The 102357-nt window shown below is 67.3% G+C and carries 90 protein-coding genes, 1 tRNA gene and 1 pseudogene; 51 read left to right on the top strand and 41 right to left on the bottom strand.

Annotation, left to right across the window (positions count from 1 at the left end; translation table 11 throughout):
- The first annotated feature begins 265 nt into the window (after positions 1–265).
- From QUV35_RS09625 to QUV35_RS09605, 5 genes are all read left to right on the top strand, one after another.
- Complete coding sequence (locus tag QUV35_RS09625) at positions 266–1558, top strand: multifunctional CCA addition/repair protein (RefSeq protein ID WP_300873105.1); 1293 nt, start codon at positions 266–268, stop codon at positions 1556–1558.
- Positions 1559–1664: 106 nt separating this feature from the next.
- Entirely contained in the window at positions 1665–2405 is a 741-nt protein-coding gene (otsB, locus tag QUV35_RS09620) for a trehalose-phosphatase (RefSeq protein WP_300873103.1), read from the top strand.
- Positions 2406–2499: 94 nt separating this feature from the next.
- Complete coding sequence (otsA, locus tag QUV35_RS09615) at positions 2500–3882, top strand: alpha,alpha-trehalose-phosphate synthase (UDP-forming) (protein WP_300873101.1); 1383 nt, start codon at positions 2500–2502, stop codon at positions 3880–3882.
- Positions 3883–3957: 75 nt separating this feature from the next.
- Complete coding sequence (locus tag QUV35_RS09610) at positions 3958–4863, top strand: mechanosensitive ion channel family protein (protein WP_300873099.1); 906 nt, start codon at positions 3958–3960, stop codon at positions 4861–4863.
- Positions 4864–4958: 95 nt separating this feature from the next.
- On the top strand, positions 4959–5375 hold the full coding sequence (locus tag QUV35_RS09605; protein WP_300873097.1) for a hypothetical protein: 417 nt from the start codon (positions 4959–4961) through the stop codon (positions 5373–5375).
- A gap of 28 nt (positions 5376–5403) precedes the next feature.
- On the opposite strand, the gene glk is transcribed toward QUV35_RS09605, so the two are convergent.
- The 4 genes from glk to QUV35_RS09585 form a co-directional block, all read right to left on the bottom strand.
- On the bottom strand, positions 5404–6402 hold the full coding sequence (glk, locus tag QUV35_RS09600; protein WP_300873096.1) for a glucokinase: 999 nt from the start codon (positions 6400–6402) through the stop codon (positions 5404–5406).
- A gap of 90 nt (positions 6403–6492) precedes the next feature.
- The gene (trxC, locus tag QUV35_RS09595) at positions 6493–6936 is read right to left on the bottom strand and encodes a thioredoxin TrxC (RefSeq protein WP_300873093.1); all 444 of its coding nucleotides are present in this window, start codon (positions 6934–6936) and stop codon (positions 6493–6495) included.
- A gap of 40 nt (positions 6937–6976) precedes the next feature.
- Positions 6977–7171, bottom strand: a complete 195-nt coding sequence (locus QUV35_RS09590) for a DUF2905 domain-containing protein (protein ID WP_300873091.1) — start codon at positions 7169–7171, stop codon at positions 6977–6979.
- A gap of 2 nt (positions 7172–7173) precedes the next feature.
- Positions 7174–8286: an SAM-dependent methyltransferase gene (locus QUV35_RS09585; protein ID WP_300873089.1), complete on the bottom strand. Its 1113-nt coding sequence runs from the start codon at positions 8284–8286 to the stop codon at positions 7174–7176.
- A 29-nt stretch (positions 8287–8315) separates the two neighbouring features.
- On the opposite strand from QUV35_RS09585, the gene QUV35_RS09580 reads away from it, so the two are divergent.
- The 5 genes from QUV35_RS09580 to QUV35_RS09560 all read left to right on the top strand — a co-directional run bounded on the left by QUV35_RS09580 (position 8316) and on the right by QUV35_RS09560 (position 12583).
- The gene (locus tag QUV35_RS09580; RefSeq protein WP_300873087.1) at positions 8316–9125 is read left to right on the top strand and encodes an SDR family oxidoreductase; all 810 of its coding nucleotides are present in this window, start codon (positions 8316–8318) and stop codon (positions 9123–9125) included.
- Complete coding sequence (locus tag QUV35_RS09575) at positions 9122–9496, top strand: dihydroneopterin aldolase (RefSeq protein ID WP_300873085.1); 375 nt, start codon at positions 9122–9124, stop codon at positions 9494–9496. Before QUV35_RS09580 ends, QUV35_RS09575 begins: the two co-directional genes overlap by 4 nt.
- 202 nt (positions 9497–9698) lie before the next feature.
- Positions 9699–10880, top strand: coding sequence for an ATP-binding protein (locus QUV35_RS09570; protein ID WP_300873083.1), 1182 nt, complete (start codon positions 9699–9701; stop codon positions 10878–10880).
- Between the two features lie 35 nt (positions 10881–10915).
- Positions 10916–11836, top strand: coding sequence for a tRNA 2-thiocytidine(32) synthetase TtcA (gene ttcA, locus QUV35_RS09565; RefSeq protein ID WP_300873081.1), 921 nt, complete (start codon positions 10916–10918; stop codon positions 11834–11836).
- Positions 11837–11878: 42 nt separating this feature from the next.
- Positions 11879–12583, top strand: coding sequence for a DUF4136 domain-containing protein (locus tag QUV35_RS09560; RefSeq protein ID WP_300873079.1), 705 nt, complete (start codon positions 11879–11881; stop codon positions 12581–12583).
- Positions 12584–12606: 23 nt separating this feature from the next.
- Here the strand turns inward: QUV35_RS09560 and QUV35_RS09555 are convergent, their stop codons facing one another.
- Entirely contained in the window at positions 12607–14976 is a 2370-nt protein-coding gene (locus QUV35_RS09555) for a PAS domain-containing sensor histidine kinase (protein ID WP_300873077.1), read from the bottom strand.
- 105 nt (positions 14977–15081) lie between these two features.
- On the opposite strand from QUV35_RS09555, the gene QUV35_RS09550 reads away from it, so the two are divergent.
- Together QUV35_RS09550 and QUV35_RS09545 are read left to right on the top strand one after the other, a co-directional pair.
- Positions 15082–15729, top strand: coding sequence for a histidine phosphatase family protein (locus QUV35_RS09550; RefSeq protein ID WP_300873075.1), 648 nt, complete (start codon positions 15082–15084; stop codon positions 15727–15729).
- The gene (locus QUV35_RS09545) at positions 15722–16891 is read left to right on the top strand and encodes a DSD1 family PLP-dependent enzyme (protein ID WP_300873073.1); all 1170 of its coding nucleotides are present in this window, start codon (positions 15722–15724) and stop codon (positions 16889–16891) included. The genes QUV35_RS09550 and QUV35_RS09545 overlap by 8 nt, the downstream gene beginning before the upstream one ends.
- Before the next feature lie 34 nt (positions 16892–16925).
- On the opposite strand, the gene QUV35_RS09540 is transcribed toward QUV35_RS09545, so the two are convergent.
- The 6 genes from QUV35_RS09540 to QUV35_RS09515 form a co-directional block, all read right to left on the bottom strand.
- Positions 16926–22907: an Hpt domain-containing protein gene (locus QUV35_RS09540; RefSeq protein ID WP_300873071.1), complete on the bottom strand. Its 5982-nt coding sequence runs from the start codon at positions 22905–22907 to the stop codon at positions 16926–16928.
- 33 nt (positions 22908–22940) lie between these two features.
- A complete protein-coding gene (locus QUV35_RS09535; RefSeq protein WP_300873069.1) occupies positions 22941–25193 on the bottom strand; it encodes a methyl-accepting chemotaxis protein in 2253 nt (750 codons plus the stop codon).
- Positions 25194–25254: 61 nt separating this feature from the next.
- Positions 25255–25806, bottom strand: a complete 552-nt coding sequence (locus tag QUV35_RS09530; protein ID WP_300873067.1) for a chemotaxis protein CheW — start codon at positions 25804–25806, stop codon at positions 25255–25257.
- A 28-nt stretch (positions 25807–25834) separates the two neighbouring features.
- Positions 25835–26200 (bottom strand): response regulator, encoded by a 366-nt coding sequence (locus QUV35_RS09525; RefSeq protein WP_300873117.1) that lies wholly within the window; start codon positions 26198–26200, stop codon positions 25835–25837.
- The gene (locus tag QUV35_RS09520; RefSeq protein ID WP_300873065.1) at positions 26200–26595 is read right to left on the bottom strand and encodes a response regulator; all 396 of its coding nucleotides are present in this window, start codon (positions 26593–26595) and stop codon (positions 26200–26202) included. The genes QUV35_RS09525 and QUV35_RS09520 overlap by 1 nt, the downstream gene beginning before the upstream one ends.
- A gap of 95 nt (positions 26596–26690) precedes the next feature.
- A complete protein-coding gene (locus tag QUV35_RS09515; RefSeq protein WP_069047877.1) occupies positions 26691–26864 on the bottom strand; it encodes a rubredoxin in 174 nt (57 codons plus the stop codon).
- A 155-nt stretch (positions 26865–27019) separates the two neighbouring features.
- Here QUV35_RS09515 and QUV35_RS09510 point away from each other — a divergent pair, with 155 nt between their 5' ends.
- Together QUV35_RS09510 and hemL are read left to right on the top strand one after the other, a co-directional pair.
- Entirely contained in the window at positions 27020–27961 is a 942-nt protein-coding gene (locus tag QUV35_RS09510; RefSeq protein ID WP_300873063.1) for a bifunctional hydroxymethylpyrimidine kinase/phosphomethylpyrimidine kinase, read from the top strand.
- A 50-nt stretch (positions 27962–28011) separates the two neighbouring features.
- A complete protein-coding gene (gene hemL, locus QUV35_RS09505; protein ID WP_300873061.1) occupies positions 28012–29313 on the top strand; it encodes a glutamate-1-semialdehyde 2,1-aminomutase in 1302 nt (433 codons plus the stop codon).
- A gap of 16 nt (positions 29314–29329) precedes the next feature.
- On the opposite strand, the gene purH is transcribed toward hemL, so the two are convergent.
- Genes purH through dusB form a run of 3 tightly spaced genes read right to left on the bottom strand, consistent with a single transcriptional unit; the run spans position 29330 to position 32217 of the window.
- Positions 29330–30922 carry a bifunctional phosphoribosylaminoimidazolecarboxamide formyltransferase/IMP cyclohydrolase gene (purH, locus tag QUV35_RS09500; RefSeq protein ID WP_300873115.1) on the bottom strand — a complete coding sequence of 531 codons (1593 nt, stop codon included), beginning with the start codon at positions 30920–30922 and terminating at the stop codon, positions 29330–29332.
- Between the two features lie 30 nt (positions 30923–30952).
- The gene (locus QUV35_RS09495; RefSeq protein WP_291210148.1) at positions 30953–31189 is read right to left on the bottom strand and encodes a helix-turn-helix domain-containing protein; all 237 of its coding nucleotides are present in this window, start codon (positions 31187–31189) and stop codon (positions 30953–30955) included.
- On the bottom strand, positions 31186–32217 hold the full coding sequence (gene dusB / locus QUV35_RS09490) for a tRNA dihydrouridine synthase DusB (protein ID WP_300873057.1): 1032 nt from the start codon (positions 32215–32217) through the stop codon (positions 31186–31188). Before dusB ends, QUV35_RS09495 begins: the two co-directional genes overlap by 4 nt.
- 200 nt (positions 32218–32417) lie before the next feature.
- Between dusB and QUV35_RS09485 the strand changes: the two genes are divergently transcribed.
- Both QUV35_RS09485 and QUV35_RS09480 read left to right on the top strand, forming a co-directional pair.
- Positions 32418–32900, top strand: a complete 483-nt coding sequence (locus tag QUV35_RS09485) for a YqaA family protein (RefSeq protein ID WP_300873055.1) — start codon at positions 32418–32420, stop codon at positions 32898–32900.
- Entirely contained in the window at positions 32897–34081 is a 1185-nt protein-coding gene (locus QUV35_RS09480; RefSeq protein WP_300873053.1) for an MFS transporter, read from the top strand. The genes QUV35_RS09485 and QUV35_RS09480 overlap by 4 nt, the downstream gene beginning before the upstream one ends.
- Here QUV35_RS09480 and QUV35_RS09475 read toward each other — a convergent pair.
- Genes QUV35_RS09475 through QUV35_RS09465 form a run of 3 tightly spaced genes read right to left on the bottom strand, consistent with a single transcriptional unit; the run spans position 34066 to position 36891 of the window.
- Positions 34066–34839 carry an RNA pseudouridine synthase gene (locus QUV35_RS09475; RefSeq protein ID WP_300873051.1) on the bottom strand — a complete coding sequence of 258 codons (774 nt, stop codon included), beginning with the start codon at positions 34837–34839 and terminating at the stop codon, positions 34066–34068. The two genes, QUV35_RS09480 and QUV35_RS09475, sit on opposite strands and share 16 nt — an antisense overlap.
- Before the next feature lie 8 nt (positions 34840–34847).
- Complete coding sequence (gene ychF, locus QUV35_RS09470; RefSeq protein ID WP_300873049.1) at positions 34848–35939, bottom strand: redox-regulated ATPase YchF; 1092 nt, start codon at positions 35937–35939, stop codon at positions 34848–34850.
- A gap of 58 nt (positions 35940–35997) precedes the next feature.
- Entirely contained in the window at positions 35998–36891 is an 894-nt protein-coding gene (locus QUV35_RS09465) for an MOSC N-terminal beta barrel domain-containing protein (protein WP_300873047.1), read from the bottom strand.
- Between the two features lie 99 nt (positions 36892–36990).
- On the opposite strand from QUV35_RS09465, the gene QUV35_RS09460 reads away from it, so the two are divergent.
- From QUV35_RS09460 to QUV35_RS09445, 4 genes are read left to right on the top strand one after another with little or no spacing between them, the layout of a single operon-like run.
- Positions 36991–38154 (top strand): FAD-dependent monooxygenase, encoded by a 1164-nt coding sequence (locus QUV35_RS09460; protein WP_300873045.1) that lies wholly within the window; start codon positions 36991–36993, stop codon positions 38152–38154.
- Between the two features lie 46 nt (positions 38155–38200).
- Complete coding sequence (locus QUV35_RS09455) at positions 38201–38902, top strand: DsbC family protein (RefSeq protein WP_300873043.1); 702 nt, start codon at positions 38201–38203, stop codon at positions 38900–38902.
- A gap of 11 nt (positions 38903–38913) precedes the next feature.
- Positions 38914–39372, top strand: a complete 459-nt coding sequence (locus tag QUV35_RS09450) for a DUF3429 domain-containing protein (RefSeq protein WP_300873041.1) — start codon at positions 38914–38916, stop codon at positions 39370–39372.
- Positions 39372–41174: a peptidase M61 gene (locus QUV35_RS09445; protein ID WP_300873039.1), complete on the top strand. Its 1803-nt coding sequence runs from the start codon at positions 39372–39374 to the stop codon at positions 41172–41174. The genes QUV35_RS09450 and QUV35_RS09445 overlap by 1 nt, the downstream gene beginning before the upstream one ends.
- 12 nt (positions 41175–41186) lie before the next feature.
- Here the strand turns inward: QUV35_RS09445 and QUV35_RS09440 are convergent, their stop codons facing one another.
- The 4 genes from QUV35_RS09440 to QUV35_RS09425 all read right to left on the bottom strand — a co-directional run bounded on the left by QUV35_RS09440 (position 41187) and on the right by QUV35_RS09425 (position 44397).
- A complete protein-coding gene (locus QUV35_RS09440; protein WP_300873037.1) occupies positions 41187–41741 on the bottom strand; it encodes a hypothetical protein in 555 nt (184 codons plus the stop codon).
- Positions 41742–41861: 120 nt separating this feature from the next.
- On the bottom strand, positions 41862–43163 hold the full coding sequence (gene paaK, locus QUV35_RS09435; protein WP_300873035.1) for a phenylacetate--CoA ligase PaaK: 1302 nt from the start codon (positions 43161–43163) through the stop codon (positions 41862–41864).
- On the bottom strand, positions 43160–43600 hold the full coding sequence (gene paaI, locus QUV35_RS09430) for a hydroxyphenylacetyl-CoA thioesterase PaaI (protein WP_300873113.1): 441 nt from the start codon (positions 43598–43600) through the stop codon (positions 43160–43162). The genes paaK and paaI overlap by 4 nt, the downstream gene beginning before the upstream one ends.
- A 2-nt stretch (positions 43601–43602) precedes the next feature.
- The gene (locus tag QUV35_RS09425; RefSeq protein ID WP_300873033.1) at positions 43603–44397 is read right to left on the bottom strand and encodes an enoyl-CoA hydratase-related protein; all 795 of its coding nucleotides are present in this window, start codon (positions 44395–44397) and stop codon (positions 43603–43605) included.
- Between the two features lie 156 nt (positions 44398–44553).
- Here QUV35_RS09425 and QUV35_RS09420 point away from each other — a divergent pair, with 156 nt between their 5' ends.
- The 4 genes and pseudogenes from QUV35_RS09420 to QUV35_RS09405 all read left to right on the top strand — a co-directional run bounded on the left by QUV35_RS09420 (position 44554) and on the right by QUV35_RS09405 (position 46706).
- A complete protein-coding gene (locus tag QUV35_RS09420; protein ID WP_300873031.1) occupies positions 44554–45342 on the top strand; it encodes an enoyl-CoA hydratase in 789 nt (262 codons plus the stop codon).
- A 340-nt stretch (positions 45343–45682) separates the two neighbouring features.
- Positions 45683–45919: pseudogene (locus QUV35_RS09415) on the top strand (high-potential iron-sulfur protein); the annotation flags it as partial.
- Between the two features lie 67 nt (positions 45920–45986).
- A tRNA-Met gene (locus QUV35_RS09410) sits at positions 45987–46063 on the top strand.
- Between the two features lie 82 nt (positions 46064–46145).
- On the top strand, positions 46146–46706 hold the full coding sequence (locus tag QUV35_RS09405; RefSeq protein ID WP_300873111.1) for a YaeQ family protein: 561 nt from the start codon (positions 46146–46148) through the stop codon (positions 46704–46706).
- 15 nt (positions 46707–46721) lie between these two features.
- Here QUV35_RS09405 and QUV35_RS09400 read toward each other — a convergent pair whose 3' ends face one another.
- Entirely contained in the window at positions 46722–48026 is a 1305-nt protein-coding gene (locus QUV35_RS09400; protein WP_300873028.1) for a DASH family cryptochrome, read from the bottom strand.
- Complete coding sequence (locus tag QUV35_RS09395; RefSeq protein WP_300873026.1) at positions 48016–48585, bottom strand: lipocalin family protein; 570 nt, start codon at positions 48583–48585, stop codon at positions 48016–48018. The genes QUV35_RS09400 and QUV35_RS09395 overlap by 11 nt, the downstream gene beginning before the upstream one ends.
- Positions 48586–48694: 109 nt before the next feature.
- On the opposite strand from QUV35_RS09395, the gene QUV35_RS09390 reads away from it, so the two are divergent.
- The 8 genes from QUV35_RS09390 to mdoH all read left to right on the top strand — a co-directional run bounded on the left by QUV35_RS09390 (position 48695) and on the right by mdoH (position 58232).
- The gene (locus tag QUV35_RS09390; protein ID WP_300873024.1) at positions 48695–49042 is read left to right on the top strand and encodes a hypothetical protein; all 348 of its coding nucleotides are present in this window, start codon (positions 48695–48697) and stop codon (positions 49040–49042) included.
- Positions 49043–49141: 99 nt separating this feature from the next.
- Positions 49142–49543 carry a hypothetical protein gene (locus QUV35_RS09385; RefSeq protein WP_300873022.1) on the top strand — a complete coding sequence of 134 codons (402 nt, stop codon included), beginning with the start codon at positions 49142–49144 and terminating at the stop codon, positions 49541–49543.
- A 107-nt stretch (positions 49544–49650) separates the two neighbouring features.
- Entirely contained in the window at positions 49651–51012 is a 1362-nt protein-coding gene (gene miaB, locus QUV35_RS09380) for a tRNA (N6-isopentenyl adenosine(37)-C2)-methylthiotransferase MiaB (protein ID WP_300873020.1), read from the top strand.
- A 14-nt stretch (positions 51013–51026) separates the two neighbouring features.
- Positions 51027–52445, top strand: coding sequence for an ATP-binding protein (locus QUV35_RS09375; RefSeq protein ID WP_300873019.1), 1419 nt, complete (start codon positions 51027–51029; stop codon positions 52443–52445).
- Entirely contained in the window at positions 52435–53076 is a 642-nt protein-coding gene (locus QUV35_RS09370) for a hypothetical protein (protein ID WP_300873017.1), read from the top strand. Before QUV35_RS09375 ends, QUV35_RS09370 begins: the two co-directional genes overlap by 11 nt.
- Positions 53073–54491 carry a sigma 54-interacting transcriptional regulator gene (locus QUV35_RS09365; RefSeq protein WP_300873015.1) on the top strand — a complete coding sequence of 473 codons (1419 nt, stop codon included), beginning with the start codon at positions 53073–53075 and terminating at the stop codon, positions 54489–54491. Before QUV35_RS09370 ends, QUV35_RS09365 begins: the two co-directional genes overlap by 4 nt.
- A 190-nt stretch (positions 54492–54681) precedes the next feature.
- Entirely contained in the window at positions 54682–56253 is a 1572-nt protein-coding gene (locus QUV35_RS09360; RefSeq protein WP_300873012.1) for a glucan biosynthesis protein G, read from the top strand.
- Positions 56250–58232 carry a glucans biosynthesis glucosyltransferase MdoH gene (gene mdoH, locus QUV35_RS09355; RefSeq protein WP_300873011.1) on the top strand — a complete coding sequence of 661 codons (1983 nt, stop codon included), beginning with the start codon at positions 56250–56252 and terminating at the stop codon, positions 58230–58232. Before QUV35_RS09360 ends, mdoH begins: the two co-directional genes overlap by 4 nt.
- A gap of 79 nt (positions 58233–58311) precedes the next feature.
- Here the strand turns inward: mdoH and ffh are convergent, their stop codons facing one another.
- The gene (gene ffh / locus QUV35_RS09350) at positions 58312–59682 is read right to left on the bottom strand and encodes a signal recognition particle protein (RefSeq protein WP_300873009.1); all 1371 of its coding nucleotides are present in this window, start codon (positions 59680–59682) and stop codon (positions 58312–58314) included.
- A gap of 173 nt (positions 59683–59855) precedes the next feature.
- On the opposite strand from ffh, the gene ccsA reads away from it, so the two are divergent.
- The 8 genes from ccsA to QUV35_RS09310 all read left to right on the top strand — a co-directional run bounded on the left by ccsA (position 59856) and on the right by QUV35_RS09310 (position 70247).
- On the top strand, positions 59856–60656 hold the full coding sequence (ccsA, locus tag QUV35_RS09345) for a cytochrome c biogenesis protein CcsA (protein WP_300873006.1): 801 nt from the start codon (positions 59856–59858) through the stop codon (positions 60654–60656).
- Positions 60657–60668: 12 nt separating this feature from the next.
- The gene (locus QUV35_RS09340; protein WP_300873004.1) at positions 60669–60911 is read left to right on the top strand and encodes a PP0621 family protein; all 243 of its coding nucleotides are present in this window, start codon (positions 60669–60671) and stop codon (positions 60909–60911) included.
- 48 nt (positions 60912–60959) lie between these two features.
- Complete coding sequence (locus tag QUV35_RS09335) at positions 60960–62756, top strand: ATP-binding protein (protein WP_300873002.1); 1797 nt, start codon at positions 60960–60962, stop codon at positions 62754–62756.
- A gap of 25 nt (positions 62757–62781) precedes the next feature.
- Positions 62782–64287, top strand: a complete 1506-nt coding sequence (locus tag QUV35_RS09330; protein ID WP_300873000.1) for a sigma-54 dependent transcriptional regulator — start codon at positions 62782–62784, stop codon at positions 64285–64287.
- On the top strand, positions 64277–64885 hold the full coding sequence (gene ampD / locus QUV35_RS09325; RefSeq protein WP_300872998.1) for a 1,6-anhydro-N-acetylmuramyl-L-alanine amidase AmpD: 609 nt from the start codon (positions 64277–64279) through the stop codon (positions 64883–64885). Before QUV35_RS09330 ends, ampD begins: the two co-directional genes overlap by 11 nt.
- Positions 64886–65340: 455 nt before the next feature.
- A complete protein-coding gene (locus QUV35_RS09320) occupies positions 65341–68259 on the top strand; it encodes a ribonucleoside-diphosphate reductase subunit alpha (protein ID WP_300872996.1) in 2919 nt (972 codons plus the stop codon).
- Positions 68260–68399: 140 nt separating this feature from the next.
- A complete protein-coding gene (locus QUV35_RS09315) occupies positions 68400–69593 on the top strand; it encodes a ribonucleotide-diphosphate reductase subunit beta (protein WP_300872994.1) in 1194 nt (397 codons plus the stop codon).
- A gap of 207 nt (positions 69594–69800) precedes the next feature.
- The gene (locus QUV35_RS09310) at positions 69801–70247 is read left to right on the top strand and encodes a hypothetical protein (protein ID WP_300872991.1); all 447 of its coding nucleotides are present in this window, start codon (positions 69801–69803) and stop codon (positions 70245–70247) included.
- Here the strand turns inward: QUV35_RS09310 and QUV35_RS09305 are convergent.
- The 7 genes from QUV35_RS09305 to QUV35_RS09275 all read right to left on the bottom strand — a co-directional run bounded on the left by QUV35_RS09305 (position 70209) and on the right by QUV35_RS09275 (position 76426).
- A complete protein-coding gene (locus QUV35_RS09305) occupies positions 70209–71099 on the bottom strand; it encodes a carbohydrate kinase family protein (protein ID WP_300872989.1) in 891 nt (296 codons plus the stop codon). The two genes, QUV35_RS09310 and QUV35_RS09305, sit on opposite strands and share 39 nt — an antisense overlap.
- A 30-nt stretch (positions 71100–71129) precedes the next feature.
- Positions 71130–72125 (bottom strand): DUF3426 domain-containing protein, encoded by a 996-nt coding sequence (locus QUV35_RS09300; RefSeq protein WP_300872987.1) that lies wholly within the window; start codon positions 72123–72125, stop codon positions 71130–71132.
- A 31-nt stretch (positions 72126–72156) separates the two neighbouring features.
- A complete protein-coding gene (prmA, locus tag QUV35_RS09295) occupies positions 72157–73041 on the bottom strand; it encodes a 50S ribosomal protein L11 methyltransferase (protein WP_300873109.1) in 885 nt (294 codons plus the stop codon).
- 156 nt (positions 73042–73197) lie between these two features.
- Positions 73198–74547, bottom strand: a complete 1350-nt coding sequence (accC, locus tag QUV35_RS09290) for an acetyl-CoA carboxylase biotin carboxylase subunit (protein WP_300872985.1) — start codon at positions 74545–74547, stop codon at positions 73198–73200.
- A 16-nt stretch (positions 74548–74563) separates the two neighbouring features.
- On the bottom strand, positions 74564–75022 hold the full coding sequence (gene accB, locus QUV35_RS09285; protein WP_300872983.1) for an acetyl-CoA carboxylase biotin carboxyl carrier protein: 459 nt from the start codon (positions 75020–75022) through the stop codon (positions 74564–74566).
- Between the two features lie 247 nt (positions 75023–75269).
- Positions 75270–75797 carry a TlpA disulfide reductase family protein gene (locus QUV35_RS09280; protein ID WP_300872981.1) on the bottom strand — a complete coding sequence of 176 codons (528 nt, stop codon included), beginning with the start codon at positions 75795–75797 and terminating at the stop codon, positions 75270–75272.
- Positions 75794–76426: a hypothetical protein gene (locus QUV35_RS09275; protein WP_300872979.1), complete on the bottom strand. Its 633-nt coding sequence runs from the start codon at positions 76424–76426 to the stop codon at positions 75794–75796. Before QUV35_RS09275 ends, QUV35_RS09280 begins: the two co-directional genes overlap by 4 nt.
- An 89-nt stretch (positions 76427–76515) precedes the next feature.
- On the opposite strand from QUV35_RS09275, the gene mpl reads away from it, so the two are divergent.
- Positions 76516–77901 carry a UDP-N-acetylmuramate:L-alanyl-gamma-D-glutamyl-meso-diaminopimelate ligase gene (gene mpl / locus QUV35_RS09270; RefSeq protein WP_300872978.1) on the top strand — a complete coding sequence of 462 codons (1386 nt, stop codon included), beginning with the start codon at positions 76516–76518 and terminating at the stop codon, positions 77899–77901.
- Between the two features lie 70 nt (positions 77902–77971).
- Here the strand turns inward: mpl and QUV35_RS09265 are convergent, their stop codons facing one another.
- The 3 genes from QUV35_RS09265 to QUV35_RS09255 all read right to left on the bottom strand — a co-directional run bounded on the left by QUV35_RS09265 (position 77972) and on the right by QUV35_RS09255 (position 80750).
- Positions 77972–78292: a hypothetical protein gene (locus QUV35_RS09265; RefSeq protein ID WP_300872976.1), complete on the bottom strand. Its 321-nt coding sequence runs from the start codon at positions 78290–78292 to the stop codon at positions 77972–77974.
- Positions 78293–78366: 74 nt separating this feature from the next.
- Positions 78367–79500, bottom strand: a complete 1134-nt coding sequence (locus tag QUV35_RS09260; RefSeq protein ID WP_300872974.1) for a 3-deoxy-7-phosphoheptulonate synthase — start codon at positions 79498–79500, stop codon at positions 78367–78369.
- Positions 79501–79709: 209 nt separating this feature from the next.
- Entirely contained in the window at positions 79710–80750 is a 1041-nt protein-coding gene (locus QUV35_RS09255; RefSeq protein WP_300872973.1) for an SPOR domain-containing protein, read from the bottom strand.
- A gap of 101 nt (positions 80751–80851) precedes the next feature.
- On the opposite strand from QUV35_RS09255, the gene QUV35_RS09250 reads away from it, so the two are divergent.
- Positions 80852–82579, top strand: coding sequence for a lysoplasmalogenase family protein (locus QUV35_RS09250; protein WP_300872971.1), 1728 nt, complete (start codon positions 80852–80854; stop codon positions 82577–82579).
- A gap of 15 nt (positions 82580–82594) precedes the next feature.
- Here the strand turns inward: QUV35_RS09250 and QUV35_RS09245 are convergent, their stop codons facing one another.
- From QUV35_RS09245 to ruvA, 5 genes are all read right to left on the bottom strand, one after another.
- On the bottom strand, positions 82595–83317 hold the full coding sequence (locus QUV35_RS09245) for an ABC transporter ATP-binding protein (RefSeq protein WP_300872969.1): 723 nt from the start codon (positions 83315–83317) through the stop codon (positions 82595–82597).
- 4 nt (positions 83318–83321) lie between these two features.
- The gene (locus QUV35_RS09240; RefSeq protein WP_300872967.1) at positions 83322–84548 is read right to left on the bottom strand and encodes an FtsX-like permease family protein; all 1227 of its coding nucleotides are present in this window, start codon (positions 84546–84548) and stop codon (positions 83322–83324) included.
- A 19-nt stretch (positions 84549–84567) separates the two neighbouring features.
- A complete protein-coding gene (locus tag QUV35_RS09235) occupies positions 84568–85860 on the bottom strand; it encodes an efflux RND transporter periplasmic adaptor subunit (protein WP_300872965.1) in 1293 nt (430 codons plus the stop codon).
- A 13-nt stretch (positions 85861–85873) separates the two neighbouring features.
- Positions 85874–86932 (bottom strand): Holliday junction branch migration DNA helicase RuvB, encoded by a 1059-nt coding sequence (ruvB, locus tag QUV35_RS09230; protein ID WP_056267842.1) that lies wholly within the window; start codon positions 86930–86932, stop codon positions 85874–85876.
- Positions 86933–87014: 82 nt separating this feature from the next.
- Complete coding sequence (gene ruvA, locus QUV35_RS09225) at positions 87015–87593, bottom strand: Holliday junction branch migration protein RuvA (protein WP_300872962.1); 579 nt, start codon at positions 87591–87593, stop codon at positions 87015–87017.
- 106 nt (positions 87594–87699) lie between these two features.
- On the opposite strand from ruvA, the gene QUV35_RS09220 reads away from it, so the two are divergent.
- From QUV35_RS09220 to ybeY, 3 genes are read left to right on the top strand one after another with little or no spacing between them, the layout of a single operon-like run.
- Entirely contained in the window at positions 87700–88680 is a 981-nt protein-coding gene (locus QUV35_RS09220; RefSeq protein ID WP_300872960.1) for a PhoH family protein, read from the top strand.
- Positions 88681–88690: 10 nt separating this feature from the next.
- A complete protein-coding gene (locus tag QUV35_RS09215) occupies positions 88691–89098 on the top strand; it encodes an MliC family protein (protein ID WP_300872958.1) in 408 nt (135 codons plus the stop codon).
- Positions 89098–89553 carry an rRNA maturation RNase YbeY gene (gene ybeY / locus QUV35_RS09210; RefSeq protein WP_300872956.1) on the top strand — a complete coding sequence of 152 codons (456 nt, stop codon included), beginning with the start codon at positions 89098–89100 and terminating at the stop codon, positions 89551–89553. Before QUV35_RS09215 ends, ybeY begins: the two co-directional genes overlap by 1 nt.
- Before the next feature lie 78 nt (positions 89554–89631).
- Here the strand turns inward: ybeY and dtd are convergent, their stop codons facing one another.
- Positions 89632–90075, bottom strand: a complete 444-nt coding sequence (dtd, locus tag QUV35_RS09205; RefSeq protein WP_300872954.1) for a D-aminoacyl-tRNA deacylase — start codon at positions 90073–90075, stop codon at positions 89632–89634.
- 82 nt (positions 90076–90157) lie between these two features.
- Positions 90158–91087: a cation diffusion facilitator family transporter gene (locus QUV35_RS09200; RefSeq protein ID WP_300872952.1), complete on the bottom strand. Its 930-nt coding sequence runs from the start codon at positions 91085–91087 to the stop codon at positions 90158–90160.
- A gap of 82 nt (positions 91088–91169) precedes the next feature.
- On the opposite strand from QUV35_RS09200, the gene glgB reads away from it, so the two are divergent.
- The 6 genes from glgB to QUV35_RS09170 all read left to right on the top strand — a co-directional run bounded on the left by glgB (position 91170) and on the right by QUV35_RS09170 (position 102172).
- A complete protein-coding gene (glgB, locus tag QUV35_RS09195) occupies positions 91170–93095 on the top strand; it encodes a 1,4-alpha-glucan branching protein GlgB (protein ID WP_300872949.1) in 1926 nt (641 codons plus the stop codon).
- Positions 93092–95275, top strand: coding sequence for a glycogen debranching protein GlgX (glgX, locus tag QUV35_RS09190; RefSeq protein ID WP_300872947.1), 2184 nt, complete (start codon positions 93092–93094; stop codon positions 95273–95275). Before glgB ends, glgX begins: the two co-directional genes overlap by 4 nt.
- Positions 95272–96777 carry a 4-alpha-glucanotransferase gene (malQ, locus tag QUV35_RS09185; protein ID WP_300872945.1) on the top strand — a complete coding sequence of 502 codons (1506 nt, stop codon included), beginning with the start codon at positions 95272–95274 and terminating at the stop codon, positions 96775–96777. Before glgX ends, malQ begins: the two co-directional genes overlap by 4 nt.
- A gap of 82 nt (positions 96778–96859) precedes the next feature.
- A complete protein-coding gene (gene glgC / locus QUV35_RS09180; RefSeq protein ID WP_300872943.1) occupies positions 96860–98119 on the top strand; it encodes a glucose-1-phosphate adenylyltransferase in 1260 nt (419 codons plus the stop codon).
- A complete protein-coding gene (gene glgA, locus QUV35_RS09175; RefSeq protein ID WP_300872941.1) occupies positions 98116–99636 on the top strand; it encodes a glycogen synthase GlgA in 1521 nt (506 codons plus the stop codon). Before glgC ends, glgA begins: the two co-directional genes overlap by 4 nt.
- 118 nt (positions 99637–99754) lie before the next feature.
- Positions 99755–102172 (top strand): glycogen/starch/alpha-glucan phosphorylase, encoded by a 2418-nt coding sequence (locus QUV35_RS09170; protein ID WP_300873107.1) that lies wholly within the window; start codon positions 99755–99757, stop codon positions 102170–102172.
- Positions 102173–102357: the final 185 nt, after the last annotated feature.

The raw sequence follows: 102357 nt of genomic DNA, 5'->3' as shown, positions 1-102357 counted from the left end.
GCCCCCACGCTCCCCCGCTGCGCGTGGTCCGCTGCCCCCCGAGGGGGCTGACCCGGCTGGGGGCGGCCCGGCGCCGGATCTGTGTGCCCCCACGCTCCCCCGCTGCGCGTGGTCCGCTGCCCCCCGAGGGGGCTGACCCGGCTGGGGGCGGCCCGGCGCCGGATCTGTGTGCCCCCACGCTCCCCCGCTGCGCGTGGTCCGCTGCCCCCCGAGGGGGCTGACCCGGCTGGGGGCTGCCCGGCTTGCTGCCCCTAAACTCTTCCGGATGAAAACCTATCTCGTGGGTGGTGCGGTGCGCGATGCGTTGATGGCGCAGGGTGCCGGCGCGCCCGGGGCCTCGCACGTGGACCGCGATTGGGTGGTGGTGGGCGCCACGCCCGAGGACATGGTGCGCCGGGGTTTCCTGCCGGTGGGTCGCGACTTTCCGGTCTTCCTGCATCCCGACACGCGCGAGGAACACGCACTCGCCCGCACCGAACGCAAGACATCGCCCGGCTACCGGGGCTTCGTCGTGCATTCGCAGCCCGGCGTCACGCTCGAAGACGACCTGGCGCGACGCGACCTCACCATCAATGCCATGGCCGTGGCAGCCAGTGAAGCGGACGACCCCGCCCGCGCGCAACTCATCGACCCCCACGACGGGCAGCGCGACCTGCAGGACCGCGTGCTGCGCCACGTAACCGGGGCCTTCGCCGAAGATCCGGTGCGCATCCTCCGGGTGGCGCGGTTCGCCGCGCGCTTCCCCGACTTCTCGGTGGCCGCCGAGACGCTCGATCTGATGCAGCGCATGGTGGTGCATGGAGAGGTCGACCACCTGGTGGCCGAGCGGGTGTGGCAGGAGCTGGCGCGCGGACTCATGGAGCAACGTCCCAGCCGCATGTTCGACGTGCTGCGCGACTGCGGTGCCCTGCAACGCCTGCTGCCGGAAGTGGACCGGCTCTGGGGCGTTCCACAACGCGCCGAGTACCACCCGGAGATCGACACCGGTGTGCACCTGATGATGGTGCTCGACATGAGCGCGCGCCTGAATGCGCCGCTCACGGTGCGCTTCGCCTGCCTGGGGCACGACCTCGGCAAAGGCACGACGCCGCCCGCCGTGTTGCCGCGTCACATCGGACACGAGGAACGCAGCGCGCGCCTGCTCAAGGGCGTTTGCGAGCGGTTGCGGGTGCCGGTGGATTGCCGGGAACTGGCCGATGTGGTGGCGCGCGAACACGGCAACATCCACCGCAGCGAATCGCTCGGTGCCGGTGCACTGGTGCGCCTGCTGGAACGTTGCGACGCGTTGCGCAAGCCGGCACGCTTTCACGAGGTGTTGCTGGCCTGTGAATGTGACGCGCGCGGGCGTCTGGGCATGGGCGAGAACACCTATCCCCAACGCGAGCGGCTGGGTCGGGCGCTGGTCCTGGCACAGTCGGTGGACACCGCTGGCGTGGCCCGGCAGGCACAGGCCGACGGCCTGAGCGGTGTGAAAGTGGGCGAGCGGATCCACGCTGCGCGAGTGGCCACGGTCGCGCTCGGCATGGGCGCTGCAGGCCCCGCCGTTGCTGGCGATTGAGCGCTCCCTGCATCCGTCAAGCGGGCTGAAAAACTTCGCACCTCGGCGGTGGGGCATCGGAGCACGCGGGCCGCACACGGCGGCAGCGTGTTACGGTGTCGGGCTGATGAGTACTTTACCCAAGCCACTGACGCAAGGGTCAGCACTCTTTCTCGACTTCGATGGAACGCTGGCCGATCTGGCACCAAGACCCGACGCGGTCACGGTGCCCGAGGACCTCGCGCGGCTGCTGGATCGGCTGCACGAACGACTGGACGGCGCGCTCGCGCTGGTCACCGGCCGCGCCCGCGAGGACATCGAACCCATGCTTTCTCCGTGGCGATGGCCGGCCGCTTTCGAGCACGGGGCCGTGCGCGTCTCGGCGCATGGCGATGCATCGGCGCACCGCCCGCCAGGCCTGGACCGCGCCGTGGCTGCGGCCCAGCATTTGGTGTCACGGCACACCGGGCTGCTGCTGGAAACCAAACAGACTTCGATGGCCCTGCATTTCCGGCTGGCGCCTTCGCTGGAGACGCTGTGCGTGCAGACGCTCTCGCGGGCTGTCGAGCGCGAGGGTGGACTCCAGCTGTTGCGAGGCAAGTCGGTGGTCGAAGTGAAGTCGGTCAGCGTCAACAAGGGCCTGGCGATCCAGGCCTTCATGAACGAGGCGCCATTTGCCGGTCGACTGCCGGTGTTTGCCGGCGACGATGTCACCGACGAGGCGGGATTCGCCGTGGTGCAGCGCCTGGGCGGAGTGGGCATCAAGGTGGGTGCAGGCACGAGTTGTGCCCTGCACCGGTGCGAGAACCCCGCAGGCTTGCGCGCCTGGCTCGCAAAAGCCCTTCAACCCCCGGTGATCTCCACATGATGAATTTCCCCCCTCTCTGCCCAAAGCTCCGGGGCCGGCTGCCCGGGCACTTTCTTCCCCCCACGTGGGCACTGGATGTGCATGGGGCGGGTTCATGAGCCGGCTCGTCATCGTCTCCAACCGCGTGGCCGATCCGCGCAAGGCCGCCTCGGGTGGACTTGCCGTGGCGGTGGGCCAGGCGCTCGAGGCCTCGGGCGGGCTGTGGTTTGGCTGGAGCGGCAAGGTGGTGGAAAACGGCACGCCGGGTGAAGGTGATCTGCACCTGCACAACGCGGGCAACGTGCAGCTCGCCACCGTGGACCTGAGTCGCGAGGACCACGACAGCTACTACCTGGGTTACAGCAACGGCGTGCTCTGGCCGGTGTTCCACTACCGGCTGGACCTCGCCGACTTCGATGCCGGCTACATCGGCGGATACCGGCGCGTGAACCAGATGATGGCGCACAAGCTGGCGGGCCTGCTGCGCCCGGACGACATCATCTGGGTGCACGACTACCACCTGATTCCACTGGCCGCCGAGTTGCGTGCGATGGGCTGCCAGCAGCGCATGGGTTTCTTCCTGCACGTTCCCCTGCCGCCACCCTTGATCCTGGCTGCCGTGCCCGAGCACGACTGGCTGATGCGCTCGCTGTTCGCCTACGACCTGGTGGGCTTTCAGAGCGACAGCGACGTGGCGCACTTCTCGCGCTACGTGGGCACCGAGACCGGTGCCGACATCCTGGGCGAGCACGAGTTCCGCGCGTTCGGCAAAACCTTGCAGGTGCAGGCCTTCCCGATCGGCATCGACGTGGACGAGTTCACCGAACTCGGGCAGGCGCGCGAGGCGCAGGACATGTACACCCAGATTCGCGACGAGTACTCGCGCCGGCGCCTGTTGCTCGGCGTTGAGCGCATGGACTATTCCAAAGGTCTTCCGCAACGCCTGAAGGCGTTTCGCCAGCTCCTGCAGGCCTACCCGGAAAACCTCGGCAGCGCGACGCTGATCCAGATCGCCGCACCCAGCCGCGAGTCGGTCGACGCCTATGCGTCGCTGCGCCAGGAGCTGGAGAGCCTGTGCGGTGCCATCAACGGCAACTTCGGCGAGCTCGACTGGATGCCGGTGCGCTACATCCACCGCAACGTGGCGCGCAAGCGCCTGCCCGGCCTCTACCGCGCGGCCAGCGTGGCCCTGGTCACGCCGCTGCGAGACGGCATGAACCTCGTGGCCAAGGAATTCGTGGCCGCGCAGGACCCCGACGACCCGGGTGTGCTGGTGCTGTCGCGGTTTGCCGGTGCGGTCGAGCAGATGCACGATGCCTTGCTGGTCAACCCTTACGACACCACCCGCACGGCAGAGACGATCCAGCGCGCGCTGCAGATGCCGCTGGAAGAGCGCCAGCGCCGCCACCAGACCTTGCTGGCGGGCATCCGCGAGCAGGACGTGCACTGGTGGCGCCAGCGCTTCCTCGACGCACTGGCCGCCGTCCCTGCACCCTGACCCCGAAACGTTCGCACGGGCCCGACCCGGGGCCGGCGCGAGCATTGCCTTTCCACGCCTTGAATGGAGGACACCATGAACGACAACCTGATTGAAATGGCAGCGCGCTGGTGGGTCAGCCTGGGCGGCGCCGCCACCACCCTGTTGCGTGTGACCCTGATCGTCGTGGCCGCCTGGTTGCTGATTTCGGTCCTGCAGCGCGCCATCCGCACCCTTCGCGAACGCATTGCCAGCCGCATGGACGACCGCGAATCGACCAAGCGCGCCGAGACACTGGGACGGGTCTTTCGCTACCTCGCCACGGTGGTGGTGAGCCTGATCGCCGGCATGCTGGTGCTGGCCGAACTCGGCGTGTCGGTGGCGCCCATCCTGGGTGCAGCGGGCGTGGTGGGTCTGGCCATCGGCTTCGGTGCCCAGAGCCTGGTCAAGGATTTCTTCACCGGCTTTTTCATCCTGCTGGAGAACCAGATCCGCCAGGGTGATGTGGTCAAGCTCGGCGAGCATGCCGGCATGGTGGAGGTGGTGACGCTGCGCTATGTGCAGCTGCGCGACTACGACGGCAATGTGCACTATGTGCCCAACGGCCACATCAGCACCGTGGTCAACATGACGCGCGGCTTCAGCAACGCGGTGATGGACATCGGCGTGGCCTACCGCGAAAACGTGGACGAGGTGATGGCGGTGATGCGCAAGGTCGCCAAGCAACTGCAGCAGGACCCGGACTTCCAGCCGAAGATCCTGGCCGACATGGAAATCGCCGGTGTGGAGAGCCTGGCCGACTCGGCCGTGATCATCCGCTGCCGCTTCCGCACCCTGCCGCTGGAGCAGTGGGGCGTCAAGCGCGAGTACCTGCGCCGGGTCAAGGCCGCCTTCGACGAACACGGCATCGAGATTCCCTACCCGCACATGACGGTGTACGCCGGCCAGGACCGCGAAGGCAAGGCCCCCGCCTTTGTGGTGCAACAGCTCACCGAGGCCTGAAACCGGCACCCGGGCCTGGCCGCCTGGCGGCGATTGGCCGACCAGCTGGCAGGGCCGGGCGGGCTGTGACACCATGCGGCGAGCAGGAGCTCACCATGACCGCTCGCAACCCCCTCAACCGCACGCTGGCCGACGGCATCCAGCGCGTGGGCTTTCGCAAGTGGTACGAGCGCGAACTGCTGTCGAGCCACGCACACCTGGCGCTGGCCCTGATTTCAGCGGTGGCCATGATGGCCAGCTTCGAGGCGTTTCGCGGCGCGAGCACGAGCGAGAAGCTCATGAACACGGCGTTTGTGGTGGTGAGTGCGGCCATCGCCCTGTGGTCCATGCGCCGTTACCTCTACCTGCTCATGCACGCCGAAGAGATGGCCAACCAGGCCAACTGTGCGCAATGCCAGGCCTATGGCCTGCTCAAGCTGCAGGAGGTGGAAGACCGGCGACTGACGGCCCAGCGGCTGGTGCCGGTGTGCTGCAAGCGCTGCGGCTTTCGCTGGAACCTGCAGGACGACTGAGGCGCGCAACGGCGAGGGGGTCGCTGCATCAGGGTTGCGACGCCGCCCGGTGCAAACCCACGAGCGAGCGAGCGGCCCCCAGCAAGGCGGGCGACCGGGCCGACGTGATCACCCACACGGGAACGTCTTTCAGGTAGTCATGAAAACGCCCCTTGGAGAGGAAGCGTTCGTGAAACGGTGAGGTGTCAAACCAGCTGCCCAGGCGCGGCACGATGCCCCCGCCGATGTAGACGCCGCCGCGCGCACCCAGCGTGAGCGCCAGGTTGCCCGCCACCGAGCCCAGCATGGCGCACAGCATGTTCAGGGCTTCCAGCGCCTGGGGCTGACGGGCCTGCAGGGCGGCCTCGGTCACTGCGGCGGCGGAACCCAGGCCACTCAAGGCCACGCTGTCGGCTTCGCACAGCAGCGTGAAGGTGTCGACCAGGCCCTGGCCACTGCACACGCGTTCGGCCGAGGCGCGGCCATACCGCCGGGTCAGGCCATCCATCACCAGGCGCTCACGAGCACTCACCGCGGGCAGCGTCACGTGGCCGCCCTCACCTTCCAGCGGCAACCAGCCGCCCGCGCCGTCGGGCAACAGGCCCGAGACGCCCAGGCCGGTCCCGGCACCCAGCAGGGCCTTGGCCTTGCCGGGCTGTCCCGCGCCACCGCCCACCTGACGCAGCTCGCCGGCCGGCAGGTCGGGCAAGGCCAGGGCGAGGGCGGTGAAGTCGTTGAGCAGGCGCAGATGGGCCAGGCCGAACTCGGCCTTCACGGCCGCTTGCGAGAACGCCCAGTGGTGGTTGGTCATGCGGATCCGGTCGCCCGTGACCGGATTGGCAATGGCAATCGCCGCCAGCTCGGGCCGGAGCCGGCCCAGCCCATCGAGGTAGGCGTGCATGGCGGCCTGCAGCGTCGGGAAATCGGCCACCGGCAGCACCTGCAGGTCGGACAGCGGGGCGCCTTCGCGCGCCTGCCAGGCAAAACGGGCGTTGGTGCCGCCCACGTCGGCCAGCAGTCGCCCGGTCTGGGAATCTTCAGGGGACATGACGGCGGACCTCCTTGGCGGCGCGCCGCTGCGGGCAGCTGGCGCGAAGCGGCGGATGATAGCCCGCTGCAGCCCGTGCGCCCACCCGGTTCAACCCGTGCGCTGCGCGCGCGCCCAGCGCACGATGTCGGCGGCGCCCATCGCACCTGGCTGTCGCGCCACTTCACGCCCGCCCATGAACAGTGCCAGTGTGGGAATGCTGCGGATCTGCAGCCGCGCACCGAGCTGTTGCGCCTCTTCGGTGTTCACCTTGGCCAGGCGCATGTGCGGTTCAAGTTCGCGCGCGGCGGCTTCGAACTGCGGCGCCATCGCGCGGCAGGGGCCGCACCACGGCGCCCAGAAATCGACCAGCACCGGCACCTGCGAGCGGGCGATGTGCTTGTCGAACGCCGCCTCGTCCAGCGCCACCGGGTGCCCGGTGAACAGTGGCTGGTGGCACTTGCCGCAGTCGGGCGCTTGCGCCAGGCTGGAGCGGGCCACGCGGTTGGTGGTGTGGCAATGGGGACAGACGATGTGCAGAAGTTCGGTGCTCATGCTCGCGCAGATGGTGCCCGGTGCGCCGATTGCAAGCGCCTCACACCAGGTAACCGATGAGGCTGGCCAGCATGCTCAGCACGATGGTGGTGGCAAACGGCAGGTTCCAGTCCCGGCCGAAGGCCTTGAACCGCAGATCGCCGGGCAGCCGGCCGAAACCCATGCGCTGCAGCAGGGGCGTGAACCAGCTGATGAGCAGCAGGGCCAGGAAGATGACGATCATCCAGCGGATCATGTTCAGAGCCTGTGCGTGCGGTCGCCGACCGCAAATCCGAGCGGCAGCCAGCCCGCTGCGCTGGCCGCCGGTGTCAGCGCGATCACCTTGAACAGCTCACCCATTTCGTGTTCGTTCACCAGCTTCTGCATCATCGCGTTGTCGCGCGCACCGGCGTGCTGCGCGAGGTCCAGCAGGCCGCAGTTCAGCAGGAAGCGGCCCTGGCTGGTGAAGCCCGTCACCTGCAGGCCGGCGTCCTGCGCGGCCAGGGCGATGCCGGTGAAATTCACGTGCGCGGTGATGTCCTTCTGCCCCACGTCGGCCAGCGGATCGCTGTCACTGCGGTGCGCGCGGTGGCACATCAGCGTTCCCATGTGGCGCTGCGGGTGGTAGTACTCGGACTCGGGGAAACCGTAGTCGAGAAAAAACGCCGCGCCCCGCTGCAAGCGGTCGGCCAGGGTGCGCACAAAGGCTTCGGCCTGCGGGTGGATTTCGGTCAGGTAGTCGTGCTCGCCGGGCACCTCCAGCGGCGGGCGCAAGCCGGTGGGCCGATCGGCCCAGACCAGTTGGTCCTGGTGCAGTGCCACGCCCCGTTCGAACCACACGCCGCCCAGGCGCGCGAGCAGTTGCACCGGCATGGCGTCGAGCACTTCGTTGCCCAGCACCACACCTTCCATGCGTTCAGGCAGGGCATCCACCCAATGCACCAGGTCTGCGTGTGCCGCCAGCGTGGCGCGCTGGCGCTCGCGCAGGCTGCCCGAGAGGTCGACGATGGTGTAGCGGCGCAGCGGCCGATCCTGCCCGGCCAGGGCCTCGATGACCTGCAGGGCCAGCGCTCCGGTGCCGGCGCCAAACTCCCACACGGCGCTGGTGCCGGTGGCCTCCAGCGCCTGGGCCACCTGGCGCGCCAGGGCGCGGCCAAAAAGCGGGGAGAGTTCGGGCGCGGTCACGAAGTCGCTGCCGGCCTGCGGGGTGTGGCCAAACTTGGGTGCGCTGTTGGCGTAGTAGCCCAACGCCGGCTCGTACAGGGCGATCGCCATGAACCGGTCGAACGAGAGCCAGCCACCGGCCTGTGCGATGGCCCCGGCCAGCCGCCGCAGCAGGTCGCTCGTTAAACTCACCGGTTCTGTTGCCATGGGGGTTTGCACCCCCGGATTGTCACCCAATGCCCTCCTCCGCCTCCCCCGCCTCCCATGAGGCGCGCACCGTGCTGGTGACAGGCGCGGGCAAGCGCCTGGGCCGCGAAATCGCCCTCACGCTGGCGCGCGCCGGCTGGAACGTGGCCGTGCACCACCGCCACTCGGTGGACGACGCCCGTCAGACCGCCGCCGACTGCGACCAGCTCACCCAGCGCAGCGGCAGCGCAGCCGCTTTCTTCGCCGATCTGGTGGACGAAACCAGCGTGCGCGCGCTGCTGCCAGCCGTGGTGGCGCACTTCGGACAGGTCGACGCGGTGGTCAACAGCGCCTCCACCTTCGAGAACGACAGCGCAGGCACCTTCGGTTTTGCTGCCATGGAGACCCACCTGCGCGCCAACACCGGTGCCGCGGTGCTGCTGGCGCAGGCCCTGCACGCGCACCTGCTGCAGCGCGATGGCCGTGGCGCGGTGGTCAACCTGCTCGACCAGAAGCTCTGGAACATGAACCCGGACTTCTTCAGCTACACCCTGTCCAAGGCCGCTCTGGAAGCCGCCAACACCATGCTCGCCATGGCGCTGGCGCCGCGCGTTCGGGTCGTGGGGGTGGCGCCCGGGCTCACGCTCACCAGCCATCTGCTCAGCGACGAGCAGTTCCAGGCCCTGCACCGGCAATCGCCGCTGGGCCGCTCGTCGACCCCCGAAGATGTGGCCGCCACGGTGGCCTTCGCACTGAACAACACCTCCATCACCGGCACCACGCTGCTGGTGGACGGCGGCCAGCACCTGATGCGCTTCGAGCGCGATTTTTCGCTCATGACACCGAACCCACACCCATGACCGCCACCTACGCCGGCACCCAGATCCTCGCACTCACCGGACTGCGATTCGACGCCAACCTGGGCATTCTCGACCACGAAAAATCGGCGCCGCAGCCGATCCAGGTGGACGCCGAACTCAACCAGGGCACACAGCCGCTGCTGCCCCACGACGACGACATCGGCCATGTGCTCGACTACCGCAAGGTGCGCCAGATCATCATCGACGAATGCACCGCCGAACACGTGAACCTGCTCGAGAGCCTGATCGGCAAACTCACGCGCCGGCTGATGCAGATGCCCGGGGTGATCGGCGTGCGGGTGCGGATTGCCAAGCTGGAGATCTTTGATGACTGCGAAGTCGCGATCCGCATGGAAAGCGGGCAGTGGTAAGGAGGGAAATCACCCCCGCGCCGCGGATTCGCCGCGTCACCCCCTCAAGGGGGCGACATCTGCGGCCCGTCCTGAGCCTGTCGAAGGGCGGTTCCGTGACGTCTGCTGGTGTGGGTCACGTGCGCCGGTGACATCTGAATCAAGCAAAGTTTGTAAAGTTACTGAATTTTTATAACTTCGCAAATTTCAGTAGAATCGTCGCATGAACCCTGTCAGAAACCCCTTTGCGCCCGGCGCGGGCACGCCTCCGCCCGAACTGGCAGGCCGCGACGCGCTGCGGGAGTCCCTGCGCGTCGCGCTGGAGCGGGCCCGCATCGGCCGCCCTGCCAGGAGCGCGATGCTGGTGGGCCTGCGCGGGGTCGGCAAGACCGTGTTGCTCGACCGTGTGCGTGACGATGCGGAGGCGGCCGGGATTCACACGGTGCGTCTGGAGGCGCCGGAAGGCCGGTCTCTGCCGGCGCTGCTGGCGCCCCAGCTGCGCCAGGCGCTGCTGCGCCTGAGCCAGACCGAAGCCGCCAAGGCGTTTGCCATCCGTGGACTGCGGGCGCTGGCGGGCTTCGCGAGCCGGTTGAAGGTGACCTACAACGACATCGAGGTCGGCATCGACTACGAGGCCGAGCCTGGCCTGGCGGACAACGGCGACCTGGAACACGACTTGCAGGCCTTGATGGAGCAGGTCGGCCTGGCCGCCAAGGCCGCCAGCACGGCCCTGGCCCTGTTCATCGACGAACTGCAGTATGTGGAAGAAGCCCAACTGGCCGCCCTCATCACCGCCCTGCACCGCACGGCGCAGCGGCAGCTGCCGGTGGTGCTGGTGGGCGCCGGCCTGCCGCAGCTCAGGGGTCAGCTCGGCAATGCCAAGTCGTATGCCGAACGCCTGTTCGACTTCCCCGAGATCGGCCCGCTGCCCCTGGAAGCGGCGGCGCAGGCCATCGAAAAACCGCTGCACGATGAGGGCGTATCGATCACCCCGGCCGCACTGCAGGAGATCCTGCGCGTGAGCCAGGGCTACGCCTATTTCCTGCAGACCTGGGGCAGCCACACCTGGCTGGCTGCGGATGCCACTCCGATCGGCATCGACGCGGTGCACAAGTCCAGTGCCACGGCGATCGCTGCGCTGGACGAGGGTTTCTTTCGTGTGCGCTTCGACCGCTGCACGCCCAAGGAGAAAAAATACCTGCGTGCCATGGCCGAACTGGGCGAAGGGCCCCACCGCTCGGGTGATGTCGCGGCCTGCCTGGTCGAGAAAGTCTCGTCGCTGGCACCCACGCGCAGCTCGCTCATCACCAAGGGCATGGTCTGGAGCCCGACGCACGGCGACACCGCCTTCACGGTGCCCATGTTCGCGGCTTTCATGAAGCGCATCGTGCCTGTGATGGAATGACGCACCCGCTGCATGAAGCGGCTGAAAGAATGGCCATGAACACCGAACACGAAAACCACAAACTCGAAAAGCGCCTGTGCCGCGAGGTCGGCCGCGCGATCGTGGACTACAACATGATCGAGGAAGGCGACCGCGTGATGGTCTGTCTCTCGGGTGGCAAGGACAGCTACGCCATGCTCGACATCCTGCAAAAGCTGCAGGCGCGCGCGCCGATCAGCTTCGAGATGATCGTGGTCAACCTCGACCAGAAGCAACCGGGCTTCCCTGCCGACATCCTGCCCGCCTACCTCACGAAGCTGGGCGTGAAGTTCCACATCGAGAACCAGGACACCTACTCCATCGTCAAGCGCGTGATCCCCGAGGGCAAGACCATGTGCAGCCTGTGTTCGCGGCTGCGGCGCGGCATCCTGTACCGCGTGGCCAGCGAACTGGGCGCGACCAAGATCGCCCTGGGCCACCACCGGGACGACATGCTGCAGACGCTCCTGCTCAACATGTTCTTTGGCGCCAAACTCAAGGGCATGCCGCCCAAGCTGGTGAGCGACGACGGGCAGCATGTGGTGATCAGACCCATGGCCTACGTGGCCGAAAAGGACCTGACCCGCTGGGCCGAGGTGCGGCAGTTTCCCATCATCCCTTGCACGCTGTGCGGCAGCCAGGACAACCTGCAGCGCCAGCAGGTGGGCCTGATGCTCAAGGATTGGGAGAAGCGTTTTCCGGGGCGCATTGAAAACATGTTCACGGCGCTGCAGAACATCGTGCCCAGCCACCTCATGGACCGCGCGCTGTTTCCGTTCCAGACCATCCGCGCCACCGGTGAAGCCAGCGAAGACGGCGACAAGGCGTTCGACGACCAACCGCTTCCCCCTGCGGTGCAGACCCGGCGGGAAGACGAGGCGATGGAGGGGAACGCCACCGCAGCCCGCCCGGTCATACCGATTTCTGCCACGCACTGAAGGCCACGGGGCCACGCCCGCGCCGTTTTTCCAGGAGGCCACATGTCCACACCGAATGCCATTTGTCGCTGGTCCCGCCTGCTCAGGCTGGGCGCGGCCGCGGGCGCGCTGCTGGCGCTCGGCGGTTGCGCCAGCGTGTTCCTGGTGGACAACCAGGTGCAGAGTTATGCACGCTGGGCCGAGGGCCCCACGCCCTCGGGCGCCGCTGCGCCGGTCGCCATTCCCCAGGCGCCACAGGTGTACCGGTTCGAGCGCCTGCCCTCTCAACAAGACAGCCGCTCGGGTGGCGGGCAGGACGAACTGGAGACGCTGACCACGCTGGCCCTGGGCCGGGTCGGATGGACGCCCGCCGCCACCGGCGTGACGGCGCCCTGGACGGTGGGGGTGAGCGCCAGCACGCTGCGCCTGCCTCGCGCACCCTGGGAGAGTCCGTATGACGGCCTGTGGGGCGGCGGTTTCGGAGCGGGTTTCGGTTTTCCGGGGCGCGACCACGTGGTGACCAGCAGCGGGCACATCCTCTACGCGCCGCTGTTCCTGCGCATGGAAACGCCTTACTACCAGCGCGAGGTGTCGCTGATCATTCGTCATGCGGCCAGCGGCCGGGTGGTGTACGAGACCCGCGCGGCACACGACGGTCGGTGGAACAGCTCCAATGCCTTGTGGACGGCCATGCTCGATGCCGCCTTGCGCGACTTTCCCACCCCACCGGCCGGGCTGCGGCAGGTCAACATCGAAGTGCCGCGCTGAACGACGTGGCGAACGGTGCGGCCTCAGGTGGCGCGTTCCAGCAGCTCCTGGATGGCATCGCCCAGCGCGTCCATGCTGTCCTGTTTGCCCATCACCTCGCTCACGCCGGCCGCCGCCGCGTCGCCGAGCAGCTTGTCGTTGACGTGGCCGGAGACGATGGCGATCTTCAGCGCCGGGCGCAGCCGGCGGATCTCGATCGCCGTTTCCACACCTGAGAGTCCCGGCATGTTGTGGTCGCTCACCACCAGGTCAACCGGCACGTCGGGGTTGGCACGCAGCCAGTCCAGCGCGGCTTCGCCCGACTCGAACGTGGAGGCCCGATGCCCCTGTTTGCGCAGCAGGCGGCCGACCAGAAACACCAGGGCTTCGTAGTCGTCGATGTAGACGACATGTTTGCCGGCCTGCGCCTGCACCGGCTTCGCCGCCGGGGCCGGTGAGGCAGGGGCGGGCACTGCCTCGGCGGGTCCCGAGGCGGCCAGGGGCAGGTACACGTCGAAACGCGTGCCTTCGCCAGGCCGGGAATCCAGACCGATGGCGCCGCGGTGTGCCTTGACGATGCCGTGAACCACCGCCAGACCCAGGCCGGTGCCGGCACCTGGTGCCTTGGTGGTGAAGAAAGGTTCGAAGATGCGGCGCTGCGTTTCGGCGTCCATGCCCGGTCCGTTGTCGGCCACGCTCAGGCAGGCGTAGGCGCCACTGGCGATGCCACCGAGTTGCAAAGCCTGCGAAGCATCCAGGCTGACCTCGCTGAGCGCCACCGTGATGTCGCCTGCCCGGCCTTCCATCGATTGCCAGGCGTTGGTGCACAGGTTCATCAGCACCTGCTGCATTTGCGTGGCATCCGCCAGCACCTGAAGGCCGCTGGAGGGCAGACGCGTGACCAGCCGCAGGCCCGCGGGCAGCAGCGAGCGCAGCAAGCCCAGGGCTTCCTCCACCAGGGGCTTGAGCGGTTGGCGCTGCATTTCCTGGGTCTGCCGCCGGCTGAAGGTCAGGATCTGCTGCACCAGCTGGCGCGCACGGATGGCCGCACGGCTGATCTCGGCCAGGCTTTCCTGGGCCGGATGCTGCTCTCCCACGTCCTCGCGGGCCAGCACCAGATTGCCCAGGATGGCGGCCAGCAGGTTGTTGAAGTCGTGCGCCACGCCGCCGGCCAGGGTGCCGATGGCTTCCATTTTTTGCGACTCGCGCAGCTGTGCCTCGAGCGTGCGCTGCTGGGCCTCGGCTTCCTTCAACTCGGTGATGTCGGTGTGGGTGCCCACCATGCGCAGGGGTTGACCACGTTCGTCGCGCGCGATCACAACGCCGCGCGAAAGAACCCATTTCCATCGACCGTCGTTGCAGCGGATGCGGTGCTCGTTGCGGTAGACGGGAACGCGACCTGCAAAATGCGCCTCCCGGTCACTCTGCATCTGGGCGACATCGTCGGGATGCGTGCGCGCGTCGAGCTCGGCCGACAGATTGGCGATGTCCTGGTCGGCGTAACCGAACATGGCCTTGATGCTGCTGGAGAAGAACTCCTCGCCGGTCTGGATGTTCCAGTCCCACACGCCGTCCCCGGCGCTTTCAAGCGCGAGTTTCCAGAGCGTTTCACTGGCGTGCAGGTCGGCTTCGGCCTGCTTGCGCGCGGTGATGTCCAGCAACACGCCCACCCGCAGCGTGCCCGTCGCGTCCGAGGACACCGTGCACGAACGGCGGTAGACCCACTTCACGCGCCCATCGGGCATCACGATCCGGAATTCGCCACCGAGGTCCAGCGGACCCTGCCGAACGAGTTGCAGGTCCTGCACCAGCAGAGCCACATCGTCCGGGTGCCGGTAGCGCGCAACCAGCATGGGGTCGCGCAACAGCTCCTCGGGCTCCAGGCCGTAGATGTCGCGTGCACCTTCGCTCACGTAACGGTATTCGCGGCGTCCGTCGGGGTGGATGAAGACCGAGAAGACCATGCCTGGCACCTGTGAGGTGATCAGACGCAAACGCTCCTCGCTCTCCCGCACAGCCTTCTGGTGACTCATGCGGTCGCTGATGTCTTCGACCGTGCCTTCGTAATACAGCAGCACGCCCGATGCATCCCGCACACTGTGCGCGTTCTCGTTGATCCAGACCCTCTCGCGCGTGTTGTGGCGGTGGATTTCAGAGATGAAGCCGCGCACGAACCCATCGCGTTCGAGCTGGCTCTGGAACTCGGCCCTGCGCGCCGGATCGACGTACCACTCCTGGGCGATGTCCTTGACCGCGATCAGCATGTCGGCCTCGGACGCGTAGCCGTTGAGTTCCACGAGCGCCCGGTTGGCCCGCAACATCTGACCGTCGGGCGAGCTGCGGTAGGCCCCGATGGGCAGGAAATTGAACAGGGTTGAGAAATCCCCGTCGGAGGGGGATCGCGACAGCGTCATACACGGGATTGTGTCGCAATCCCCGCGTTTTCAAGCCTCGGCACACGCGCAAAAATGGCTCCCCCGGTACAGTTGCACTCTCCTGCCCGACTTGAAGGACCCGCTTTGAACGTCACCCGCATCCTGGCCGTGCGCCACGGTGAAACCGCCTGGAACCGCGATACCCGCATCCAGGGCCACACCGACATCGAACTCAACGAACACGGTCGCTGGCAGGCTGCGCGGCTGGCCGACGCGCTGCAAGACGAACCCATCGCTGCCATCTACGCCAGTGACCTGCTGCGCGCCCATGAAACCGCGCAGGCCGTGGCCAACACCCGGGGCCAGCGCGTGACCAGCCACACGGGCTTGCGCGAACGGTGCTTCGGGCGCTTCGAGGGGCACACCTGGACCGAACTCGAGCAACGCTTCCCCGATGCGTCTGCGGCGTGGCGCAAGCGCGTTCCCGACTTCGCTCCACCCGAAGGTGAGTCCTTGCTTCAACTGGAGGCCCGGGTGGTGCCGACCCTGGCCGAGCTCGCGGCGCGCCACCCGGGCGAGCAGATTCTCATGGTCGCGCATGGCGGCGTGCTCGACATTCTTTACCGTGCCGCCACCCGCCTGGGTCTGCAGGCGCCCCGCAGCTGGGAGCTCACCAACACCGCCCTCAACCGCCTGCTGTGGAGTCCCGAAGGCCTGAGCCTGGTGGGTTGGGCCGACACCAACCACCTGCAGAGCCTCGCGGCACCGGTGCTGGATGAACGCCATGCATGAAACATCAACCACCCGGCGCTGGCATCGGGCTCAGGCCGGCATCGGTCATGGCGTGGAGACGATCGACACCCCCTCGCTGGTGATCGACCTCGACGCCATGGACCGCAACCTGGCCCGCATGGCGGCGTTTGCTCACGCGCACGGCCTGCGCTTGCGACCACACGCCAAGATGCACAAGAGCGCCGAACTCGCCCAGCTGCAGATACGTCACGGTGCCGTGGGCGTGTGCGTGCAGAAGACCGACGAGGCACTGGCACTGACCGAGGCGGGCGTGCGGGATGTCTACATCAGCAACGAGGTGATCGCCCCGTCGAAGCTGTTGCGGCTGGCCCAGGCGGTGCGAGCTCAGAACGCGAAGTTCTCCATCGCAGTCGACAGCCTGGCCGGCGTCGAACGGCTGGCTCAGGCCCTGAATGCAGCGGACGTGAGCGCGCCGGCGGCCATGGACGTTTTCGTCGAGATCGACGTGGGGCATGGTCGCTGCGGTATCGCACCCGGTGCCGCGGCCGTGACCCTGGTCCGGGCTGTCTTCGAGCACACGGTCCTGCGCTTCGCCGGCCTACAGGCCTACCAGGGCGCTGCACAGCATCACCGCACGGGCGCCGAGCGCGCCGCGGCCATCGCACGCGCGACCCTCGCGGTGCAGGGCACCCGCCAGGCGCTGGAGGCGGCAGGCTTCAAGGTACCGCTGGTCACCGGCGCCGGCACAGGCACCATGGCGCTGGAGGCCGCCAGCGGTGTCTGGGGTGAGCTTCAGGCGGGCTCCTACCTTTTCATGGATGCGGATTACGCTGCGAACGAGGCGGACCCGCTGGCGCCGGCGTTTGAACACGCCCTGTTCGTCAAGAGTCAGGTGATGAGCCGGCAGACCGGCCATGCGGTTTGCGACGCCGGCCACAAGAGCCACGCCATCGACAGCGGCATGCCAGCCGTGTGGTTTCCGCAGGGTCTGACCTACAGCAGCGGTGGCGACGAGCACGGCGTGCTGCGCGTCGACGGCCCTGGCCCGTTGCCCGATCTGGGAGAAACGGTCTGGCTGGTGCCCGGGCACTGCGACCCCACCGTCAATCTGCACGACTTCATGGTGGGCGTGCGCGGCGGCCTGGCTGCGGGTGTGGTGGAGCGCGTGATCCGGGTGGACGCCAGAGGCTGCCTGGGCTGACCTCTCCCCGGTCCGACGGATCGGGGAGAGCCCCTCAGGCCTCGGTCGCTGCCTTGGCGTAGTGCCCGATCAGGGCCAGCAATTCGTCTTCGGCGTAGGGCTTGCCCAGATAGTGGTCCACACCCAGCTCGCGAGCGTGCTCGCGGTGTTTTTCCGCGATGCGCGACGTGATCATGATCACCGGCAAGTCGGACAAACGGGCATCGCTGCGAATGTTGCGCACCAGGTCGAAGCCGTCCATGCGCGGCATTTCAATGTCGGACAGAACCACCGTGGGTCGCTCGACCTGCAGCTTCTCCAGCGCCTGCAGCCCGTCGGCAGCCAGCGTGACCCGGTAGCCTTCTCGCTGCAGCAAACGCTGCGTCACACGGCGAACCGTGATGGAGTCGTCGACCACCAGCACCAGGGGAACCGCGTTCACCGCCAGCTCCATCGCCAATGGCGCGTCGGCCGGCATGGCCTGGACGATCTTCTGCTGCGTGCTCACCCAGTTGCGCACCTGCTCACCGTACACCGTGGCCAGCGCGACCGGGTTGTAGATCAAGGCCACAGCGCCCGATGCCAGCACCGACATGCCCGCCAGGCCCGGCAGCCGCGAGAGCTGGGATCCGAGGTTCTTCACCACCACTTCCTGGTTGCCCAGAACCTCGTCCACGTGCATGGCCACCCGTTGCGCCGCACTGCGGAAGATGATGACCGGCAAGGTGCGACCCGTGGACTCCAGCGACTGCACGGACGACTGCAGCAACGCGCCCGTCCAGAAAAAGGGCACCGCTTCACCGGCCACGGTCAGGGAACCGTTCGCATAAGCCTTGGCCAGTTCGTCTGCGCTGACGCGCCGCACCAGCTCCACCAGGTTGGAAGGCACACCCAACGTGAGTGCACCCGCCCGCAACATCACCACCTGCGTCACGGCCGTGGTGAGCGGCAGCACCAGTTTGAAATTGGTGCCTTGTCCGGCCTGCGTCGCGGTCTCGATGCGGCCGCCCAGGGCCACCACATCGTTGCGGACCACGTCCATTCCGATGCCCCGACCTGCGAGTTCGGAGACTTCACGCGCCGTGCTGATGCCCGGCTCGAACACCAACTGGGCTGCCTCGACGTCGGTCAGGGTGGCGTTCTGCTCAATCAGACCCTGTGCTGCAGCCTTTTCCCGCAAGCGCGGCAGGTCCAGCCCGGCGCCGTCGTCAGCAAAAACCACCGACACATCGTTGAGCTCCTGCGCCAGCGTGATCTCGATCTGACCCTCGGCGGCTTTGCCCGCACTCAATCGCTGTTCGGGCGACTCGATACCGTGCACCACGCTGTTGCGCAACAAGTGCTCGAAGGCTGCCGTCATCCGGTCCAGCACTCCACGGTCCATCTCGATGTTGCCGCCAGTGATGTCCAGACGCACCTGCTTGCCTGTTTCCTTCGACGCCTGGCGCACCACGCGGTACAGGCGCTCGGAGATGCCTTCGAATTCCACCATGCGCGTGCGCAGCAGGTCGCGCTGCAGTTCGCGGGTCTGTCGGCCCTGGGCCACCAGACTGTCTTCGGTGGATTCCACGGCGCGCTGCAGGTTGCGCTGCACCGTGGCCACGTCGTTCACCGACTCGGCCATCATCCGGGTGAGTTCCTGCACGCGCGTGAATCGGTCGAACTCGAGTGGATCGAACGATTGGTCGGCGTCCCGCGCCTGGGCCAGTCGGGACTGCATCTGTGTCTCGGCCTGCAGTTCGATGTCGCGCAACTGGCCGCGCAATCGGTCGAGGTTGCCCGTGAGATCTTTCAGCGAGCCGCGCAGCGTGACCAGCTCGGACTCCATGCGCGTGCGGGTGATCATGACCTCACCCGCCTGGTTCACGAGTCGGTCCAGGAGTTCGGGACGCACGCGCACAGCGGCTCCGGCACGAGCCTGCGTGACCGTGGGCGCCACCGGCAGGGTGAGGCCTTCCATGCTTCGGGTGAGATCGGCCCCGGGCGCCTGTTCGGCCTCGACGGCCGTGATCGGTTCAGCCAGAGGGGCGGGTTCGAACACGACCTGTTCCGGCGCGGTCTGCACCACATCGCTGGATTCGGGATCGCGATTGCGCAAGATCTCGAAACGGGCACTGATGTCGTCGAACGCCGACTGCAAGGGCTCCAGATCCGAGCCTCGCTTCACCTCGGAACCCAACCGCTCTGCCGTGGTTTCCATGCGGTGCACCATTTCACCCAGGCGAAGCGCGCCGGCCAGCCGGGCGCTTCCCTTGAGCGTGTGCAGATTGCGCAGAACTTCTGCCCGGGCGCTGCCGTTGTCGGGCCGGGCCACCCACTGGCGCAAGGCGCCTTCGAGCTGCGGCAGCAACTCCTGGGCTTCCTCGGCAAAGATCGGAAACAGGTCGATGTCGATCGTGTCCAGCACGTCGATGTCGTCGTCGATGTCCTGCACCCGGCCATGGTCCACCCGGTGGCCATCGGTGTGCGGGGCGACAAAATCAATCGCTGGATCGGCCAGAGACGGCAGATCGAAAGTGGTCAGCGGGGCAAGACTTGAGGGCGGAGGTTCAACCACCTCGGCAGGCGCCCAGTCAGGCTCCTGCGGCAGCGCTTCCTCGATCACCATGTCTTCGGGCGCCAGCCAGGCCTCTGCCACCTCGGCGTCGACCGCTGGGGAAGCCTCCTCGGGCACCGGATCGTGGACCACGCGGTACAGCGCATCCATCAACTGTGGATCGGGCTCCTTGAGGAAGCCTGCAGCAAACTGATGCAGAAGGCGTCGAATGTCTTCAGACGCATCGACGAACAGGCGGGCCTGTTCTGCCGTTGCGAGGACGCCCGCTTGCTGATGCAGGCTCACCGATTCCAGGGCGTGCTCCAGGGCGCGCGCAATGTCTGACAGCGACTGGAAGCCCACAGTCGCGGAGCTGCCGGCCAGCGAATGCGCGAGGGCCTCGGTCTGCTCCGGCACCGGCTCATGCCGCTCCAGTGCCCATTCGGCGAGTCCTGTGCAAAGGCGCCGAGACCACTCATCAGCCTCGTTGAGGTACACGTTGTACAGCTTGAGCCCGATTCGCAGAGACCCGATCACACGGGTCTGTTCGTCGGGCATCTCTTCCGTGACGGCCTCGTCAAACGGGCTGGTCTGTGGCGTGGCCCCTGCGGCTGCCGCATCAACGGGCTCGGCGGGCGGCACGTCAGACACATCGGGCTCGGGGTGCGGCGCTGGCTCCGAGGCTTCTGCCAATGAAGCTGCCTCATCAGGCGACGTCACCTCTTTCGAAGCGAACGCTGCCAGACTGCCAAAGTCGATGTCGGCCAGCAAAGCTTGCGCTTCGGGGACTTCGACCGCTGGCTCCGGACCGAGGTCCAGAAAGGCGGTGTCGAAGGCAACGTCCTCCTCGGGCTCCACCGACGCCACCGGATCGGCGCTCTCGGGCGATGCGGTGAAATCCAGATCAAACGTGGGCAAGGCCGCCTCTACCGACTCATGGACCGGCTCGGGGAGCGACAAGGGTTCTTGAGGCACGGCAAGGTCGAGCGGCGCGGGCGAACTGGATCTGGCCTCGGCCTGCGGATCGATCGACTGGGCCAGCGGAAGGAAGCGGCCTTGATCGCGCAGCGCCTCTGCACTGGCCTTGAACGGTTGCGCTTTCCAGTGGCCTTCACGTCGCGCGGAAATGTCGTCCACCCAACGCGCGAACTCGGACATGGCCTGCCCGGTCAGCATCAACAGTGGCGGGCTGGCCGGTCGTTGCTCTGCGAGCACGGTGTTGAGCAACTGCTCCATGGCCCACGCGGCTTGCCCGAATTCCTCCAGGCCCACCATGCGCGAACTGCCCTTGAGCGTGTGGAACGCACGGCGCAGCGTGGTGAGGCTTTCGAGATCGCCAGGCTGCACCTGAAGGTGACCCACCGCATCCAGTCCGTTGCCCACGACCTCGCGAGCTTCTTCCAGGAAGATGTCAAGCAGGTCTTCTTCGTCGTTGTCCTCACCGCTGGTGTCAACCTGCTCCGGTTCGTTCGCCGCCATGGAAGCTTCGGACAGACCGACCAGGGCCTGGGCACCTGCCGCAGCATCCTCACCCACCACGGCGCCTGCGGCTTCGCGCGCGGCACGGGCCACACCCGACTGCTCGGCCAGTGTGGCCTGAGCAGCCAGGGAGTCGAGTTGCTGACTGAGATCCACCAGGCTCATGCCGCCCTGAACCTCGCTCACAACCTGCTGCACACCGTCGCTGATGGCGCGCGCCTCGTCTCGGGCAGTGGGATGCCGGAGCCCGGCTGCGGGCGCACGCCCCATCAAGGGCAGGAGTTCGCCCTTTTCCTCATCAAAGACAAAGAGTTTCTTCGCCAGCGTGGGCTGGTAGTTCAGCATGTCGACCAACAGGCTCATGGCACTGAGGTTGTTGCCCAGCTGCTGGAAGGTGCCAGCCTCGCGAGCCAGTGCCTCGTCCACCTCGGTGTCGAGAATCTGCTCGACCATGGTACGCATCCGGGTGACGGCATGCACCGCCTGGTCCAGGCCCAGAACCGACAACACGCCGCGCATCTGCGCCAATTGCGAAGCAGCGACGTGCAGTCCGTCCTTCTCCTGGGGCGTGCGGAAAAACTGGTCGAGCGATTTTTCGACTTCGCCCAGTGACACCTTGAGCTCGCCCACCACGCTGCCCATGGTCTGCCGGTCACTCACCCGGCGGTACAGCTGCTCCATCCAGACATCCAGGGGCTGCGCCGGCTGCCCCGCCATCACGGCTTCGAGCCGATCGGCCAGTGCCTGGGTGCGTTCGGTCAGTTCCGGAGCGCTGGGATCAAAATCTTCAAAGGCCGCCTCGAGATACAAGGTTGTGGTGGCCACTTCCATGGCCAGCTCCGGACTCACGCCGCCGGGCTCGCGCACGGCATGGTCGGCCGCCTTCACCAACGCCTGGGCCAGCACCGTGCTCGCCGGATGCAGTTTGAGCAGTGAGTCTCCGATCAAACCAAACTGGTCGGCGACCTGGCGGGCGCGGCTGGCGTCACCGCCGGAATAAAGCGACCACGCCTCCTTGGCGAGGTTGATGCGTTTGCGCGCCTGCGCCAGCACGGCCGGGTCGTACCGACCCAGGGAGGCCACGTGGTAGTCCACAGCAGGCGGATCACCCAGGCCAAAGGCCTTGCGCACAGCCGCCAGTTGCGGCGAGGTCTTCTCGGAGACGTCGCGCGGCTGCGCGCAGAAAAACAGCAGATCGTGGAGCAAGGTTTCGGAGACCTGAGCCTTGCCTTGCGACAAGGTCACGAACTGCATCAGGATCCGCGAAAAAGCACGCTTGACATACACATCGTGTGCCAGCAGGCGCTGAGCAACCGCTTCAAAGAAGCCGGAAGCGACGCGCCAGAAGGTCTTTGTGCGGGTATCGGCAGCGCCCACCGAAAGGCCGGCGCAGAGCTTGACCAGCTGTTGCGCCGCAGCCTGGCTTTCGGTCTTCACAACCAGCAGCACCAGACGATCAAAGAGGGACCGGATGGATGGATCACATGCCAGCGGCGTGCGGTCCGTCGGCGCGTCGACATCCATCCCGTGGTGATCAAACGGCCACAGATCGGCCGGGTGAACGCGCTCGGCTGCAGCGAGCTCCTGCACCTCGCGATACTGGGCGAACAGCGCCACAGGCTGCACCGGCTTGTTGTTCAGCACGGCCTCGAGATACTCCACCAAGGCAAAACTGGCCCGCTCGACCTTCGCCGCGGCCGCGTCGGTGCATGACTGGGGACGCTGAACAAAGCGCTGCACAGCGGCTTCCATGGCTCTGAGCACATGGGCTGGTGCGCCGAGCCCCACCATCTCCAGGGCGCCCACCGCCTGATGCAGTTGCTGCCGCGCCTGTCGCAAGGAAGCGGGATCGACCGCCTGCAAGTCGTCGAGTCGCGATTGTTCTGTTTCACGAACAAATCGCTTGATCGCCTTGTTGGCGCCATCAAGCGATTTGCGCAGTTCTTCAAACACCCACGCCAACGGACCGAGGTCGGCGACAGGGGGATCCATCTGCAGACTGTCGCTGGCGGTGTCGAGCATGTTGGTCTTGGGGTAAAGGTCCGACTGGGGCAATCAGGCGATCTTGAATCGCGACACCGACTGGCGAAGTTCTTCGGCCATGGCCGACAGTTCGCGCACCTGCTGAGCCGTGGAGCGGGTTCCTTCACCCGTTTGCTCCGTCACGGCAAAGATGTGCTGAATGTTGCCGGCCACCTCGTTGGCTGAATCGGCTTCGCGAGATGCAGCGTTGGAAATCTGTTCGATCAGTTCGGCCAGTCGGCGGGACACGCGATCGATTTCGGACAGCGCGGTACCGGCGTTGTCGGAGAGTTTCGCCCCTTCGACCACACCCTGCGTGGAGCGCTCCATGGCGGCCACAGCGTCCTGCGTGTCGGTTTGAATCGCCTTCACCAGCGCCGAAATCTGCCGCGTGGCATCGGCAGAGCGTTCAGCCAGTCGCTGCACCTCTTCGGCAACCACCGAGAAGCCGCGACCGGCTTCACCAGCCGATGCGGCTTGAATGGCGGCGTTCAAAGCCAGCACGTTGGTCTGTTCGGTGATGTCCGAGATCAGCTCGGTGATCTCGCCAATTTCCTGCGAAGACTCGCCCAGCCGCTTGATGCGCTTGGACGTCTCCTGGATCTGGTCGCGAATCGAGTTCATGCCGCCGATGGCGTCCTGCACCGCCTGCAAGCCCGACTCAGCCGCTTGCAGCGACGCGCGGGCCACCGTGGCAGACTCCTGCGCCTGACCCGAGACCTGGTTGATGCGTTGGGCCATGTCCAGCACAGACTGGCCGGTTTCACGAATCTCCCGGAGCTGTTCTGTGGACGCTGCCAGCAGTTCAGTGGACGTGCTTTCCACCGCCGATGTGGTTTGCGCCACCCGCGTGGCAGTGGCCTGCACGTTGCCCACCAGCGATCGCAGTTCTTCCACCGTGTAGTTCACCGAGTCGGCAATGGCGCCCGTGATGTCCTCCGTCACCGTGGCTTCCTGGGTAAGGTCACCTTCAGCCACTGTCTGCAGTTCGTTCATCAAACGCAGAATGGCCGCCTGGTTGGCATCATTCACCCGCTTGGCGTCCTGCTCCAGCGACTCCGCCGCCAGGCGCTGCGCTTCGGCCGCGAGCTGTCGCTGACGGCTTTCCTGCAATTGCACGTAAGCCAGGCCACCAGCGCACAGCAGGGCGAACAGGGCAGAGAACAACAAAGCGCCGAACTCGCCGCCACTCAAGCCCGAACGGGCAGTGAGTTCAGACTGCAGGTTCTGCAGACCGAGTCGCAGCGGCTCGCTGTCGGCAATGATGCTGGCTTGCGCTTCACGTGCCGAGACCAGACCTTGCAGGTTGCCCAGGATGGCGCCGGCTTCAACGCGGGTCTGCTCATACAAGGCAAGCAGGGCGCCGAGCCGTTCCCGCACCTGCTCGTCGCGGGCTGCGGCCAGACGCAGCTCTTCACTGCCGCCCAACAGACCCTCGGAAATCTCCTTGAAGGTGTTCAAGTCCTTGCCCAGCAAGAACACCGCCTCCGGACTCACGCCCTCGAGCGTCAGGAATTCGTTGGCCGATTTGCCGATGCGCTGGGTCAACATCACCAGCTGACCAGAAGCCGAGATTTCTGCCGCCGGGGCGTTCTGTTGCAGTTTGAGGGACGAGATGGTTTCGGCAATCTCGAGCAGGTCCGACGACTGTCGGTTGATGGTGCGCAGGGCGTTGCCCACCTGGGTCAGGATCGCTTCCTGGGCCAGCACGGCGGAAGCGTTGCCTTCGGCCGCTTCGATGCGAGGCAGGAGCTCATCCAGTTGGCCTGTGTACTGCGGACCGAGCGCATCGATGGACAGGTCCGCATCGCCCTGCTTGAGGCCCCTCACGCTTCGCGACAGCACATCCGAGCTGTCTCGCACCTCGGGAAACGCCGCAGGGCTGCCGATCAAGGCCTGGGAAACGCTTTTGGCCAGACGCTGGGACTGCATGAGCGCCTGACCGCTGGCCGCCAGCTGTTGACTGACTTTTTCCGTCTGACTCAGCACGAAGAAGGTGACCGCGCCCAGAACCACCAGGCCAAACGCCAACAGCACGGCCAGGGAACGCTGGTGCTGCTCCGCAGACCGGCGCCCCAGCAGTGGCAAAGAGATCAGGCCCGGCTCTTCGGCACCTTCGTCGTCTTCCGACATGAGCAGGTTGCCTGAAAAGTCATCGGCCTGGGGGTCGGGCGCCAGTCGCGCAGCGGCCAGTTCAGCCGCCTCCTGATCCGTCACGGTGGCCAAGTCGCGTTCATCATCGGCTTTTTTCTTGAACAGTCCCTGGAATCGATCAAGCGTGGCCATGTAAACACCTTCCAACTGAAAACTAAGGAGAAAAGACCGTGACGGTCACACGTTTGTATCGTCAGGCTGCGATGGCGAGGAACTCGGGCTCACCCACCAGCACCTGCAAGTCCAACTCTTGCCAGGGCAGTCCCTGAGCATCCACCAACGATCGATTGAAATAGGCCGGCGCACCATCGGGTTTGGGACCGAAGCCGGTGAACATGGCGGCGCTGCGCAAACCCAGCAGTCGATCGATCCAGATCACTGCGTTCACACCGAGGGCGGTGTGCAAACTGACCAGACGCGACTCGGAAGTGATGCGTTCACCCTGCAAACCCGAGAGCGTGCCCGAAGGGGTGGAGGAGGACGATTCGACCAGCGCCGCCAGATCGATCACGCCGTGAAGACCGCCCCGCAGGCTGGCAACACCCACGAACCATGGCTTGGTGTAAGGGACTCGCTGCACAGCCGACCATGGGAAAATTTCGCCGGACTGCACCAGTGGGAGCAGGTAGCGGTTGCCATGAGATTCCACCGCGAGCCACGCCGCCGTGACGGCTTCTGTTTTGGCGACACTCAATCGCTGGGCCAAACGTTCCTGCAATTCCTTCAGTGATTGTCGTTTGGCCATGCTGGGTGGAATTCAATTCAATCTAGGTTCAGGCCAATGCCCGGATTTTCGACAGCAACTCTTCACCATTCACTGGTTTGGTCACATAGTCGCGTGCACCCTGCCGCATTCCCCAAACCCGATCGGTCTCCAGATTTTTGCTGGTGCACATCACGATCGGAATGTTGGAATACTGAGGATCGCGGGTGATGGCACGCGTCAACTGAAATCCATTTTGACCGGGCATGACAACGTCCATCAAAATCAAATCCGGCTTTTCCTCCCCGAGGCGACGGAAGGCCTCGTCCGCATTCTCAGCGGTCCTCACGCTGTAGCCGTTTTTACTCAGCAGATCGGACAGCACCATGAGTTCGGTTTTCGAGTCGTCGACAACAAGGATTTTGTGGATGGCCATCATGCAGCTCCGGCTAGGTTGGCACCGAACTGCTGCACGGCTTGCAGCAGTTGGTCTTTGGTGAAAGGTTTGGTGAGGTAGTCCTGCGAGCCCACCATGCGGCCGCGCGCCTTGTCGAAGACGCCGTCCTTGGACGAGAGCATGACCACGGGGATGCTGGCGAAGCGTGCGTTGCGCTTGATGATCGCGCAGGTCTGGTAGCCATCCAGCCTTGGCATCAGGATGTCGCAGAAGACCAGATCGGGCTGGTAATCGTTGATCTTGGCCAGTGCATCGAATCCGTCGTCGGCCAACAGGACTTCGTGCCCACCCTGCTTGAGAAAAATTTCGGCGCTGCGCCGGATCGTGTTGCTGTCGTCGACGACGAGGACTTTCAGGGCGGGTGTTGTGCTCACGGTTCACAGGCTCCAGAAGATGGGTCGGGAAGTGGGACGCAAGAAACCTGGCAGGCAACGATGCGTCCGGCGTCAGGTGACGCGTGAGCCGGATGTCAGATTTGCACCATCTCGAAATCTTCTTTGCGCGCACCGCATTCAGGACAGGTCCAGTTCATCGGCACTTGAGCCCAGGGGGTTCCGGCTGGCACGCCGTGCTCGGGAGCTCCCTGCGCTTCGTCGTAAATCCAGCCACAAATCAGGCACATCCAAGTCTTGGTTTCGGTCATGGTTATAGGGGGCCTTGTCATAGAATGCAAGCATTGTATCGAGCGAGGTACAGCCCTTCGGGCGCCGTTTCCGGCCTTCTGTCCAATGCCTTGTTTGAAGCGCGAGGATCATTCTGCGGGCATCTTCCACACGAATCCGATCCCTCTCTCAGCCCATGCCCGATACGCCCGAAAAAACAACACCCGCAACGCTTGTACCTCCGGGCGAAGCGACCCTGCCCTGCGTGATGGTGTTCAACGCCAACGATCCCAGCGGCGCTGGCGGTCTGAGCGCCGACATCACGGCCATGTCGAGCGCCTCGGTCCATGTGCTGGCCGTCGTCACGGGCGCGTATGTGCGCGATACATCCGATATCCACGACCACTTTGCGTTTGATGAAGAGGCCGTGGCCGATCAAGCCCGTTGTGCGCTGGAGGACATGCCGGTGCAGGCTTTCAAGGTGGGCTTCGTCGGCAACCCCGAAAACCTCAGCGTGGTGGCGGAGATCACGGCCGACTATGCCGATGTGCCCGTGATTGCCTACATGCCCGACCTCTCCTGGTGGGACGAACTCGCCATCGAAACCTATCTGGATGCGAGCGCCGAACTCCTGCTGCCGCAGACCACCGTGCTGGTGGGCAACCACAGCACGCTGTGTCGCTGGCTGCTGCCGGAGTGGGAAGGCGACCGACCGCCGAGTCCGCGCGATGTGGCCCGCGCTGCGGCGGTGCATGGTGTCCCCTACACGCTGGTGACGGGTTTCAACGCAGCCGATCAATACCTCGAGAGCCATCTGGCTTCGCCCGAAACCGTGCTGGCCACCGCGCGCTACGAACGCTTCGAAGCCACGTTCACCGGTGCCGGGGACACGCTGTCCGCTGCGCTGTGCGCGTTGATCGCGGGTGGCACCGACCTCCAGTCAGCCTGTGCCGAGGCGCTGACCTACCTCGACCAATGCCTTGACGCGGGCTTCCAGCCCGGGATGGGCCACGCCGTGCCCGACAGGCTGTTCTGGGCGCACGAAGACGACGACGAGAGTGAAGGAGCCGAAGGGGAGCCTGCCTCGGACAACACGCTCGACGCAAGCGACTTTCCCCTCGACACCACCCGGCATTGATTCTTCTCGCGCGCGCAGGCCCGCACCCTTCACCAAGGCAAGCCACCTCCATGACCACTGTCGATCGCAACCAGCAACTCTTTGACCGCGCCAAGGTACTGATTCCGGGTGGCGTGAACTCGCCCGTGCGCGCGTTTCGCGCCGTCGGCGGCACGCCGCGCTTTGTTCAGCGGGCGCAAGGTGCCTATTTCTGGGATGCCAACGGCCAGCGCTACATCGACTACATCGGCTCCTGGGGGCCGATGATCCTGGGCCATGGCCACCCGGCGGTGGTCGAAGCAGTGCAGAAAGCGGTGCTGGAAGGCTTCTCCTACGGCGCACCGACCGAACGGGAGGTGGAGCTGGCCGAGGCCATCGTCCAGCTGGTGCCCAGCATCGAGATGGTTCGGCTGGTGAGCTCCGGCACCGAGGCCGGCATGAGCGCGATCCGTCTGGCGCGCGGCGCCACCGGCCGCAAGAAGATCATCAAGTTCGAAGGCTGCTACCACGGGCACGCCGATGCGCTGCTGGTCAAGGCCGGCTCGGGTCTGGCCACGTTCGGCAACCCCACGAGCGCCGGCGTGCCGCCCGAGGTGGTGCAGCACACCATCGTGCTGGAGTACAACAACGTCGAGCAACTTGAAGCCGCCTTCGTTGAACACGGCCCCGAAGTGGCCTGCCTGATGATCGAGCCGATCGCAGGCAACATGAATTTCGTGCGCGCCAGCGTGCCTTTCATGAAGCGCTGCCGTGAACTGTGCACGCAGCACGGCGCCCTGCTCGCGTTCGACGAGGTCATGACAGGCTTCCGTGTGGCGCTCGGCGGTGCCCAGAGCGTTTATGCCCAGCTCATTCCCGGCTTCGAGCCCGACATGACCGTGATGGGCAAGGTCATCGGTGGTGGAATGCCGCTGGCAGCGTTCGGTGCCAAACGCGCGGTGATGGAACAACTCGCACCCCTGGGTGCGGTCTACCAGGCCGGCACGCTGTCGGGCAATCCGGTGGCGACGGCTTGTGGACTGGCCACGCTGCGCGAGGTCCGCAAGCCTGGCTTTTACGAGGCCCTCTCGGCCACCACGCGCTCGCTGGTGGATGGTTTGACCGCAGCCGCACACGCCGAAGGTGTGACGATGTGTGGCGACAGCCAGGGCGGCATGTTCGGCTTCTTCCTGTTTGACGAACTGCCGCAGAACTATGCCAAGGTGATGACCACCGATGGGCCCATGTTCAACAAGCTCTTCCACGGTTTGCTCGATCGCGGCGTGTACATCGCACCTGCCTTGTACGAGGCCGGCTTTGTGAGCGCGGCGCACACGGCGCAGGACATTGCAGACACGGTGGCGGCTGCGCGCGAGGTGTTCAAAACGCTCTGACGAGCGAGGTGCACCATCAGTGCCGGAAGTGGCGAACGCCGGTGGTGACCATCACCACCCCGCGCTCGTCCGCGGCGTCGATCACTTCCTGATCGCGCATCGAACCCCCGGGCTGGATCACGCAGCTCGCGCCCGCGTCCACCACCACATCGAGGCCGTCGCGGAACGGGAAGAAGGCGTCGCTGGCCACGGCCGTGCCCTGCAGCGACAGGTTAGCGTGACCGGCCTTGATGCTGGCGATGCGGGCCGAGTCGAGGCGGCTCATCTGGCCGGCACCCACGCCCATGGTCATGCCGTCCTTGCAGAACACGATGGCGTTGGACTTGACGAACTTCGCCACCTTCCAGGCGAACATGAGGTCGTCGAGTTGCTGCTCGGTGGGTTGCAGCCGGGTCACCACCTTGAGATCCGTGCGCTTGAGAACGTGGTTGTCGGCCGACTGCATCAGCAGGCCCGAGCCGACGCGCTTGATGTCGGTGAGGTTCAACCCCTGGTCCCATGCGCTGGGGCCACCGGGTGGCAGTGCGATCTCGAGCACCCGCACATTGGCCTTGGCCTTGAACACCTCGAGCGCCTCGGGTGTGTAGCCGGGCGCCATCAGCACCTCGACGAACTGCTTGCTGATCGCCAGCGCGCCGGCCCCGTCGAGCACGCGGTTGAGCGCAATGATGCCGCCGAAAGCACTGGTCGGATCGGTCTGGAAAGCCTTGCTGTAAGCCTCCAGCGCATCCTTGCCCACGGCCACGCCGCAGGGGTTGGCGTGCTTGACGATCACGCATGCGGGCACATCAAAGCTCTTCACACACTCCCAGGCCGCATCGGCATCGGCGATGTTGTTGTAGCTGAGCTCCTTGCCCTGCAACTGCTTCGCGGTGACCAGGGAGCCGGGCGCGGGGTGCAGGTCGCGGTAGAAGGCAGCCGTCTGGTGCGGGTTCTCGCCGTAGCGCAGGTCCTGCAGCTTCACGAAACGGCCGTTGGCCTGCGCGGGGTACTCGCTGCGCGCGGGCACGGCAGCAGCAGCGTCGAACGTGATGCTCGAGAGGTAATCGCTGATGGCGCCGTCGTAGTTGCTGATGCGGTTGAAGGCTGCGACCGACAGTGCAAAACGGGTTGCGTCGCTCACCCGTGCGTTGGCCTTGAGCTCGTCGATCACGCCGGCGTACTGCGCAGCGTCGGTGAGCACGGCCACGTCCTTCCAGTTCTTGGCCGCACTGCGCACCATGGCGGGCCCGCCGATGTCGATGTTTTCAATGGCCTCCTCGAGCGTGCAGCCGGGCCTGGCCACCGTCGCTTCAAACGGATAGAGGTTGACGACAAGCAGGTCGATGGTCTCGATGCCGTGCGCCTCGAGGGCCCGCATGTGCTCGGGCAGGTCGCGCCGGGCCAGCAGGCCGCCGTGCACCTTGGGGTGCAGCGTCTTCACGCGGCCGTCGAGCATCTCGGGAAAGGCCGTGACGTCGGCCACCTCGGTCACGGGCAGGCCCTGTTCGGCCAGCAGCCTGGCGGTGCCGCCGGTGGAGATGAGGGACACGCCGAGGCTGTGCAGTGACCGTGCGAGTTCGACGATGCCGGTTTTGTCGGAGACAGAAATGAGTGCGCGCATGAACAGGGTTCTGGTGGTTTTTGAATCGGGACGGGCTCAGTCGATCAACTTGTGTTCGAGCAGTTTTTTGCGCAGGGTGTTTCGGTTCAGGCCCAACCACAGCGCGGCGCGCGACTGGTTGTGCTGTGCCTGCTCCATCACCACTTCCAGCAAGGGCTTCTCGACCGCCTTGACCAGCATGTCGTGCAGGTTGGCCGGGTCGGTGCCGTTGAGGTCGTGGAAGAAGTCTTCCATGCTGGCACGCACGCAGTCGTGCAGGTTGTTCTTGTTCATGCGGCCAGTTTCCAGTCGTCTCTCAGGGTTGTTGTTGTGTCACCGGACCATTCGTCCAGGCTGTCGCTCACGCAGCGCAGTTGCTCGTCCACGGTGGTGGTGGTGTTGACCCGGGCGCGGAACACGGCCGCGGCCCCGACCGGCAATGGCAAGGCCTGCGCGTACCAGCCCAGGTGCTTGCGTGCGCTGCGCACGCCGGTGAATTCACCGTAGAGGTCGTAGTGGTCGTGCAGGTGATCGAGCAGCCAGCCCCGCACCTGCGCCAGATCGGGTGGCGGCAGGTGTTCGCCCGTGGCGAGAAAGTGCGCCACTTCGCGAAAGATCCAGGGCCGTCCCTGCGCGGCGCGGCCGATCATGATGGCGTCGGCTCCAGTGGCACGCAGCACGTCACGTGCCTGCTCCGGGCTGCCGATATCGCCGTTGGCCACCACCGGAATGCGCACGCGGCTCTTGATGTGGGCCACGGTGTCGTGTTCGGCCTGCCCCTTGTAGCCCTGCTCGCGTGTGCGGCCGTGCACCGTCAGCATCTGCACGCCGGCGGATTCTGCGGCCAGCGCGAGCGTGGGTGCGTTGCGCACGCCGGCACACCAGCCGGTGCGCATCTTGAGCGTGACGGGCACGCCGTGCGGCTCGCACGCAGCGACCACGGCCTGCACGATCTCGATGGCGAGCGCCTCGTCCTGCATGAGCGCCGAGCCCGCCCACTTGTTGCACACCTTCTTGGCCGGGCAGCCCATGTTGATGTCGATGATCTGCGCGCCGCGGTCGATGTTGTAGCGCGCGGCATCGGCCATCATCTGCGCGTCGGTGCCGGCGATCTGCACCGCGATCGGAGCGGCTTCGCCTTCGTGGTTGGCGCGCCGCGAGGTTTTGAGACTGTCCTGCAGATCGGGGCGCGAGGTGACCATCTCGCTGACCGCATAACCCGCACCCAGGCGTTTGCACAACTTGCGAAACGGCCGGTCTGTCACGCCCGCCATCGGCGCGACGAACAGGGCATTGGGCAGGGTGAAGGCCCCGAGTTGCATGGCGGTGGGAGAATGTGCGTGGTTGGGAGAGGCCTTCGCGCGCCCAGCCAATGGATGGAGCGAAGGAGCGCGATTCTACCTGCCTCTTTTTTCAGCAGGCGATATCCCGTCCCCGCTTTCGCATTTCACGCACCCTCACGCGCCACGCCGACCCCGGCGCCCCTTGCAACGCCGACCAACGGCGTTTTTTTCCGCCACCCATGCCCGACTGGTTTTCTCACCTGCTGCAACTGCTGGCCTTGCCCGAATACGGACTGAGCACGGTGTTTGTGGTGGCCTTCGTCTCGGCCACGCTGTTGCCCATGGGCTCGGAGCCCGCGGTGTTCGGTCTCATCAAGCTCAACCCCGAACTCTTCTGGCCCGCCATCCTGGTGGCCACCGCCGGCAACACGCTGGGTGGCGCGTTGAGCTGGGCGATGGGCCTGGGCACGCACAAGGCGGTGGACCGCGCCCGAGGGCACCATGTCGATGTGCGCGCGCTGAAGTGGCTGGAGCGTTTCGGCCCCAAGGCCTGCCTGATGTCCTGGCTGCCGGTGGTGGGCGATCCGCTGTGTGCGGTGGCTGGCTGGATGAAGTTTCCGTTCTGGCCTTGCGTGGCCTACATGGCCATCGGCAAGTTCGCCCGCTACCTCACCATGACCGCGGCCTTGCTCTGGTTCTTTCCCGGCGCATTCAACGCATGAGCACCCTGGGTCCGGGTCTGCCACGCGCCCTGTGGGCCCTGATGGCGGGCAACTTCGTGATCGGCACCGGCGTGATGGTGGTGCCCGGCACGCTCAACGACATCAGCCAATCCCTGGGCGTGTCGATCCCGCAGGCGGGCCAGCTCATCACGGCGGCGGCCATTCTCATGGGCCTGGGCGCACCGGCCTTTGCGGGGCTGGTCGCGGGCTGGGACCGCCGGCGCCTGCTCACCCTCTCGCTGCTCTGGTACGGCCTGCTCACCGCCGCGTGTGCGCTGGCACCGAGCTACGCCAGCCTGCTGCCGTTGCGCGTGCTGGCCGTCATATCGCCCGCGGTGTTCACTCCGCAGGCCGCGGCCTGCGTGGGCCTGCTGGTGCGGCCCGACCAGCGCGGGCGCGCCATCACCTTCGTCTTCCTCGGCTGGTCGGTCGCCTCGGTCATGGGCATGCCCCTGTCGGCCTGGATCGGCGGTGAGCTGGGCTGGCGCTGGGCGTTCGGCCTGGTGGCACTGATGTCGCTGGCCAGCGCGCTGTGGGTCTGGCGCGAGATGCCCGACGGCATCAAGCCCGCCGCCTTGTCGCGTCAGGCCTGGCAGGCCACGCTGGGCTCGGCGCCGCTGATGCTGGCGGTGGGCGTGACGCTGCTCTCGGCCTTCGGCCAGTTCACGCTGTTCTCGTATTTCGCGCCCTACCTGTTCCAGACCCTGGGCCTGGGCGGCGGCGCCCTGTCGCTCATGTTCCTGTGGTTCGGTGCTTTTGGTCTGGCGGGCAACGTGGGCATGTCACGCTGGATCGACCGCATCGGTGCGGCGCGCGCCGTCTTCATCTCGCTCGGGCTGATCGTGCTGAGCCTGCTGCTGTGGCCGCTGGGGCAGGCAGGCGTGTGGCAGCAGGCGCTGGTGCTGGTGCCATGGGCACTGGGCTGCTTCGCGGTGAACTCGGCGCAGCAGGCCCGTCTGGTGCACATCTCACCCGCGCTGGCGCCGGCCACGGTAGCGCTCAACACCTCGGCCATGTACGCCGGTCAGGCCCTGGGCGCGGCCCTGGGCGGGTTGATGATCGCGCAAGGCCGCATGCTCAGCCTCAACCAGGTGGGTCTGGTGGTGCTGATGCTGGCGATGGGCCTGAGCGTGTGGGCCGCGCGGGCGCAGCCGGGCTCGCCCGATCAGAAACGCTCGTAAGGCAGCAGGTAGCGCCATTCGCCGACCGGCAGACCGGCCAGCGAAATGCGGCCCAGGCGCAGGCGGCGCAGGGCGGTGAGCTGCAGGCCGGCACGCTCGCACAGGTGGGCCACCTGGCCCGCCCGGTTGCCCTTGATGGCCAGGCGCAGGCGCAGTTCGCTCTGCCAGCTCGCGCGCGCCGAAGGCACGGCCCAGCCGTCGAAGAACAGCGCCTTGCCCAGGGACTTGAGCACCGCCTCGCGCCGGGCCTCGTCTTCGAGCCCGGGATCGGCGGCCACTTCGGCCAGCCACTCGTGCTCCAGCTGCGCTGCATCGTCGGTCATCTTGCGCGCCACACCCGGGTTCTGGGTGAACACCATCAGTCCGCTGGCCTTGGTGCCCAGCGGTGCCACCGGCAGCAGCTTGTGCCGGTGTGCCTTGAGCGGGCGCACTCCCGAGCGGTCACCCTTGAATCGGTTGGCGGTGCTGAACCATTTGTCGGCCAGCGCGTCCGGCAGCAGGGGCTCGTCGGGCAGCACCCGGTTGACCGGCTTGTGCCAGATCAGCGTCATCGACTCCAGCGGCTCCAGCCTGGCCTTCGGGTCCAGCAACACGGTCTGCTCGGGGCGCACCCGCTCCATGGGCTCCTCCACGACAACGCCGTCCACCCGCACCCAGCCCCCGGCGATGTAGCTCTCGGCGTCGCTGCGCGAGCACGGCAGCTGGGCGGCCAGTCGCTTGGCCAGGCGTTGTGCCTCGAGCTGGCCAGGTGGGTTCATGGCGGGGCTCAGCTGCTGAACAGGAAGTTCATCACGTCGCCGTCCTTGACAACGTAGTCCTTGCCTTCGGCGCGCATCTTGCCCGCGTCCTTGGCACCCTGTTCGCCCTTGAAGGCAACAAAGTCGTCAAACGCAATCGTCTGGGCACGGATGTAGCCCTTTTCGAAGTCGGTGTGGATCACGCCCGCGGCCTGCGGGCCGGTGTCGCCCACGTGGATGGTCCAGGCGCGCACTTCCTTCACGCCGGCGGTGAAATAGGTCTGCAAGCCGAGCAACTGATAGGCCGCGCGGATCAGCCGGTTCAGGCCGGGTTCGTCCTGGCCCAGCTCCTTGAGGAATTCGAGCCGGTCGGCGTCGTCCATCTCGGAGAGTTCAGCCTCGATCTTGGCGCAGATGGCCACCACGGGCGCGTTCTGCCTGGCGGCGAACGCGCGCAGGCGGTCGAGGTAGGGGTTGTTCTCGAAGCCGTCTTCCGACACGTTGGCCACGAACATCGCGGGCTTGGCGGTGATCAGGAAGAACTGCTTGAGTTGCGCCTGCTCTTCCTTGCTGAAGTCGATGCTGCGCACCGGCTGCGTGTTGTTGAGCGCGGCCTGGCACTTCTCGAGGATCGCCACCTGCTTGATCGATTCCTTGTCACCCGAGCGCGCGGTCTTGCTCACGCGGTGCAGCGCCTTTTCGACGGCGGCCAGGTCGGCCAGGCAGAGTTCGGTGAGGATGACCTCGATGTCGGCGATCGGATCGACCTTGTTGGCCACGTGGATCACGTTGTCGTCTTCGAAGCAGCGCACCACGTTGACGATGGCGTCGGTCTCCCGAATGTGGGCCAGGAACTTGTTGCCCAGGCCCTCACCGGTGCTGGCGCCGGCCACCAGGCCGGCGATGTCCACGAACTCCACGATCGCCGGCACCACACGCTCGGGCTCGACGATGGCGGCCAGTTGCGCCAGCCGCGGATCGGGCACCTCCACCACGCCGGTGTTGGGCTCGATGGTGCAGAAGGGGTAGTTCTCGGCCGCGATGCCGGCTTTGGTCAGCGCGTTGAAAAGGGTGGACTTGCCCACGTTGGGCAGGCCCACGATGCCGCATTGGAGGCTCATGGAAAACTTTCGGGACGGTCGGGGGAACCCGCGATTTTACGGGCGGGGCATGTTGTTGTCAGAAACGCCAATCGGCGTTGACGGTCTGGCCCACGCGCAGCACCTGCCCGTCGCCCTCGATCACGATGGCGTTCATGCCGAAGGTGACGGCGCCCTTCAGCCGCGGGTCTTGCCGGTAGGTCTGCAGCGTGTCGCCCACCACCGGGCTGGTCGTGGCCGTGGTCGGGTCGATGTCGGGGATGGGGCAGCGGGCGCAAGGCTTCACCGGTTCAATCACCGCCGTGCCGTCGTCGGTGCTGATGCGCATCGCACCCACGCGGTCCTCGTCGTGCGACTGCACGCCGCCGAGCACGATGTTGGGCCGGAAGCGGCGCATGTCCACCGGCTCGTGGCCTGCGGCGGTCAGCCGTTCATTGAGGTCGGCCAGCGAGGCGCTGCTGGTCACCAGCAAACCGAAACCGTCGGCGAACTGGGTGCCGGCTTCGCGACCACCGGTCCAGGCCGGGTCGCAAGGACGCTTCACCTCCGGGTTGAAACGCGCCAGTCGCAAGCGTTTCAGGTGGGCGGGCGCCTCTGGCCCCAGAAAATCGCTGAACCACTGCGCCGCCACGTCACCCATGTCGCAGGCCTCCACCGTGTCGTCCCACACCCGAACCGTCAGCGGCCCCTCGGCCACATCGAGCCCCAGGTGCAGGGACAGCATGCCTGGCGCGCGCAGCATCAGCTGGCCCATGCGAAACGACGGCTGGACCAGCGCCATGCGGGGCAGCTCGCGCTGACTGACGAATTCGCCCTCGCTGTCGACCACCATCCAGGCGCGGTCGTAGAGCAGGCCGGTGTCGGTCAGCTCGGCCTCGGGCAAGGAGATGCCGGCACACGACTTGACCGGGTAGACCCAGAGTTGTTCGATGGTGGCCTGCACATCGGCAGCGGAAGCTTGGGCTGGGTTCATGGCGGGGTGGCGGCAGGGTGGCGGGTGGAAAGTCGGGGCGCACGGCAGGGGTTTGCCGGGCGCGAGGCCCGGATTGTGCCCTGCTCCTAAAATCCCCCCATGAATGCAACACCCCCGCGAACCGGTACGGCCCGGCGTTTCGATGTCGCCGTTCAGGGAGCGGGCGTGGTGGGCCAGACACTGGCGCTGCTGCTGGCCCGCGATCGCCTGCGCGTGGCGCTGGTCGGCCATCCCCGCAGTGCGGACACACCCGATGTGCGGGCCTACGCCCTCAACAGCGCCTCTCGCGAACTGCTGCGCTCGGTGCGCGCCTGGCCAGAGACCGACGACAGCGGCCCGCAGCCCGGCACCATCACCCCGGTCAGCGCCATGCGCGTCTGGGGCGACGACGGCGGCGAGCTGGGCTTCACGGCCAGCGAGCAAGGCAGCGAGGCGCTCACCTGGATCGTGGATGTGCCCGCGCTGGAGCAGCGCCTGAACGACGCCGTGGGCTTTCAAGGCAGCATCGAACGCATGACCGCCACGCCCCCCGCAGCGCTGACGGTGGTCTGCGAAGGCAAGCGCAGCCAGACGCGCGAACAAGCGGGCCTGGGCTTCGACGTGCGTCCTTACCCCCACAAGGCGGTGGCTGCCCGGCTGCGCTGCGAGCTGCCGCACGGGGGCGTCGCGCGCCAGTGGTTCGCCCAGGGGGAAGTGATGGCCCTGCTGCCGCTGGGCGGCGCGCAAGGGAACTCCGTGGCCCTCGTGTGGTCAGTCGAGGCAGCCCGGGCCGACGCCTGGCTGCTCGCCGATCCTTCCGTCCTGGCCCAGGCGGTGCAGGCGCGCAGCGCCAACATCCTGGGCACCCTGCACATGGAAAGCTCCGCCCAGGCCTGGCCTCTCGAACTCTCGCTCGCACAACGCTGGATCGCCCGCACCGCCAGCGGGTGCATGGCGCTGGCCGGCGATGCGGCGCACGCCATGCACCCGCTCGCAGGCCAGGGTCTCAACGTGGGCCTGGCCGACGCGGCCGAGCTGGCCCGCGTGCTGCACGCGCGCGAGTACTGGCGCGAGCTCGGTGACATGAAACTGCTGCGCCGGTACGAGCGTGCCCGCGCTGCCGAAGTGGGCGCCATGGGCTGGGTCACCGACGGCCTGTTCGGTTTGTTCGCCCACGAAGACAGCCGCGTGCAGGCGCTGCGCAACTGGGGCCTGAACAGCTTCAACCGCAGCGGCCCCGTCAAGCGCTGGCTGGCGCGCCAGGCCATGGGCCAGACCACCTGACCCCTGCGCATTCCATTTTTCTCCCGATCGCCTCAGAGCACCCTTTATGAAATTCCTCAAGACCCTGTTGTTGCTGGCGCTGACCGCCCTGTCCCTGGGCGCGCAGGCGCAGGAAGCGACCATTCGCAAGAACCTCGCCGATCGCCTGCCCAACCTGCCCGCCATCGACGAGATCAGCAAGACGCCGATGCCTGGCGTCTTCGAGGTCCGCATCAACCAGAGCGACATCTTCTACACCGACGCCGACGGCAACTACCTGATCCAGGGCGTGCTGATCGACACCCGGGCCAGGGTCAACCTGACCGAGCAGCGCCTGGACAAACTCACCGCCATCGCGTTCAAGGACCTGCCGCTCAAGGACGCCTTCACCCTGGTGCGCGGCAACGGCAAGCGCAAGATGGCGGTGTTCGAGGACCCCAACTGCGGCTACTGCAAGCGACTGCACCAGGAGTTCGCCAAGCTCGACAACGTGACGGTCCATGTCTTCCTCATTCCGGTCCTCGGCCCGGATTCGGCCGAGAAGTCGCGTCGCGTCTGGTGTGCCAGGGACAAGGCCAGGACCTACAGCGACTGGATGGTCAACAACCAGCCGCCCCCCGCAGCCACCTGCGACACCGCCGCCATCGAACGCAACAGCCAGCTGGCCAGCAAGCACGGCATCAAGGGCACGCCCACCATGATCTTCGTCAATGACGCCCGGGTGCCGGGCTACATCACGGCCGAACGCATCGAGACCATGCTCAAGTGATGGCGCCCGGCATGCCTGTCTCGGACAGCGGCGGCAAGCCCCTGGAGCAGCCGTACATCCACAACCTGGGCTACGCCGGCCTGATCCCGCTGGTGGGTCTGGCACTGCTGGTCTGGCTGGTTGAGCCGGGCCTGCAGGCCTGGGTGGCACTGGCACTGGCCTCCTACGCCGCCCTCATCACCTCCTTTCTGGGCGGCATCCACTGGGGCATCGGCTGGAGCCGGCTGGCCCGGGCACCGGATGCCCAGGTGCATTTCCTGTGGGGCGTCGTGCCCTCGCTGCTCGCCTGGCCCGGCCTGCTGATGCCGCCCCATGCGGGGCTGGCCTGGCTGGGGCTGGTGCTGATCGTCTGTTACCTGGTGGACCGCAAGCTCTACGCCCAGGCCGGGCTCGGGGGCTGGCTCAAGCTGCGTTTTCGTCTCTCGGCGGTTGCCGCGCTGAGCTGTTTCATCGGCGCAGGAGCCCTCTGATGCCCAAACGTCCCCTCGCCCCCCTCGGCGTTCGCTTCACTGTCTCGGTCAAGGACGCCAACGCACACCTCTTCGCCGTCACCCTGCTCATCGAGCAGCCGGCACGGAACCAGCGCGTGGCGCTGCCGGTGTGGATCCCGGGCAGCTACCTGGTGCGTGAGTTTTCACAGCACCTGCAGAACCTGCAAGCCTGGCAGGACGGCCAGCCGGTGACGATCAAACAGCTCGACAAGAACCACTGGCAGGTTGACGCGGTCGCCGGCCAGGCGCTGGAACTGCAATACGAGGTGTACGCGTTCGACGCCTCGGTGCGCACCGCCTTCCTGGACAGCACGCGCGGCTTCTTCAATGCGACCAGCATGTGCCTGCGCGTGGCCGGCCAGGAAGACCAGGCCCATGCGCTCGAGATCGTGGCCGGGGACGACACCGACGGCTGGAACGTGGTCACCGGCTTGCCCGCCCACAGCGTGGATGCCGCCGGCTACGGCCACTACCGCGCGGCCGACTACGACGAGCTGGCCGACTGCCCAGTCGAGATGGGCCGGTTCTGGAACGGGCATTTCAGCGCCGGTGGCGTGGAACACCGCTTCGTGATCAGCGGCGCAGGTGCCTGGCTCGATGGTGAACGGCTGATGGACGACACGCGGCGCATCTGCGAGACGCAGATCGCGTTCTGGCATGGCGACGGAGCGCCTCCGTTTTCCAGCTACGTCTTCATGTTGCACGCCAGCGCCGACGGCTACGGTGGGCTCGAGCACCGCAATTCGACTGCGCTGATCTGCCAGCGCGCCGACCTGCCGCGCTTGCGTCCATCCAGCAACGACAAGCCCGCGGCACTCAAGGCCACCGACGGCTACACCACGCTGCTGGGTCTGATCAGCCATGAGTATTTCCACACCTGGAACGTCAAGCGGCTGCGTCCGGCCGAGTTCAAACGCTTCGACTACGACGCCGAGAACTACACCGAGCTGCTCTGGTTCTTCGAGGGCTTCACCAGTTACTACGACGACCTGATGCTGCGTCGCGCCGGCCTCATCGACGACGCGACCTTCCTGCAGCTGGTTGCCAAGACCATCAACCAGGTGCAGCAAACGCCGGGGCGCCATGTGCAAAGCGTTGCGCAGGCCAGCTTCGATGCCTGGGTGAAGTACTACCGCATGCACGAGAACACCCCGAACGCGACGGTGAGCTACTACACCAAAGGCTCGCTGGTGGCGCTGTGCCTGGACCTCACGTTGCGCGCCGAAGGCCACACCACGCTGGATGCGGTGATGCGCGAACTCTGGCAGCGCTGCAAGGGAGGTCCGCTGCGCGAGGTCGACCTGCTGCGCGCGCTCAAGCGCCTGGGCCAGCGCAGTTTCGACGGCGAAATCGCGGCCTGGGTGCACAGCACGGCCGACCTGCCGTTGATCGACCTGCTGCAAGGCCGCGGCGCCAAGCTCACGCACGAGAAAGCGCCGCTGGCCCAGCAGCTCGGCCTGCGCGTGACGGAGTCGGGCGGCAGCGTGCAGGTCAAGACGGTGCTGCGCGGAGGTGCTGCCGAAGCAGCCGGGCTGGCAGCGGGGGACGAGTGGCTCGGACTCGAACTGGCCGCGGTGCGCCGTGGTGGTTCGCCCGAGGCCTGGCGGATCCACAAGCTCGACGATGTGCAGATGCTGCGCGGTCAGCGCACGCGAATCACGGCGCTGGTCTCGCGCGACAACCGCCTGCTGAAATGCCCGATGGACTGGCCAACAGAGAGTCAGGCCGTGAAGCTGGGTGTGGCCGACGCCGCGCGCCTGGGCACCTGGTTGTCCGACTGAACGCCCGGCGCCTCAGACCTTGGGCAGGCGCCCGGCGATCTCGTCGTCGAACTGCTGCACCGCGCCTGGCCCCTTGAAGCTCTTGAGGCCGTCCCGGATGCGGGGCAGCGCTGCCTGCAGGTCGGCCGGTGTCTTGCAGCCCTCGGCGCGGATCGCCAGCGTTTCACCCATGGGGCCGAGCTGGTCGTTGATGAAACGCACCACCTGACGGCGGGCCTCGCTGAACGGCAACGTGGCCGCCACCGGGGCGGCCAGCTGCTCCGGCTGGGCGTTCCCGGGCTGCAGCGTGGGCGGTGCCGACACCGCAGCGGGCGCGGGTGCTGCTGCCACAAGCACCTTGGGCAATCCATCGGCGCCGACCATCTCGACCCAGCCGGCGGACATCAACTCCTGCAGCGAGGCCACGGCCGTGGCCTCCGAACCCGTCAGTTTCTCGAACTCGGCGAGGTTGCGCTTGCCGTCCACCATGATGAGCAAGGCGCGCAGGCGCGGCCCCAGCCCGGCCGGCCGGGTGGTGAGCGCTTCGCGCCCAGCCGCCGTCTTGCCAAACAATGTGTTTTTGTCCATGTCTTCCCCAACTGTGGGGGGTAATGTAGGACACACCATCGGTGCCCGGCTAGGGGTTTCCACTCCGGCGGGTGCGTTTTGCCACACCGACGGGACCCATCCGTGGGCATTCGCAGACACTCACGCCGTGCGCGAGCGCAGATCCACCACCCGCCTGGCCTTGCCCTGGCTGCGTTCCACGCCGCCTTCAGGCTTGAGTTCCACCGCCACGCTGCTGCCCACATACACCTTGATCTCGTGCTGCAGCTGCTTGGCCGCAGCCCGGGCCTCGATGCTTTCGGGCGACAGGCCGGGGCGCGTCTCGACGACCACACTCAGATTGTCCATAGGCCCTTCGCGGGTCAGCACGCACTGGTAATGCGCACTGAGTTCCGGCCGCTTGAGGATCAACTCCTCGATCTGCGTGGGGAACACATTGACGCCGCGCACGATCATCATGTCGTCGCTGCGACCGGTGATCTTTTCCATGCGGCGCATGGTGCGCGCGCTGCCTGGCAGCAGGCGGGTGAGGTCGCGCGTGCGGTAGCGGATGATCGGCAACGCTTCCTTGGTCAGGCTGGTGAACACCAGCTCGCCCCGCTCGCCGTCGGCCACCGGCTCGCCGGTTTCCGGGTCGATGATTTCGGGATAGAAGTGGTCTTCCCAGATGGTCGGCCCGTCCTTGGTCTCCACGCACTCGTTGGCCACGCCCGGACCCATCACTTCCGACAGGCCGTAGATGTCCACCGCGTCGATGCCCATGCGCGCCTCGATCGCCACCCGCATGTCGTTGGTCCAGGGTTCGGCGCCGAAGATGCCGATGCGCATGCTGCTGTCGCGCGGGTCGATGCCCTGGCGCTCGAACTCGTCGGCGATTGCCAGCATGTAGCTCGGTGTGACCATGATGATGTCGGGCCGGAAGTCCTGGATCAGCTGCACCTGGCGCTCGGTCTGGCCACCACCGAAGGGCACCACCGTGAGGCCCAGTTTTTCGGCGCCGTAGTGCGCGCCCAGGCCGCCGGTGAACAGGCCATAGCCGTAGCTCACATGCACCAGATCGCCCGGGCGCGCGCCGCTGGCCCGGATGCTGCGCGCCACCACCGTGGCCCAGGTGTCGATGTCCTTGAGCGTGTAGCCCACCACCGTGGGCTTGCCCGTGGTGCCGCTGCTGGCGTGGATGCGCGCGCACTGCTCGCGCGGCACGGCGAACATGCCGAAGGGGTAACTGTCGCGAAGGTCTTTCTTGGTGGTGAACGGAAACTTCGCCAGGTCGGCCAGGCTGCGGCAATCGTCCGGATGCACACCCGCCGCGTCGAACTTGGCACGGTAGACGGATGAGTGGGCATACGCGTGGCGCAGCGTGGCCTGCAGACGCTTGAGCTGCAGGGCGCGCAGTTCGTCCACGCTGGCCTTCTCGATCGGCTCCAGGGCAAAGGCTTTCATGCTGCTCCTTCTTCCGGGAACACCGTCCCGGCAATCTGCGCGCTCTTGCCGCGGAACATGGCCACCGTCTCGCCGCGCTGGTTGCTCACCCGCATGTCGTAGATGCCGTGGCGGCCCGAGAGGGTCTGCTCCACACCCTCGCAGGTGAGCACGTCGCCCGCGTGGGCCGGCCGCAGGAACTCGATGCTGCAGCCGGCGGCCACGGCGTTCTTGTTGTGGCTGTTGCAGGCAAACGCAAAGGTGGAGTCGGCCAGCGTGAAGATGAAGCCGCCGTGGCAGATCTGGTGCCCGTTGAGGTGCAGCGGCTGCACCCGCATGCGAAGGGTCGCGCGGCCCGGCTCGCAGCTGAGCAGCTCCATGCCCATGGTGTCCTTGCTCGCGGTGTCGACCGAGAACATCGCCTCGCCCACCCGGATGGCACGTTCGTGAGGCGTCATCATCATTCGCCCCTGAACCGGGCCGGGCGTTTCTCGCGAAACGCCATCACGCCTTCGATGTAGTCGTGCGTGCGGCCCAGGGCCGACTGCGTGTCGCGCTCGACATCGAGTTGCTGGCTCAGGGTGCGGGTGGAGGCGTCGCGCAACAGGGAGCGCGTGGCCACCAGCGCCCGGGTGGGCATGGCGGCGAGCCGCTGTGCCAGGGTCAGCGAAGCACCGACGCAGTCTTCGCTCACGTCCCAGATCATTCCCCACTCCCTGGCCTGCGCGGCGGGCAGCTTGTCGCCGGTCATGGCCAGTGCCATGGCGCGCGCCAGGCCCAGGCGCTCCACCAGCAGCCAGCTGCCGCCCGCATCGGGCACCAGGCCGATCTTGCTGAAGGCCTGGATGAAACTCGCCCCCGGCGCCGCGATCGCGATGTCGCAGCACATGGCCACCGAAGCGCCCGCGCCCGCTGCCACGCCGTTGACCGCGGCGATGCTGGGCATGCGCAACGCCTGCAGGCGCCGCGCCGTGGGATTGAAGGCCTGGTCGATCACCGGGCCCGGATCGGCGCGTTGCACCAGATCGGGTCCGGGTTCGAAGTCGAATTCGGCCAGGTCGGCGCCGGCACAGAAACCGCGACCGGCCCCGGTGAGCACGAGGGCCCGCACCGCCGGGTTGGCTTCGGCCTGGTCCAGAGCGCTCCACAGATCGTGGTGCATCTGGCGCGTGAAGCTGTTGAGCGCCTCGGGCCGGTTGAGCGTGACCAGGGCCACGGCCCCGCGCTCTTCATACAAGACGGTGGCATCTGACATGGCGGGCGGTCTCCTCGGCGGGCGGTGGGTATTCGGTGGGCATCGTCGGCGCTGGAATTTACCATTAACCAACCACTCGGTCGGCTAATATTTTCCCTCGGTACCGGCCGCTATAGTGGACAGCTTTCCAGCCCCAACGACACCCGAGGAGACCCCATGACCACCACCAGCGCGCCCGAATGCATCACCGTCCGAACCGAGGGCCGGGTCGGCATCGTCACGCTCAACCGGCCCAAACAACTCAATGCGCTGAACAACCAGCTGATGGACGAGCTCGGCACCGCACTCAAGGCCTTCGATGCCGACGAAGACATCGGCTGCATGATCCTCACCGGCAGCGAGAAGGCGTTTGCCGCCGGTGCCGACATCGGCGCCATGGCCACTTACACCTTCGCCGACGTCTACAAGGGCGACTACATCACCCGCAACTGGGAAACCATCCGCAGCATCCGCAAACCCGTGATCGGCGCCGTCAGCGGCTTCGCGCTGGGCGGCGGCTGCGAGCTGGCGATGATGTGCGACTTCATCATCGCCGCCGACAACGCGAAGTTCGGCCAGCCCGAGATCAAGCTGGGCATCATTCCCGGCGCCGGCGGCACGCAGCGGCTGCCGCGCGCGGTGGGCAAGTCCAAGGCCATGGACATGGTGCTCACCGCCCGCATGATGGACGCCGCAGAAGCCGAACGCGCGGGCCTGGTGAGCCGCGTGGTGCCGCTGGAAAAACTCATGGACGAGGCCCTCGGCGCCGCCCTCACCATCTGCGGCTTCTCGCTGCCCAGCGTGATGGCGGCGAAGGAAGCGGTCAACCGCTCGTTCGAAGGCAGCCTGTCCGATGGTGTGATGTTCGAGCGGCGCATCTTCCATGCGCTGTTCGCCACCGCCGACCAGAAAGAAGGCATGGATGCCTTCGTGAACAAGCGCAAGGCCGAGTTCAAACACCGTTGAATGGCACAGCGCCAACGTGGGGGATGCACATGCTGTAACAGGTCGGCGCTGCGCGCAAGCGTATAACCGGACGCACGCAGCAGTACACCGAAAGGCAACACTTCGGGTGCCGCGTGACCAGGCCTTCGGCCCGTGTCCCCTTCACAACCCAGGAAATCCCATGACCACACGCAGACGCTTTTTGATGATGGTGCCCGTGAGCGGCGCCGTGCTTGCGGCCGCCTGCTCCAAGCAGGAAGAACCCACCGCCGCCGCGCCGGCTCCAGCACCCGCCCCGGCGCCGGCCGAACCACCAGCCGCCGCAGCGCCGGCACCCGCCGCACCGGCAGAGGCGCCTGTGGCCGCCGGCCCGATGGTGGAAGCCACCGATCCCACCGCCGTGGCACTGGGCTATGTGGCGATGGCTGCCAACGTCGACAAGGCCAAGTACCCCAATTTTGCGGACGGCAGCAATTGCGCCAACTGCGCGCTCTACCAGGGTGCCGCAGGCGCTGAAGCGGGCCCGTGTCCGCTGTTCGCAGGCAAGCAGGTGGCCGCCGCCGGCTGGTGCGCGTCCTGGGTGAAGAAGGCGACCTGAGTGCCCGGGTCCGAGGCGCGCTGCGCCCGGGCCGGGCAGCGAATTGGGCTACAATGCCGACCGCGTTGGTGATATAGCTCAGTTGGTTAGAGCGCAGCATTCATAATGCTGATGTCGGTGGTTCAAGTCCACCTATCACCACCAACCATTCAAGAAGCGGGCTCTGGCAACAGGGCCCGCTTTTTTCATGCTCGCCAGCCGTGGCGGCTCCTCTCGACGACGCTTCATGGCCATCAAGTCCACCATCTTCAAGGCGAACCTGCAGATCGCCGACATCGACCACGGCTACTACGCCGACCATGCGCTCACGCTCGCCCGCCACCCCAGCGAAACCGACGAACGCATGATGGTGCGCCTGGTGGCCCTGGCCATCCATGCGCACGAATTGCAGGACACCTGCCGCGGCGACGGCACGCTGGCCTTCGGCACCGGCCTGTCCGATCCGGACGACCCGGACGTGTCGCTGACCGATTTCACCGGCCGCAAACGCCTGTGGATCGAGGTTGGACAGCCCGAAGACAAGCCGCTGGCCAAGGCTTGCAGCAAGGCCGATGCGGTGGTGCTCTACGCCTTCGGCAGCGCGGCCGATGTGTGGTGGCGCGGCATCGCGACCAAGCTCACCCGGCTCGACCGGCTCCAGGTGTGGCGCCTGCCGACCGAGGTGGCCCCGGCGCTCGCCCAGATGGCCGAGCGCAGCATGCAACTGCAGGCCACCGTGCAGGAGGGCGTGCTCACGCTGTCCGGTGAACGCGGCAGCGTGGCGGTCGAGCCCATCCGCTGGAAGTGACCGCACCCGCCGGGGTCAGGTCAGCCAGAGCGCCCGGTAACGGCCATCGGCGTCGTGGTCCCGGGTCTGTTTCTCCAGGTTGAACCGCCGGCCGCCACGCGGGTCGGTGCCGCGCCCGGCAATGTAGAGCCAGTTGCCCTGGTTGCTGTGCACATCAAAGTCCACCAGCCGCGACTCGAACCAGGCCGCACCGGCGCGCCAGTCGCAGGCCAGGTCGTGGATCAGGTAACTGGCCACCACCTGGCGCAGGCGGTTCGACAGGTAGCCGGTGGCGAGGAGCTCGCGCATGCCGGCGTCCACCAGCGGCTCGCCGGTTTCGCCCCGGCACCAGCGCCCGAACGCGGCTGCCTCATGGGGCGGTGCGGGCAGATCGCTCAATCCCCGCGCGCGGTACAGCGCGCGGCCGTGGCGCAGGTGCAGCAGGCGGAAGTGTTCGCGCCAGAGCAGCTCGAACACGATCCAGCGGCTGCCATCGCTGGCGCCCACCCGGGTTTCGTGCGTGTGCAGCGCGGCATGGATCTGGCGCGCAGACAGGGCACCGCAAGCCAGCCATGGAGAGAACTTGGTGGAATAGTCGGTGCCGCTGAGCTGGTTGCGCGTGGCCTTGTACTGCCGGGCCAGCGGACCGTCGAAGTAACGCTGCAGGTGCGCCAGGCCGGCCGACTCGCCACCGGAAAAGGCGGCACGCGAACAAGGGAACGAAGACCTCGGGTCGTCCACCGGGCGGGGCACACCTGGCGGCGGCATGGACGGGGCGTCGGGTGCGGGCGGCATGTGCGCGGGGACCGGCACCACCGCGGGCACCCGAACCCCGGCGTGCTCCACCGCCTGCCGGAAGGCGGTGAAGACGTCGGGCACCTGGTGCGCGGCAAAAGGCAGATCGGTCCGGTCAAACAGCCCCGACTGATCCCGGGTGTGCACCGTCACGCCGGCCGCGCGCAGCGCCCGCACCTCGTCCAGTTCTTCGGGTGCCGCAATGTCTTCGGTCACCACGCGGTCGATCTGCCACGCCTGCACCAGCACCGCCAGCTGCTCGCTGGCGCGACCCCTCACCTGAACCAGCCGACTGCCCCTGGTCTCCAATCGGGCGGCCAGATCGGCCATCGCGTCGGACACGAAGTGCTGGCGGTGCAGACCGCGACGCACGAAGCCCCACCGCGTGAGTGCGTCCTGTGCCGGGTCGTGACAAACCACCGGCAGCACGGCGCTGGATGCCGCGCAGGCCTCGGCCAGGGCCGGGTTGTCGCCCAGCCGCAGGTCGTTGCGGAACCAGTAGAGCGTGCGTGCACCCGGCGCAAGGGTCGAGGCTTCAGTGGTCACTGCGGCTGTGCTCGACCCAGATCAGTTCGTTGGTGTCCACCCCGAGCGCGAGGGCCTGCGCCACCAGCCGTTCACGCACGCCCGCCGGCAGCTGTTTTTCGCGCGCCAGGATCCACAGGTAATCGGTGTTGGGGCCGATCACCATCGCCCAGCGGTAGTCCGGGTCGAGCGCGATCACGTGGTAACCGCCAAAGAATGGTCCGAAGAACGACACCTTGAGCGACGCGGTGTTGCTGTCGCCGGTGAACAGCGCGCGGCCCACCGCTTCCTGCCATTCGCCCTTGGCGGCGTCATGGCCGCGGTTGATCACCGCCACGCTGCCATCGGCCTCCAGCCGGTAGGTGGCGTTCACGTCGCTCAGGCCACGCTCGAAGCTGTGGTCGAGTCGGGCGATCTCGAACCACTTGCCGGCATAGCGCTTCACGTCGAAGGGGCTCACCACGGCCACACCGTCGGGTGGTGCGGTGCAGGCGTTGAGCAGGGGCAGCGCGGCCAGGCAGAGCAACCATCCGGCGCGGTGCCACCAGTGTTGCCGGGATCGGGAAGGCGTTGCGGTCATGAAGGACTTTCCGGGTGACGTGGACAGTTTTCATTCTGCGCCGTACATTGAAAAAGCCGGCCCGCAGGGCCAATCCTCCGACACCCAGCGCCGTCATCCGCACCATCCCATGTCCATGTTCAACCAGTTGCCCGGTTTCGTGCGCACGCCCGCCGGGCTGGAGCGCGTGATCCTGCGCCGCATGCCGCGCGCCTTCCTGCTCAGTGCCTTGTTGCCGGCCCTGGCAGCGCTCGCGGCGCGCTGGTTTTCCTGGAGCGGCAGCGAGGCGGTGGTGGCTTCCAGCATCCAGATGGTGGACATCGTGGCGATCGCCGTGGTGCTGCTGCTCTGGACCTTGCTGCTCACCCTGGCCATCGGCGCCTTCATCGTGATGGTGATGAAAGGCCCTGCCTACGTGGCCGACGGGTACCCGCTGGTGGAGTCGGACCGGCCGCTGGACGGTCCGCGCAGGCCCTGAGGCCATGGCAGTGGCGGGGGCGTGAGACAATCGCGACCGCCTCGCCACCGGCCTGTTGAACGGGCCCACGGCCCCTTCAACAGCCTCTGGACACACACCATGAACCGCTGCCGATCCTTCTTCCGCATGGGCGCCGTCGCGGCGCTGCTGAGCGCCCTGTCCCTGTCGGCCCAGGCCCAGTCGGGCACGCGCGACTTTCCCGCCAAGGCCCTGCGCGGCACCCTGGTGGTGGTGCAGCCCCCGAACGTGACCATGGACGACCGCGCCACCCGGCTCTCGCCCGGGGCACGCATCTACAACACCAACAACTCGCTGGTGATGTCGTCCTCGCTGCTGAACAAGGAAGTGGTCGTCAACTACACCGTGGACCTGCGCGACCAGATCCAGAACGTGTGGATCCTCACCGAGGCCGAGGCCAGGGAAAAACGCGCCGGTTTCGGCGTGCAGCGCAACTTCGTGTTCGAGTCGATGCAGACCCGACCGGCCGGCACGTCCAACTGACGACGCCGCGCCGCAGGCCCCGCTGGCCCGCGGCTGAACCCCGACATTCCCCATCCGCGCCCAGCGCCGGCACCGGCTCGTTGACGCCCGGGCCACAGGAGCATCCCATGAGCAAAAAAGTTTTCATCAAGACCTTCGGCTGCCAGATGAACGAGTACGACTCGGACAAGATGGCCGACGTGATGCAGGCGGCACAAGGCTACGAACCCACGCAGGACGTCGAAGAAGCCGACCTGATCCTCTTCAACACCTGCTCGGTGCGGGAGAAGGCGCAGGAGAAGGTGTTCAGCGACCTCGGGCGCGTGAAGCACCTGAAGGAAAAAGGTGTGCTGATCGGCGTGGGCGGATGCGTGGCGAGCCAGGAAGGCGCCGACATCATCAAGCGCGCGCCCTATGTGGACGTGGTGTTCGGTCCCCAGACATTGCACCGCCTGCCCGAGCTGCTGGACCGGCGCGCGCGCCTGGCGGTGCCGCAGGTGGACATCAGCTTCCCCGAGATCGAGAAGTTCGATCACCTGCCCCCGGCCAAGGTCGACGGTGGCGCGGCCTATGTCTCCATCATGGAGGGCTGCTCCAAGTACTGCAGCTATTGCGTGGTGCCCTACACCCGGGGCGAAGAGGTCAGCCGCCCGTTCGACGACGTGCTGGTGGAAGTCGCGGGCCTGGCCGACCAGGGCGTCAAGGAGGTCACGCTGCTGGGCCAGAACGTCAACGCCTACCGGGGTGCGATGGGTGACAGCGGCGAGATCGCCGACTTTGCGCTGCTGCTGGAATACGTGGCCGACATCCCCGGCATCGAGCGCCTTCGCTTCACCACCAGCCACCCCAACGAGTTCACGCCGCGCCTGATCGAGGCCTACGCGAAGATTCCCAAACTCGTGAACCACCTGCACCTGCCGGTGCAGCACGGCAGCGACCGCATCCTCATGGCGATGAAGCGCGGCTACACCGCCATGGAGTTCAAGAGCACGGTGCGCAAGCTGCGCGCGATCCGGCCCGAGCTGGTCATGAGCAGCGACTTCATCGTCGGCTTCCCCGGCGAGACCGCCGAAGACTTCGACAAGATGATGAAGCTCATCGCCGACGTGGGCTTCGACACCAGCTTCAGCTTCATCTTCAGCCCGCGCCCGGGCACGCCCGCGGCCAACCTGACCGACGACACGCCCTACGCCGTGAAGCTGCAGCGCCTGCAGCACCTGCAGGCCACGATCGAAGAGAACGTGCGCCGCATCAGTGCCAGCCGCGAAGGCACAGTGCAGCGCATCCTGGTCGAAGGCGCTTCGCGCCGCTCCAGCGCCGATGTGCCCGAGCTCACCGGTCGCACCGAGTGCAACCGCATCGTCAACTTCCCCGGCGGCCCGCTGGCCGGGCGCCTGGTGGGCCAGATGGTCGATGTGCGCATCACGGAGGCCCGGCCGCATTCCCTCAGGGCCGAGGTGTTGACGTCCGAGTCAGCGCCGGGCGCCTGAGTGCAGCAACGTCCGTGAAGTCACTGCGTTTCTCGTTTCCCCAGCTGCTGCTGGTGGCTTTCCTGCTGATCGGCCTGCTGCTGGGCGCGGCCGCCTTGCGCGCGCTGTTCTCGCTCGAGGCCCTGATGACCCAGAGCCGCGAGAGCGCGGCGCAGGCCATTGCACTGTCGACCGCGGCCCAGTCCCTGTCCGAGCGCAGCCTGACCATGGAGCGTGCGGCGCGCCAGTCGCTCGTGCTGCGCGACGCCCAGTTGCGCCAACGCTTCACCGAAGCGGCGGGCAACGCGCGCGACATCCTCAAGCGCCTCGAGGACAACGAACTGCCGCCCGAGTTCGCCGCCAACTGGCGCGAGCAACTGGCGGTCATCACCGAGCTGATCGACGGCCCGCCCGAGACGGCACTGGACCGTGAACGTCAGGTCGCGCGGGCCTTCCGCGAGATCGACGGCCACAGCGCCTCGATCGCGCAGAAGGTGCAGTCCATCATCGGCACGCGCAACGAGGCGCTGCAGGCCCGCTTCGAAACCAGCCGCCAGCAACTCACCCAGCAGGTGCTGGGTTCGATCTTTGTGGCGGCGGTGATGGCGCTGGGTTTCGGCGTGTGGCTGGCACGCCCGTTCAAGCGCATCGAACGGGCCATACAGGGCCTGGGCGAAAACCGGCTCGACGTGCCGATCGACATCGCGGGCCCGGCCGACGTGCGCCGCGTGAGTCAGCAGCTGGACTGGCTGCGTTTGCGCCTGACCGAACTCGATGCCGACAAGGCCCGCTTCCTGCGCCACATCTCGCACGAACTCAAGACGCCGCTGGCCTCGCTGCACGAGGGTGTGGCGGTGCTCGGCGATGGCGTGGCCGGCGCACTCAATCCCAGCCAGGCCGAGGTGGTCAACATCCTGCAGCACAACACCCTGATGCTGCAGCACCAGATCGAGGCCTTGCTGCGCTTCAATGCGGCCGCCTTCGAGGCGCGCCAGCTCAAGCGCGAGCGCACCGACCTCATGCGCGTGGTGGAAGACCAGATCGATGCCCAGCGACTGCACTGGCAGGGGCAGGGGCTGGTGGTGCGCGCCGAAGGCGTTTCGGTGACCCTGCCGATCGACCGCGAGAAGATCGCCTCGGCGGTGGGCAACCTGCTCTCCAACGCCATCCGTTTTTCGCCACAGGGCGGCGTGATCCGGCTGGTGCTGCTGGACCTGCCCGGGCGTGCCAGCCTGGACATCATCGACCAGGGGCCCGGCGTGGCAGACGCCGATCGCGACCGCATCTTCGAACCCTTTTACCGCGGTGAGCGTCAACCGCAGGGCGCCGTGCGAGGCACCGGCATCGGGCTGTCGATCGTGCACGAGTACATTGTTGCCCACGGTGGCCGCATCGAGCTGCTGCCCCAGCGCCAGGGCGCCCATTTCCGTATCGAACTTCCCCATGCGAACTAGTCTTTCTGCCGCAGCCATCGCGTTCCTGCTGAGCGCCTGCGGCACCACGCCGGCGCCCCAACCGCCGGCTGCGCCCACCCCGCCGGCGCCCTCCGTGGCCAGCCCGCCCGCCCCGGCGCCCCAGGCCTTGGTGGTCACGCCGGTGCAGGCACCGGCGGCCCCGCTGCCCGAGGCCCTCAACACCCAGGCACCGCCGCAACCGGACACGGTCACCGCCTTGCTGACCTACGCGGAGCGGCTGCGAGGGCTCAGCCCGGGCGAACTCGCCGCCGAAATCGCCTTGCAGGGCGATCCGGGCCTGGCGCCGCTGCGCCAGATGCAGCTGGCCCTGGCCCTGATGCACTCCCACCAGGCGGTGGACACAGCGCGATCGCTGGGCCTGCTGCAACGGGTGCTGGGCTCCGCCGCACCCGAGGCCACACCACTCAAGCCACTGGCCCGCCTGCTGGCCCAGCGCTTGCTGGAGCAGCGCCGGCTGGAGGACACGGCCGAGCGCCAGGGCCAGCAGTTGCGCGACAACCAGCGCCGCATCGAACAGCTCACCGAGCGTCTGGAGGCCATGCGCGCCATCGAACGCAGCCTGACCACCCGCCCGCCCGCAGCGCCCAACAGCACCCGTCCGGCGCCATGAGCGACACGTCCAGCCTTGCAGCGCCGCGCGCCCGTCTGCTGGTCGTCGACGACGACGCCGACATGCTGCGCCTGCTGGCGATGCGCCTGGGCTCGGCCGGCTACCAGGTGACCTCGGTCGGGTCGGCCGAAGCCGCGCTCGGCCAGCTCGACATCGAGCGACCGCAGCTCGTGCTCTCCGACGTGCGCCTGCCGGGCAAGGACGGCCTGGCCCTGTTCGACGAGATCCGCAAGCGCCACCCCTCCTTGCCCGTGATCCTGCTCACCGCGCACGGCACCATTCCGGACGCGGTGGAGGCCACGGCGCGGGGTGTCTTCACCTACCTCACCAAACCCTACGACGCCAAAGAGCTGCTGGAGAAGATCGCCCAGGCGCTGGCCCTGGGAGCCCCGGCCAGCGACAGCACGCGCGTCGACGAGGTCTGGCGCAACGAGATCGTGAGCCGCTCCAACCGCATGGCCGACCTGCTGGCCGAGGCCCGCATGGTGGCGCAGTCCGACGCCAGCGTGCTGCTGCGCGGCGACTCGGGCACCGGCAAGGAAATGCTGGCGCGCGCCATCCACCGGGCCAGCCCGCGCGCCTCCCGGCCCTTCATTGCGGTCAACTGCGGTGCGATCCCCGAGGCCCTGCTCGAATCCGAGCTGTTCGGCCACATGAAGGGCGCGTTCACCGATGCCGTGGCCAACCACAAGGGCCTGTTCCAGGCGGCCGACGGCGGCACGCTGCTGCTCGACGAGATCGGTGACATGCCGCCGGCGCTGCAGGTGAAGCTGCTGCGCGTGCTGCAGGAGCGCGCGGTGCGCCCGCTGGGGTCGAGCCAGTCCTTGCCGGTGGACGTGCGCATCATCTCGGCCACCCACCGCAACCTCGAAGAGGCCATGGCCACGACGCAGTTCCGCGAAGACCTGTACTACCGGCTCAACGTGGTCACGCTGACCCTGCCCACGCTGGCCGAGCGCCGCGAGGACATCCCGCTGCTGGCCAACCACTTCCTGGCGAAACTGGCGGCCAAGTACGGCAAACGCAGTTCGGGCTTCGCGCCCGAGGCACTGAAGGCCCTGACCATGTCGGCCTGGCCGGGCAATGTGCGCCAGCTCTACAACGTGGTCGAGCAGGTCTGCGCGCTGTCCACCACACCGCTGGTGTCGCTGGCGCTGGTGCAACGGGCATTGCGCACACCGTCGGTGGAGGTGCTGAGCTTTGCCGACGCCAAGCAGCGCTTCGAGCGCGAGTACCTGGTGGGCCTGCTGAAGATGACCGATGGCAACGTGGCCGATGCCGCCCGCCTGGCGCAGCGCAACCGCACCGAGTTCTACCGCCTGCTGCAGAAACACGCGCTCACGCCGGGGCTCTTCAAGAGCGACAGCCCGCCAGGTTCTTCGGGTATTCCCGGAGACGCTGTCGCTGATGAGTGACAGCCTCAAAACGTTGATCTGATTGGTTTTTTCCGGTTGCGCGAACTGGGCTGTCGCCGTTTGGCGACAAAACCCGGGCGTTTCGACCGCCCTGGGCGGCCAGACGGCGGCCAGGTTGGAACGGTTCGATCCAAGCCATTGATTCAGCTGGGTTTTTTCAACCTGGCACAGGGTTTGCCCTTAACCAGGCATGCCCGACCAAATCCGCCCGTTTCAAGCCCTGCGGCGCCACCGCGCCTGGGTCGTGCTGGGCGCCCTCGTGGCCTCGCTGTGCGGGGCGTCAGCCCAGGCCCAGCGCCTCGACTGGGACAGCCTGACCGAGTTGGCCCGGACCCGCTCCGTCGAGCCCGTGCGCGCAAACAGCGACAAGCTGCCCGCCGAACTGGCCGGCATCACCTACGACCAGCTGCGCGACATCCGTTTCAAACCCGCCCAGTCCGTCTGGCGCGCTGCAGCCCTGCCTTTCGAGGTCCAGTTTTTCCACCTCGGCCTGTACCAGCGGGATCCGGTGCGCATCCACGAACTCCTGCCCGATGGCCGGGTGAACCACCTGCCCTACCGCAGCACCGACTTCGACGTCGGCAGGAACCGCTTCGACCCCGCGGCCTGGGGCGACCTGGGCCATGCCGGTTTCCGCCTGCACTACCCGCTCAACGGCCAGGCCTACAAGGACGAGCTGGTGGTTTTCCAGGGCGCGAGCTACTTCCGTGCGCTCGGCGCCGGCCAGCAGTACGGCCTGTCGGCGCGCGGCCTGGCGATCGACACCGTGGGCGGCAGCGGCGAGGAGTTCCCGCGCTTCACCGAGTTCTGGCTGCAGCGTCCCGCCGCAGACGCCACCGAGGTCACCGTGCTGGCCCTGCTGGAGTCGCCGCGCGCCACCGGTGCCTACCGCTTCGTGATCCGCCCCGGCCGGCAAACCACGACCACGGTGACCGCACGCATCTTTTTGCGCCCTGGCGCCGCGGCGGTGAACACATTGGGCATCGCACCGCTGACCAGCATGTTCCTCTCGGGCGAAAACCAGCCCGTGGCCGGCGACTTCCGACCCGAGGTGCACGACTCCGATGGCCTGATGATGGTGACCGGCGACGGCGAGTGGCTGTGGCGCCCGCTGCAGCGCCCCAAGGCCGCCACGGTCAGCTCGTTCGCCATGCAGAACCCGCGCGGCTTCGGCCTGATGCAGCGCGACCGCAGTTTCGCCAGCTACGAAGACGTCGAAGCCCGCTACGAGCGCCGCCCCAGCGCATGGATCCAGCCGCTGGGCGACTGGGGCCCGGGTCGCGTCGAACTGGTGCAGCTGTCCGCGCCCGATGAGACGCACGACAACATCGTCGCCTACTGGGTGCCGGCCGCCCTGCCCGCGCCCGGCCAGCCGCTCGAAGTGGCCTACCAGCTGGCCTGGCAGGGCGACGACCAGCAGCGTCCGCCATCGAGCTGGGTCACCCAGAGCCGCCGTGGTCACGGCTACACCCGCCTCAGCGCTGACGAGCAAGCCCGCCAGCCGCAGTACGTGATCGATTTCACCGGCCCCGCGCTGGACGCGCTGCCTGCCGGCGCCACGGTCAAGGCCGTGGTGAGCGCCAGCGCCAACGGACGCGTGGTCGAAACCCTGGCCTACCCCAACCCTGCCACGCGCACCTGGCGCGTGACCCTGCGCGTCGAGCGCGCCGACGCCACGCAGCCCGTGGAATTGCGCGCCTTCCTCCAGCACAACAACAACACCGTGAGCGAAACATGGACACACCTGCTGCTACCCGAATGACCACGTCCACGAACCCCACCCCGGCCCTGCGCAGCACCCTGCGTGAAGAGCGCCACCCCAACGCCGTCACCGCACCACCGGTCAACCGCGGCTCCATGGTGCCGCGCCCCTGGCGCGGTTTCTGGAACAGCATCGGCACCGCGCTGCTGAGCGCGGCCGGCCGGGTGCTGCCGCCGTACGAAGAGTCGGTGCAAGCCCCTGCCAAACCCGGTCTGGAAGCCTGGGAACGCGCTGCGAACCGCCGGCGTCTGGTGTTCGTGCTGCTGACCGTGCTCACCACCGGCCTGGCCGCCAGCCTGTTTTCGCGTGCACAGCCCGCCCACGACAACGTGTGGCTGCAACACGGCCAGCTCGCGCTGTTCGTGGTGCTGTCGGCCTGGGTCGTGACCGGCTTCGTGACCGCGCTCATGGGCTTCTGGGTGTCGCTGCGCGGTGACGCCCACACCCTCTCGGCCGCCGCGGTGCGCCACCACCCCATGAACCCCGACGCACGAACGGCCATCATCATGCCGATCTGCAACGAGGACGTGGCCACCGTGTTCGCCGGACTTCGCGCCACCTGCGAGTCGCTTGCCGCCACCGGCCATGCGCGCCAGTTCGACGTGTTCGTGCTCTCCGACAGCCACGACCCGGCGATCGCCGCGGCTGAAAGATCGGCCTGGGAAGACCTGCGCGCCGCACTCGCTGCCCAGCCCGACCTGCCGCAGATCGAGGTGTATTACCGCCTGCGCACGCGACGCAGCCACCGCAAGGCCGGCAACGTGGCCGACTTCTGCCGCCGCTGGGGCAAGGACTACCGATACATGGTCGTGCTCGACGCCGACAGCGTCATGAGCGGCAGCTGCATCGTCTCCATGGTCAAGCTGATGGAAGCCAACCCGAAGGCAGGCATCGTGCAGACCGCCACCCAGGCCATCGGCCACGCCACGCTGCATGCGCGCGCGCAGCAGTTCGGCTCGCGCGTGACGGGCCGCCTGTTCACGCTGGGCATGCAGTTCTGGCAGCTCGGCGAGTCGCACTACTGGGGCCACAACGCCATCATCCGCGTCGAACCCTTCATGCAGCACTGCGCGCTGGCGCCCATCAAGGGCTCGGGCGGCATGGCCGGCGGCATCATGTCGCACGACTTCGTCGAGGCCGCGCTGATGCGCCGTGCGGGCTTCCAGGTGTGGCTGGTCTCCGACCTCACCGGCAGCTACGAGCAGCAGCCACCCGACCTGCTCAGCGAACTGCAGCGCGACCGCCGCTGGTGCCAGGGCAACCTGCAGAACTCGCGCCTGATGGCCGAGCCCGGCATCCACCGCGTGCACCGCACCATGTTCGCCATCGGCGCCATGTCCTACATTTCCGCACCGCTGTGGCTGGCCTTCCTCACCATCGGCACCAGCCTGTGGGTCGCCCATGCCGACACCTTCTCGATCTGGCACGCCGTGCCGCAGGAGCTGCGCGGTCTGTGGGCCTGGACCCTGTCGATGCTTTTCCTGCCGCGCATCCTCGGCCTGGCCGCGGTCTTCATGAAAGGCGAGCAGAAGTCCTTTGGTGGCGCACGCGCCCTGCTGGGCAGCGCGGTGGTGGAAACCGTCATGGCCTTGTTGCAGGCACCGATCCGCATGCTGGCGCACTCGTTGTTCGTGCTGGTGGCCGTCACCGGCCTGAAGCTGGAATGGAAGTCGCCGCCGCGCGAAGCGGCCGGCGTGACCTGGCGCGACGCCGCTGCCCGCCTCGCACCGATGTCCTTCGTCATCGGCCTGCTCGGTCTGGGCGTGGCCGCCATCAACGTGGAAGCGCTGATCTGGCTGGCCCCGGTGGCCCTGCCGTTGCTGCTGTCGGTACCGCTGACCGTGGCCACCAGCCACGTCGACCTGGGTGTGTGGATGCGTTCGCGCGGTGTCTTGCTGATCCCCGAAGAGTCGTGGTCACCGGCGGTGCTGCGCCGTGCCTGGCGGCACGCGAGCAGTCTGGTGCTCAAGGCGGCCTGAAGCCGGCCCTCGCAATCGAAAGGCCCGACAGGTTTGCACCTGTCGGGCCTTTGCTGTTGGTGTCCGGGGGCGCTCCTGCTCAGCCCATGCCGGGCAGTTTGGGCATGCCCTTCATGCCCCCCATGCGCTTCATCATCTTCATCATCCCGCCGCCCTTCATCTTCTTCATCATGTCCTGCATCTGCTCGAATTCCTTGAGCAGGCGGTTGACTTCCTGCACCTGCACGCCGGCACCGGCGGCGATACGGCGCTTGCGCGTGGCCTTGATGATCTCGGGCTTGCGGCGCTCCTTGAGCGTCATGCTGCAGATGATGCCCTCCTTGCGGACGATGTCCTTCTCGGCGCGACCCATGTCGACCTGACCGGCCTTGGCCGCCATGGCTGCGGGCAGCTTGTCCATGAGACTGGAGAGACCGCCCATCTGCTTCATCTGGCGCAGCTGGTCAAGGAAGTCGTTGAGGTCGAAGCCCTCGCCGCTCTTGACCTTGGCCGCGAGTTTCTGCGCCGCCGCCATGTCCACGCCGGCGGTGACCTGCTCGACCAGCGCCAGGATGTCGCCCATGCCCAGGATGCGCTGCGCATGGCGCTCGGCGTCGAACACCTCCAGGCCGTCGATCTTTTCCGACACACCGGCAAACTTGATCGGCGCTCCCGTGACCTGACGCACCGAGAGTGCCGCGCCACCGCGCGAGTCGCCGTCGAGCTTGGTCAGGATGATGCCGGTCAGTGGCAGCGCCTCCTTGAAGGCCCTGGCCGTGTTGATCGCGTCCTGGCCCTGCATGGCATCGACCACGAACAGCGTTTCCACCGGCTTGAGCACCGCGTGCAGCTCCTGGATCTCGCGCATCAGCGCTTCATCGATGGCCAGACGGCCCGCGGTGTCGACCAGCAGCACATCGAAATAGTGCTTGCGGGCGTAGTCGATGGCGGCGCGCGCGATGTCCACCGGCTTCTGGTCGGGGCTGCTGGGAAACCACTCGGCGCCGGCCTGCGCGGTGACGGTCTTGAGCTGCTCGATGGCCGCGGGGCGGTACACGTCGCCCGAGACGGTGAGCACCTTCTTCTTGCGCTTCTCGATCAGGTGCTTGGCCAGCTTGGCGGTGGTGGTGGTCTTGCCCGCGCCCTGCAGACCGGCCATGAGGATCACCGCGGGTGGCTGCGCCGCGAGGTTGATGTCGGCCACCCCGTCGCCCATGGTGAGCGCCAGTTCGCGGTTGACGATGCCCACCAGCGCCTGCCCGGGTGTGAGCGAGCCCACCACCTCCTGGCCCAGCGCCTTGTCCTTGACCCGGGCAATGAAGTCGCGCACCACCGGCAGGGCCACGTCGGCCTCCAGCAGGGCCATGCGCACCTCGCGCAGCATGTCGGTGACATTGGCCTCGGTGATGCGGGCCTGGCCGCGCATTTCCTTGACGATGCGTGAGAGTCGGTCGGAAAGGGCTGATGCCATGCTGCGCTCGGGTGGTGGGAGATGAACCCGCCGACCGCGGGGTTCGCGCCGGCCGGGATGGATGTCGGGCCATTGACCGGGAGACCGGCGGTTGGCAACGGTCCAGACCGTTAAACTTCGTCCATGATTTTAGCCGCGCCCACCCACCGCCCGCCGCGCGCGCGCCATCCTCTATGAACCTGCTGCCCTCGCTTGCAACCAACCTGCCTGCGGTGGTGCTCTCCGTTCTGGCGGCCCTGGCCTACGCCGTGCTGGCCTGGGTGCATCCGAGAGCATCGGCCATGCAAAGCCGCGCCCTGCTCACCGTGGCCTGGCTGTTGCACCTGGGCGTGCTGGTGTTCGGCCTGTTCGAGCAGCCGGCGCGTTTCGGCTTCGCGCCTTCGCTGTCGGTCACGGTCTGGCTGGTGCTGACTGTCTACATGATCGAAAGCCGGCTGTACCCACAACTGCGCGAGCGCTGGAGGTTTGCCCTGCTCGGCACGGCGGTGGTGTTGCTGGCCCTGGTGTTTCCGGGCACGCCCTACCCCGCCCTGCGGTCGAACTGGATGCCGCTGCACTGGGCACTGGGCATTGCCTCGTACGGGCTGATCGCGGTCGCCGTGGGCCATGCCTGGCTGATGGAACGCGCCGAAAAGGCCATGCGCCTGGGCACATCGTCCGAAACCGCGATGCCCCTGCTCACGCTGGAGCGCCTGACCTTTCGCTTCGTGGCCGCCGGTTTTGTCCTGCTCACGGCCACGCTGCTGGCGGGCTGGTACTTCTCGGAGTTGCTCAACCAGCGCTGGGTCTGGGACCACAAATCGGTCTTTTCGGTCCTGTCCTGGATCACCGTGGGTGTGCTGCTGTGGGGACGCTGGCGCCTGGGCTGGCGTGGTCGTTTTGCAGCGCGCATGCTCTACTTCGGCGCCGGCCTGCTGCTGCTGGGCTACGCCGGCTCCCGATTCGTGCTCGAAGTGCTGCTGCACCGCAGTTGAACCGCCCACCTCATGAAATACCTGCTTGTCCTGGCCGTGGTGATGGTGGCCATCTATGTGTGGCGCAACAACCGCGTCACCGATCGCTCGCAAGCCCGCCCCCCGCCGCCTCCCGATGCCGCGCGCCTGCCGGTGGTGATGGTGGCCTGCCAGTTTTGCGGGACCCACCTGCCCCAGGGCGAGACGGTCAAGGGGGCCCTGGGGCCCTACTGCAGCGCCGAACACCGGCGGCTGAAGGAAGGCGGTTCGACTTGAACCCGCCGCCACTGCCCCGCTCACACAGACCTGTTGCACGGCACTGACATGGCCCGGGAAGACAGCTCGCAGTTCGCTCCTTCGTGGTTCGTTGCCTACGAAAACGGCAACAACCAGGGTCGAGAGCAACGCCTGCGCGCCTTCGTGCGTCTGTGGGTGGCCTTCATGCGCGCGCGGGTCTTCATTGCACTGGTGCTGCTGGCACTGCAGATTTTCATGGTGGTCACCGGCACCGGAGGCCCGGACTGGCTGGTGCTGCTGACCGCGATTCACCTCACGGCGGCGCTGGTCGTGCTGTACGCGTGGCGCCCGATGGACCAGGGCAAGCCGATCCAGGCGCAATGGCTGCTGACCATCGGCGTCGACGTGGTGGTGTTTGCGCTGCTGCAGTTCTTCCAGGTCGGCGCGATCAACTACACACCGCTGTTCGCGCTGCCGGTCCTGCTGGCCTCCATCCTCGGGCCGCTGATGCTGGCGCTGGCCACCGCCGCGACCGTGACGCTTTATCTGCTCGCCGAAGCGCTGGTGAGCGCGCCGCTCTTCAGCGACATCGCCACGTCAAAGCTGCTGCAGGCCGGGCTGGCCGGCACCGGCTTCTTTCTGGTGGCGGTGCTCGCCAACCAGCTGGCCATTCGCCTGGCGCGCGAAGAGGCCCTGGCCGCCAGCAGCCAGGCCGTGGCGCGCACCCAGGCGCAGGTCAATGAACTCGTGATCGAGAGCCTGAGCGTGGGCGTGCTGGTGGTCGATCCGCATGGCGTTGTGCGCAACGCCAACCCGGCCGCCCAGATCATGCTCATGGGTGAGGCCTATCCGCAGGCCGCCAAGCTGTTGTTGTCGGCACGGCCGAGCTGGGGCCATCTCTCTGACCTGGTGAGCGAGACCTTCGTGCTGGGTCAGGCGCTGGAGACCGAAACCACGATCGACAACGACGACCGCCCCAGCCAGCGCCTGCACGCGCGCACCCGACTGACCTCGCGCGCCGGCCGCGGCACAGGCTTGTGCGTGCTGTTCCTCGAAGACCTGCGCGAGGTCGAGGCGCGGGTGCGCACCGAAAAGCTCGCCTCGATGGGCCGCATGTCGGCCGCGGTGGCGCACGAGATCCGCAACCCGCTCTCGGCCATCACCCAGGCCAACGCCCTGCTCGACGAGGAGGTGAAGGAAGCCTCGCAAAAGCAGCTCACCCGAATGATCGAGCAGAACGCACAGCGGCTCTCGCGCATCGTTGACGACATCCTCAACGTCGCGCGGGCCCAGCCCGTGCGCGGCGATGGCTCCACGCCCAGCCTGCCGCTGGACGCCATGGTTCGCCAGATCGCCCTGGACTGGCAGCGTCAGAACCCGGCCCGGGGCGTGCTGGGCGTGCACCTCCATGCGCCGGCAGCGGTGGTGGAGTTCGACCCGGAACACATGCGCCGGCTGCTGGTGAACCTGCTGGACAACGCCTTGCGCCACGCCACCGGCAAGGCGTCGTCGATCCGCGTGGTCACCCAGCCCAGTGGCAGCGATCACAGCAAGCTGTCGGTGTGGAGCGACGGCCAGCCCCTGGAAGCCAGCGTGATGCGCCATCTGTTCGAGCCCTTCTTTTCGTCGGAGAGCCGCTCCAGCGGGCTGGGCCTGTACATCTGCCGCGAACTCTGCGAGCGCTACGGCGCCCAGATCGCCTACCAGCGGGTTCGCCTGGACCAGCAGGAAGGCAACGAGTTCTTCGTGTCCATTCCCAACGGGCGTGCGGGCCATCATCTGCCGGTGCAGCAAAACCTGAGCTATCCGGGCAGCGAGTCGCGGCCCTTCAGCACCCGCTTCAGCCCCACGCTCTCTGGCGATCCGCCGCTGGCCACCGGCTGAGCGCCGACTCCTGCACACAGCGCCCATGGCCCTTCCAAACACCCCGTCAACACCGGCCTCCGTGCTGGTCATCGACGACGAGCCCGACCTGCGCACGCTCTACGAGCTGACCTTGCTGCGCGAAGGCCATGCGGTGGTGGCGGCCGCCGACCTGGCGCAGGCACGCGAGTGGCTGGCCCAGCAGCGCTTTGATGTGCTGATCTCCGACATGCGCCTGCCCGACGGCCTGGGGCTGGACCTGCTGCGCGAATTGACCGAGGCGCAACGCACGGAGAAGTGCATCGTGATCACCGCGTTCGGCTCTGCCGACAACGCGGTGGAGTCGCTCAAGGCGGGCGCCTTCGACTACCTCACCAAGCCGGTCGATCTCAAGCAGTTGCGCAGCGCCGTGACGCAGGCGGTGCAAAGCCAGCGCCACCCCCTCATGGGCCATCCGGCCCGCGCCGGCAACGGCCCGGCGCCCGGCACCGAGCCCATGCGCAGTGCGCCGCCCCCGCCGTCCGGCCTGAAGTCGCTTGGGCGCATCGTCGGTCGCGCCGCCAGCATCGTGCAGATCAAGGGCCGCATCGAGAAAGTGGCCACCAGCATGGCGCCGGTGCTGATCCTGGGCGAGTCGGGCACCGGCAAGGAGCTGGTGGCGCGCGCGGTGCACGACTGCAGCCACCGCAGCGGGGGGCCGTTCGTGGCCGTGAACTGTGGCGCCATTCCCGAGAACCTCATCGAGGCCGAATTCTTCGGTGCCCGCAAGGGCGCCTACACCGGTGCCACCCAGGACCGTGAGGGCTACTTCCAGGCGGCCAAGGGCGGCACCTTGTTTCTCGACGAGATCGGCGACCTGCCGCTGGCGATGCAGGCCAAGCTGCTGCGCGTGATCCAGGAGCGGCGCGTGCGTGCACTCGGTGGCGTGCAGGAAGACGCGGTGGATGTGCGGCTGGTCAGTGCCACCCACCGCGACCTCAACGCACTGGTGCTGGGCGGGCAATTCAGGCAGGACCTGTTCTACCGCCTCAACGTGATCGAGCTGCGCACGCCGCCGCTGCGCGAGCGGCGGGACGACCTGCCAGAGCTCGCCCATGCCCTGCTGCACCGCATCTGCAGCGAGTCCGGCCAGCACACGCCCGAGCTCTCCACCCGGGCCCTCGACTGGATCAAGGCGCGCGAACTGCCCGGCAACGTGCGCGAGCTGGAGAACCTGTTGCAGCGCGCCCTGGCCTTGAGCAGCGGCGACCGGCTGGAGCCCGAGGACTTCGGTGACACCGACGACACGGACGAGGTGCCCACGCAACCCGATCAGCTGCCCGATTCGCTGCTCGCCGCATCGGACGCCGTGCGTGAGCCCGACGACATTCCGGCCGACCTGCAGTCCTACCTGGACGAGCAGGAAAAGCAGGTCTTGCTCAAGGCGCTGCGCGAATGCGACTTCAACCGCACGGCGGCAGCCGCCCGGCTGGGCCTGAACCTGCGGCAGATGCGCTACCGCATCCAGCGGCTGGGCATTGCCATGCCTTCCAGCGACGACGATGCGTCCTGACGAGTCCGGCACCGCCTGGAGCGGCGGCTGGCTCGCGGCCGCGCGTCACAGTCCGTCGCCCAACCACGGCCCGCGACCGCCAGGCGCGCAGATCGACCTGATCGTGCTGCACTCCATCAGTCTGCCGCCCGGCATCTACGGCGGACCGCAGGTGGAACAACTCTTCACCAACGCCCTGAACTGGGACGCGCATCCGTATTTCGAGCAGATCCGGGGCATGCAGGTGTCGGCGCACTTCTTTGTCCGCCGCGACGGCGAAGTGGTGCAGTTCGTCGATGCCGATGCACGCGCCTGGCACGCGGGTGCGTCCAGCTGGCGCGGCCGCGGGAACTGCAACGACGATTCGATCGGCATCGAACTCGAAGGCCTGGAGGGCGAGCCTTTCGAAGCGGCCCAATACACGGCGCTCGGCCAGCTTTGCCGCTGCATCAGGAACCGTTACCCGGTGGCGCACATCGCCGGCCACGAACACATCGCACCCGGACGCAAGCAGGATCCGGGTCCGGGATTCGAATGGGCACGCCTGCAGCACGAACTCGGTTGGTCAAGTGCGTGTTTTCCCGATCCCGTCGGCCACACGAAGTCGCACTCGGCCTGAGGTCCTCGCGCAGCTCAAGCCCACCCGCGAGAAGGCGCAAGGCGTGCGCGGCATGTGGGAGCAAATCGCGCCGAAACGCGCGCCGATGCTGCTCCGGTGAGGCGAGATCAAGTCTTGACGCGCACTCCCGGGCGCCTCGCGCAGCGCCGCACACGCAGCCCGATCGGCTGCTCGCCCCGGCCAGAAAATGTGCCCGGCATTTGACGGGGTGGTTTTTTCCCAAACACTACCTGTAGTGGCTTGAAGACCACCCACACACCAGATATAGTGTGTCTTCCGCGTTTCAAGTTTCGACACCTTCCACGTTGCTCCGGCCTGTTTTCTTCCGCTGAAAACCGCCACACGCCCGGCACAAGGCCCCGGGCAACGCCGCGAATCCGAACTGAAACCGACCGTCCTGCCCTTCGACCCCGTGCCTTGCGGGCAGGCCAACCACAACAAATGAAAGAGGAACCATGCTGACCGCTTCTCCCACCCCAGCCACCCCGTTTGCCACCCAGAAGCAGCCTGCCGGTTCATCCACGTCGTCACCAGCGGCTGCGAGCCAATCGGTGTTTGCGCAGTACCAGATCATCCGCCGCAACGGTGCGGTGGTCTCGTTCGAACCCAGCAAGATCGCCGTGGCCATGATGAAAGCCTTCCTGGCGGTGCACGGCACCCAGGGTGCCGCCTCGGCAAGCGTGCGCGAGACGGTGGACGAGCTCACCGGCGCGGTGGTCAAGGCGCTGATGCGTTCGCGCCCGGGCGGCGGCACCTTCCACATCGAAGACGTGCAGGACCAGGTCGAGCTCGGCCTGATGCGCAGCAGCCACCACGAAGTCGCGCGCGCCTACGTGCTGTACCGCGAACGCCGCACCCAGGAGCGTGCCCACCAGGCCGAGGCGGCCAAGCCGGTCGAAGCCACGCTGCACGTGATCGACGGCGGCCAGCGGGTGCCACTCGACCTGCAACGCCTGCAGTCCCTGATCGCAGACGCCTGCAACGGTCTGGGAAAAGACATCCATGCCGACCCGATCGTGGCCGAAACCAAGCGCAACCTGTACGACGGTGTGCCGATCGAAGAGGTTTACAAGGCTTCCATCCTGGCCGCGCGCACGCTGATCGAAAAAGACCCTGACTACACCTACGCCACCGCACGCCTGCTGCTGCACACCATCGTCAAGGAAGTCATGGGCGAAGAAGTGCCCTCTTCCGAGATGGGCGCGCGCTACGCAGACTACTTTCCCCAGTTCATCAAGAAGGGCGTGGACAACGACCTGCTCGACGAGCGCCTGCTGCAGTTCGACCTGGCCCGCCTGGGCGCCGCACTCAAGCCCGAGCGCGACCTGCAGTTCGACTACCTCGGCCTGCAGACGCTGTACGACCGCTACTTCCTGCACGTGCGCAAGACCCGCATCGAATTGCCGCAGTCGTTCTTCATGCGCGTGGCCATGGGTTTGTCGCTCAATGAAATCGACCGCGAAGCGCGCGCCATCGAGTTCTACGAGGTGCTGTCCTCGTTCGACTTCATGTCGTCCACGCCCACGCTGTTCAACAGCGGCACCCTGCGTTCGCAGCTGTCCAGCTGCTACCTGACCACCGTGCCCGACGACCTCGACGGCATCTACGAATCGATCAAGGAAAACGCCCTGCTCTCCAAATTCGCCGGTGGCCTGGGCAACGACTGGACACGCGTGCGCGCGCTGGGCTCCCACATCAAGGGCACCAATGGCGAGTCACAAGGTGTCGTGCCTTTCCTGAAGGTGGTCAACGACACCGCCGTGGCGGTGAACCAGGGCGGCAAGCGCAAGGGCGCGGTCTGCACCTACCTCGAAACCTGGCACCTCGACATCGAAGAGTTCCTGGAGTTGCGCAAGAACACCGGCGACGACCGCCGCCGCACCCACGACATGAACACGGCGAACTGGATTCCCGACCTGTTCATGAAACGCGTGATGGAAAAAGGCGAATGGAGCCTGTTCTCGCCCAACAGCGTTCCCGACCTGCACGACCTGTTCGGTGCCGATTTCGAGAAGGCCTATGTGGCCTACGAAGAGAAGGCCGCGCGCGGCGAGATCAAGCCCTACCGCAAGGTGCCCGCCACCGACATGTGGCGCAAGATGCTCTCGATGCTGTTCGAGACCGGCCACCCCTGGATCACGTTCAAGGACGCGTGCAACGTTCGCTCACCGCAGCAGCACGCCGGCGTTGTCCACAGCTCCAACCTGTGCACCGAGATCACGCTCAACACCAGCGACACCGAAACCGCGGTGTGCAACCTCGGCTCGATCAACCTGCTGCAGCACTTGAAGGACGGTCAGATGGACCACGACAAGCTGCAGAAGACGATCAAGACGGCGATGCGCATGCTCGACAACGTGATCGACATCAACTACTACGCCGTCAAGAAAGCGCGGGACTCCAACATGCGCCACCGCCCGGTGGGTCTGGGCGTCATGGGCTTTCAGGACGCACTGTACGAGCTGCGCATCCCCTACGCCTCCAACGATGCGGTGGAATTCGCCGACCGCTCGATGGAAGCTGTCTGCTACTACGCCTACTGGGCCTCCACCGAACTCGCCCGCGAACGCGGCCGCTACGCCAGCTACAAGGGCTCGCTGTGGGACCAGGGCATCCTGCCCCCCGACACGCTGGACCTGCTGTCCCGCGAGCGTGGCGGTTACGTGGACGTGGATCGCTCGGTCAGCATGGACTGGGACGCGCTGCGCCGCAAGATCGCCACCGACGGCATGCGCAATTCCAACTGCGTCGCCATCGCACCGACCGCGACCATCTCCAACATCATCGGCGTGGACGCATCGATCGAGCCCTGCTTTGGCAACCTCTCGGTGAAGTCCAACCTCTCCGGTGAGTTCACCGTCATCAACGGCTACCTCGTGAAAGACCTCAAGCGCCTGGGCCTGTGGGACGACGTGATGGTCATGGACCTCAAACACTTCGACGGTTCGCTGCGTCCGATCGACCGCGTGCCGCAAGAAGTGAAGGCACTGTATGCCACCGCGTTTGAAGTCGAACCGCTGTGGCTGGTGGAAGCTGCGGCCCGTCGCCAGAAGTGGATCGACCAGGCACAGAGCCTGAACATCTACATGGCCGGCGCCTCGGGCAAGAAGCTCGACGACACCTACAAGCTCGCGTGGTTGCGTGGTCTCAAGACCACCTATTACCTGCGCACCACGTCGGCCACGCAGGCGGAGAAGTCCACCGGCCGTGCTGGCCAACTCAACGCGGTTTCGCTCGACGCAACCACCGCCGGCATGGCTGCCACCACCGCTGCAAATGCAGCGGCGGCAGCAAGCCCTGCGCTGGTCGATGCACCTGCCACCGACATCAAGTTCTGCGCGATCGACGACCCCGGTTGCGAAGCCTGTCAGTGAATTCGCCGTGCTGTGGTGTGTGTGCTGTGTCACATCGATCTCCAATCGATGCGACACAGCAACACAAACACGGCGCGTCACGCACGATCACTTTGCATTTCATGCAGACACTTTGATAATTCGAAGAATTGGAAACATCTATGTTGACCTGGGACGAACACACCACGCCCTCCACGAAGCCATCGCACAACCCCATGTCCTCCGGCATGCAGGGTCTGCAAGCCTCACTGTCGAGTGAGCGCAGCGCCTCCGCACTCTCTCCCTCTTTCTCTTCCAACGCAGCGCCGGCGAAGGCGCCTGCTGCAGCCACCGGCGGCCACCGCGTCAATGCCGCCGACAAGCGCATCATCAACGGCCAGACCGACGTCAACCAGCTGGTGCCGTTCAAGTACAAGTGGGCCTGGGAGAAGTACCTCGCCACCTGCGCCAACCACTGGATGCCCCAGGAAGTGAACATGAGTCGCGACATCGCGCTCTGGAAAGATCCCAACGGACTGACCGACGACGAGCGCCGCATCGTCAAGCGCAACCTCGGCTTCTTCGTGACCGCCGATTCGCTCGCCGCCAACAACATCGTTCTGGGCACCTACCGCCACATCACCGCACCCGAGTGCCGCCAGTTCCTGCTGCGCCAGGCGTTCGAAGAGGCGATCCACACGCACGCCTACCAGTACATCGTGGAGTCGCTCGGTCTGGACGAGTCCGAGATCTTCAACGCCTACAACGAAGTCAAGTCGATCCGCGACAAGGACGAGTTCCTGATCCCCTTCATCGAAGCGATCATGGACCCGAACTTCCACACCGGCACGCCCGAGACCGACCAGCGCCTGCTGAAGAGCCTGATCGTTTTCGCGTGCCTGATGGAGGGCCTGTTCTTCTACGTCGGCTTCACGCAGATCCTTGCGCTGGGTCGACAGAACAAGATGACCGGTGCCGCCGAGCAATACCAGTACATCCTGCGCGACGAGTCCATGCACTGCAACTTCGGCATCGATCTGATCAACGCGATCAAGATGGAGAACCCTATGCTGTGGACGGCCGAGTTCAAGGAAGAAATCAAGCAGTTGTTCCTCCAGGCCGTCGAACTCGAATACCGTTACGCCGAAGACACCATGCCGCGTGGCGTGCTCGGCATGAACGCATCCATGTTCAAGGGCTACCTGCGCTACATCGCCAACCGGCGCGCCACGCAGATCGGGCTTGAACCCATGTTCCCGAACGAAGAAAACCCGTTTCCCTGGATGAGCGAAATGATCGACCTCAAGAAGGAACGCAATTTCTTCGAGACCCGAGTGATCGAATACCAGACGGGCGGCGCCCTGTCCTGGGACTGAAGCCACTGCCGGGGTCGCACTGCCAGACGGATCTACTCTCACATGCGTTTCGACATTTCAAAACCCTGCTGCTGGCACCTCGGTGCCGGGGGCAGGGTTTTGTCACAGGATTCAACACCTTGGGGCCAGCCGTGGATGCATCCACACGGCTCCAGCGCGTTGAATCACTTCACCGGCACAGTGACCGGATGAAGTGCTCTTTGCAACTTGATCAAGGAGAAAACAATGGCAACTGCGAAAAAAGCCCCGGCTAAAAAAGCCCCGGCGAAAAAGGCCGCCCCGGCCAAGAAAGTCGCTGCGAAGAAAGCAGCTCCCGCGAAGAAGGCCGCACCGGCGAAGAAAGTTGTCGCCAAGAAGGCCGCACCGGCGAAGAAAGCCGCTGCGAAGAAGCCTGCGGTGAAGAAGGCCGCACCGGCGAAGAAAGCTGCTGCGAAGAAGCCTGCGGTGAAGAAGGCTGCACCGGGGCCCCTGCTGCTCCTGCGGCTCAGACGAAGCTCAACCCACAGGCTGCCTGGCCGTTTCCAACCTCCAGCAAGCCCTGAAGTCGATCTCTCGATGACCTGGCCAGCCCGACGCGAAAGCGTCGGGCATTTTCATGTCCGCTGCAACCCCGGGTCAGACCGCCGGCGCAGTGTAGTTCTGCCCCCCGCGTGACGCGATCTTGGCCGCACCCATGCGGTTGCCGAGCTCCGCACACCGTGCGAGCGACCAGCCTTGTTCAATGCCATGCAACAAGGCCGCGCGGAAGGCATCGCCGCATCCGGTGGGATCGACCACCTCGGTGGCCCGGGCACCGGGCACAACGGTCTTCTGGCCGTTTTCCCACACCTCGCACCCGTGCTCGCCGAGCGTGACGATGAGTCCACGCACGCGCAAGGCCATCTCCTCGAACGACAGGCCTGTGCGGTCGGACAGCATCTTCCCCTCGTAGTCGTTCACCGTGACCCAGGTGGCCAGCTCGATGAACTCCTTGAGTTCTTCGCCGTTGAACATGGGCAGGCCCTGGCCCGGATCGAACACGAAGGGAACGCCGGCTGCATGCAGCTGCTTCGCATGGATGAGCATGGCGTCGCGGCCATCGGGCGAGATGATGGCCACCGCGATGTCGTTGCGCGCAGGTACCGGGTTTTCATGGGCCATCGACATGGCGCCCGGGTGAAAGGCGGTGATCTGGTTGTTGTCCCGGTCGGTCATGATCATGGCCTGCGCGGTGTAGCTCTCGAGGGCGCTGTTCACATGCGCGGTGTCCACACCGAGCGAGCGCATGCGTTCGAGGTATTCCTGGCCGTCGTTGCCCAGCGTGGCGAGCGGCACGGCCTGCGCACCCAGCTGGCGCAGGCCGTAGGCGATGTTGCCGGCGCAGCCACCGTACTCGCGGCGAAGGCCGGGCACGAGAAACGACACGTTGAGGATATGCAGTTGACTGGGCAGGATCTGCTCGGCAAAACGGCCCTCGAAGGACATGATGGTGTCAAAGGCCAGTGATCCGCAAACAAGAATGGGCATGGTGAAGTCGATCCATCAGGGTTGGAAAAGTCAGGGGTAAAAAACCAGGGCGCGGTACCCGGCCATGGGCGTGGCTTCTGCCACCGCCAGCGACAGGCGAAAGCTCACGGTCAACGAGCCCGACGCAGGCAACACCTCGGGCGCGTCGGGCCACTCCTCGGGCAGGAACACACGGCGCGAGATGACCTCGTCGCGCGAGTCGGTGAGGCTCAGTTCGAGTGCGGGCAAGGCCAGCGGCATGTCGGCCGTGTTCTTGAGCACCAGATCGAAGGAATGGAAGTTGCCCAGACGGCGAACCAGCGCAGAACTGTCGATCACGATGGCGTCGATGTTGCGCAGCGGCATGACGGTGCAGCCCAGCGGCGCACAGGCCTGCTGCAGAAACGGCTTCAACGCGGGCCGCCAGGCAGCGATTCGATCGCGCTCGTGCAAGGCCCACTGCGCCGCCAGCAAGACCGCAAGCACCACGACCAGCAGCGACAAAGCGAACCGCACGCCGGGCGTCTGCCAGAAGGCGCGCTGACGGGCCTGGCGCACGAATCCGGGAACCGCCTGGGGCTCGACGGGCTCGCGCTCATCGTCCGCCGGCGCCGGGGTCTTCTGGACTGGCGCGGCGACGGCGGGCCTGGCGGCCGACGCCGGTTTGCCAGCCGATGCCGATGCCGCCGCTGCCGCCGAGGCTTCAGCGGCGGCCTTGGCGGCTGCAAATCGTTGCAGCTCGGTTCCGAAGTCGGCGTCTTGCGCCGCCTCGCCCTGCGGGGCTTGCGGCACCGGTGCGGGAGGCCGCGTCACCGGCTCCTCTTCGCGGGGATCGCTGGCGGCCGTGAGTTCGGCTCGCGCGACCGCAGGCGGGGTTGCGGCCCCGGGTGCGGCCGGCGCTTCCGGCACCCAGGGCTCCAGGTAGAGCGTGGCATCGAACACATCGGCGCAGTGGCCACAACGCACCCAGCCTTCGGAAATCTTCAGCTGATCGGCAACGATCCGGAAGGTCGTTCCGCAAGCCGGGCAACGGGTGGTGAAACTCATGCGCCGATTATCGGGGGCGCAGCAGGGAGGCTCAGGCCTTGACCGCGGTCATGAGGATCCAGCCGTCCTCTTCGTCGCTGACCTGCAACGCGACCCAGGGGGCATAGGCTTCGATCAACTCGTCGGCCTGGCGCGCGAGGATGCCTGCGAGCACCAGGTGACCGCCCGCCCGAACATGCGAACACAGCAACGGAGCCAGCACCTTCAGCGGCGTGGCCAGGATGTTGGCCAGCACCAGGTCGTGCTCCCCTTGCGCCTTGTCGGGCAAGCCCTCGCTCAGGGTGACGTGGTTGGCCGTGGCGTTGAGCCGAGTTGCCTCCACGGCGGCGGGGTCGATGTCCACCGCGATGATCTCGCGCGCACCGAACTTCGCCGCCCCGATCGCCAGGATGCCGGAGCCGCAGCCGTAGTCCAGCACGCGCTGGCCCAGCGGTGGGTGCTGCGCCGTCCAGCGCAGGCACATGCGGGTCGTGGGGTGCGTGCCGGTGCCGAACGCCAGGCCCGGATCGAGCCGGATGACCTGCCTGGCGGCTTCGGGCGGCTCGTGCCAGCTCGGCACGATCCAGAACGTGGGCGTGATCTCCACCGGCGCAAACTGCGACTGCGTCAGGCGCACCCAGTCCTGCTCGGGCACCGGCTGCACGCCCGACACCTCGCAACCGAGAAAAAAATCCTGCAGCTTGAGCAGCCCGGCCGCCTCGCGCGCCGCCGCTTCGGTGGCAAACAACGCGACGACGCGAGAGCGCTGCCAGCCCTCCTTGGGCGGCGGCATGCCGGGCTCACCAAACAGCGCCTGCTCGGCGTCGGTCATGGCGTCGGCATCTTCCACCGAGGTGCTCAGGGCGTCGAGCGCGTCGAGTGCATCGCTCACCGCCTCCACAGAAGCTTCGGGCACCATGAGCACCAACTCGAACAATGAAGACATGAAGGATTCCCCGGCCGTCAGCCAATCGCCAAGCATGAAAAAAACCAACCCCGGAACACCGCGGAACCGCCCTTCGGCAGGCTCACGACCGGCCGCCGGTGTTGCCACCCTTGAGGGGAAGCGCCGCAGGCGCTTCGGGGAAGAGACTTACCTTTCCCGTTGGGAAAGCCACTCTTCAAGGTAGTGGATGTTGGTGCCGCCGGCGACAAAACTCGCATCGACCATCAGTTCGCGGTGCAGCGGAATGTTGGTCTTGATGCCTTCGATCACCGTCTCGGCCAGTGCCGTGCGCATGCGTGCGAGCGCCTGTTCCCGCGTGTCGCCGTGCACGATGATCTTGCCGATCATGGAGTCGTAGTTCGGCGGGACAAAGTAGTTGGTGTAGACGTGCGAGTCCACGCGCACGCCCGGTCCGCCCGGCGCGTGCCAGGTCGTGATGCGACCGGGCGAAGGCGTGAACTTGTAGGCGTCTTCGGCATTGATGCGGCACTCGATGGCATGGCCGCGCAACTGGATCTGGCGCTGCGTGAACGGCAGTTTTTCGCCCGCGGCCACGGCAATCTGCGTGCGCACGATGTCCACGCCCGAGATCCACTCGGTGACCGGATGCTCCACCTGCACGCGGGTGTTCATTTCGATGAAATAGAACTCACCGTTCTCGAACAGGAATTCGAACGTTCCGGCGCCGCGGTACCCGATCTTCTTGCAGGCACTCGCACAACGCTCACCGATCTTCTCGATCAACCGGCGCGGGATGCCGGGCGCTGGCGCCTCTTCAATCACTTTCTGGTGGCGGCGCTGCATGGAACAGTCGCGCTCGCCGAGGTACACCGCATTGCGGTGCGTGTCGGCCAGGATCTGGATTTCGATGTGGCGCGGGTTCTGGAGAAACTTCTCCATGTAGACCTCGGCGTTGCCAAAGGCGGCACCGGCCTCTGCCTTGGTGGTCTGCACCGCGTGCAGCAGCGCCGCTTCGGTGTGCACCACGCGCATGCCGCGTCCGCCACCACCGCCGGCGGCCTTGATGATCACCGGGTAACCCACGGCCTTGGCCGTGCGTTTGATCACCACCGGATCGTCGGGCAGGGCACCTTCGGAACCCGGCACGCAGGGAACACCCGCGCGGATCATGGCCTGCTTGGCCGAGACCTTGTCGCCCATGAGGCGGATGGAATCGGGCGAAGGACCGATGAAAGTGAAACCGCTCTTCTCCACGCGCTCGGCAAAATCGGCGTTTTCCGAGAGGAAGCCGTAACCGGGGTGGATGGCTTCGGCATCGGTCACCTCGGCCGCCGAGATGATCGCCGGCATGTTGAGGTAACTGTGCGTGCTGGAGGCCGGTCCGATACAGACCGCTTCGTCGGCCAGACGCACGTATTTCGCGTCGCGGTCGGCCTCCGAATACACCATCACGGCCTTGATGCCCATTTCGCGACAGGCGCGCTGCACGCGCAGTGCGATCTCTCCGCGGTTGGCGATCAGGATTTTCTTGAACATGGGCTCGGGGCCTTTTTTATTCGATCACGTACAAAGGCTGGCCGTATTCAACGGCCTGCCCGTTGTCCACCAGAATCCGGGTGACGGTGCCGGACTTGTCGGCCTCGATCTCGTTGAGGATTTTCATGGCCTCGACGATGCAGATCGTCTCGCCCTCCTTGATGGTGTCGCCGATCTCCACGAAGGGCTTGGCACCCGGGCTGGAGGCGCGGTAGAACGTGCCGACCATGGGGGACTTGACGGTGTGCCCGACCGGCTCGGCCGCGGCAGCCACCGCAGGCACCGGGGCCACCTCCACCGCCGCAGCGGCAGGAACCACCGGCGCCGGCGCCATGCTGTAGGTGACCGGTGCGGCGTTGGCCACTGGCGCGCTTTTGACGATGCGGACCTTGCCCTCTGCTTCCGTGATCTCCAGTTCCGAGACGTTCGACTCGGACACCAGATCGATCAGTGTCTTCAATTTTCTTAAATCCATGATTTCTCCAACGAAAAGCGGCTAATTTGTTCTAAGTGTGACCAACTTCAAGTTTGCCGGCCCACCCCGGCCAGCAGGGTGCCGCAGTGTACACGAAGGCATGTGCGCCAGGACACATGGCGCAGGGCCTGCCTGGAAGCGCGCGCCGGCAGACCCTGTTTGCAGGTTTGACGACAAAGATGGAATTTAGCCCTTTATTGCCGAACATTCGCGGCAATGGACCAGCGGTGGATCGGGACCCGCCGGCTCAGCCCAGCTGGGCCCACTGGGCCAAGTCGCTTTCGGACACCTGGCCGATCTTGCGGTGCAGGACGGTGCCATCGGCCCCGAACACGACGGTGTAGGGCAGGCTGCCACTGGGATTGCCCAGGCTGCGACTGAGCTCCGTGCCGGCAAAACCGGCCATGCCCACGGGAAAGTCCAGCGGCAGCTTCTGCAGGAAGCCGCGCACCGCGCTGGGCTGATCAACCGCCAGGCCCAGCACCTGCCACCCCCGTGCGGCGTGCTCGCGCTGGAAGGCGTTGAGCAAGGGCAACTCTTCCACGCATGGCGGGCACCAGGTGGCCCAGAAGTTCACCAGCAGGGGTCGCCCGCGCAGGGCCGCCAGGTCCACGGCTTCTCCGTTCGGTCCTTCAAAACGGGTGACCCAGAAGGCTTCCTCGGCCCCGCTCAGGGATGCCTGCGGGGCGATGCGCTGCCAGGACAGCCAGGCACCGGCGCCGGCAGCGGCCACCGCGGCGGCGGTCATCAAGAGGGTTCGTCGTTGCACTTTCATGTGGCAGCGTTGTCCAGTCCATGGGGTTGCGGTGCGTCGGCCATGCGCGCCATCAAGGCCAGGGCATCACCGCGCGGCTTGCGCCCTTGGGCATCGGGCCTGAGGGCGCCCCGGAGGTCGTCGTGGGCGTGCACCATCAGGTGAATGAGCACCCACTGACCCAGCGCATCACAGCGGGTGCGCAAGGTCAGCGCCTCCACCGGTTCCCCGCGCCAACCGTTGACCGAGCCCGGGTGGTACTCCACCCGGTGGTCGAGCAAGGCCCACTCGGGGGCCTTGGGATCGTCGCAGAACAGCTGCATGTAGAGATCGCTGTGGCGGGTGGCGGTTCCGTGCCAGACCGAGCCGCCCAGGTGCGGCCGAAAGGCCTTCAGGCGCTCCATCCACAACAAGGCCAGTTCGCGCAGCGCGAGCAACTCACCGGGCTGGGTGTCGGCGCAGAAGATGTCGATGTGTTCGCGCACTGCCGCTTCCAGGGCCGCGTTGTCGGGCAGGGCCGTGCGGGCCGGCAGCCCCAGCTGTTTGACGGCCTGGCGCTTTGCAGCCGCGTACTCCAGCCCGTCCTCGGCCACCAGGCGGGCGGCCACCGCCGCAATTTCAAAGGTGATGTCGTCCCGGCTTGCTTCCATCGGGCGATTGTGCCCGCCAGCCGCCGCGGCAGCGGCCCGGCAGCGCGATACCCGCAAGACCGAAGCAGTCCGCCACCTAGAATCGCCCGATGCACATCCACATTCTGGGCATCTGCGGCACTTTCATGGGCGGTCTGGCCGCCCTGGCCCGCGAAGCCGGCCACCGCGTCACCGGTTGTGATGCCGGCGTCTACCCTCCCATGAGCGACCAGTTGCGCACGCTCGGCATCGACCTGATCGAAGGCTTCAGCGCCGACCAGCTGGCCCTGCGGCCCGACATGTTCGTGGTCGGCAATGTGGTCAGCCGTGCCCGCCGCCCCGACGGAACGCCGAAGTTCCCGTTGATGGAGGCCATCATGGACAGCGGCGCGGCCTACACCAGCGGTCCGCAGTGGCTGGCCGAACACGTGCTGCAGGGCCGGCACGTGATGGCGGTGGCCGGCACCCACGGCAAGACCACCACCACCGCCATGCTGACCTGGATCCTGGAGGCCAACGGCCTGCAGCCCGGGTTTCTGATTGGCGGGGTTCCCTTGAATTTTGGCGTGTCGGCACGCATGGGAACCGGCAATACCTTCACCATTGAAGCGGATGAATACGACACCGCCTTCTTCGACAAGCGCAGCAAGTTCGTGCATTACCGTCCGCGCACGGCGATCCTGAACAACCTCGAGTTCGACCACGCCGACATCTTTGATGACCTGGCGGCCATCGAGCGCCAGTTCCACCACCTGATCCGCACCGTGCCGCCGTCGGGCCGCGTGGTCTCCAACGGGCTGGAGGAAAGCCTGGACCGCGTGCTGCACCAGGGTCTGTGGAGCGAGCTGCGCACCTTCGGTGCCGCCGTGAGCGACTTCACCGCGCAGGGCGAACCCCACGCGTTCGACGTGCTCAACCAGGGCCGGCCGGCCGGCCGCGTCGAATGGTCGCTCAGCGGCGTGCACAACCAGCTCAACGCGCTGGCGGCGATGGCCGCCGCCGAGCACGTGGGCGTGGCACCCATCGATGCGGCGCGGGCGCTGGCCAGCTTCGAAAATGTGCGCCGACGCATGGAGGTGCGCGGCACCGTGGCGCGCGAGGCGGGCGTGATCACCGTCTACGACGACTTTGCCCACCACCCCACGGCGATCCGCACCACACTGGACGGTCTGCAGCGTCGGCTGGGCAGCCCGCGCGGGCGCATCCTGGCGGTGTTCGAGCCGCGCAGCAACACCATGAAACTGGGCACGATGAAGTCGCAGCTTCCCTGGAGCCTGGAAGCGGCCGACCTGGCGTTCTGCCACTCGGGCGGGCTGGACTGGGATGCCGACGAAGCCCTGGCGCCGATGGGCGATCGGGCCCGGGTGGGACGAAACATCGACGAACTCGTGGTCCAGGTGGCGGCCGCCGCCCGGCCCGGCGACCACATCGTGTGCATGAGCAACGGCGGGTTTGGTGGCGTGCACGAGCGCCTGCTGAAAGCGCTCCAGGCTTGAAGAAGCCCTCTGGCCCGGCGCATCCGCTGAACCGGCTTCGCCAGGCCGCAGGCGCGGAAGTGCTTCCCTGCTAGTAGCTCAGCGCCTGGGCCGGCACATCGATGGAGATGACGGGTTTGGCCAGCGCCGCGCTGGCGGCCCGCGCAAAGGCCATGGCCCAGGCGCGGTGCGCCTCGTCACGAAACCGGGTCTCACCCGCGGCCTCGGCGACGCACAGGATCTTGTCGGCCGTGAGCACCTTGCCGGTGGGCCGGATCGGTTCACAACCCAGAAAGGTGAACTGGTCGTCGAGCCAGCTGCGCGCGAGGTCGTGCGGCATCGGTTGCACTTCTTCCAGGTCGAAGTGGTAGGTCGAGGGCGTGCCCCAGCTCACGGTGACTTGACTTCGCATGGCGGTTCTCCAGATGTGTCTCCATTGTGGACCTCGCCCGCGGGCGGTTCCACCGTGCAAGCCCGGGGGCCGGATCAGGCCCGCGCCCGGCGCGCGGCCTGCACCGCGTTCGACAGCACGTCGAGGGCCTGCAGCGAATCGCTCCAGCCCAGGCAGGCGTCGGTGATGCTCTGGCCGTACTTGAGCGCGCCCACGGAGTCCTTGCCCGGCGTGAACTTCTGCGCGCCGGCTTCGATGTGGCTCTCGATCATCACGCCGAAGACGCTGCGCGAACCCCCGGCGATCTGCCCGGCGATGTCGCGCGCCACATCGAGCTGCCTCTCGTGCTGCTTGCTGCTGTTGGCGTGGCTGCAGTCCACCATCAGACGTGGCGGCAGCTTGGCGGCCTCAAGTTCCTTCACGGACGCGGCCACGCTCGGCGCATCGAAGTTGGGCGCCTTGCCGCCGCGCAGGATCAGGTGGCAGTCCTTGTTGCCATGGGTCTGCACGATGGCCACCTGGCCGTTCTTGTGCACCGACAGAAAGTGGTGGCCGCGTGAGGCCGCCTGGATGGCGTCGGTGGCGATCCGGATGTTCCCGTCGGTACCGTTCTTGAAGCCGATCGGGGCCGACAGACCCGAGGCCAGTTCGCGGTGCACCTGGCTTTCGGTGGTGCGCGCACCGATCGCGCCCCAGGCGATCAGGTCGCCGATGTACTGCGGCGAGATCACATCAAGAAACTCGCTGCCCGCCGGCAGGCCCAGGCGATTGATCTCGATCAGCAACTGGCGCGCGATGCGCAGGCCCTCGTCGATGCGGTAGCTCTCGTCGAGATAGGGGTCGTTGATCAGCCCCTTCCAGCCGACGGTGGTGCGCGGCTTCTCGAAGTACACCCGCATCACGATCTCCAGCGTGTCGGCGTACTGGTCGCGCAGGGTCTTGAGCCGCCGCGCGTAGTCCACCGCCGCGGCCGGATCGTGGATGGAACAGGGGCCAATGACCACCAGCAGGCGATCGTCCTGGCCATGCAGGATGTTGTGGATGCGGCGGCGGGTCTGGCTGATCAGCGTCTCCACCGGCGTGCCGCCGATGGGAAAGAAGCGGATCAGGTGTTCGGGAGGGGGCAACACGGTGATGTCCTTGATGCGTTCGTCGTCGGTCTGGCTGGTCTTGTCGATCGAACGGGTGTGCCAGGCATCGCTGCTGGCAGAGGCATGTTTCGCGGTCATCACGGGGCTCCTGGAACGGTGTTGCGGTTGGGGAAACAGGGTCGAAAAAAAACCGCCGGGCTGAGGGCTCCGGCGGTTTGATCGAGATTCGGTGATGCGCTTACAGCCTCGCCTCTCGTCCGCCAGGGACCGAGAACCAAAAATAGAAGGCAAAGGCGTGGTGCGCTTTCATGGGTCGCCAATGTAGCACAGGCCCACCGGTGCCCGGCTTACTGCCGGTACACCTGGGCTTCGAAGCCGAGCGCACGGATGCGCAGCGCCGCCTCGTCGGCCAGGGCCCGGCTGGCAAACGGCCCGACCCGCACGCGCGTGCGCTGGCCATTGGGAAAGTCGACCACCTGGATGTAGGCCGGCAAGCCGGCATCGAGCAGGCGCGTGTGCACGCGGTCGGCATTGGTGGCGTCGGCGAACAGTCCCACATTGATGGAAAAGCCTGCCAGCGCGGCGGCGCGGGTGGGCGCCGGCAGCGCGGCCTCGGCGCCCTGCGGCGACCCGCTGGACACCTCGGCAGGCGGCACCGGTGCCGGTGCGGAGACCGGCTCCGGGGGTGGCGGCTCTGCGGGTGCTGGCTCCGCAACCGGCGCCGAAGGCACCGGATCAGGAACGGCGACCGGAAGGGGAACGGGATCAGCAACGGCGGGGGTGACCGGTTCGGGCACCGCGTCCCGAGGCGCCGTCACCTCGGGCGAGACCTGCTGGTCGGCCATCCAGCGCGACAGGCCCGAGTAGGCACCCAGCGCCGCCGCCACGAGCAACACGTTGATGACCGCGAGTCCGGCCAGGCGCCGGCGGGTGCTGGCGCGCCGGGCCAGCGTGTCGCAGGCCTCGCGCACCGTCCTGGCCTCCCGCACGGCGCGGGTCATGCGCCGGCGGGCATCGGCGTGCAGCCAGGCGTTTCCATAGAGCCCCGGAATCAGGCAGCCCAGCAAAACGATCGCACCCAGCAGCCCCCACTCGAGCGGCGACGGCCGGGCCAGCCCGTCGCGGCCCAGGCCCAGCACCAGCAAGGCCAGTCCTTCGACGGCGGCCACGTACACCAGGGCCACGCCCCAGAGTTGCCGGAACACCAGCCAGTTCAGGGTGAGCAGCGCGGCGGCCCAGTTCCAGCCCGGGCCGGCGCGGCCCGCCTCGTCGAAACCCGCAAACACCCGCAGGTACCGATCGAGGTTCACCGGACCCAGCGCGGCGCGGTACAGCGCGGTGGTGGCGCTCTCCGGGGCAATCGCGGCAGGCTGCGAGGGGGCGGGCATGGCGCGATTCTGGCACGCGGCATGCGGGTTGATGCCATCACCGTGCGACCGGAATCTGCCCACAATCCGGGCATCCAGACCACCCCGCCCCATCATTGCCCATGAGCCCCAGCCAGATCATCGTGTTGGCCACGCCGGTGTTTTTCGCACTCATCGCGATCGAATACGCCGTCGGTTTGAAGCGCCGCCGCAACACTTACCGGCTCGACGACGCCATCAGCAGCATCGGCCTGGGCATGCTCAGCCAGATCAGTGCAGTGTTCACCCGGCTGCTGCGCCTGGGTATCTACACCGCCGTGTACGCCACGGTGGCCATCTGGCCCGACCACCCGTTCTGGACCACCTGGGTCGGCTGGCTGGTCGCGCTGGTGTTCTACGATTTCTGCTACTACTGGTTGCACCGCGCCGGGCACGAGATCGGCGTGTTCTGGGCTGCGCACGTGGTGCACCACCAGAGCCAGGACTACAACCTCTCGACCGCGCTGCGCCAGACCAGCTCGGGCGCTTTGTTCGGCTGGGTCTTCTACCTGCCGATGGCGGTGGCCGGCGTGCCGCCGCTGGTGTTCGGGGTCGTCGCGCTGATCGACCTGCTCTACCAGTTCTGGGTGCACACCGAACAGGTGAAGAAGCTCGGCTGGTTCGACCGCTGGTTCTGCAGCCCGTCCAACCACCGGGTGCACCACGCGGTGAACGACCGCTACCTGGACCGCAACTACGGCGGCATCCTGATCGTGTGGGACCGGCTGTTCGGCAGCTTCAAGGAAGAAGACGAAAGGTGCGTCTATGGCACGCGCAAGCCGCTGCAGAGCTGGGACCCGCTGTGGGCCAACGGCGAGGTGTACTGGGGCCTGCTCAAGGATTCGTGGCACACACGCCGCTGGGCCGACAAGCTGCGCGTGTGGATCAAGCCGCCCGGCTGGCGGCCGGCCGACGTGGCTGCGCGCTTCCCGTCGCCGGCCTTCGACATTGCGCAGGTGCAGCGCTTTGCACCACCCATGGACCGCACCGTGCAGTGGTTCGCGGGTCTGCAGTTCCTGGCCCTGCTCGCAGGCGTGGCCGGGTTCCTGTGGTTCGCCGACGCCTGGCCGTTGTCGCACAGTGCGGTCGTGTTCGCGGTGCTGGTGGTGGCGCTGTGGGCGATTGGCGCGGTGATGCAGGGCCGCATCGGCATGGCCGAGGCGCTGCTGATCGAATGCGCCGCGCTCTCCATGGCCACCGCCGCGCTGGGCGCGCTGGAACTGCACCGCCTGTTCAAGCCGCTGACCATGCTCGTGGCCATGGCGCTGGTGCTGGCGCATGCGCGCAACCAGGGCGGTCTGCGGCGGGCCACCGGGCTGTTGCTGGGCGCACTCGCCTTGTCGCTCACCGGCGACGCCTTCCTGATGTTCCCCGGTTACTTCATTGAAGGGCTGGTGGCCTTCCTGCTGGCGCACCTGGTCTACATCGTGCTGTTGCGCCAGGGTGTGCCGTGGTTCCCGAGCCGGCGCGCGCTGGCGGCCACGCTGGGCGCCGGTGCGGCCATGTATGCCGTTCTCTGGCAAGGCGGCCTGCCACCCGCCCTGCGTGCCCCCGTGGCGGTCTACGTGCTGGTGATCGCGCTCATGGCCGCGCAAGCCATCGGCCGCGCCACGGTGCAGCGCAACGCAGCGGCCACAGGCGTGGCGGTGGGTGCGGTCTTCTTCATGCTCAGCGACGCCTTGCTCGCGATGAACCGGTTTGTCGCGCCGCTGCCAATGGCGCCGGTGTGGGTGCTCGGCACCTACTACGCGGCGCAGATCCTGATCGTGCGAAACACCATCCGGACCGGCGCGGCTCCCGACACGCACTGACGGGTCGGCCCCGGCTCAGGAGGTCGCGAGCGTGGCCTCGTCGCGAGAAATCCGGCCATCGACCAGCTCGACCAGGCGGTCGCAGCGCGCCGCCAGCCGCGGGTCGTGCGTGACCACGACGAAGGACACACCGCGCTCGGCGTGCATGCGCCGCAGCAGCACGAACACATCGTCGGACGACGCCGTGTCCAGGTTGCCGGTGGGCTCGTCGGCCAGCACCAGCGGCGGCTCCATCACCAGCGCGCGGGCGATCGCCACGCGCTGCTGCATGCCGCCCGAGAGCTGCGACGGCCGTTTGTCCATGGCCTGGGCCAGGCCGACCGCATCCAGCAACTCGCGTGCTCTCTCCAGCTGCGGCGCACTCACCCGGCCTTCGGCCATGAGCGCGGGCATGGTCACGTTCTCCAGCGCGGTGAACGCCGGCAGCAGGTGGTGGAACTGGAACACGAAGCCCAGCCGGTTGCGCCGGCGCATGGTCAGGCCGTTGTCGTCCAGCCCCTGCACTTCCTCACCCTGGAAACGGTAAGTGCCGGAGCTCATGCGCTCGAGCAGGCCGATGATGCTCAGCAGGGTGCTCTTGCCCGACCCCGAGGGACCGATGAGCGCGATGAACTCGCCCGGCATCACCCGCAGGTTCAGGCCGTGCAGCACCTCGGCTTCGCTGGGCAGGCCGGCGTTGTAGGTCTTTCGCACCTCACTGAGTTCGATCAGCGGCACAGGGTCGGGGGTGGCGGTCATGGGCTCACATGCGGATGGCCTGGCCCGGGTCCATGGCCGCCGCGCGGCGGGCCGGCGCAATGGCCGCCAGCACGCCACAGACGGTGGCCAGCACGGCCACCTGCAGCGCCAGCAAGGGTGGCAGCGAAATGGAAAACAGCGGCTGCCCGTCGGCACCGCGCACGAAGGTGGTGAACAGCCAGATCATCAGCACGGCCAGCGCAATGCCGAGCACCGAGCCGATCGCCCCCACCACCGCACCCTGCACCAGGAACACCCGCAGCACCTGGGCGCGCGTGGCGCCCATGGCGCGCAGGATGCCGATCTCGCGGCGCTTCTGCACCACCGACACCACCAGCACGCTGGCGATGCCCAGCACCACCACCACCAGCACCACGCCCCGGATCAGGCTGGTGCTGACCGACTGCGCGTTGAGCGCGGACACCAATTGGGCATTGCTCTCCTGCCAGCTCTCCAACTGGTAGGGCAGCTGGCGCCGCAGGTCTTCGGTCAGCGCCTGCGCCGCCCACACGTCGTCGACCGTGAGGTCGATGGTGGTGGCTCCGCCGGGCAGGCCAAGCAGGCTCTGGGCGCCCCGCAGCGGCAGGATCACGGTGCGCCGGTTCAGCTCCTTCACACCGAAATCGACCAGTGCGGTCACGCGCACCGGTTCGCTCAGGAGGCTGGTCTGCACCGTGAGGCGGTCACCCACGCGCACGCCCAGATCGGCCGCCAGGTCGCGTCCCACGATGGCTTCACCGGGCGCCAGGCGCGCGCTGCCACTGACCACCTTGCTGCGCAACCCGACGATGCGGTCGTAGCGGTCGAGCTCCACCCCGAACAGCGAGATCGATTGCGTGGCCTCGCCGCGCAGCGCCAGCGCGCCCCCGGCCACCATGGGCGACACCGACGCGATGCCCGCTCGCCGCTCGAGCTGCGGCACCAGCGCCTGCCAGTTGGCGACCGATCGCAGGCGCTGCGCACGCGGCTGCGCTTCGGTCAGGGTGGTGGTGCCCGCCGCCCGGGCCGCCGGCGGCGCCAACAGGTCGTCGGGCGCGCTCAGGGTGATGTGGGCCTGCGCCCCCAGCGTCTTGTTGAGGGTGTTGGTCTGCAGGCCGCTGATCAGCGCCGAGATGTAGGCGATCACGGCCACCCCGGCCGCCACGCCCACGATGATCAGCAGGGTCTGCATGCGCCCCTCGAGCAGGAAGCGCAGCGCGACCCGCCGCTCGAAACCCAGCCAGGCGGTCATGGACGCGTTCCCACCGCGGTCAGCGCCCCATGGCGTTGGTCAGCGCAGCGCCGGCGTCGGGCGCGCCGGCTCCCGGCGCCAGGGGCTGGCCCGGCTGCCAGGGCACGCGGCGCAGGCGCACGCGGTCATCGGGCCCGGGACTGCCGCCGATCAGCACCAGCTCGCCCTCAACCAGCCCGTCCAGCACCTCGGCGGCATCGATCGTGCGCAGGCCCAGCTTGACCGGGCGGCTGCGCGCCAGACCCTCTTCACTCACCATCACCACGGCCGAGCCGTCGGGCAGCATGGCGCGCAAGGCGGCCAGCGGCAGCACCAACGCGACGTCCCGCCGGGCGGTGTCCACCTCGACCGAGACGGTCATGTCCTCGCGCAGGAAGGCCGGAGCCGGGGCGTCCAGCGCCAGCTTGACCTCGATGGCGCCGCGCTGCGCGTCCACCGACGGCGCAATCGACAGCACGCGCGCGGCCAGCGGCTGCCCGGCGAACGCATCGGCCACCACGCGGGCGACCTGACCGGTCTGCAGCTGGTCCAGGAAACGCTCGTCCACCGGCGCCACGATCTGGGTGGGTCCGGCCAGCGCCAGTCCCAGCAAGGCCTTGCCGGGCTGCACGATCTGGCCGGGCTCGACCTCGCGCAGCAGCACCTGCGCATCGGCCGGTGCCAGCAAGGTGGTCTGTGCCAGCCGCGCCTGCGCCGCCTGGGTGGTGGCTTGTGCCACCGCCAGCTGGGCCCGGGCCTGCACCAGGTCGGACCCACTCTCTTCGTTGGCCCGCGTCTGCGCCCGCGCGCTGGTCTGCTGGGCCTGGGCCACCTCCAGCGTGCGCCTGGCCTCGTCCAGGCGCGAAGCGCTCACGAAGCCTTGCGCCACCAGCTGTTCGGTGCGTGTGAGTTCGGCCCTGGCGGCGCGCACCGTGGCTTCGGTCTGGGCCAGCGCGGCCTGGGCGGCGGTGCGCCCGGTGCTGCGCAAACCCGCCAGGCGCGCCGCGGCCTGACGCTCGGCGGCCGCGGCCTGGGTCAGCGCGGCGGTGAGTTCGTCCGACTCCAGGCGCAACAACACGTCGCCACGGCGAACGCGCGCGCCCTCTTCCACCAGCACGGCCTGCACCCGCCCGGTGATGGTGCTGCCGATCTCCACCCGCGAGAGGGTGGCCACGCGGGCCGAAAACTGCAGGCTGCGCACCAGCGGTGCCGATTGCAGCTCCACCGCATCCACCGCCGGATGACGCCAGAGCCAGCCACCCCAGAAAGCCAGCACCAGCAGCACGCCTGCTGCACCCCATCCCCAGCGTCGTTGAGCGGCAGACAGGGTCATGGCTGGAAGAGACTCAGTTGCCGGGCTGGAACAGCCCGTTGTCGGTGGTGGGCGGGGCCACGCCCAGGTGCCGGTAGGCCGCCAGCGTGGCGATGCGCCCACGCGGCGTGCGCTGCAGAAAGCCCTGCTGGATCAGGTAGGGCTCGATCACGTCTTCGATCGTGTCGCGTTCTTCGCCGATGCTGGCCGCGATGTTGTCCAGCCCCACCGGCCCGCCGTCGAACCGGTGGATCACGGCTTCGAGCAGCTTGCGGTCCATCAGGTCGAAGCCTTGCGGGTCCACGTCCAGCATGGCCAGCGCGCGGTTGGCAATGTCTTTGGTGATGTTGCCCGTGCCCTTCACGTCGGCGAAGTCGCGCACGCGGCGCAGCAGGCGGTTGGCGATGCGCGGCGTGCCGCGCGAGCGGCGCGCGATCTCGAAGCCGCCTTCTTCGTCCATGGGCGCGTTCAGCAGCCCGGCGCTGCGCTTGACGATGCGGCCCAGCTCTTCCGAGGTGTAGAACTCCAGCCGCGCCACGATGCCGAAGCGGTCGCGCAGCGGGTTGGTCAACATGCCGGCCCGGGTGGTGGCACCCACCAGGGTGAAGGGCTGCAGGTCGAGCTTGATGCTGCGCGCCGCCGGGCCTTCGCCGATCATGATGTCGATCTGGTAGTCCTCCAGCGCGGGGTAGAGGATCTCCTCGACGACCGGACTGAGCCGGTGGATCTCGTCGATGAACAGCACATCGTTGGCTTCGAGGTTGGTCAGCAGGGCGGCGAGGTCCTTGGGCTTTTCCAGCACCGGCCCGCTGGTCTGGCGCAGGTTCACGCCGAGCTCCTGCGCAATGATGTGGGACAGCGTGGTCTTGCCCAGGCCCGGCGGGCCGAACAGCAGCACGTGGTCCAGCGCTTCGTTGCGCTTCTTCGCCGCACCAATGAAGATCTCCAGCTGCTCGCGCACCTTCACCTGGCCCACGTACTCATCGAGCAGCTTGGGGCGAAGTGCGCGCTCGATCGCCTCTTCTTTCGGCGAAGCCGGCGCGGCAGACACCATGCGTGGTGCCGGGGCGAAGTCGTCGGTCTGGATGCTCATGCGTTGCTCCGCAGGGCCGCCCCAAGGAGCGACAGCCCCCGCGGGGGGCAGCGCAGTACACGAAGTGACAAGCGTGGGGGCCTCATTTCGCCAACGCTTTCAGCGCGAGCTTGATGCCCTCGCTCACACCCACGTCGGCGGGCAGGGGCTTGAGGGCCGCGGCGGCGTCCTTGTCGCTGTAGCCCAGGGCCATCAGGGCCTGCTGGATGTCGCTCTGCACATCGCTTTGCGCCGGGCCGCCACCCGTCAGGTTGAGGTCGGCACCCAGCTTGCCCTTGAGTTCGAGCAGCAGGCGCTCGGCGGTCTTCTTGCCGATGCCGGGGACCTTGACGATGCGGCCGCTGTCCTGCGCGCTGATCGCCTGGGCCAGGTCGCCCACGCTCATGCCCGAGAGCACCGAGAGCGCGGTGCGCGGACCCACGCCGCTGATCTTGATGAGCTGGCGAAAGGCCTCACGCTCGGGAGCGGTGCCGAAGCCGTAGAGAATCTGGGCGTCCTCGCGCACCACGAAATGGGTGAGCAGGGCCACCTTTTCGCCGGTGCCGGGCAGGTTGTAGAAGGTGCTCATGGGCACATCGACCTCGTAACCGACGCCGTGGCAGTCCAGCAGGATCTGGGGTGGGTTTTTCTCCAGCAGCGTGCCGGTCAACTTGCCTATCATCGGAAGATCCTTTGTCGTTCGCCGGGCCGTCCCAAGAACGACTGCACCCCCTCGGGGGGCCTGGCACAGCCAGGTTTGGGGGCTTCAATTTCAAGGAATTATCGGCTTGATTCTCAGACACACCTTCTCCCCGCCCGACAACGTCCGCATGGCTCACCTCTGCGGGCCCCTGGACAGCCACATCCGCAGCATCGAGGCCGCCTTGCAGGTCAAGGTGGCGCACCGTTTCGAGCAGTTCCGCATCGAAGGCACCAAGCCCAAGGTGAACCAGGCACTGGAGACCTTGCAGGCCATGTACGAAATGGCCAGGAAGCCGATCGCGCCCGAGCAGGTGCAGCTCATGCTCAGCGGCGACACCGCGCTGGCCGAGCCCGGGGACGGCGCGCTGGCAATGCAGACACGTCGTGGCGAGGTGCGCGGGCGCACCCCCAACCAGGCGCGCTACCTCGAGAACATGGCCACGCACGACATCACCTTCGGCATTGGTCCGGCCGGCACCGGCAAGACCTATCTGGCCGTGGCCTGCGCGGTGGATGCGCTGGAGCGCAGCGCGGTGCAGCGCATCGTGCTCACGCGTCCGGCGGTGGAAGCGGGCGAGAAGCTCGGCTTCCTGCCCGGCGACCTGGGCCAGAAGGTCGACCCTTACCTGCGCCCGCTGTACGACGCGCTCTACGACCTGATGGGCGCCGACAAGGTGCAAAAGGCCTTCGAGCGCCAGCAGATCGAGATCGCGCCGCTGGCCTTCATGCGCGGGCGCACGCTCAACCACGCCTTCGTGATCCTCGATGAGGCGCAGAACACCACGGTGGAGCAGATGAAGATGTTCCTCACCCGCATCGGCTTTGGCGCCAAGGCGGTGATCACCGGCGACGTGAGCCAGATCGACCTGCCGCGCACCGAGCTCAGCGGTCTGATCGACGCCGAGCGCGTCCTCAAGCGGGTGCAGGGGATCGCGATCACGCGCCTGTCCAGCGCCGACGTGGTGCGCCACCCGCTGGTCGCCCGCATCGTGGACGCCTATGACGCACGCACGCCGCATCTGGAAGACGCGGCCCCGGCCAAACGCGCACGCCGCAAAACCGCCTGAAAGTTGACACGTGCACACGAAACCTCTTTTGCGGGCGCTGACGCTGTGGCTGGCGTGCCTGCCGTCCATGGCTGTTGCCCAGGGCATGCCACCCCCCGCTTCTGCGGCCACACCATCGCTGGTCTTCAGCAGCCAGGCGGTGAACTACCGCTGCGACGGCGGCACCGAGATCGAGCTGGTCTATCTCAACCTGAGCAATGGCAACGCGTTCGCCGCCCTGCACTTCAACGGCCGCACGGTGATGCTGCAAGGCCGGCGCGCCACCACCGGCGTGCGCTTCATCGCACTCGACGAACAGAACAGCCTGCGCTGGTACACCCAGGGCATGAAGGGCGAGCTCAGCTTCCTGGCCGCCGACCACACGGCGCAGGAGCAGACCCTGCTGGCCAACTGCTTCGCCCAACCGGCCAAACGCTGATGTCACTGCCCAAGCTCACCCTCTCGCTGCAGTTCGGCGACCTGCCGGACGCCGCCGCCCACCGCGCTGCGCTGCCGCGCCACCGGGTGGCACGCTGCATCCGCCATGCGCTCGACGCCGATGCCGAGATCACCGTGCGCATCGTCGATGCCGACGAAGGCCGGGCGCTCAACCGCGACTACCGGGGCAAGGATCACGCCACCAACGTGCTGACCTTCGACTACGCCACCGAACCGCTGGTGATGGCCGATCTGGTGCTGTGCGCGCCGGTGGTGGCGCGCGAAGCGGCCGAGCTCAAGAAGCCGCTGGCCGAGCACTACGCGCACCTGCTGGTGCACGGCACGCTGCACGCGCAGGGCTGGGACCATGAGACCGGCGAGGCCGATGCCGAGGACATGGAAGCCCGCGAGACGGAGATTCTGGCTGGCTTGGGTCAGCCGAATCCTTACGCCTGACGGCCTTGACCCACCGCAAACCCCACCGGTCACCCTGAGCCTGTCGAAGGGCGGGCTCGGGCCGAACGGAGTCCAGCGTCAGGCGGTGATCCGCAGCGGTATCGTCACCGGGCCATCGTTGACCAGGTGCACCTTCATGTCGGCGCCGAAACGGCCGGTCTGCACCACCGGATGCGCCGCCCGCGCCGACCTCACGAAGGCTTCGTAAAGAAATTCACCGAGCACCGGTGGCGCAGCCGCCGTGAACCCGGGCCGGTTGCCGCTCTTCGTGTCGGCCGCCAGGGTGAACTGGCTCACGATCAACAAGCCCCCGGCGATGTCCTGCACGCTCAGGTTCATCTTGCCGGCGGCGTCACCGAAGATGCGCAGCTTCAGGATCTTGGCCAGCATCTTCTCGCTCACGGCCTCGGAGTCGTCGGGCTCGGCGCACAGCAGCACCAGCAGGCCCGGTCCGATCTGTCCGACCGCCTCACCTGCGATCTCCACACGGGCCTCGGCCACCCGCTGCAACAGGGCGATCATGACCGCGACCGCCCGGCCGCCCGAAGGCCGCGGTGCGCCCCCTCGGGGGGCAGCGACACACGCAGTGAGGAGCGTGGGGGCCTCATATCAGATCCTTTTCGTCGTCAAAGTGCGCTTCCACATCGCTGGGCAGCAGCTGGATGGTCGCGCGCAGCCCGGGCACCGCGCTCATCAGCGCCTGCTCCACACTGCCGCGCACGGCAGCCGCGCGGCCGAGCGACCAGCTCGCCGGCATGTGCATGTGCAGGTCGACGAAGCGCCGCTGGCCGGCCTTGCGGGTGCTCACGTGGTCGAAGCGGATGATGCTGGCCTCGCCTTCGGCCGACGCAAAGCCATCCAGCGTCTGCTGGATCGTGGCCATCACCTCGGGCTCCAGCGCCTCGTCCATGAGGCCCTGCGACGAGCGCCACATGAGGTGAAAACCTTCCTTGAGGATGTTGGCCGCCACACCCATGGCCACCACCGGGTCGAGCCAGAGCCAGCCGGTGAAATGCACCAGGGCAATGCCCAGCACCACGCCCACCGAGGTCCAGACATCGGTCACCAGATGCTTCGCATCGGCCTCGAGCGCGATCGAGCGGTGTTCCTTCGCTGCGCGAAACATGACCCAGGCCAGCAGGCCGTTGAGCGCGGAACTCACCACCGACAGCGCCAGGCCCCAGCCCACCTGCTCGATCGGCTGCGGATCGAACAGCCGGTGCCCGGCGACCCAGATGATGCCCAGCGCCGCGGCGATGATGAGGATGCCCTCGAAGCCCGAGGAGAAGTACTCGGCCTTGTGGTGGCCGTAGGGGTGGTCCTCGTCGGCCGGGCGCGCGGCGATGGTCACCATCACCAGACCGAAGATCGCGCTGGCCAGGTTCACCAGCGACTCCATCGCGTCCGACAACAGGCCGACCGAGTCGGTGATGAGCCAGGCCCCGGTCTTCAGGGCGATGGTCATGAGGGCCACCACCACCGAGGCCATGAGCAGGCGTCGGGGTGTGAGCAGGCGGGCTTGGGCAGGGGTCATGGGCTGATTGTCTTCCACCATGCTCAAGGAAATGCCGGACCGCGGCGCAGGCAGTGACAGAATGGGACGCCCGACCCCGAACATGACCATCACGCCAACCCCACCCCCAACCCCATCGACAGCCCCCGCCCAGGGCAGCTTCTGGCTCGGCGAGACCGACGTCTGGCTGCTGGCCGAAGGCCGGCACCTGCGCCCCTGGCAGAAGCTCGGGGCCCACCCCACCACCCTGGACGGACAGACCGGCACCGCCTTCGCGGTGTGGGCACCGCACGCGCGGCAGGTGGGACTGGTGGGCGACTTCAACCAATGGCGGCCACAACCGATGCGCCTGCGCCCCGAATGCGGCGTGTGGGAGTTGTTCGTGCCCGGTGCGGCGGTGGGCGACTGGTACAAGTTCGAGGTGCAGGGCAGCGACGGGCGCCATGTCTTCAAGTCCGACCCCTATGCCCGCGAGACCGAACTGCCGCCGGGCAACGCGGCCCGCGTGTGCGAACCGCTGCGCCCGCCGGCCGACCGCGGGGGTGCGGCGCACGAACGCACCGATCTGCCGATGACCATCTACGAGGTGCATGCGGGCTCGTGGCGCCGCCCGGACGGCGTGCACACCGTGCCCACCTGGGACGACCTCACCACCCACCTCGTGCCCTACGCGGTGGAACTCGGTTTCACCCACCTGGAGCTGATGCCGGTCAGCGAGCACCCGTTCTACGCTTCCTGGGGTTACCAGCCCACCGGCCTGTACGCCCCCACCGCGCGCCACGGCTCGCCCGCGTCGTTCCGTCGTTTCGTGCAGGCCGCCCACGCCGCCGGGCTGAAGCTCATCCTCGACTGGGTGCCGGCCCACTTTCCCGCCGATGAACACGCGCTGGCCCGTTTCGACGGCACGGCGCTGTACGAGCACGCCGACCCGCGCGAAGGCTTCCACCGCGACTGGAACACCCTCATCTACAACTTCGGGCGTTTCGAGGTGCGCAACTTCCTGGTCGGCAATGCGCTGTTCTGGGTCGAGCAGTACGGCGTCGACGGCCTGCGCGTGGATGCGGTGGCCTCGATGCTCTACCGCGACTACAGCCGTCCGCCCGGCGAGTGGGTGCCCAACGAACACGGCGGCCGCGAGAACCTCGAGGCCATTGCCTTCCTGCGCCAGGTGCACGAGGTGCTGCAGCAGGAAGCGCCGCGCGCCACCACCTTCGCCGAAGAATCCACCGCCTTCCCGCGCGTGACCGGTCCGGTGGCCGAGGGCGGGCTGGGCTTCGACCACAAATGGAACATGGGCTGGATGCACGACACCCTGTCGTACTTTGCCCTCGACCCGATCCACCGGCGCTGGCACCACAACAAGCTGACCTTCTCGCTGATGTACGCGCACACCGAAGACCATGTGCTGCCGCTCTCGCACGACGAGGTGGTGCACGGCAAGGGTTCGCTGCTGAACAAGATGGCGGGCGACCGCTGGCAGCAGCTGGCCAACCTGCGTGCGCTCTATGCCTGGATGTACGCCCACCCGGGCAAGAAGCTGCTCTTCATGGGCGCCGAGCTGGCCCAGCCGGGCGAGTGGAACCACGACGCCGAGTTGCCCTGGCAGCTGCTGGACGACCCGGCGCACGCCGGGGTGCAGCACCTGGTGCGCGATCTCAACCACATCTACCGCAGCGCACCGGCCCTGCACGCGCGCGACACCGACACCTACAGCTTCCAGTGGCTGGTGGTGGACGATGCAGAGCATTCGGTGCTGGCGTTCGCCCGCTACGGCCACGCGCTGGAAGACACGGTGGTGGTGGTCGCCAACCTCACCCCGATGGTGCGACACGGCTACCGGGTGGGTCTGCCCCACGGCGGCCACTGGCAGGAGCGGCTCAACACCGATTCCAGCCACTACGGCGGCAGCAACGTGGGCAACCACGGCCGGGTGCTGGCCGACGATCTGGCGCAGCACGGCCAGCGCTGGTCGGCCGCGTTGACGCTGCCCCCGCTGGCCGTTTTGTGGCTCCAGCCAGAGCCGGCATGACGCCCCCCTGCGGCTCTCCTGCGCTGGGTGCGCACCCGTGCCAGCTGGGTGGCCAGGACGGCGTGCACTTCTCGGTCTGGGCGCCCGACGCCCACGGGGTGGAGGTCTGTCTGTTCGAGGCCGGCGAAGCCGCCGAACACCGCCGCGTGGCGCTGCGGCCCGCGGGCGACGGCGTGTGGGCGGCCTTCGTGGCCGGCGTGGGCGCGGGCCAGCTCTACGGCCTGCGCGCCAGCGGCCCGTGGCGGCCCGAGGCCGGCCACCGGTTCAACCCGGCGCGCCTGCTGCTCGACCCCTGGGCGCTGGCGCTGGCGGGTGACACCGAACGCCTGGCGCTGCAGACCGGCCACCGCCGTGCCGACCCGCTGCATCCCGACCAGGCCGGCGGCGAACACCAGCCCGACCCGGCAGACAACGCAGCCCACATGCCCCGCTGCGTGGTGGTGGATGCGCAGGCCGAACTCGACGCCGGCCGGGCCATCGCTGCGCGCCCGGTCATCGCCGGCGACCGCGTGGTGATCCTCGAGGCCCATGTGAAGGCCCTCACGCGCCGGCACCCCGAGGTGCCCGACGATCAGCGCGGCAGCTACCGGGGGCTGGCCCACCCCGCCGTGGTGAAGCACCTGCAGCGCCTGGGCATCACCACCGTGTGCCTGCTGCCGGTGCACCAGCACATCAGCGAGCGCCACCTGATCGAGCGCGGCCTGAGCAACCACTGGGGCTACAACACCCTCAACGCGTTCGCACCCGATCCAGGCTACGCAGCCGCCACCGGTGGGCGGGCCCCGGCCAGCGGTGCGGAGGCCAGCGCCGTGCGTGCCGAGTTCCGCCAGATGGTCGACACGCTGCACCGCGCCGGCATCGAGGTGGTGCTCGACGTGGTCTACAACCACACGGCCGAGAGCGATCTGGACGGTCCCACGCTGAGCTGGCGCGGGCTGGGCCACGCCCGCTGGTACGCGCTGCGCGAACACGGCGTGCCGCACAACTTCAGCGGCACCGGCAACAGCCTGGCGTTCAGCGAGCCGCGCGTGCAGCAGTGGGTGCTGGACAGCCTGCGCTGGTGGGTGCAGGCCTTCGGCGTGGACGGTTTCCGCTTCGACCTCGCGGTCTCGCTGGGCCGTGACGCGGCTCTGGGCCATGCCTTCAACCCGCGCAGCGCGCTGCTCAGCGCCATGGCGCAGGACCCGGTGCTGCGCCAGGTGCGCCTGATCGCCGAGCCTTGGGACATCGGGCCCGACGGCTACCACGTCGGTGGCTTCGAGGCCGGCTGGCTGGAGTGGAACGACCGCTTCCGCGACGGCGTGCGCGCCTTCTGGCTCGGCCACCACGGCACGCGCGGCGAGCTCGCCACCCGGGTCTGCGCCAGCGGCGACCTGTTCAACGAGCCCCGGCGCCAGCGACTGCCTGCGGCCAGCGTCAACATGGTCACCGCGCACGACGGCTTCAACCTGGCCGACCTGACCGCCCACCGGCACAAGCACAACCAGGCCAACGGCGAGAACAACCGCGACGGCCATGGCCACAACCTCAGCGCCAACGGCGGGGTGGAAGGCGCCACCGACGATCCGGTGGTGCTGCACCGCCGCCGGGTCTGGCGCCGTGCCCTGCTGGCCACGCTGTTCTGCGCACAGGGCACACCGCAGCTGCTCTCGGGCGACGAACTCGGACACAGCCAGCAAGGCAACAACAACAGCTACTGTCAGGACAACCCGACCACCTGGCTGGACTGGGCCGGTGCGGACACCGAACTCACCGACTTCGTGGCCCGGCTCTCCGCCCTGAGGCAACGGCACGCCGGCCTGCGCCATGCGCGCTGGTTCACCGGCCAGGGCAGCGAGCCCGACATCGCCTGGCTCGACACCGACGCCCGGCCCATGCGTGACGAGGCGTGGCAGGCCCGCGACCGCCACACGCTCACGGCCCTGATCACCGTGGGCGAGGGCGGCGCGCCCGCGCACGAGCGACTGCTGCTGGTCTGGCACGGCGACCATGGCAGCTGCCGCCTGCAACTGCCTCCCGGCGACTGGCGCGTGCTGCTGGACAGCGCGCGCGGCTGTGCGGTGCGGCCGGGCGAGGTCGCCGACACCGTCACAGGCCAACTGGCCCTGCACGAGGCCAGCGTGTGGGTGCTGGTCCAGGGCTTGCATGCAGCCGGCGGCACGCCCGTGGCTCCCACATGAACACCGCCATGCACCCCTTTCTGTCGCGCCGCACCAGCGGCGTGTTGCTGCACATCACCAGCCTGCCCGGCCCCCACGGCTCGGGCGACCTCGGCATCGGTGCGCGCCATTTCGTCGACTGGCTGGCCTCGGCCGGGCAGTCGATGTGGCAGATCCTGCCGCTGTCGCCCGCCGGGCCGGGCAACTCGCCCTACCAGAGCGTGTCGGCCTTTGCCGGCAGCCCGCTGATGGTCGATCTCGACGACCTGGTGCAGATGGGCTGGCTGCCCTGGATGCCCAGCCAGGGCTTCGACCACCACCGCTGCGACTTCGCGCGCGTGGGCCCCTGGCGCATGGCGTGCCTGCGCAAGGCCTGGGACGGCTTCAGCCAGCGCACCAGCACCGACTGCCGCGAAGCGCTGGCCGCCTTCTGCACCGAGCACGCCCACTGGCTCGACGACTACGCCCTCTTCATGGTGCTGAGCGAACGCCACATCGGCAGCTGGCCGCAGTGGCCCGCGCCGCTGGCACAGCGCGACCCGGCGGCGCTCGACGAGGTGCGCCAGCACTCGCCCAAGGCGCTGGGTTTCTGGCAGTTCGTCCAGTGGCGCTTCTGGGTGCAGTGGCAGGCCCTGCGCACCTACGCCCGCCAGAGGGGCGTGCAGGTGGTGGGAGACGCGCCGATCTTCGTCGCGCACCACAGCGCCGACGTCTGGGCCCACACCCGGCAGTTCCTGCTGGGCGACGACTTCGAACCCGAGGTGGTGGCCGGTGTGCCACCCGACTACTTCAGCGCCACCGGCCAGCGCTGGGGCAATCCGCTCTACAACTGGCCGGTGATGGCGCAAAACGGTTACCGCTGGTGGAAGGACCGCGTCGCGCACCTGTTCCAGCAGGTCGACGTGGTGCGGCTGGACCACTTTCGCGGCTTTGAGGCGCACTGGGAAATCCCGGCCCTCGAACCCACCGCGGTGGCCGGGCGCTGGCAGGGCGGCCCGGGCCTGCCGTTTTTCACCGAGCTGCAGCGCGAACTCGGCCCGCTGGCCATCATCGCGGAAGACCTGGGCCTGATCACACCCGAGGTGACCGAGCTGCGCGAAGCCTGCGGCTTCCCGGGCATGCGCATCCTGCAGTTCGCCTTTGGCGGCGGGCCGGGCAACCCCTACCTGCCGCACAACCTGGAGCGCGACTGCGTGGCCTACACCGGCACGCACGACAACGACACCACGCTGGGCTGGTGGCGCGCGGCGTCCAGCCACGAGAAGACGGTGGCCAGGGCCTATCTGGGACCGGCGGTGGACACCGAGCCGCACTGGACGATGATCACCGCGCTCTCGCAGTCGGTGGCCAACACGCTGGTGCTGCCGTTCCAGGACGTGGTGGGTCTGGACGGCAAACACCGCATGAACACGCCCGGCCAGGCGGTGGGCTGCTGGGAATGGCGCTTCGACTGGCGCCAGATCGATCACCGCCCGGCAGAGCGTCTGCTGGCCATGACGCGGGCGCACGGTCGAATACCCTGAACCGCGACAGCGTCACCGATTCCCGTTTCAATGTGCCAGTGCGCAGCAAGACGCACCCGCCCCCACACCACCGGAGACAGACATGGAAAAGACCTCGCCCCAGCAACTGGCCCGCCGCACCGTTGCCCTGGTACTCGCCGGCGGGCGGGGCTCGCGCCTGCACGCCCTGACCGACCGACGCGCCAAGCCCGCGGTGTATTTCGGCGGCAAGTTCCGCATCGTCGACTTTGCGCTGTCCAACTGCCTCAACTCGGGCGTGCGCCGCATCGGCGTGCTCACCCAGTACAAGTCGCACAGCCTGTTGCGCCACCTGCAGCGCGGCTGGAGCTTCCTGCGCAACGAGTTCAACGAGTTCATCGACCTGCTGCCGGCCCAGCAGCGCATGGACGACGAGAGCTGGTACCTCGGCACGGCCGACGCGGTCTACCAGAACCTGGACATCCTGCGTTCGCACAAGCCCGAGTACATCCTGGTGCTCGCGGGCGACCACATCTACAAGATGGACTACGCCACCCTGATCGCCGACCACGTGGCGCTGGGGAAAAAGTGCACCGTGGCCTGCGTCGAGGTGCCGCTGGCCGAGGCCACGGCCTTCGGCGTGATGGACATCGACGCCGAGCGCAACATCGTGCAGTTCCTGGAGAAGCCGGCCAGGCCGCCGCACATGCCCGGCAACCCCGAGGTGGCACTGGCCAGCATGGGCGTGTACGTGTTCAACACCGAGCACCTGTTCGAAGCGCTCAAACGCGATGCAGACACGCCGGGCTCCAGCCGCGATTTCGGCCGGGACATCATCCCGGCCATGGTGGCCGCCGGCGACGCCGCCGCCCACCCGTTCGGCCTGTCCTGCGTGAAGAGCGCGCCCGAAGCACCGGCCTACTGGCGCGACGTGGGCACGGTGGACGCCTACTGGGCCGCCAACCTCGATCTCACCAACACCATTCCCGAACTCGACATGTACGACCGCGAATGGCCGATCTGGACCTACCAGGAACAGCTGCCGCCGGCCAAGTTCGTCTTCGACGACGACGGGCGCCGCGGCGCGGCGGTGGACTCGCTGGTCTCGGGCGGCTGCATCATCTCGGGCGCGCTGGTGCGCCGCTCGGTGCTGTTCTCGCGCGTGCGGGTGCACTCCTATGCGTCGGTGGAAGAGTCGGTCATCCTGCCCGAGGTCGACATCGGGCGGGGTTGCGAGCTGCACAAGGTGGTGATCGACAACGGCTGTGTGATTCCCCCGGGCATGAAGATCGGGGTGGACGCGGCCGACGACGAACGCCGCTTTTTCCGCACGCCCAGCGGCATCGTGCTCGTCACCCGCGAAATGCTCGAAAAACTGCAATGACCCTCAAGGTTCTCTACGTCTGCTCGGAGCTCTTCCCGCTGCTCAAGACGGGCGGACTGGCCGATGTGAGCGCCGGCCTGCCCCCGGCGCTGGTGGCCCGGGGGGCCGACGTGCGGCTGCTGCTGCCGGCCTTCCCCGGCCTGGTCGCCGGCGTCACGCCCGAGGGTCCGACCCTGCTGGTGCCGGCGGGCGGCAGCCCCGGCCTGCCAGCGGGCCTGGGTCCGCAACTGTCCACCGCCCACGGCCCCACGCCCTGGCTGCAGGCCGGCCGCATCACCGAGAGCGACATGCCGGTGTGGCTGTTGCATGCGCCCGGCCTGTACCAGCGCGCCGGCAACCCCTATCTGGACGAACACGGCCAGCCCTGGCCCGACAGCGCCGAACAGTTCGCCTGGCTGGGCTGGGCGGCCGCCCTGCTCGGCAACGGGCTGGACGCCGGCTGGCGGCCCGACGTGGTGCACGGGCACGACTGGCACACCGGTCTGGCGTTTGCCTACCTGCACGAACTCGCGCGGCCGGCCGAACCCCGGCCGGCGACCGTGTTCACCGTGCACAACCTGGCCTACCAGGGTGTCTTCGACGCCAGCCTGCGTCCCCGCCTGGGCCTGCCCGACGGGCTCTTCCATGTGCAGGGACTGGAATTCCACGGACAGATCAGCTTCATGAAGGCGGCGCTCAAGTACAGCGACGCCATCACCACCGTGAGCCCGACCTACGCACGCGAGATCACCGGCGCCGAGCAGGGCTGCGGACTCGACGGTGTGCTGCGCCAGCGCCAGGCACAGCTGCACGGCATCCTCAACGGGGTGGACGACGCGGTCTGGAACCCGCTGACCGACCCGCTGGTGCAGCCCGGCTTCGATGCCGACCACCTGCAGGGCAAGGTCCTGGCCAAGGCCCGGCTGCAGCAGCGCATGGGACTGGAACCCCGCGCCGACGCCTTGCTGTTCTCGGTGGTGAGCCGCCTGACCGAACAAAAAGGCCTGCACCTGCTGCCCGCGGTGGTGGACGACCTGGTGCAACGCGGTGGCCAGCTCGCGGTGCTGGGGTCGGGCGATGCCGCCATCGAGCAGGCGCTGCGCGACTGCGTGCGGCGCCACCCGGGCCAGGTCGCGCTGACCGTGGGCTACGACGAAGCGCTGGCGCACGGCGTCATTGCCGGGGCCGACGTGATCCTGTTGCCCTCGCGCTTCGAGCCCTGTGGACTGACCCAGCTCTACGGCCTGCGTTACGGCACCCTGCCGCTGGTGCGGGCAGTGGGTGGACTGGCCGACACCGTGGTCGACTGCAGCCTGGAGCATCTGGACGACGGCAGCGCCAACGGTTTCGTCTTTCAAGACCTCGATGTGCCCAGCCTGCTGGGCGCGTTGCGCCGGGCGTTTGCACTGCAGCGCCGGGCCGCCGATTGGCGCAGCGTTCAGCGCCATGCCATGGCGCTGCGCTTTGGCTGGCCTCGCGCGGCCAGCGACTACCTTCGCGTCTACGCCTCCGTCCTGCCGGACGCGGTCGACCCCTGATCGCCTGCACGGTTATTGCTTCAGTCTTTCAGCACCCTCCCGGACAACCCCCGCCACGCCCGATGCCATGAACCACACCGAGCCCACCTCCGAAACCGTTGCGTTCGAATACGACCAGATGGACAACAGCGTGGACGCCCTGCGCAAGTCGATCGCCAACCGGTTGATCTATTCGGTCGGCCGCGACCCGCGCTCGGCGACCCGGCGCGACTGGCTGTTTGCCCTGTTCCACGCCGTGCGCGACCGCATGATGCACCGCTGGCGCGAGACCCTGGCCACGTCGCAGGACCACGACGCCAAGCGCGTGTACTACCTGTCGATGGAATTCCTCACCGGGCGCGCGCTCACCAACGCCCTGCTCTCGGTCGGCATCCTGGACGAGGCCCGCACCGCCTGCACCCAGCTCGGCGTTGATTTCGATTCGCTGATCGACCTGGAGAGCGACGCCGGGCTGGGCAACGGTGGCCTGGGTCGGCTGGCGGCCTGTTTCCTCGACTCCATGGCCACGGTGGGCATCCCCGGCATGGGCTACGGCATCCGGTACGACTACGGCATGTTCGCGCAACGCATCGTCGATGGCCGACAGATCGAGGAGCCCGACTACTGGCTGGTCAACGGGAATCCCTGGGAATTCATGCGCCCCGAATTCAGCTACACGGTGCAGTTCGGCGGGCGGCTGCTGCAGACGGAAGGCCAGGTGCGCTGGCTGGACACCGACGACGTGATCGCCACCGCCTACGACACCGGCGTGCCCGGCCACGAACTCAGCAGCGTGGCCACCATGCGCCTGTGGACCGCACGCGCCACCAGCGGCATCAACCTCGACGCCTTCAACAAGGGCGACTACATGCGGGCGGTGGAGGCGAAGAACGAATCGGAGAACGTCTCGCGCGTGCTCTACCCCGACGACAGCACCGAGCACGGCAAGGAGCTGCGGCTGCGCCAGGAGTACTTCTTCGTCAGCGCCTCGCTGCAGGACATCGTGCGCCGCTTCCTCAAGCACCAGGGCAACTTCGCGTTGTTCGCCGACCGTGTGGCGATCCACCTCAACGACACCCACCCGGCACTGGCCGTGCCCGAGCTGATGCGCCTGCTGGTCGACGAACAGGGCCTGGACTGGGACACCGCCTGGGGCATCTGCAAACGGGTCTTCAGCTACACCAACCACACCCTCATGCAGGAGGCGCTGGAGACCTGGCCGGTGGAGATCCTGGGGCGGCTGCTGCCGCGGCACCTGCGCATCATCTACGACCTCAACGCGATCTTCCTGGCCGAGGTGCACGAGCGCTTCCCGGGCGAGAACGACCTGCTGCGCCGCGTCTCGCTGATCGACGAGCGCGGCCAGCGCCGCGTGCGCATGGCCTACCTCTCGGTGCTGGCCAGCCACAAGGTCAACGGCGTGTCGGCCCTGCACAGCCAGCTGATGGTGCAGACCATCTTTGCCGACTTCGCGCGGCTCTACCCCGAGCGCTTCTGCAACAAGACCAACGGCATCACGCCGCGGCGCTGGCTCTCGCAGGCCAACCCGCCGCTGGCTGGCCTGATCGACGCGCGCATCGGCACCAGCTGGCGGCGCAACCTCGACGAGCTGGAACAGCTGCGCCCGCTGGCCAGCGAGCCCGAATTCGTCAGCGCCTTCCAGCAAGCCAAGGCGCAGAACAAGCGCCGGCTGGCCGATCGCATCCTGGCCGAGACAGGCGTGGTGGTGAACCCGGCCAGCCTGTTCGACGTGCAGGTCAAGCGCATGCACGAGTACAAGCGCCAGCTGCTCAACGTGCTGCATGTGGTCACGCGCTACCAGCAGATCCTGGCGCACCCGCATGCCGACTGGGTGCCGCGCACCGTGGTGTTCGCCGGCAAGGCGGCTTCGGCCTACTTCATGGCCAAGCTGGTGATCAAGCTCATCAACGACGTGGCGCGCGTGGTCAACCACGACAAGCGCGTGGGCGACCGGCTCAAGGTGGTGTTCATCCCCAACTACCGGGTGTCGCTGGCCGAGGTGATCATTCCCGCCGCCGATCTCTCCGAGCAGATCTCCACCGCCGGCACCGAGGCCTCGGGCACCGGCAACATGAAGTTCGCGCTCAACGGGGCGCTGACCATCGGCACCTGGGACGGCGCCAACATCGAGATCGCCGAACACGTGGGGCTCGAGCACATCTTCATCTTCGGCCACCGCACCGAGCAGGTCGCGGCGCTGCGCGCCAGCGGCTACAACCCGCGCCGTTACTACGACCACAACTACGACCTCAAGACCGCCATCGACCGCATCGCCGAGGGCGCCTTCAGCCCCGAGGAGCCCGGACGTTTCCAGGACATCACGCGCACGCTGCTGGAGTCCGACTACTACCTGCTGCTGGCGGACTACACCGACTACCTGGCCGCGCAGCACAAGGTCGACGAGCTCTACCGCAACCCGGACGAATGGACCCGTCACGCTGTTCTGAACGTGGCCGGCATGGGCGCCTTCTCGTCGGACCGCACCATCCGCGAATACGCCAGCGAGATCTGGAACGTCAAGCCGCTGTTCCCCTGACCCCGGCCTGCGGCCGGGGCCGCGTGCCAGAATCCGCCGCATGCGGCAGCCCTGGCGTGTTTCCTGGTGGTGGGTCGTCGGCGGGGCGGTGGTCGCCCTGGCCGGCGCGACGGTCATCGCGCGCCAGTCGCTAGATGTGAAGAGTCAAGAGGTTGTTTCTTGACGAGCTGAGTCTGGACATGGGA

Source organism: Hydrogenophaga sp., assembly GCF_030373225.1.
Lineage (GTDB): Bacteria > Pseudomonadota > Gammaproteobacteria > Burkholderiales > Burkholderiaceae_C > Hydrogenophaga.
Note: the sequence above shows the minus strand (reverse complement) of the source record. Positions and strands in the feature narration are given on the sequence as shown.

Excerpts from the sequence above, each read along its gene's own strand:
- QUV35_RS09625 (WP_300873105.1), top strand. The coding sequence starts at position 266 with ATGAAAACCTATCTCGTGGGTGGTGCGGTGCGCGATGCGTTGATGGCG.
- otsB (WP_300873103.1), top strand. The coding sequence starts at position 1,665 with ATGAGTACTTTACCCAAGCCACTGACGCAAGGGTCAGCACTCTTTCTC.
- otsA (WP_300873101.1), top strand. The coding sequence starts at position 2,500 with ATGAGCCGGCTCGTCATCGTCTCCAACCGCGTGGCCGATCCGCGCAAG.
- QUV35_RS09610 (WP_300873099.1), top strand. The coding sequence starts at position 3,958 with ATGAACGACAACCTGATTGAAATGGCAGCGCGCTGGTGGGTCAGCCTG.
- QUV35_RS09605 (WP_300873097.1), top strand. The coding sequence starts at position 4,959 with ATGACCGCTCGCAACCCCCTCAACCGCACGCTGGCCGACGGCATCCAG.
- glk (WP_300873096.1), bottom strand. The coding sequence starts at position 6,402 with ATGTCCCCTGAAGATTCCCAGACCGGGCGACTGCTGGCCGACGTGGGC.
- trxC (WP_300873093.1), bottom strand. The coding sequence starts at position 6,936 with ATGAGCACCGAACTTCTGCACATCGTCTGTCCCCATTGCCACACCACC.
- QUV35_RS09590 (WP_300873091.1), bottom strand. The coding sequence starts at position 7,171 with ATGATCCGCTGGATGATCGTCATCTTCCTGGCCCTGCTGCTCATCAGC.
- QUV35_RS09585 (WP_300873089.1), bottom strand. The coding sequence starts at position 8,286 with ATGGCAACAGAACCGGTGAGTTTAACGAGCGACCTGCTGCGGCGGCTG.
- QUV35_RS09580 (WP_300873087.1), top strand. The coding sequence starts at position 8,316 with ATGCCCTCCTCCGCCTCCCCCGCCTCCCATGAGGCGCGCACCGTGCTG.
- QUV35_RS09575 (WP_300873085.1), top strand. The coding sequence starts at position 9,122 with ATGACCGCCACCTACGCCGGCACCCAGATCCTCGCACTCACCGGACTG.
- QUV35_RS09570 (WP_300873083.1), top strand. The coding sequence starts at position 9,699 with ATGAACCCTGTCAGAAACCCCTTTGCGCCCGGCGCGGGCACGCCTCCG.
- ttcA (WP_300873081.1), top strand. The coding sequence starts at position 10,916 with ATGAACACCGAACACGAAAACCACAAACTCGAAAAGCGCCTGTGCCGC.
- QUV35_RS09560 (WP_300873079.1), top strand. The coding sequence starts at position 11,879 with ATGTCCACACCGAATGCCATTTGTCGCTGGTCCCGCCTGCTCAGGCTG.
- QUV35_RS09555 (WP_300873077.1), bottom strand. The coding sequence starts at position 14,976 with ATGACGCTGTCGCGATCCCCCTCCGACGGGGATTTCTCAACCCTGTTC.
- QUV35_RS09545 (WP_300873073.1), top strand. The coding sequence starts at position 15,722 with ATGCATGAAACATCAACCACCCGGCGCTGGCATCGGGCTCAGGCCGGC.
- QUV35_RS09540 (WP_300873071.1), bottom strand. The coding sequence starts at position 22,907 with ATGCTCGACACCGCCAGCGACAGTCTGCAGATGGATCCCCCTGTCGCC.
- QUV35_RS09535 (WP_300873069.1), bottom strand. The coding sequence starts at position 25,193 with ATGGCCACGCTTGATCGATTCCAGGGACTGTTCAAGAAAAAAGCCGAT.
- QUV35_RS09530 (WP_300873067.1), bottom strand. The coding sequence starts at position 25,806 with ATGGCCAAACGACAATCACTGAAGGAATTGCAGGAACGTTTGGCCCAG.
- QUV35_RS09525 (WP_300873117.1), bottom strand. The coding sequence starts at position 26,200 with ATGGCCATCCACAAAATCCTTGTTGTCGACGACTCGAAAACCGAACTC.
- QUV35_RS09515 (WP_069047877.1), bottom strand. The coding sequence starts at position 26,864 with ATGACCGAAACCAAGACTTGGATGTGCCTGATTTGTGGCTGGATTTAC.
- QUV35_RS09510 (WP_300873063.1), top strand. The coding sequence starts at position 27,020 with ATGCCCGATACGCCCGAAAAAACAACACCCGCAACGCTTGTACCTCCG.
- hemL (WP_300873061.1), top strand. The coding sequence starts at position 28,012 with ATGACCACTGTCGATCGCAACCAGCAACTCTTTGACCGCGCCAAGGTA.
- QUV35_RS09495 (WP_291210148.1), bottom strand. The coding sequence starts at position 31,189 with ATGAACAAGAACAACCTGCACGACTGCGTGCGTGCCAGCATGGAAGAC.
- dusB (WP_300873057.1), bottom strand. The coding sequence starts at position 32,217 with ATGCAACTCGGGGCCTTCACCCTGCCCAATGCCCTGTTCGTCGCGCCG.
- QUV35_RS09485 (WP_300873055.1), top strand. The coding sequence starts at position 32,418 with ATGCCCGACTGGTTTTCTCACCTGCTGCAACTGCTGGCCTTGCCCGAA.
- QUV35_RS09480 (WP_300873053.1), top strand. The coding sequence starts at position 32,897 with ATGAGCACCCTGGGTCCGGGTCTGCCACGCGCCCTGTGGGCCCTGATG.
- QUV35_RS09475 (WP_300873051.1), bottom strand. The coding sequence starts at position 34,839 with ATGAACCCACCTGGCCAGCTCGAGGCACAACGCCTGGCCAAGCGACTG.
- ychF (WP_300873049.1), bottom strand. The coding sequence starts at position 35,939 with ATGAGCCTCCAATGCGGCATCGTGGGCCTGCCCAACGTGGGCAAGTCC.
- QUV35_RS09465 (WP_300873047.1), bottom strand. The coding sequence starts at position 36,891 with ATGAACCCAGCCCAAGCTTCCGCTGCCGATGTGCAGGCCACCATCGAA.
- QUV35_RS09460 (WP_300873045.1), top strand. The coding sequence starts at position 36,991 with ATGAATGCAACACCCCCGCGAACCGGTACGGCCCGGCGTTTCGATGTC.
- QUV35_RS09455 (WP_300873043.1), top strand. The coding sequence starts at position 38,201 with ATGAAATTCCTCAAGACCCTGTTGTTGCTGGCGCTGACCGCCCTGTCC.
- QUV35_RS09450 (WP_300873041.1), top strand. The coding sequence starts at position 38,914 with ATGCCTGTCTCGGACAGCGGCGGCAAGCCCCTGGAGCAGCCGTACATC.
- QUV35_RS09445 (WP_300873039.1), top strand. The coding sequence starts at position 39,372 with ATGCCCAAACGTCCCCTCGCCCCCCTCGGCGTTCGCTTCACTGTCTCG.
- QUV35_RS09440 (WP_300873037.1), bottom strand. The coding sequence starts at position 41,741 with ATGGACAAAAACACATTGTTTGGCAAGACGGCGGCTGGGCGCGAAGCG.
- paaK (WP_300873035.1), bottom strand. The coding sequence starts at position 43,163 with ATGAAAGCCTTTGCCCTGGAGCCGATCGAGAAGGCCAGCGTGGACGAA.
- paaI (WP_300873113.1), bottom strand. The coding sequence starts at position 43,600 with ATGACGCCTCACGAACGTGCCATCCGGGTGGGCGAGGCGATGTTCTCG.
- QUV35_RS09425 (WP_300873033.1), bottom strand. The coding sequence starts at position 44,397 with ATGTCAGATGCCACCGTCTTGTATGAAGAGCGCGGGGCCGTGGCCCTG.
- QUV35_RS09420 (WP_300873031.1), top strand. The coding sequence starts at position 44,554 with ATGACCACCACCAGCGCGCCCGAATGCATCACCGTCCGAACCGAGGGC.
- QUV35_RS09405 (WP_300873111.1), top strand. The coding sequence starts at position 46,146 with ATGGCCATCAAGTCCACCATCTTCAAGGCGAACCTGCAGATCGCCGAC.
- QUV35_RS09395 (WP_300873026.1), bottom strand. The coding sequence starts at position 48,585 with ATGACCGCAACGCCTTCCCGATCCCGGCAACACTGGTGGCACCGCGCC.
- QUV35_RS09390 (WP_300873024.1), top strand. The coding sequence starts at position 48,695 with ATGTCCATGTTCAACCAGTTGCCCGGTTTCGTGCGCACGCCCGCCGGG.
- QUV35_RS09385 (WP_300873022.1), top strand. The coding sequence starts at position 49,142 with ATGAACCGCTGCCGATCCTTCTTCCGCATGGGCGCCGTCGCGGCGCTG.
- miaB (WP_300873020.1), top strand. The coding sequence starts at position 49,651 with ATGAGCAAAAAAGTTTTCATCAAGACCTTCGGCTGCCAGATGAACGAG.
- QUV35_RS09370 (WP_300873017.1), top strand. The coding sequence starts at position 52,435 with ATGCGAACTAGTCTTTCTGCCGCAGCCATCGCGTTCCTGCTGAGCGCC.
- QUV35_RS09365 (WP_300873015.1), top strand. The coding sequence starts at position 53,073 with ATGAGCGACACGTCCAGCCTTGCAGCGCCGCGCGCCCGTCTGCTGGTC.
- QUV35_RS09360 (WP_300873012.1), top strand. The coding sequence starts at position 54,682 with ATGCCCGACCAAATCCGCCCGTTTCAAGCCCTGCGGCGCCACCGCGCC.
- mdoH (WP_300873011.1), top strand. The coding sequence starts at position 56,250 with ATGACCACGTCCACGAACCCCACCCCGGCCCTGCGCAGCACCCTGCGT.
- ffh (WP_300873009.1), bottom strand. The coding sequence starts at position 59,682 with ATGGCATCAGCCCTTTCCGACCGACTCTCACGCATCGTCAAGGAAATG.
- ccsA (WP_300873006.1), top strand. The coding sequence starts at position 59,856 with ATGAACCTGCTGCCCTCGCTTGCAACCAACCTGCCTGCGGTGGTGCTC.
- QUV35_RS09340 (WP_300873004.1), top strand. The coding sequence starts at position 60,669 with ATGAAATACCTGCTTGTCCTGGCCGTGGTGATGGTGGCCATCTATGTG.
- QUV35_RS09335 (WP_300873002.1), top strand. The coding sequence starts at position 60,960 with ATGGCCCGGGAAGACAGCTCGCAGTTCGCTCCTTCGTGGTTCGTTGCC.
- QUV35_RS09330 (WP_300873000.1), top strand. The coding sequence starts at position 62,782 with ATGGCCCTTCCAAACACCCCGTCAACACCGGCCTCCGTGCTGGTCATC.
- ampD (WP_300872998.1), top strand. The coding sequence starts at position 64,277 with ATGCGTCCTGACGAGTCCGGCACCGCCTGGAGCGGCGGCTGGCTCGCG.
- QUV35_RS09320 (WP_300872996.1), top strand. The coding sequence starts at position 65,341 with ATGCTGACCGCTTCTCCCACCCCAGCCACCCCGTTTGCCACCCAGAAG.
- QUV35_RS09315 (WP_300872994.1), top strand. The coding sequence starts at position 68,400 with ATGTTGACCTGGGACGAACACACCACGCCCTCCACGAAGCCATCGCAC.
- QUV35_RS09305 (WP_300872989.1), bottom strand. The coding sequence starts at position 71,099 with ATGCCCATTCTTGTTTGCGGATCACTGGCCTTTGACACCATCATGTCC.
- QUV35_RS09300 (WP_300872987.1), bottom strand. The coding sequence starts at position 72,125 with ATGAGTTTCACCACCCGTTGCCCGGCTTGCGGAACGACCTTCCGGATC.
- accC (WP_300872985.1), bottom strand. The coding sequence starts at position 74,547 with ATGTTCAAGAAAATCCTGATCGCCAACCGCGGAGAGATCGCACTGCGC.
- accB (WP_300872983.1), bottom strand. The coding sequence starts at position 75,022 with ATGGATTTAAGAAAATTGAAGACACTGATCGATCTGGTGTCCGAGTCG.
- QUV35_RS09280 (WP_300872981.1), bottom strand. The coding sequence starts at position 75,797 with ATGAAAGTGCAACGACGAACCCTCTTGATGACCGCCGCCGCGGTGGCC.
- QUV35_RS09275 (WP_300872979.1), bottom strand. The coding sequence starts at position 76,426 with ATGGAAGCAAGCCGGGACGACATCACCTTTGAAATTGCGGCGGTGGCC.
- mpl (WP_300872978.1), top strand. The coding sequence starts at position 76,516 with ATGCACATCCACATTCTGGGCATCTGCGGCACTTTCATGGGCGGTCTG.
- QUV35_RS09265 (WP_300872976.1), bottom strand. The coding sequence starts at position 78,292 with ATGCGAAGTCAAGTCACCGTGAGCTGGGGCACGCCCTCGACCTACCAC.
- QUV35_RS09260 (WP_300872974.1), bottom strand. The coding sequence starts at position 79,500 with ATGACCGCGAAACATGCCTCTGCCAGCAGCGATGCCTGGCACACCCGT.
- QUV35_RS09255 (WP_300872973.1), bottom strand. The coding sequence starts at position 80,750 with ATGCCCGCCCCCTCGCAGCCTGCCGCGATTGCCCCGGAGAGCGCCACC.
- QUV35_RS09250 (WP_300872971.1), top strand. The coding sequence starts at position 80,852 with ATGAGCCCCAGCCAGATCATCGTGTTGGCCACGCCGGTGTTTTTCGCA.
- QUV35_RS09245 (WP_300872969.1), bottom strand. The coding sequence starts at position 83,317 with ATGACCGCCACCCCCGACCCTGTGCCGCTGATCGAACTCAGTGAGGTG.
- QUV35_RS09240 (WP_300872967.1), bottom strand. The coding sequence starts at position 84,548 with ATGACCGCCTGGCTGGGTTTCGAGCGGCGGGTCGCGCTGCGCTTCCTG.
- QUV35_RS09235 (WP_300872965.1), bottom strand. The coding sequence starts at position 85,860 with ATGACCCTGTCTGCCGCTCAACGACGCTGGGGATGGGGTGCAGCAGGC.
- ruvB (WP_056267842.1), bottom strand. The coding sequence starts at position 86,932 with ATGAGCATCCAGACCGACGACTTCGCCCCGGCACCACGCATGGTGTCT.
- ruvA (WP_300872962.1), bottom strand. The coding sequence starts at position 87,593 with ATGATAGGCAAGTTGACCGGCACGCTGCTGGAGAAAAACCCACCCCAG.
- ybeY (WP_300872956.1), top strand. The coding sequence starts at position 89,098 with ATGTCACTGCCCAAGCTCACCCTCTCGCTGCAGTTCGGCGACCTGCCG.
- dtd (WP_300872954.1), bottom strand. The coding sequence starts at position 90,075 with ATGATCGCCCTGTTGCAGCGGGTGGCCGAGGCCCGTGTGGAGATCGCA.
- QUV35_RS09200 (WP_300872952.1), bottom strand. The coding sequence starts at position 91,087 with ATGACCCCTGCCCAAGCCCGCCTGCTCACACCCCGACGCCTGCTCATG.
- glgB (WP_300872949.1), top strand. The coding sequence starts at position 91,170 with ATGACCATCACGCCAACCCCACCCCCAACCCCATCGACAGCCCCCGCC.
- glgX (WP_300872947.1), top strand. The coding sequence starts at position 93,092 with ATGACGCCCCCCTGCGGCTCTCCTGCGCTGGGTGCGCACCCGTGCCAG.
- malQ (WP_300872945.1), top strand. The coding sequence starts at position 95,272 with ATGAACACCGCCATGCACCCCTTTCTGTCGCGCCGCACCAGCGGCGTG.
- glgC (WP_300872943.1), top strand. The coding sequence starts at position 96,860 with ATGGAAAAGACCTCGCCCCAGCAACTGGCCCGCCGCACCGTTGCCCTG.
- glgA (WP_300872941.1), top strand. The coding sequence starts at position 98,116 with ATGACCCTCAAGGTTCTCTACGTCTGCTCGGAGCTCTTCCCGCTGCTC.
- QUV35_RS09170 (WP_300873107.1), top strand. The coding sequence starts at position 99,755 with ATGGACAACAGCGTGGACGCCCTGCGCAAGTCGATCGCCAACCGGTTG.